This is a genomic window from Bacteroides reticulotermitis JCM 10512, assembly GCF_000517545.1.
GTDB lineage: Bacteria > Bacteroidota > Bacteroidia > Bacteroidales > Bacteroidaceae > Bacteroides > Bacteroides reticulotermitis.
This window is the reverse complement of the sequence record NZ_BAIV01000005.1, coordinates 1-115,343: the sequence shown is the minus strand read 5'-3', so window position 1 is coordinate 115,343 and position 115,343 is coordinate 1. Positions and strand designations below refer to the sequence as shown.

General features: G+C 41.5%; 78 protein-coding genes, 1 tRNA gene and 15 pseudogenes (1 of these 94 running past the window's edge). 38 read left to right on the top strand and 56 right to left on the bottom strand.

The window, feature by feature from the left end:
* Positions 1-589 carry the final stretch of a glycoside hydrolase family protein gene (locus JCM10512_RS04250; RefSeq protein WP_044160707.1) on the top strand. Its footprint begins 623 nt before the window's first position, so only the last 589 of its 1,212 coding nucleotides appear in the window; the start codon falls outside the window, past its left edge; its stop codon occupies positions 587-589.
* 195 nt (positions 590-784) lie between these two features.
* On the opposite strand, the gene JCM10512_RS04245 is transcribed toward JCM10512_RS04250, so the two are convergent.
* From JCM10512_RS04245 to JCM10512_RS22375, 6 genes and pseudogenes are all read right to left on the bottom strand, one after another.
* Positions 785-2,023, bottom strand: a complete 1,239-nt coding sequence (locus tag JCM10512_RS04245; RefSeq protein ID WP_158332181.1) for a BACON domain-containing protein — start codon at positions 2,021-2,023, stop codon at positions 785-787.
* Between the two features lie 11 nt (positions 2,024-2,034).
* Positions 2,035-3,389 (bottom strand): annotated as a pseudogene (locus JCM10512_RS21205) (SusD/RagB family nutrient-binding outer membrane lipoprotein).
* Positions 3,386-3,619, bottom strand: coding sequence for a hypothetical protein (locus JCM10512_RS21195; RefSeq protein WP_052517097.1), 234 nt, complete (start codon positions 3,617-3,619; stop codon positions 3,386-3,388). The pseudogene JCM10512_RS21205 and the gene JCM10512_RS21195 overlap by 4 nt, the downstream one beginning before the upstream one ends.
* Before the next feature lie 12 nt (positions 3,620-3,631).
* Positions 3,632-6,961: a SusC/RagA family TonB-linked outer membrane protein gene (locus JCM10512_RS04235; RefSeq protein WP_044160703.1), complete on the bottom strand. Its 3,330-nt coding sequence runs from the start codon at positions 6,959-6,961 to the stop codon at positions 3,632-3,634.
* Between the two features lie 51 nt (positions 6,962-7,012).
* Positions 7,013-8,638, bottom strand: a complete 1,626-nt coding sequence (locus JCM10512_RS04230; protein WP_052517096.1) for a calcineurin-like phosphoesterase C-terminal domain-containing protein — start codon at positions 8,636-8,638, stop codon at positions 7,013-7,015.
* Positions 8,629-8,994 carry a hypothetical protein gene (locus JCM10512_RS22375; protein ID WP_148298264.1) on the bottom strand — a complete coding sequence of 122 codons (366 nt, stop codon included), beginning with the start codon at positions 8,992-8,994 and terminating at the stop codon, positions 8,629-8,631. The genes JCM10512_RS04230 and JCM10512_RS22375 overlap by 10 nt, the downstream gene beginning before the upstream one ends.
* Positions 8,995-9,253: 259 nt before the next feature.
* On the opposite strand from JCM10512_RS22375, the gene JCM10512_RS04225 reads away from it, so the two are divergent.
* Entirely contained in the window at positions 9,254-10,438 is a 1,185-nt protein-coding gene (locus tag JCM10512_RS04225) for a uracil-xanthine permease family protein (protein WP_044160701.1), read from the top strand.
* A gap of 103 nt (positions 10,439-10,541) precedes the next feature.
* Here the strand turns inward: JCM10512_RS04225 and JCM10512_RS04220 are convergent, their stop codons facing one another.
* From JCM10512_RS04220 to JCM10512_RS04195, 6 genes are all read right to left on the bottom strand, one after another.
* On the bottom strand, positions 10,542-11,873 hold the full coding sequence (locus JCM10512_RS04220) for an NCS2 family permease (RefSeq protein WP_044160699.1): 1,332 nt from the start codon (positions 11,871-11,873) through the stop codon (positions 10,542-10,544).
* Positions 11,874-12,266: 393 nt separating this feature from the next.
* A complete protein-coding gene (locus JCM10512_RS04215) occupies positions 12,267-12,488 on the bottom strand; it encodes a DUF2795 domain-containing protein (RefSeq protein ID WP_002558131.1) in 222 nt (73 codons plus the stop codon).
* A gap of 75 nt (positions 12,489-12,563) precedes the next feature.
* Complete coding sequence (locus JCM10512_RS04210; protein ID WP_044160697.1) at positions 12,564-13,127, bottom strand: cob(I)yrinic acid a,c-diamide adenosyltransferase; 564 nt, start codon at positions 13,125-13,127, stop codon at positions 12,564-12,566.
* Positions 13,128-13,174: 47 nt separating this feature from the next.
* Positions 13,175-13,798, bottom strand: coding sequence for a hypothetical protein (locus tag JCM10512_RS04205; protein ID WP_044160695.1), 624 nt, complete (start codon positions 13,796-13,798; stop codon positions 13,175-13,177).
* Positions 13,799-13,966: 168 nt separating this feature from the next.
* Positions 13,967-14,929, bottom strand: coding sequence for a cation diffusion facilitator family transporter (locus JCM10512_RS04200; protein WP_044160693.1), 963 nt, complete (start codon positions 14,927-14,929; stop codon positions 13,967-13,969).
* Between the two features lie 165 nt (positions 14,930-15,094).
* Positions 15,095-15,607 (bottom strand): 5' nucleotidase, NT5C type, encoded by a 513-nt coding sequence (locus tag JCM10512_RS04195; protein WP_044160691.1) that lies wholly within the window; start codon positions 15,605-15,607, stop codon positions 15,095-15,097.
* 1,736 nt (positions 15,608-17,343) lie between these two features.
* Here JCM10512_RS04195 and JCM10512_RS04190 point away from each other — a divergent pair.
* From JCM10512_RS04190 to JCM10512_RS04185, 3 genes are read left to right on the top strand one after another with little or no spacing between them, the layout of a single operon-like run.
* The gene (locus JCM10512_RS04190; protein WP_044160689.1) at positions 17,344-18,483 is read left to right on the top strand and encodes a hypothetical protein; all 1,140 of its coding nucleotides are present in this window, start codon (positions 17,344-17,346) and stop codon (positions 18,481-18,483) included.
* Between the two features lie 13 nt (positions 18,484-18,496).
* Entirely contained in the window at positions 18,497-18,766 is a 270-nt protein-coding gene (locus tag JCM10512_RS22700) for a hypothetical protein (protein ID WP_052517094.1), read from the top strand.
* Complete coding sequence (locus tag JCM10512_RS04185) at positions 18,715-19,686, top strand: OmpA family protein (protein ID WP_148298263.1); 972 nt, start codon at positions 18,715-18,717, stop codon at positions 19,684-19,686. The genes JCM10512_RS22700 and JCM10512_RS04185 overlap by 52 nt, the downstream gene beginning before the upstream one ends.
* A 1,526-nt stretch (positions 19,687-21,212) precedes the next feature.
* Here the strand turns inward: JCM10512_RS04185 and JCM10512_RS04175 are convergent.
* The 15 genes and pseudogenes from JCM10512_RS04175 to JCM10512_RS04115 all read right to left on the bottom strand — a co-directional run bounded on the left by JCM10512_RS04175 (position 21,213) and on the right by JCM10512_RS04115 (position 36,595).
* Positions 21,213-22,309 (bottom strand): annotated as a pseudogene (locus JCM10512_RS04175) (OmpA family protein).
* A gap of 74 nt (positions 22,310-22,383) precedes the next feature.
* Positions 22,384-25,242 (bottom strand): hypothetical protein, encoded by a 2,859-nt coding sequence (locus JCM10512_RS04170; protein WP_044160685.1) that lies wholly within the window; start codon positions 25,240-25,242, stop codon positions 22,384-22,386.
* 503 nt (positions 25,243-25,745) lie between these two features.
* The gene (locus JCM10512_RS04165) at positions 25,746-26,684 is read right to left on the bottom strand and encodes a tyrosine-type recombinase/integrase (RefSeq protein WP_081741214.1); all 939 of its coding nucleotides are present in this window, start codon (positions 26,682-26,684) and stop codon (positions 25,746-25,748) included.
* Positions 26,685-27,464: 780 nt separating this feature from the next.
* Complete coding sequence (locus JCM10512_RS04160; RefSeq protein ID WP_148298262.1) at positions 27,465-27,806, bottom strand: hypothetical protein; 342 nt, start codon at positions 27,804-27,806, stop codon at positions 27,465-27,467.
* A gap of 38 nt (positions 27,807-27,844) precedes the next feature.
* Positions 27,845-28,201, bottom strand: a complete 357-nt coding sequence (locus tag JCM10512_RS04155; protein ID WP_148298261.1) for a hypothetical protein — start codon at positions 28,199-28,201, stop codon at positions 27,845-27,847.
* Positions 28,202-28,239: 38 nt separating this feature from the next.
* Positions 28,240-28,752 carry a hypothetical protein gene (locus JCM10512_RS04150; protein WP_044160679.1) on the bottom strand — a complete coding sequence of 171 codons (513 nt, stop codon included), beginning with the start codon at positions 28,750-28,752 and terminating at the stop codon, positions 28,240-28,242.
* A gap of 65 nt (positions 28,753-28,817) precedes the next feature.
* Positions 28,818-29,690 (bottom strand): hypothetical protein, encoded by an 873-nt coding sequence (locus JCM10512_RS04145; protein WP_148298260.1) that lies wholly within the window; start codon positions 29,688-29,690, stop codon positions 28,818-28,820.
* A gap of 44 nt (positions 29,691-29,734) precedes the next feature.
* Positions 29,735-30,709 (bottom strand): Cif family virulence factor, encoded by a 975-nt coding sequence (locus JCM10512_RS04140; RefSeq protein ID WP_244436895.1) that lies wholly within the window; start codon positions 30,707-30,709, stop codon positions 29,735-29,737.
* Positions 30,710-30,719: 10 nt separating this feature from the next.
* Positions 30,720-31,502, bottom strand: a complete 783-nt coding sequence (locus JCM10512_RS04135) for a hypothetical protein (protein WP_044160675.1) — start codon at positions 31,500-31,502, stop codon at positions 30,720-30,722.
* 3 nt (positions 31,503-31,505) lie between these two features.
* On the bottom strand, positions 31,506-31,859 hold the full coding sequence (locus JCM10512_RS21895) for a hypothetical protein (protein ID WP_081741213.1): 354 nt from the start codon (positions 31,857-31,859) through the stop codon (positions 31,506-31,508).
* 17 nt (positions 31,860-31,876) lie between these two features.
* Positions 31,877-32,446, bottom strand: a complete 570-nt coding sequence (locus tag JCM10512_RS21890) for a hypothetical protein (protein ID WP_081741212.1) — start codon at positions 32,444-32,446, stop codon at positions 31,877-31,879.
* A gap of 41 nt (positions 32,447-32,487) precedes the next feature.
* Positions 32,488-32,928, bottom strand: coding sequence for a hypothetical protein (locus tag JCM10512_RS04125; RefSeq protein WP_052517092.1), 441 nt, complete (start codon positions 32,926-32,928; stop codon positions 32,488-32,490).
* Complete coding sequence (locus JCM10512_RS21180) at positions 32,925-33,155, bottom strand: hypothetical protein (RefSeq protein ID WP_052517091.1); 231 nt, start codon at positions 33,153-33,155, stop codon at positions 32,925-32,927. Before JCM10512_RS21180 ends, JCM10512_RS04125 begins: the two co-directional genes overlap by 4 nt.
* A 22-nt stretch (positions 33,156-33,177) precedes the next feature.
* Positions 33,178-36,222 (bottom strand): tubulin-like doman-containing protein, encoded by a 3,045-nt coding sequence (locus tag JCM10512_RS04120; RefSeq protein ID WP_044160672.1) that lies wholly within the window; start codon positions 36,220-36,222, stop codon positions 33,178-33,180.
* A 13-nt stretch (positions 36,223-36,235) separates the two neighbouring features.
* Positions 36,236-36,595, bottom strand: coding sequence for a hypothetical protein (locus JCM10512_RS04115; RefSeq protein ID WP_044160670.1), 360 nt, complete (start codon positions 36,593-36,595; stop codon positions 36,236-36,238).
* Positions 36,596-36,980: 385 nt separating this feature from the next.
* On the opposite strand from JCM10512_RS04115, the gene JCM10512_RS04110 reads away from it, so the two are divergent.
* Positions 36,981-37,616, top strand: a complete 636-nt coding sequence (locus tag JCM10512_RS04110) for a response regulator transcription factor (protein ID WP_158332180.1) — start codon at positions 36,981-36,983, stop codon at positions 37,614-37,616.
* A 15-nt stretch (positions 37,617-37,631) separates the two neighbouring features.
* Here JCM10512_RS04110 and JCM10512_RS04105 read toward each other — a convergent pair whose 3' ends face one another.
* The 7 genes and pseudogenes from JCM10512_RS04105 to JCM10512_RS04075 all read right to left on the bottom strand — a co-directional run bounded on the left by JCM10512_RS04105 (position 37,632) and on the right by JCM10512_RS04075 (position 47,271).
* Positions 37,632-38,597: a sensor histidine kinase gene (locus JCM10512_RS04105; protein ID WP_044160665.1), complete on the bottom strand. Its 966-nt coding sequence runs from the start codon at positions 38,595-38,597 to the stop codon at positions 37,632-37,634.
* A 111-nt stretch (positions 38,598-38,708) separates the two neighbouring features.
* Entirely contained in the window at positions 38,709-39,662 is a 954-nt protein-coding gene (locus JCM10512_RS04100; RefSeq protein WP_148298258.1) for a hypothetical protein, read from the bottom strand.
* A gap of 264 nt (positions 39,663-39,926) precedes the next feature.
* Positions 39,927-41,027, bottom strand: a complete 1,101-nt coding sequence (locus tag JCM10512_RS04095) for an efflux RND transporter periplasmic adaptor subunit (RefSeq protein WP_044160894.1) — start codon at positions 41,025-41,027, stop codon at positions 39,927-39,929.
* A 10-nt stretch (positions 41,028-41,037) separates the two neighbouring features.
* Positions 41,038-44,132 (bottom strand): annotated as a pseudogene (locus JCM10512_RS04090) (efflux RND transporter permease subunit).
* A 57-nt stretch (positions 44,133-44,189) separates the two neighbouring features.
* Positions 44,190-45,581: a TolC family protein gene (locus JCM10512_RS04085; RefSeq protein ID WP_044160661.1), complete on the bottom strand. Its 1,392-nt coding sequence runs from the start codon at positions 45,579-45,581 to the stop codon at positions 44,190-44,192.
* A gap of 127 nt (positions 45,582-45,708) precedes the next feature.
* The gene (locus JCM10512_RS21175) at positions 45,709-46,116 is read right to left on the bottom strand and encodes an HYC_CC_PP family protein (RefSeq protein WP_148298257.1); all 408 of its coding nucleotides are present in this window, start codon (positions 46,114-46,116) and stop codon (positions 45,709-45,711) included.
* A gap of 154 nt (positions 46,117-46,270) precedes the next feature.
* A pseudogene (locus JCM10512_RS04075) lies at positions 46,271-47,271 on the bottom strand (NADH:flavin oxidoreductase/NADH oxidase).
* Positions 47,272-47,725: 454 nt separating this feature from the next.
* On the opposite strand from JCM10512_RS04075, the gene JCM10512_RS04065 reads away from it, so the two are divergent.
* Both JCM10512_RS04065 and JCM10512_RS04060 read left to right on the top strand, forming a co-directional pair.
* Positions 47,726-48,910, top strand: coding sequence for a DUF418 domain-containing protein (locus JCM10512_RS04065; protein WP_044160658.1), 1,185 nt, complete (start codon positions 47,726-47,728; stop codon positions 48,908-48,910).
* Positions 48,911-49,825: 915 nt separating this feature from the next.
* The gene (locus JCM10512_RS04060; RefSeq protein WP_052517089.1) at positions 49,826-50,794 is read left to right on the top strand and encodes a DUF6624 domain-containing protein; all 969 of its coding nucleotides are present in this window, start codon (positions 49,826-49,828) and stop codon (positions 50,792-50,794) included.
* A gap of 96 nt (positions 50,795-50,890) precedes the next feature.
* Here JCM10512_RS04060 and JCM10512_RS04055 read toward each other — a convergent pair.
* Positions 50,891-50,974, bottom strand: a tRNA-Leu gene (locus tag JCM10512_RS04055).
* Positions 50,975-51,136: 162 nt separating this feature from the next.
* Between JCM10512_RS04055 and JCM10512_RS04050 the strand changes: the two genes are divergently transcribed.
* Positions 51,137-52,219: a mannose-1-phosphate guanylyltransferase gene (locus JCM10512_RS04050; protein ID WP_044160656.1), complete on the top strand. Its 1,083-nt coding sequence runs from the start codon at positions 51,137-51,139 to the stop codon at positions 52,217-52,219.
* 80 nt (positions 52,220-52,299) lie between these two features.
* Here the strand turns inward: JCM10512_RS04050 and JCM10512_RS04045 are convergent, their stop codons facing one another.
* The 3 genes from JCM10512_RS04045 to rpsO all read right to left on the bottom strand — a co-directional run bounded on the left by JCM10512_RS04045 (position 52,300) and on the right by rpsO (position 55,022).
* Positions 52,300-53,949 carry an AMP-binding protein gene (locus JCM10512_RS04045; RefSeq protein ID WP_044160654.1) on the bottom strand — a complete coding sequence of 550 codons (1,650 nt, stop codon included), beginning with the start codon at positions 53,947-53,949 and terminating at the stop codon, positions 52,300-52,302.
* Between the two features lie 13 nt (positions 53,950-53,962).
* Positions 53,963-54,538 (bottom strand): helix-turn-helix domain-containing protein, encoded by a 576-nt coding sequence (locus JCM10512_RS04040; RefSeq protein ID WP_044160652.1) that lies wholly within the window; start codon positions 54,536-54,538, stop codon positions 53,963-53,965.
* A gap of 214 nt (positions 54,539-54,752) precedes the next feature.
* Positions 54,753-55,022 (bottom strand): 30S ribosomal protein S15, encoded by a 270-nt coding sequence (gene rpsO / locus JCM10512_RS04035; RefSeq protein ID WP_044160650.1) that lies wholly within the window; start codon positions 55,020-55,022, stop codon positions 54,753-54,755.
* 814 nt (positions 55,023-55,836) lie between these two features.
* On the opposite strand from rpsO, the pseudogene JCM10512_RS25025 reads away from it, so the two are divergent.
* Positions 55,837-59,956 (top strand): annotated as a pseudogene (locus JCM10512_RS25025) (hybrid sensor histidine kinase/response regulator transcription factor).
* 65 nt (positions 59,957-60,021) lie between these two features.
* Positions 60,022-61,815, top strand: a pseudogene (typA, locus tag JCM10512_RS04020) (translational GTPase TypA); the annotation flags it as partial.
* Positions 61,816-61,899: 84 nt separating this feature from the next.
* Here the strand turns inward: typA and JCM10512_RS04015 are convergent.
* Both JCM10512_RS04015 and JCM10512_RS04010 read right to left on the bottom strand, forming a co-directional pair.
* Positions 61,900-62,545: pseudogene (locus JCM10512_RS04015) on the bottom strand (nitroreductase family protein).
* Between the two features lie 84 nt (positions 62,546-62,629).
* Entirely contained in the window at positions 62,630-63,937 is a 1,308-nt protein-coding gene (locus tag JCM10512_RS04010; protein ID WP_044160648.1) for a MutS-related protein, read from the bottom strand.
* Here JCM10512_RS04010 and JCM10512_RS04005 point away from each other — a divergent pair.
* Genes JCM10512_RS04005 through JCM10512_RS03990 form a run of 4 tightly spaced genes read left to right on the top strand, consistent with a single transcriptional unit; the run spans position 63,936 to position 71,328 of the window.
* Positions 63,936-64,445, top strand: coding sequence for a hypothetical protein (locus JCM10512_RS04005; RefSeq protein ID WP_044160646.1), 510 nt, complete (start codon positions 63,936-63,938; stop codon positions 64,443-64,445). The two genes, JCM10512_RS04010 and JCM10512_RS04005, sit on opposite strands and share 2 nt — an antisense overlap.
* Before the next feature lie 38 nt (positions 64,446-64,483).
* Entirely contained in the window at positions 64,484-66,622 is a 2,139-nt protein-coding gene (locus JCM10512_RS04000; RefSeq protein WP_044160644.1) for a hypothetical protein, read from the top strand.
* A 13-nt stretch (positions 66,623-66,635) separates the two neighbouring features.
* A complete protein-coding gene (locus JCM10512_RS21170; protein WP_052517088.1) occupies positions 66,636-71,000 on the top strand; it encodes a DUF6443 domain-containing protein in 4,365 nt (1,454 codons plus the stop codon).
* On the top strand, positions 70,975-71,328 hold the full coding sequence (locus JCM10512_RS03990; RefSeq protein ID WP_044160642.1) for a hypothetical protein: 354 nt from the start codon (positions 70,975-70,977) through the stop codon (positions 71,326-71,328). Before JCM10512_RS21170 ends, JCM10512_RS03990 begins: the two co-directional genes overlap by 26 nt.
* A 49-nt stretch (positions 71,329-71,377) precedes the next feature.
* Here JCM10512_RS03990 and JCM10512_RS23035 read toward each other — a convergent pair whose 3' ends face one another.
* Both JCM10512_RS23035 and JCM10512_RS24790 read right to left on the bottom strand, forming a co-directional pair.
* Positions 71,378-71,593: a hypothetical protein gene (locus tag JCM10512_RS23035; RefSeq protein WP_200869090.1), complete on the bottom strand. Its 216-nt coding sequence runs from the start codon at positions 71,591-71,593 to the stop codon at positions 71,378-71,380.
* Positions 71,544-71,744 (bottom strand): helix-turn-helix domain-containing protein, encoded by a 201-nt coding sequence (locus JCM10512_RS24790; protein WP_200869089.1) that lies wholly within the window; start codon positions 71,742-71,744, stop codon positions 71,544-71,546. Before JCM10512_RS24790 ends, JCM10512_RS23035 begins: the two co-directional genes overlap by 50 nt.
* Before the next feature lie 140 nt (positions 71,745-71,884).
* Here JCM10512_RS24790 and JCM10512_RS21880 point away from each other — a divergent pair, with 140 nt between their 5' ends.
* Genes JCM10512_RS21880 through JCM10512_RS03970 form a run of 3 tightly spaced genes read left to right on the top strand, consistent with a single transcriptional unit; the run spans position 71,885 to position 73,049 of the window.
* Positions 71,885-72,139 carry a CHC2 zinc finger domain-containing protein gene (locus JCM10512_RS21880; protein WP_081741211.1) on the top strand — a complete coding sequence of 85 codons (255 nt, stop codon included), beginning with the start codon at positions 71,885-71,887 and terminating at the stop codon, positions 72,137-72,139.
* Positions 72,120-72,515 (top strand): hypothetical protein, encoded by a 396-nt coding sequence (locus tag JCM10512_RS03975; RefSeq protein WP_044160639.1) that lies wholly within the window; start codon positions 72,120-72,122, stop codon positions 72,513-72,515. The genes JCM10512_RS21880 and JCM10512_RS03975 overlap by 20 nt, the downstream gene beginning before the upstream one ends.
* A 45-nt stretch (positions 72,516-72,560) precedes the next feature.
* Positions 72,561-73,049 carry a hypothetical protein gene (locus JCM10512_RS03970; protein WP_148298256.1) on the top strand — a complete coding sequence of 163 codons (489 nt, stop codon included), beginning with the start codon at positions 72,561-72,563 and terminating at the stop codon, positions 73,047-73,049.
* A 151-nt stretch (positions 73,050-73,200) separates the two neighbouring features.
* On the opposite strand, the gene JCM10512_RS03965 is transcribed toward JCM10512_RS03970, so the two are convergent.
* Positions 73,201-73,539 (bottom strand): helix-turn-helix domain-containing protein, encoded by a 339-nt coding sequence (locus JCM10512_RS03965; protein ID WP_262482587.1) that lies wholly within the window; start codon positions 73,537-73,539, stop codon positions 73,201-73,203.
* Positions 73,540-73,752: 213 nt separating this feature from the next.
* On the opposite strand from JCM10512_RS03965, the gene JCM10512_RS22695 reads away from it, so the two are divergent.
* The 6 genes from JCM10512_RS22695 to JCM10512_RS23025 all read left to right on the top strand — a co-directional run bounded on the left by JCM10512_RS22695 (position 73,753) and on the right by JCM10512_RS23025 (position 83,259).
* The gene (locus tag JCM10512_RS22695) at positions 73,753-73,965 is read left to right on the top strand and encodes an HU family DNA-binding protein (protein ID WP_044160876.1); all 213 of its coding nucleotides are present in this window, start codon (positions 73,753-73,755) and stop codon (positions 73,963-73,965) included.
* Between the two features lie 477 nt (positions 73,966-74,442).
* The gene (locus JCM10512_RS21165; RefSeq protein ID WP_052517086.1) at positions 74,443-76,263 is read left to right on the top strand and encodes a hypothetical protein; all 1,821 of its coding nucleotides are present in this window, start codon (positions 74,443-74,445) and stop codon (positions 76,261-76,263) included.
* A 3-nt stretch (positions 76,264-76,266) separates the two neighbouring features.
* Positions 76,267-77,472, top strand: coding sequence for an RHS repeat domain-containing protein (locus JCM10512_RS21160; protein WP_052517085.1), 1,206 nt, complete (start codon positions 76,267-76,269; stop codon positions 77,470-77,472).
* 8 nt (positions 77,473-77,480) lie between these two features.
* A complete protein-coding gene (locus JCM10512_RS21155) occupies positions 77,481-82,310 on the top strand; it encodes a DUF6443 domain-containing protein (protein WP_052517084.1) in 4,830 nt (1,609 codons plus the stop codon).
* Positions 82,311-82,324: 14 nt separating this feature from the next.
* Entirely contained in the window at positions 82,325-82,921 is a 597-nt protein-coding gene (locus JCM10512_RS03940) for a hypothetical protein (RefSeq protein WP_148298255.1), read from the top strand.
* Between the two features lie 140 nt (positions 82,922-83,061).
* Positions 83,062-83,259, top strand: coding sequence for a hypothetical protein (locus JCM10512_RS23025; protein WP_044160631.1), 198 nt, complete (start codon positions 83,062-83,064; stop codon positions 83,257-83,259).
* A 38-nt stretch (positions 83,260-83,297) separates the two neighbouring features.
* Here JCM10512_RS23025 and JCM10512_RS23020 read toward each other — a convergent pair whose 3' ends face one another.
* A complete protein-coding gene (locus JCM10512_RS23020; RefSeq protein WP_206777880.1) occupies positions 83,298-83,474 on the bottom strand; it encodes a helix-turn-helix domain-containing protein in 177 nt (58 codons plus the stop codon).
* Positions 83,475-83,582: 108 nt separating this feature from the next.
* Between JCM10512_RS23020 and JCM10512_RS24785 the strand changes: the two genes are divergently transcribed.
* The 5 genes from JCM10512_RS24785 to JCM10512_RS24780 all read left to right on the top strand — a co-directional run bounded on the left by JCM10512_RS24785 (position 83,583) and on the right by JCM10512_RS24780 (position 84,942).
* Entirely contained in the window at positions 83,583-83,780 is a 198-nt protein-coding gene (locus JCM10512_RS24785) for a CHC2 zinc finger domain-containing protein (protein WP_081741210.1), read from the top strand.
* Positions 83,771-84,058 carry a hypothetical protein gene (locus tag JCM10512_RS03925; protein WP_044160627.1) on the top strand — a complete coding sequence of 96 codons (288 nt, stop codon included), beginning with the start codon at positions 83,771-83,773 and terminating at the stop codon, positions 84,056-84,058. The genes JCM10512_RS24785 and JCM10512_RS03925 overlap by 10 nt, the downstream gene beginning before the upstream one ends.
* A gap of 94 nt (positions 84,059-84,152) precedes the next feature.
* Positions 84,153-84,437, top strand: coding sequence for a helix-turn-helix domain-containing protein (locus JCM10512_RS22370; protein ID WP_148298254.1), 285 nt, complete (start codon positions 84,153-84,155; stop codon positions 84,435-84,437).
* 11 nt (positions 84,438-84,448) lie between these two features.
* Positions 84,449-84,652, top strand: coding sequence for a hypothetical protein (locus JCM10512_RS03915; RefSeq protein WP_148298253.1), 204 nt, complete (start codon positions 84,449-84,451; stop codon positions 84,650-84,652).
* A 134-nt stretch (positions 84,653-84,786) separates the two neighbouring features.
* Positions 84,787-84,942, top strand: a complete 156-nt coding sequence (locus tag JCM10512_RS24780) for an HU family DNA-binding protein (protein WP_369346458.1) — start codon at positions 84,787-84,789, stop codon at positions 84,940-84,942.
* A gap of 338 nt (positions 84,943-85,280) precedes the next feature.
* On the opposite strand, the gene JCM10512_RS03910 is transcribed toward JCM10512_RS24780, so the two are convergent.
* The 8 genes and pseudogenes from JCM10512_RS03910 to folP form a co-directional block, all read right to left on the bottom strand.
* The gene (locus JCM10512_RS03910; RefSeq protein WP_044160620.1) at positions 85,281-85,613 is read right to left on the bottom strand and encodes a hypothetical protein; all 333 of its coding nucleotides are present in this window, start codon (positions 85,611-85,613) and stop codon (positions 85,281-85,283) included.
* 36 nt (positions 85,614-85,649) lie between these two features.
* Positions 85,650-85,865, bottom strand: a complete 216-nt coding sequence (locus tag JCM10512_RS03905; RefSeq protein WP_044160619.1) for a hypothetical protein — start codon at positions 85,863-85,865, stop codon at positions 85,650-85,652.
* A gap of 1,486 nt (positions 85,866-87,351) precedes the next feature.
* Positions 87,352-89,808: an alpha-L-arabinofuranosidase family protein gene (locus tag JCM10512_RS03900; protein WP_044160618.1), complete on the bottom strand. Its 2,457-nt coding sequence runs from the start codon at positions 89,806-89,808 to the stop codon at positions 87,352-87,354.
* 115 nt (positions 89,809-89,923) lie between these two features.
* A pseudogene (locus JCM10512_RS03895) lies at positions 89,924-92,259 on the bottom strand (beta-galactosidase).
* 162 nt (positions 92,260-92,421) lie between these two features.
* On the bottom strand, positions 92,422-93,741 hold the full coding sequence (locus JCM10512_RS03890) for a TldD/PmbA family protein (protein ID WP_044160616.1): 1,320 nt from the start codon (positions 93,739-93,741) through the stop codon (positions 92,422-92,424).
* A 29-nt stretch (positions 93,742-93,770) separates the two neighbouring features.
* A pseudogene (locus JCM10512_RS03885) lies at positions 93,771-95,311 on the bottom strand (TldD/PmbA family protein).
* Positions 95,312-95,355: 44 nt separating this feature from the next.
* Positions 95,356-96,120, bottom strand: coding sequence for a diadenylate cyclase CdaA (gene cdaA, locus JCM10512_RS03880; protein WP_044160613.1), 765 nt, complete (start codon positions 96,118-96,120; stop codon positions 95,356-95,358).
* A gap of 23 nt (positions 96,121-96,143) precedes the next feature.
* The gene (gene folP / locus JCM10512_RS03875) at positions 96,144-96,992 is read right to left on the bottom strand and encodes a dihydropteroate synthase (protein ID WP_044160871.1); all 849 of its coding nucleotides are present in this window, start codon (positions 96,990-96,992) and stop codon (positions 96,144-96,146) included.
* Between the two features lie 434 nt (positions 96,993-97,426).
* On the opposite strand from folP, the gene JCM10512_RS03870 reads away from it, so the two are divergent.
* Positions 97,427-98,728 carry a UDP-N-acetylmuramoyl-tripeptide--D-alanyl-D-alanine ligase gene (locus JCM10512_RS03870; protein WP_044160611.1) on the top strand — a complete coding sequence of 434 codons (1,302 nt, stop codon included), beginning with the start codon at positions 97,427-97,429 and terminating at the stop codon, positions 98,726-98,728.
* Here the strand turns inward: JCM10512_RS03870 and JCM10512_RS03865 are convergent.
* Complete coding sequence (locus JCM10512_RS03865) at positions 98,723-99,133, bottom strand: VanZ family protein (RefSeq protein ID WP_044160609.1); 411 nt, start codon at positions 99,131-99,133, stop codon at positions 98,723-98,725. The genes JCM10512_RS03870 and JCM10512_RS03865 overlap by 6 nt on opposite strands.
* Before the next feature lie 76 nt (positions 99,134-99,209).
* Here JCM10512_RS03865 and JCM10512_RS03860 point away from each other — a divergent pair, with 76 nt between their 5' ends.
* Positions 99,210-100,121: a ComEA family DNA-binding protein gene (locus JCM10512_RS03860; RefSeq protein ID WP_044160607.1), complete on the top strand. Its 912-nt coding sequence runs from the start codon at positions 99,210-99,212 to the stop codon at positions 100,119-100,121.
* Positions 100,122-100,170: 49 nt separating this feature from the next.
* Here the strand turns inward: JCM10512_RS03860 and JCM10512_RS03855 are convergent, their stop codons facing one another.
* The 3 genes and pseudogenes from JCM10512_RS03855 to JCM10512_RS03845 all read right to left on the bottom strand — a co-directional run bounded on the left by JCM10512_RS03855 (position 100,171) and on the right by JCM10512_RS03845 (position 103,789).
* On the bottom strand, positions 100,171-100,824 hold the full coding sequence (locus tag JCM10512_RS03855) for an ABC transporter ATP-binding protein (RefSeq protein WP_044160605.1): 654 nt from the start codon (positions 100,822-100,824) through the stop codon (positions 100,171-100,173).
* 61 nt (positions 100,825-100,885) lie between these two features.
* A complete protein-coding gene (locus JCM10512_RS03850; RefSeq protein WP_044160602.1) occupies positions 100,886-101,674 on the bottom strand; it encodes a tRNA threonylcarbamoyladenosine dehydratase in 789 nt (262 codons plus the stop codon).
* Positions 101,656-103,789 (bottom strand): annotated as a pseudogene (locus JCM10512_RS03845) (cation:proton antiporter domain-containing protein). Before JCM10512_RS03845 ends, JCM10512_RS03850 begins: the two are co-directional and overlap by 19 nt.
* Before the next feature lie 201 nt (positions 103,790-103,990).
* Between JCM10512_RS03845 and JCM10512_RS03840 the strand changes: the two are divergent.
* From JCM10512_RS03840 to JCM10512_RS03810, 7 genes and pseudogenes are all read left to right on the top strand, one after another.
* Positions 103,991-104,997: pseudogene (locus tag JCM10512_RS03840) on the top strand (aspartate-semialdehyde dehydrogenase).
* A 155-nt stretch (positions 104,998-105,152) separates the two neighbouring features.
* Positions 105,153-106,411 (top strand): annotated as a pseudogene (locus JCM10512_RS03835) (lamin tail domain-containing protein).
* Between the two features lie 83 nt (positions 106,412-106,494).
* Positions 106,495-107,979: pseudogene (locus tag JCM10512_RS03830) on the top strand (sodium:solute symporter).
* Positions 107,976-110,440 (top strand): annotated as a pseudogene (locus tag JCM10512_RS03825) (DUF4922 domain-containing protein). The pseudogenes JCM10512_RS03830 and JCM10512_RS03825 overlap by 4 nt, the downstream one beginning before the upstream one ends.
* Entirely contained in the window at positions 110,437-111,780 is a 1,344-nt protein-coding gene (locus JCM10512_RS03820) for a SpoIID/LytB domain-containing protein (RefSeq protein ID WP_044160599.1), read from the top strand. Before JCM10512_RS03825 ends, JCM10512_RS03820 begins: the two are co-directional and overlap by 4 nt.
* A gap of 18 nt (positions 111,781-111,798) precedes the next feature.
* A pseudogene (locus JCM10512_RS03815) lies at positions 111,799-112,670 on the top strand (ATPase).
* A gap of 1,614 nt (positions 112,671-114,284) precedes the next feature.
* The coding region (locus tag JCM10512_RS03810) for a ligand-binding sensor domain-containing protein (protein ID WP_369346457.1) at positions 114,285-115,343 on the top strand (1,059 nt) is incomplete at its 3' end.

Below are 115,343 nucleotides of genomic sequence, written 5' to 3'. Positions count from 1 at the left end.
TATATTGAATCCTTCGCCTGAAGGTACTATTGTTAAACCAGACAATATCATCATGGTAAATCCAACAGTTGTCAACCGGCCTTCCGACAAGAAATATCTGCTCTTCTTCAAAGGAAATGTTTATGATCCAACTTGGCGGGGGGTACATGGAGTTGCTGTGTCTGATAATCCAGATGGCCCCTTTATTGTAATGGATGATTATGTATTTGAGCCTAAGGATCAAAAAGGGCAGAAGTTGAGTGCAGAAGATCCCTTTGTGTGGTATCATAGAAAAGACAAGTTATTTTATGCGATATTCAAGGATTTTACAGGATTATGTACTAGAGGACAACCTGGATTGGCGTTGATGTATTCTACTGACGGGTTTCATTGGGAACTCCCGAAAGAATCTCTGTTTATGAAAAAAGAATTTTTATTGAAGAATGGAGATCATGTAGCAGTAGATCGTTTAGAAAGACCACAATTATTTTTGGATGAGAGTGATGATCCGATTGTGCTTTATGCCGCTTGTTCAATTACCCCTCTAAATAAAAAACGGGATGGAAGTTCGTTCAATATTCAAATACCAATAAGAAAGAGTAAGCTTTAATCAAAAAAAGCAGTTCAAGCTACTAAGCTCTACTTTAAAAGTTTATACCAGATAGAGTCGATATTCCATACCGGATTTTGACAGAAGACAGAGTATCTTACAAAACGACTTCTATAAGAGAGCAAGAAGTAGCAAAGCAAAAAGAGGTGCTCCACCAACGTGGGCACCTCTCCGCTTTCCATTTCAAAATACTTTTTATTTTTCCAATACCACGATATCATCTAAGAAGATACGATTCTTCCCTGAACCGACGCTTCCCAACGCACTATCGTACACGCCACCCAGGAATACCAACTGCGTATTTGCAGTCGCTCCCTTCACCGTAATGGTACGTTCGGCCAGAGCCGGCGCCCATACATCGTAATCGGTTCCGTTCTCCATGTTACTGGAATTCGGATAATTATCAATCGTAAAGGAGACAAACTTCAGGTCTGCACCGGCATAGTTCACGGTAACTCCACCTTCTAAGGTGCCGTCGCCCAGTACACCTACATATAAGGTATTATCATCCTTAGCCCCGCCTTTTGAGATGTAAGCGGTTGCTTTAAACGATACCACAACATCCCGGCTACCCGTTATGGAAGCCAGCTTCGGAGATACAACATCACCGCCGTAGCTCGTCTTACCCAGCTTGATAAATCCGGGACGAGAATAGCACCATCCGCTCCGGCTTGTCCAGCCGTGCCCCATCTCGTCATTTGTCCATTTGGTGATTGCTGTCTCTCCGGTTGTTTCCCAATGAATGGCATTACCGTAGTTGAGCCAGCTAAAGTCTTCGTACAACAATGCGCCTGTTTGCGTAATCGTAATTTGAGCCGTTACATCGGGATGCTCAACGCCTAACAGCGTCAATACAGCCGTCCGCGTTTTTCCCAGGTTATTCTTCGAAGCGGTAAATGCCAGCGAGCTCTCGGTTATTTCACCCGGTGTGAGCCAGTCGGCACCTTCACTCAGTTCATACCGCCAGGTAATGTTTGACACCACCGGTACTTTGACCGAGCCTCCATCACGGGCCACGACCAGCCCACTCTCGGAACCTGTTATCCGGATAGCAGGTACACTGGCATCCTGTTCCACTCGGAACAATGTCGCTTGTTCTTCTCCGCCTACTACGAAGGCAAAGTTCGCCACCCGTTCATCAAATGTCATATTCTCTTTGACCGAGATTCGGATCATACCGTCCGCATCTCCCTCCATCGGAAAGATACGCACCCAGTCGGCGTCACCTTGGGCAACAATCTTCCAGGGGCGGTTGGAACGAACTATATATTTCTGCGCTTTCGTCAGATCGTAGTCAATTCCGGACTTCGATACCGACAAGGAAGTTGGGTTGCCTTCGATTGTGAAATAAGGATCTCCCCCGTTTTCTTCATCACTACAAGCAGTCCAGAGACAAGCCGCTGCAAATAGAAAAAGTATATTCTTTAGTTTCATACGTTCGTGATTCATTTACTGTTATTAATCGCTTTTAGACTCCACCACACCGGCGTCTTCATATCGTTGGCACCTCCCATACGCTCGAGTGCCGCCTCAGCATTGGCGTGATTGGTAGCCAAAGTAACCGATGAATAGCCAAAACGGGCAGGGAACTGGAAATCATTATAATCGGTTCCCGCACCGATCGTCAATTCCGGATAACCGGTGCGTCGGTATTCGTGGTAAGCTTCCATACCTACCCAGAACAATGCCAGAAACTTCTGATTGCCCAACAGCTCCTGCTTGTTGATCGCGTTTTCCCAAGAAGCCAGTTTCGAGTTGAGGAACGTAGTCATATCAGCTTCCGTAATCGTCACCGGGGTGAGGCTTAGACTTCCCAAAGCCCCCCATTTCTCTAACGATGCTTTTACCGCAGCTTCATAGTACGACTTCGCCTTGGTTTCTCCACCACTGATCAGACCTTTCAGCGCAGCCTCCGCATAGATAAACTGCACCTCGGCAAAATCCATGAAAGTAGCCGGTGCATTCGAACGGCATAACACACCGAAGTTCAGGAAGGCTGCCCCGGCATCCACCGAATTCATCTCCTCACGTGTGCAACCGCCTACAGTTCCTTTCCAAATATTGATCTTTACTTTATTAACCTCGATGGTCGCATTCGGATTTTTACGCCCGTAAATGGCAAGACGCGGGTCTTCATACACCTGCAAATTATCTTCCGTAACTACAGTCATCTTAATTAGCTGCGTCGTAAGCTTGCGCCCGCTTGTTGTGAAATTACCTTCATTCATGGCGTCGAAGTAGCTTGCATAGGGTTTGATTCCCGAGAAATTGACCACTGCATTGTCAGCATTCGAAGTAAACACGGGATAAGTAGCCGGATTCGCCAAGATCTCTGTCATCTTCTGTCCTACATTCATTTCCGACCGTCCACTCACCCTACAAAGCAAACGCAAGTATAAAGAGTTGTTGAACTTCTGCCACGCCTTCATATTCCTTTGTACATACCGTCCAACTCGGGCTTCTGGAAAACCGGAGATTCGGCATACAACTTATTGGCTGTTTCCAACTCAGCAAACATCTGCCGGTATACATCGGCCTGAGAATCGAACTTCGGTTTGGTTGTTCCTCCCGGAGTTCGTGCCTGAAAAGCCTCCGAATACGGAATGTCGCCATGCATATCGGTCAGGTTATACATATTCAGAACTTTCAGCGTCAAGGCTACTGCCTCTACCGCCTTATCATCGCGCTGCGCTGCAAGATCGTACATGTGGACGGCGTTACCGGCAAATCCCGAGTACTTATTCCACACGCTTTTCCAGTCGCCATCCGATATTTTGTAGCGATGCTCCTCACGAGTCACCCCACCCGTAAAGGCGGTAAACTGTATAAGTTCGTCATTCCAGTACCAAGTATAATTCTGCCAGTCGTCCCGCCATTATAAAGTAAAGGTTCGAACATCCCATAGGGATTGACGTCTCCCACCAACATTTTATTGGGATCGACATTCGCATCTTCCAGTCCGCCGGTGCAAGCAGTGAGTCCACTCAATAGCAACACACCTGCCAACCAATTATTTCTTATCATATTCATCGTCTGATTCTTTTAAAATGAAAGTTTTACATTCAAGCCATACGTACGTGTCATCGGATAGGCCATAGCCTCAATTCCTTTATGGATGTTGGTTCCATCGAGCATACCTGTTTCGGGATCGTATTGGGGGAAGCTGGTTATGCAGAAAAGATTAGTAGCATATACACCCACCTCAGCGCCCTGCAAGAATCCGGTGCGGGCACAAAGTTTAGCCGGCAAACGGTAATCCAGACGAACCTCTTTAAGCTTCAGGAAAGAAGTATCGAATGTATTCTCTTCCACATTGTCACGTGTCCACACATAGGCATTGTAATACGTTTGAATATTACTGGTTACAGTCGCATTCTTGCTATAAGTTACGCTTCCGTCCGAGGCTTTCACCGCATTGACTCCACCAACAACCAAACCGTCATAACGCCCCGGCAAGGAGTTCTTCAACTTACCCTGATAAGACAAACTGAAATTGGTAACTGAGTAAGCTTTCCCGCCCAGCTGACCGGTAAAAGAGGCCGCAAGAGTCAGCCCTTTGTAGGAGAAGCGTTGCGTCATTCCCCCTTTCCAATCGGGATTCACTTTCCCGATCTTACGGTCCGGACTGGTATCCAACAATGGGTAACCGGTTGCCGCATCGACGAGCTTCATGCCGGAACAGTCGATCTTATTTCCATTATCATCCAGATAGAAAGAACCTTCGGGTGCACGCTGATAGCCTTTACCGTAAATAACGTTCATCTCTTTGCCAATATACGAATATACATATACCCGGCTACCGATGGTAGTACCCATATCAGTTTGCAACGGTTCGCTCGGGTCCCATCCGTCTTGCAGGCTTACCAACTTATTCCAGTTCTTAGCCCAGTTGACATCGAACGACCATTCAAAATCGCGGGTGCGTACAGGCACGAAATGCGCCGAAACCTCAATACCTTTGTTCTGTATTTCACCTGCATTAATCTTCTTGCTAGACGCTCCTGTGATCTGGTCAATCGTTGCATTCACAATCTGATCGGTCGTTGACGATTTATACACTGCCAAGTCGAAAGAAACGCGATTATGCAAGAAGTGTCCTTCCAAGCCGGCTTCCCAGCTCTCTACATTCTCCGGCTTAATCAGGTAATTGGCTATCGAACCCGGCAATGTATAACCGCCGGAATAATCGGTATTACTATATGAGTCGTACAAAGAATAGGGAGACGTATCGTTACCTACATTTGCCCACGACAGACGCAGTTTAAGCATATCCACCCAGGAAGCACGTTCGCGAAGATTGAGAACGCGATCCAGCAATATGCTTGTGCTTACCGAAGGATAGAAATACGACCAATTACCCGAAGCCAATGTGCTCGACCAGTCGTTACGTGCGGTAACGTCGAGGAAGTAAGTATCCTGCCAGCTTGCCGAAACGAATCCGTAGAAGCTGTTGACGATCTTTTTACTCCGGTAGTTATAAGGTTTGGGAATGGAGTTAGCGGGCGAGTTGTTCACATTGTAAACGCCTTCTTCACTCAACTGTTCCAAAGTAATCCGGTTGGTGAAGTATTTGTTCTGCATATTATTTCCTCCGAATGCGGCTGTAAACCCAAGGCGATTGTCTAGCCAGGAGTTGTTGACATAGCGAAGCAAAAAGTCGGTATTGTATTCGTAGGTACGGATTGTTTGCTCCCGATACATACCTTTGGGCGAGTCGGCCACGTAGTACGGCTTGCGCTGTGTACGGAACTCATCGTTGAGATCCAAGCCGGAATGTACATCGAGCGACAACCCTTTCCACAATTGGAAAGTCAACCCCAAGGTTCCGAAAACACGGTCCTTGTCTACCGAGTTCAACTCTTCGTACAAGGTACGGTAAGGGTTGTACGAACTGGCAGAAGGAAATACTAAGCTATTGCCATTATCTCCCACCGTGTTGTTGTAGTTAGTCGCATTGAAACGCCCTTGGAAATATTCGTTCTTCCAGTCATTGATGCTGTTGGAGTTGTAACCCCATACCAAAGCATACATCGGGCTTGTCTCGTCATATCCGCTAACGGGAAGGTTATCACTTCCCTTATGGTTGTAGTTCACCTTGGCGTTCAGCTTGATGTATTTATTGATCTCTGTATTGAACGAGAGAGAGACCGATTGCCGTTGGAAACCTGTATTCGGCAGAATCCAACTGTTGCGCGAATCGGTAATAGACAGACGGGTACTGGTACCTTTTCCGTTGCTTCCATCTATTGTTACTGTATTATTAAAGGTAGTGCCGGTTTGAAACAGTCCGGTGTACCAATCGTCCTGATAAACCCAGGGAGTCTTTTCAAACGTACCTGTATCCCAGTTCTTGGAGTTATACTGATAGCGTAGTTTGCTCGCATCGAACTTCTCACCGAAAGCATAGCGGGAGATGTTACGCGATACCGCAACACCATCCGGTGCTTGTTCGCCTGTGAGTGTCCAGAAAGCGTAAGGGCTTGTTCCCATATCGGCACCCGAACCATACTCGGTTTGAAAGTCCGGAAAGTATCCGGCCCTCTCAAAAGTTACGGAGGAATTTACGGTAACCCCAATCCCCTTATCTTTACGTCCCGACTTGGTCGTAATCACAATGGCTCCGTTCGCAGCACGCGATCCATATAAAGCCGTAGCACCAGGACCTTTCAGAACCGTAACCGATTCTATATCTTCCGGATTGAGATCTCCGGCACCATTTCCGAAATCAACAGGGGCATCGCCATTGGCGTAATTACTCCCGCTACCGATAGCCGTCGTTCCCGAAGACACGGGTATGCCGTCTACAACAAACAAGGCTTCATTATTACCATAGTTCAACGACTGGTCGCCACGCAACGTTACACGCAGCGAACCGGCAGGGCCTGTACCTGCCTGATCTAAAGTCAAGCCGGCTACTTTACCGTTCATCGCGTTCAGCCAGTTGCCCGATACCGTACTTGTCAAAGCAGCGTTATCCACCTTCGTTACCGAATAGCCCAATGACTTTTGCTCCCGTGTCAACCCGAGAGCCGTCACCACCACGCCTTCCAATTCGACAGTCGATTCCTGCATGATGATCGTCAGGTTCGTACGCCCTTTCAATGGGATTTCCTGTTTGACGAAACCCACAGATTGGAAAGTCAACACGTGATTATCTCCGGTGAGATTCAGCACGAACTTTCCTTCCATGTCGGTCACTGTACCGACTTTCGTTCCTTTCAGCAATACGGTAGCACCAATCAGGGGTGTCCGTCCATCTGCTTCCAGCACCGTTCCACGCACTTCCTTTTGAACATCCGCCATCAGTGGTAATACCGAAAGCGTACATAGAAAGACTAGCAAAAATGCCTTGAAGTTTTGTTTTAGTTTCATAAGATTAAATGATTAATTATGATCATGATAGGTTGTGTTTTCTCTTCTTTCTTATTTCATCGAATAACTAAATGCCTTCGGACGAGCCATCGACTCGGTATAAACTGTTCCGAAGCGATCGGTCACCTTAATATTTAAAGTTGTGTTTGCTGCCGAAGCTGTCACCTTAAAGAGGTGGGCGGTACGGTTCGTTACAAAATCTTCGGTAGGATTCGCGTTGACGTTGAGTCGTTGAAGTTCATAAGATATAATATGTAGGGGATCTTTGTCCACAATCCGGGTAACGGGGAGTGCATTTCCCCCTTCAGTCACCTCAATCTTCCAACTCGGATCATAGCCCCAGACATTAATCAATACTTCATTCTTCGTGCTCGGTGCGGCGTAGTTGCCGGCATAGGTAGACACCTGCTCAGCATAAGTGCCTGTTGCGTTTGGTGTAAAAGCGGCATCAATGCGAATCGTATTCCGGTCGTAGGCACGGAACTGATAATTCCGGTCGAAACCAATACTTTTATAATACCACTCCGTTTGCTTACCTTGCATCTCCCAAACGCCATACCCACCGGGCGAGCCATCTTTGCATATCTGATTACCGGCATAGCCACTCTTTCCGGTCCACCACCAAGTGGCACAGATAGCTGCCGTATTATGTTCCATTACAGCTGCCGAACTCTCTACCGAAAAGTTGATATGGGTATGTCCGCTTAATATATGTACTTGCGTAAACCCATCCAGACAAGCCAGCACCTCATTACCGTTCAGCAAAGAGACACGGTCGGTTTGTACGCCTTGACTGTCTACCGTAGTAGGATTAGCATGAACGGGAATGTGTAAAGCGACCACCACAGGTTTCGTCTTATCGGTCAACGCTGCCAGGTCTTTCTTTAGCCAAGCAATCTGTTCGGCAACAACGGTCCCCGTATAGTTCCGCTCCCCCACCGTTCCCTGACCACCTCCGGTATTCAAGTACTTGATATCATCCAGCACAACGTAGTGGACATCGCCCAGATTAAATGAGTAGTAGGTCGGGCCTACCATTTTGCGGAAAGCCAACGAAGCCAGCCAGTCATTGGCAACATAGGGGTCGTTGTCGTGGTTGCCCATACAGTTGAACACCGGACACCCGATCTTCTGAATCTCTTTCATTGCTTCGGGCAAGGCATATTTCCGTTCGTACCAATACACATCCCAGCTCTGGTCACCCAGAGTCAGCCCGTAGACTTTCTTTCCCTGTACCTGATACGAAGATATTAATTGGTTCGCGTCCGCCAAAAAGCCGTTCCGAAACTGACTTATATCATCGTTCCGATCGGCAAGATGCATATCGGCCATTGCCAATAGAATATGGTCGGTATTGTCAACCCGATTCAGCGTGAAGTTCTTCTGCTCTACAACGCTCGCCACTTCCGACAAACGTTGGTAGAACTGAGGCGCATTCCCATCGGTAGCGACCTCGTAGTTCCCCGGGATAGAGATAAAGACAAATCCCGTTTCTTTGGCAGAAGGCAGATAGTAAATACCTTGTTTATCGGTCACCGTCACTTCAATGCCATCGGAAACCACCACGCCGGCTACTCCTACCCCTGCGGAAGAAACAACTCCTTTCACCGTCATCCCTTCCCGGTCAGGAAGCGTATTATTGGCCGAGACCTCAAATGTTACGGTGCCTAACGACAAAGAGCGGTCTCCCCGAACCACGCGCAAAAGATAAGTACCGTCGATACTCCCTCGGGCAGAGAGAAGGTTACTGTCTCCGCCGCTACTTTATCAACCAAAGCCGTATACACTTTGCCGGCATCTCCCTGAGCAGTCAGTTGGATTTCGTCACCTTGGGCGAACCCCTTACCGGACAAAATGATCTCTCCTCCGGTAGTAACCGCAATCCGGGACGGTATTGAAACCGCGGTTATATTTAAGGTATTTATAACTCCGTTCTTACCATCAGCATCGCTACAACCAATCATCCCCAGGCTTATTCCAATAAGGCATAAAAGGAGTAACGAGCATACAGATTTCAATCTTTGTTTCTTCATTTTTCTACTTAATTTATTTTGCAACGGCAAAAGTAGACATCGAAGAAGCGTATACCGGAAGCCGGCCTCTTTTTCACAGAATTGTAAACGGGGCGCAACCAAAGCGCAATTCAACCGTAGCAGTTACGTAATCTGTGTGAAACTTCCGTTTAACCCGAGCAAACACGCTGTTCTTTGTGAAATCAACAAGCCTTTTTTTCGATCAAGCTGGAATTATATCGAGCAAAATACTATCTTTGCGCCACATTAATCTAAGGATATGGAGACCAAAAAATTAAATGCTTTCCAACAAGGAGTTATTGGAGTACAGTTTCTTTTCGTAGCTTTCGGAGCTACTGTTATCGTTCCTCTATTAGTCGGGTTAAATCCCTCAGTTGCTTTATTTACAGCCGGTATCGGAACTTTATTGTTCCATCTGGTCACCAAAGGAAAAGTTCCTATTTATTTAGGGAGTAGTTTCGCATTCATAGCCCCGATCATCGAGTCGACCCGTTTGTACGGACTTCCGGGAACTCTCAGTGGTTTGGTTGCCGTAGCAGGTGTCTACTTCCTAATGAGTTTGCTAATCAAATGGAAAGGCTTGCGATTTATCGAGAAGTTGTTTCCTCCCATTGTGATAGGGCCTGTCATTATCCTGATCGGACTCTCCTTGGCAGGTACGGGTGTAGATATGGCTAAGAGTAACTGGATACTGGCTTTATGTTCGCTGGGTACAGCTGTTCTGGTATCGTTGATGGCACGTGGCATCTGGAAACTGATCCCCATTTTCTGCGGTATCATAGTAGGCTACCTCATTGCCTGCATTGGATTTGAAGTCAATATGCAACCGGTATGGGATGCGCCTTGGATCGGGTTACCCGAATTTACCACACCTAGCTTTTCCTGGCAAGCAATCTTATTCATGATTCCGGTAGCCATTGCCCCGGTCATTGAGCATATTGGCGACATCTATACCGTAGGCGAAGTAACCGGAAAGAATTATGTGAAAGATCCCGGACTGCACCGTACCATGTTCGGTGATGGATTGGCTTGTTTGTTCTCCGGTTTCGTAGGCGGCCCTCCGGCAACGACTTACGCGGAAGTAATCGGTGCTATCTCGCTAACCAAAATATCAGATCCCAAGATCATACGTATTGCGGCTATCTCTGCTATTATCTTTTCCGTTATCGGCAAAATCAGCGCATTGCTGCAATCGATCCCTTCTGCCGTGTTAGGCGGAATTATGCTTTTGCTATTCGGAACCATTGCCTGCGTAGGTATGCAGACGTTGATAAAATCTCAAACAAACTTGGGACAAACACGCAATATGATTATTGTTTCATTAACGCTGACTATCGGAATTGGCGGTGCAATACTGACTTTCGGTTCTTTCTCTATGAGTGGAATCGGATTGGCCGCACTGGCCGGAGTTCTACTAAACCTCTTATTACCGAAGGAAAAATAACCCGGAAGAATATGCTAACTTACACCATAATAAATAAGGCTGCTTCAATTGAGGCAGCCTTATTTATTATAGTCAATTTGATACGGCGTAAAGCCGATATTCATTAATGTCCGCCTATCACACCGGAAGCTTCAAGAACCAGTTTCAATAAGAATAATCCACTGATTACATACACAGTAACCGATACTTCTTTATGCTTACCTGAGCAAAGTTTAATAAGCATATAGCTCAACATACCGAATACAATTCCTTCGGCAATGCTATAAGTGAAAGGCATAAATACGACAGTCAAGAAAGCCGGGAGTCCATCGGTCATGTTGTTAAAGTCGATCTTGGCAACAGCCGAAATCATAAACAGTCCGACAATAATCAACGCGGGAGAAGTTGCAGCCATCGGAACCATTAGGAACAAAGGAGCAAAGAACAGAGCCAATATAAACAATAAAGCTGTGCTTACCGATGTAAGTCCCGTTCTACCACCTGACGCTACGCCGGATGCACTCTCTACATAAGAGGTAATCGTACTTGTACCCAATACCGCACCAACAGTAGTTCCTACCGCATCGGCAAACAAAGCCTTCTTCATTTGTGGGAAGTTACCATTTTCATCAGCCAATCCGGCTTTAGAAACAACACCGATCAGAGTTCCTACTGTGTCGAACAGATTAACGAACAACAGAGTGAATACAGCAATCAACATATCGAAAGAGAGCACTTGATCCCACTCGAACTTAGCAAAAATCGGAGCTATAGACGGGGGAAGACTAACCACACTCTCAGGCAAAACAACCGTGTCCCAGTCCAGGATAAATCCAAATACAGTTGACAGGATGATACCTATTAATATAGCACCATTCACATTGCGAATGTATAGCACGGCTGTTACCAACAACCCGAAAATGGCAATCCACACGCTATGTTGAGACAAATCACCAATCTGGAGTAATGTAGCTTCAGAGCCTACTACAATCCCTGCGTTCTTCAGACCGATCAGGGTGATAAACAGACCAATCCCCACCGGTATAGCGTTCTTCAGCACCAAGGGAATACTCTTCACGATCAGCTCACGCACATTGAAGAAGGTGAGCAGAATGAAGATAATCCCTTCAATGAACACTGCAGTCAACGCAAACTGCCATGAATATCCCATTGCTCCGCAGATGGTGAACGCAAAGAAAGCATTCAGTCCCATACCCGGTGCCTGGGCAATAGGAAGTTTTGCCAAGAAAGCCATCAGCAAGGTAGCAACAATCGTTGCCAATGCCGTAGCTGTAAACAGAGCCTCCTGATTCATTCCGGTGGTAGCTAAGATACTGGGATTTACAATCAGGATGTACGACATGGTCAGGAACGTGATAAGACCTGCCAAAAACTCACGACGCACCGTCGTGCGGTTGCCGGATAAATCAAAATACTTCTCGAAGAATTTAATCATAATATTTCTAATACTTTATGGTTTTCATTTTAGTGCCCAAGCGAGTAGACAGAGCATCAGTAGCTGCCAAGTGGGTAGAACACACGTGATGGGAGAAGCCCGAATGTAATCGTTTTTTTAGTTGAGTAGACTAAACGCGAAAACGACAGCTTTAGAAATGCTGTCAAATAAATCTGTATCATGTATGACTGGGCTTTATAAGTGCTTACTGAAAGGGCACAAAAATAATAAAAAATAGAATAGATTCGAGCTTTTACAGGAAAGTTTGCCGACTTTATTTTGTTTCTAATTCAGGGTTAGCGCAAAGTTCGGACGAGACGTAAAAAAACTAAAATACCCGGAACATAATATGTCCCAGGTATTTTAGTATGGTCGGTTATTCAACTAATTGAATTAATACTCTTCCTCGTTAAAAAAGAAATCTTCCTTGCTAGGATAGTCTGGCCAAATGTCTTCTATACTTTCATAGATCTCGCCTTCGTCTTCCATCTCCTGTAGATTCTCTATCACTTCAAGAGGAGCACCCGAACGCATGGCATAATCGATTAATTCGTCCTTGGTTGCCGGCCAGGGAGCATCTTCCAGTTTTGATGCTAATTCCAATGTCCAATACATAGTTCTTAAGTATTTAAAAGTGAATACTAATAATCTTGTTTTTTTAAATTTCCGCAAAAATATAACATTTTTATCTCACTTACAAGTATTATCCCAAAATATTTCATTATTTTGTTGATCAAAATTGATTTTCCGAGATAAAACGAACAAGTAATCGGACAAGCGGTTGATAAAGACCATAACTTCGGATGATACTGTACAAGTTTCAGACAAGGTCAGAATACGACGTTCGGCACGTCGGCAAATCGTACGGCACACGTGACAAACAGCTGTACCGCGACTACCTCCGGGAATAATAAACCCATGCAATTCAGGGAGCTGTTCGTCCAGTTTATCTATTTCTGCTTCAATACGTTTAACGTCGGCTTCTGTAATGACGCTTGCAGCTTTTAGTTGTGTTTTTTCTTGATCGGTGGCCAAGTGTGAACCAATAGAAAATAGTTTATGTTGAACTCCCAGAATAAAACTCCGGTCGGATTCGTCCAACAAATAAGTGTGCAACCACCCCAAGTGAGAATTCAATTCATCCACCGTACCGTAAGCCTCTAAACGAATATGCGTTTTCGGCACACGGGTACCTCCCACTAAACCTGTGGTACCTTTATCTCCGGTTTTGGTATATACAAGACTTTTTCTCATGATCGACAGTTTTTATAGTTATAAAATAAGGTAACGTACAGAACTCCTTAGAAGTTGACAATATAATGCTGTTTTATCTTTGTTTTATCAAAAAAAAGCAAACCAAGGTCGTATAGGTCGAAACTGATACCAACATGGTCATCTGCCTTCAACTGTTCCCAAAGCGTTCGCATGGCTTTGGAGTAACAAATTCCCCGAATGACACAGATGCCATCAGTAGCCAGTCGATCCACACAAAGCCGGAATACCTCTTCCACCAGTTCCGGCCGTGTTGCATCATTCAAGTACAGAAAGTCGATCGATGCATCCGCATCCAGAAATAGCTCCGAATGATCGGCGGCAAAAAGATAATTGGCAGACGGTTTAGCCCCTTGCAAATAAAGAGACGAAGCAGAAGGACATCCTACCTCAATAATTGTATCCGGCTGTATTCGGTTCACCAAACGAAACAGGAGTCGGTTCACTTTCCGTGATCCCCAATTCCATCTACGCTCCCCCGGCATCTGTTTCTGTTGCCTCTCCAACAAGCGATAGGCGTAGTAAGGCCTCTTCTCGTAAATCACATCCGTAATCAGACTGAAAGCGAAAGGAGAATGTACGCCATACCCACAACGTTTTCGGAAGCGGGAGCACCAAATGAAAGGGCGTTTAAACGAAAGCACAAGATTCATAAATAATTATTCAGGATTTATTCCGAATGCAAAGATATACCTTTTTTCCAAAAGACACAGAGTTATGATTAGTATGGGTATGACTCTACCTATTTTAGATCAATCCGCACACAAGTTTAGGCAAAAGACAAAGCAATATTTATTCATTTCTCTCCTCATCACTTTCCGTTATAGCAGACAAGCTATATTTTCTAATCCGGTAAATGCCTCCTTCCGCGATGTACAGGCCAACATCTCACAATGCGTGCAATGTTCCATGCGGCAAGGGTCCGAATGGACAGACAATTGAATCCGGTCCGAAAAGCTCTCAACCAATGTATCACGCAGTTTGTCGCAAACCTGATGACTTTCCTCCACATTATAATACCAAGGCAACGTCAAATCGCAATCGATATAAAGAAAGCTCCCATATTTAATTATTTTGGTATTATGAATGTCAATCCAATCTGGCTGCCGATGTTTATTGATGCACGCGGCCATCTCCTTCAAAGCTTCCGTGTCGGCACGGTCTAAGAGATTGGCTATGGTTTTTCGCAGGATAAGCACGCCGGTCAAGATTATAATCGACCCAAAAATCAAAGCTAACGCACTATCGATCCATCCAATACCCGTGTAATAGAGTAAAATAAGGCCGGTAACCAACCCGATCGTAGAGTATGTATCGGACTGCAAATGCTTTCCACCTGCTATTAATGCCATCGAACTGTATCTCTTTCCGATCTTGATGCTATACCATCCCATCAAATAATTGATGACCCCGGCTACAGCAACAACGATAATACCCACATCGAGCTTTTCAATAGTAGCTGGTGTAAACAACCTTCGTACTCCCTCGTATATAATCGCACATCCGGCCATCGAAATCAACAATCCCTCAATAGAGGCCGAGATCAGTTCAATCTTACCATGCCCGAAAGGGTGTTCTTTATCTCTAGGCTTGGCTGCCCAGCGTAAACTATAAAGACTGATCACACCGGCAAGAACATTCACGATACTCTCCATCGCATCAGTCAGGATTCCGACAGAGTTGGTCAAATAAAAAGCTAGAAACTTCCCTCCCAAGATCAGTACAGATAGAGTGACAATCCATCGCTGGACTCTCTGTTTCAGATAATCTTCATTTGTTTTCATCTTACGTCAGCCAATCTTTTAAGTTGAAAATAGGTTTGCAACATCGCATACACCCAATAAGTAATCTACAATCGGCAAAGGTACTTTTTTATACCTATTAATAAGGTAATAACTCTGTTAAATAATAGCGTGAAGATTGCCAGATCAATTCCGAACCGGATAAGATCAAAGGATATCCATAATGTTATCCCAATTGAACACCCGTTTGCTTTCGGGTACTTCCACGTTGATATTATGCGGTTGCGTGAAAATAATCCGCTCTCCGGAAAATAAATTCAGGTTTTTAGGATGATCGTCTATCATAATATCACCTTGTACCACATCTTTACGACCACAGAAAATCATCTGCTCCCAACTGATAAAGGAATAATGTTCATTCAACCACAGTTCTTTTTCCATCAAGCTTTGAGGAAATTCGGTTGCAGATGAAAGTATAATAACTTCATATTTACGATTCAAATAATCGAGCCCCTCCACACTCCGATCCATCAAGGGAGCGGTCCTAAAAAAAACTGACGAGTGCACATGTTTCTCGTAAAACGGAAAGGCCTCCGATTCTATAAACCCGTTAGTCTCTTCTTTCGTTCGCAGTATGCCTGTTTCTTGAGCTTCTAACTTCAGAAATTGACTATAAACATCGGCCAGTACGCCGTCCATATCTACCAATATTCTTTTCATGTCTAATTATCTGTAATGAATGAAAGGCAAAAATACCAATAATTTTACAAGAAGACAAATATAGCCCCGTATTATATAGTAGACTTCGTACAGAGTACTTATAGCAAATAATCCTCAGGAGCTATCCTTCAACTAGTCATTTTCATGCCTCTGGATAATTCTCACAGGATATTAGAGGAATCTTCCAGTTGCCGTAACGACTCTCCATTAATAAACATTTTGTTGACTTTCCCCATTTTATCTCACAACTTCACTTATCATTTATTTTTATTTGGGGTTTATATATACTCAAAAAACCACAAGACTCAAGATTGTATCCTTTTACTACCAATCCCCAGGCAGACTGCCGGGAAATAAAAACGTACAATCCTATCAAAAAGAAAGAAACCCGGACGCTTCCCCAACAATTTCACCGATTCCACACATGCCTACAAACTAAAAAATAGATAGAAACATAAACCAAAGTCATCCGACATCATTCTTAAATAAATTACAATCTACTTTTCGGATACAGATTTATCTCCCAAAATGCACATCATCACAAGCGTTTCTATTGTATAGCAAGATAGATTAAGACATATAATGCGCCACCGGAAAAGATTAAATACGTTAATAAAAGCCAAACTAACTCTATTTTTGAAAATATCTTTTAGAAATGTAAAGTCAGCCATACACCCATAAAGAGTATTATACATGCATTTTTCATATTTATTAGAACATATTTAAGTAGTTCTTGTAAAATAGTTATATCTTAACATTTAGATTTCATATTCTTTTTTTGTATATCTTTGACCCTAATAAGGAGACAGTCAAATAGATACATACGTTTTCATCGTAATATGGATAAGCAAAGTAAATACAGAAACCAAACAACTATAAATCTGATAGTTATTTTAGAAAATCGATTCGACAAAGACAATCGACGATACACATTTCAGCAACGTCCCCTACCCGCAGGCAACGCAGCAAGCGGTTTAATGATTTTTTAGCCGCACCCATCATGTAAATTGTTCAGCTAAAACAATTGGCTAGTCATTCTTTATAAAATGTAATATATCGCAATACTAAACAAGCATTTATAAACCATATAATTATTCAACAAATTGATCAACAAAATTTATGAAAAAGTTATCAAAATTCAGGTTACTAGGCTTCCTAGTCTTAGTAGCATTAGCATGTTCGTGCAGCAATGAGCTACACATGTTTTACCCGAAGGGCCGAAGGGGGATAATGGGCTTTCTGCTCATGAACTTTGGCTGCAAGAAATAGATAAAGGTACTATTGTTTGGACCGGAGGTAAAGATATCGCAGGATTCTTTTTATATCTGAAAGGACAAGACGGGCAAGATGGCCAGAATGGACAAGACGGACAGGATGGGCAAAATGGAAAGGATGGCAAGAGCGCCTACGAATTATGGATAGAAGAAGTCGCTAAAGGTATTGACAACCCGCACAGTCCGGGTACAGAATGGGATAAAAGTAAAAACAGCCAGCAGGACTTTTGGGATTATCTCACCGGTGCTGACGGAGGTGACGGTTTAAGTGCTTATGAACTTTGGAAAATTGAAGTAGACAAAGGACTGGAAGACCCACATAACCTTGGGCACAATTGGGATAAAAATAAAACGGAACTAGCCGACTTCTGGGAATATCTAAGAGGAGAAAATGGCTCTACAATTATTCTAGGAAGTCCGAATGTTATCATAGACACCTTTGGAGGTGTAGAAGGTGAGTATGTGAGCCCGCAAAACGGTAGTGTTACTTATACAGTATATGATAAAGGTGGCAATCGTGCCAAACCGGGAACGGAAGTGAAAAATATGCCGGCCACACTGAATAACCAAATCTACACAGTCGATGCCAACGGTAAGATTAAGGTTCCCAAAGAAGATTTGCCATTAGACGCAACCATCAATCAACGATTCGGTACCTGCGAAGTGAAATTCACCGGCGAATCCGAATGGTATGTATCAGCTGCCAATACACTGGTACCAAATAGAGTGCAGGTAAAGTTATATACCGTCACCTACAGAAATCCGGTTTTGGTATATCAAGGATGGATCACATTACGCGTTCAGATACAGCGTAAGACAAGCGATTCCGGTAACTGGGGATTCACTCCTAGTACTTTATATAATTATGCCGGTACATCCATAAAAACGTATCAATTGAGTGGTAAAGAAGTAGATCCGGCAATTGATATTCCGGCAAATGGTTTATCAATACAAAGCGATAACCGCAACTTTGCCGATGCAGGAGCCTCATACGACATAGGTTTCACCATGTTCAATCGTGATGCAATCGAGACAGGCGCTACCTGGAGCGGCGTTCAGGCCTATTTTGGAATAGCAGCCACCGCTTATGGCGAAACGATATATGCCGAAAGTGTTATCGATCGCTACACACCGATACAGAAGGTGCCCATGATCGCAGATGTTAAAGCTCAAAAGGTAGGAGAAAGCCTATATCGCATCTCTGCAAGATTCCAAACCGAGACCGTTAACGACGATTACCTCTATGCAGGTGGATACAACTATTCCTCTATAAACACTTTAGGGAAACCGTACTTATCCGTACAAGTGGACGGCAATGCCAAGAATACGAAGTGCATGATATTAAAGTTTATTAAAGGAAGCGGAAGCGACCAAACCACAATTACCTGCAATCCTGTAAGCATAAACGACGGAGGTTTAAGTAAAACCGATGTTGGAGGAGGCGTACCCGTTGGAAGCACCATACAATTGGAATGCGACAATCACCTATTCGCAACCAGGGGTTCGATCGGAGTACTTAATACCGATGGAGCTTCAGGCTTAGTTATTAACTTGAGTGGAGGTGGTACTATACCTGTAACCATCGTGTCGTCAATAGACTAAAGGAGGAACGATTATGAATAAGTTTAAAATAATCATATGCATTTGGAGCCTTATCGCAGGAGGAGCAATTCCTCTTATGGCTCAAGAGACAGTTACAGAAAAGAAAGCTTCAAAAGCTTGGGAATTCGGACTTGGAGGTTCAGTCTTTCAATTTAGCCGGGCTTCCTTCAGTAATTTCAATTCGGTGACCGGAAAAGGACATCAGTTCGATTTAGATCTGAATCACGTAGTTTGGGGCGGCAACGCTATATCGCCCGCGAACTTAATCCGTACTGGTATTTAGATTTACAAGGAACAGTTGGCTGTACCAAAGAAAATCTGACTACCGACAACAACCATAAATGGTACGCAATGGTCGGCCCCGGCATTCAATGGCGAATTGGCGAGTATTTTAAATCAAAATACATAGAGCCTTATTTACGTGCAGGTATCAGCTATATGTATAAGGACTTCGCGATGAACTATAACGGTTCCGTAGGTCCCGACTCCGATGAAATGAGTTGGATATTAGAGAACTTCCGCAACAAAGAAGGACGTGACCGGACTCATCTGATGCCAATTTCCGTAGGAGCAGGCCTCAACATGTGGTTGAACGATCGTTGGGGTATCGGTATGCAAGCCGATTACCTGGTAATGCCTTACAAGAATGTTGCCAACTCCATACAAGGGACCGTTCGTTTCATATACCGCTTGGGAGGGAAAACCAAAAAAACATCCTCAGCCATTCAGTATATCGACGTTGAAAAGCCTGTTGTTGTTGAGCGAATTGTCGAGAAGCCCGTTGAGAAGATCGTAGTGAAAGAGGTTACGCATGAAAGCATTATGCTAGAGCAACTGTTCACTCATATTCACTTCGAATTCAATACCGACGTTCTGACCAAAGATTCAGAGGCATATATTTCTAAAGTTATTGAAGCACTGAAGAAAGACGAATCCAAACGTTATCTCATAACCGGATTTACAGATGCCAGAGGTTCGGGCGAATACAACTTGGTTTTATCGAAGAAAAGAGCCAAAGCTGTGAAAGATATGTTTGTCGCCGAAGGATTGCCTCAAGGTATGTTTAAGATAGCAGGCGCCGGCAGCAAGACTTCTTTAGCCAAAGCTTCCACCTCGAATGTAATCAGAGATGGCGATCGCAAAGTAACCATCGAATTAATTCAGAATATGGAGTATTGGAATTACTTGCGTGACGAGAACTAATTGTCGGGTTAGTCAGTACAATGTCAGCAACGCCAATGTATGGAATGCTGACGACAACCTGAGCACCAAGCCATTAACATCTGATTGATAAGCTTTTAACAGCAAACAACCAGGCCGTTAATGCTTGATAACTTAAGTATAATAAACTGAGTAACTGGTTATATCTAACAAAAGAATCCAATAAAAAGACCTTGATGTTTTTAAAAAACATCAAGGTCTTTCAAGGAGAATATCTAAATCTTTCAGGGAAAGGAATCCATGCAAAAATCCGGTTTCTTCCGTCATTTAAGCTATACTTCCTCCTCCCCTACAAGAAAGAAAAAATATTTCATCTCTCATGGTCTCATCATTTTTCGCTTATAAATCAAATAATCAACACATTACAGAATGAGAGATGTTTTCCAAAAGGGGTATCTCTCATCATTTTCTCGCATTTTTGCCTCTTTTTTAGCCTATCTCTCATCAATTTTGAGGGATCTCTCATTCTTTTTAGCTGTATTTCGCATGAGATAAGGCTTTATTTTCCAGAAAGCTTGTGACAAGCAACAGAGCATGTGTGAGATCAGCGCGAAATCCATAGAGATGGCCTGTATTGATAGACTAATTAATCAATAAAATACATTTTTCAAACGAGTAAATAAATGCAAACAACTATCTGACTAAATCACATTTTGCCACAAACAGATGACTAACAATCCAATACAATGCGCATACTTTTCTGAGACTCCTTTGACCAATACATTATCCCGTTTTCCAAAAGGCTATATGCTTTGCTAAATTCCCTTCGGTAGATAGCAATAAACAACAGGTAAAAAGCATCTTTGCCCATTCTTTTTCCTGTTCCACATCTGTGGAACAGCTGACTCATATATTGTGAAACACGTGTCCCACATAATGTGGAACAGCCGTCGCACAATAGTGCAACAAGAAATAAAAGGGAATAAACCTGAAGAAAGACTGCTTAAATCTACTAATAGTTGCGCACGATATGGCTAAGATAAAGACTTGTTTAGTGAATTGAAAGCTCTGTTTTTTGAGAAAATAAGCAGTAGCTATCGCTCATCAGAATAAAGTGATATAGAAAAAAGAAGACGCAAAATAAGCAACTGATATACTGCAAGATATGCAAAAAAGTGACTAAGTCATAAGCGTATTGTATCTTTGTGCAAAGTGCTTATTTCAAGCCTCACTGATGAAATTAGGTCTGCAGTTTTTGGGTTTGACATTGCATCACTGCCTATAACTACACATTTGGAAATGCGAAAAAGCCTATACTTTCACAAGCACAGACTTCTTTTCTCATTGAGGGTTTTCTTATCTGCATAGAATTACACAAAAAAGAATACCTCGTTGAGGAATTGGGGAATATTCTAATTCTCAAAAAAACACTTGAGAATTAGGAGAGCATCTCTACAAAAGGGACAAGGTGCTCTCAAACATTAAATATCGAAAAGCCGGGCTTTCACAAGTGCGGGCTTCTCTTATCTTCTAAAAGGGATTTCTTTATTTCCAATTCATGTATTATGTCATTCAGCAATACAGATACTTACTCGGTTTTCCTCGGGAATGGAGTACGGTTGCACCGTATCTCCTTTAAAGTCGACAGCTATTCTGTCGGCTGCAATACCTTTGCTTTTAAAGCATCCGCCACATTCTTGGCGCGGGCGATTGACAGTTTCATGTTAATTCTGGAATTACCGGTATCTTCGTCCGCATATCCCGTCACACTCACTTTGGTAGTGGGATTCTTTACTAAGTAGTCGACCAACTCAGCAATCTTTGCCTGCTGATCATTTTGAAGATGAGCGGAGTTCAGTGCAAAGAAGATGTCGCGCTTGATTGCTTGAGGCACTGTCACTTCCTGTACCGGTTGTGGTTGTTCCACGACAGGTCTTGGTTTGGGCTGCTCAACAACGGGAGCAGGTGCGGCTTCATAATACACGGGGGCTGTCTTGGTGTAGCTTTTGCCCAGCTTAATACTCAAACCGACTAGGGCGTTAAACTGCCAGTCGCTATTATCAGCTTTCTTTGAGTTGAATTTGTCAGAAAGCATATTGGCATTGGCTTCTATATTGAAAGCCACGCGGTCGCTCAGGCGAAGATCACATCCCAGGCCAATACGTCCGGCAAGCAGATTCTTACTATCTTGCCATAGGTACTCCATCTCGTATGTTCGCGTATTCAACGCATTCGCCTCATCATTATCAAACGCATGATTCAATCCCACGCCGGCAAACAGATATCCGTTGAAGACGCGCTTCGGATTGAAGCCACAGAACAAAGCACTCAGATCTGCCATCAAATCAACATTGCCTTGTATATACTTGAATTGGTAGTTTTGTTCCGGATTTACCCATCCGCCTTTAGCTTGCCATCCACTAGCTCCCACACGTACTCCGAATGCAGGCGCAAACTTATATCCGAAATTAACCGCAGCAGCCGGTGATATCAAGTCTGTAAACTGTGCTTCACCGATGGTGTGAGCTGCACCTACTTGCGCTTGCATAAACCAGTGTGGCTTAAAGATGGTTTTACCCTCTTCTTTAATCTGCCGGTCTTGGGCAAAGATTGGCAATGCACCGATTGCTATTATTCCTATTAACAGTTTTCTCTTAATGCTCATAATAAACATGATTAATAATAATCATAAAGCGCCCCTCCTAAGAGAGGCGCCTCATGATATTTAATTTAAAAAGATTAGTTCCCTTGGGTCTTTTCAACCGGAATTGTTACATAGGCTTTAACTGTGCCCCATTTGTAGGTAACTGTTACAGGCAGTCTCAAGTTGAATGCTCCAACAGCACTACCATTATTTGTATAAGTTACAGTACCATAAGCATTGGCAGTAGGAGCAGTTGGAATATCAGCTTTTCCACCAAAGTCTATTGGAGTGTCTGTTACTTTCAGGGTAGGAGCAACATCTTTCAATTTCTGATTATTGATATTACCGCCATTCAAGTCAGTAGTAATATTTGGAATATCAATTGAGATTGCAGTTATTTCATAGAACTTAAAGTAAGTTGCATTCGTATTCACGCCAAACTCTTTCTCTCTCCAGTCATTGAACTTCAACAGATCAAGCATTTTAACAACAGAACCTCCATCAACCGCATCTTGGAACCTACCAGTACCTGCAGTTACATCGATAGGACGCATGAAGTATGCTTTAAATATACCATTAGTGATCGGTAATTCCAGTTCACAATCACCTGTTACAGCCTTGATGTTGATCCATGCGAAGAATCCACCATTAGGAATTGATGAGTGTGATGCTTTGTTCAACAAGTCTTTAGAAGCAGCAGTTTCGGCATAAGTAACTTCTCCATTAGCCGAATTAATTGTTGCAACCACATCTGCATCTGCATACAATTGAGTGCCACTACTCTTCACAGTTAATGTGTATTTCTTGCCGCTCAAGCCTTCAGCCTCTTTATTCTTGTCACCATCAAAGATATATCGGTAAGCTGTAACTCCATCTATTTTAGGTTTTCCTCCAGCAAATACATTGTCTAAGTCGACAACGAATGTACAGTTATCCGAAGACTGTGTTTGTGGAACTGCCACATTCAAGCGAATATATTCTTTGTTTGCATCCCAGTATTCTGCAATTTTGTTATCAGCCGGAATTGTTACAGCCTTAATCGCATTAACTGTAGAATTAAAGGTGATGGTAACATCTCCACGCTCCTCAGGGTCGTTAGAGGTGTAAGTAATACTAGTTGTCAGTAAGCTACTAGCTTTCTTACCAGCCAATCCCTCCTTCATATCTTCTTGACCAATAGTCCAAGTCAGTAGGTCTGTCATAGTAGGATTAGTAGGATCTGCTCCTAAAGTAACTATACCTGCCCCCTTGCCGTAGTTGCCGGCCTCAACTTCCTTTATCTTATATGCAGCATTAAACTGGTTCCTATTCATTCCAAGTTTATTGTACACCTTTACGTTCATTTGCTCAACACTCAGTTTGAATTCCTTATCGGAACATTGGTTGGTAAATACATTAAAGTCAAATACAATTGGATCAACCGAAATTTTCTCCTTTACAATTTTAACTTTAATCCAACCTGTGCTGGCAACCTTATTATCTTTGGTCATTAACTGCACGCGTACCAACGGCATACGCCCTACAGCCGCAAACGGCTCACCTGTTTCATCAAATAATTTAGGATATAATACTCCTCCTTCAATTCTCGCAAAATCATTTTGCTTGGTCTGATTATCTCCTGCAATGTAATTACACAAGTGGAATGCATAACTCAACCCTAAACTTTCCATATCCTTATCAGACAGAATCTGTTCTGATGCCGGAGCTCTTAGGGCTATCCCTGCCTCGCCGTAACAGGTAATTACTAGTGGTTTCAAGTCCAAGCCTTTGGGTGAATTGTATGCTACTTCATAATCTGGGTCTGCATCAATCGCATCTGCTGCCTTCCCAGTAGCCGTTCCATACAAATAAAATTCTTCTAGGCCCTTCTTTTGCTTATCTTTGTCACCTAATACTAGATTGGTATATTTAGTTGTATATACTCCTCTGTAGTCCTGATCCGTAATAGAATTCCCGGCTTTTGTTTTAACACGGATTTTAAATCCCGTGATTTGGTTATTCTCAATTGCCTTAATCTTTTCCACATCTGCTTTGAAATGAACAGTTAGGATTCCATCAGCAACAGAATAGTCATCAAGTACAGAAGGGGCTGCATCAGCAGCTCTGGTTATATAAGAAAAGTCCTTAGAAATAACTTCAATAGACGTAATCTGCTCTCTTGTTGCACTTGATGGGTTAAGATGATAAGTACCAGTAATAACAGGTGAAATATATGAAGACTTATCAGCTTGCTCCCAAACTTCACCTGTAAATGAAGGGACAGAACAGTCAGTTTTCAGATCCCAAGAATAATACTCAACACTCAATGCCTTCATTGAAGGAACTCCTCCTAAAATAACATCAGGTTCAAAGCTAAATCCGGTAATAGGCAACACATCACAAATCATCAGATTTGTTGCTGAGTCTGTGCCATTTGTAATAGACCAACCATATACGACTCCATCTACTTCCCCCTTTATAACTTTAACTTTAACATCTTTAGAGATCGGAATTTTAACGCCTGTAGCTTGACCGTTGTATTCGATAGTCACCCCATCTTTACCTACTGTCAAAGCAGACGGATCAAACTTCGTATCAGTGTCTTTATCCGTAAAAGTAACAGTATGACTCTGCACTCCACCCTTGCTGTCGGTTAAAGTAATGGTGGCTTTATTACCATCCTGAGTCACAGCCAGCGTGTATGTTGTATTAGTATCTGTATCGGGGATGTTGTAAGTAGTAGTAATTCCACTTTGATCTGTTACGACCAACTTCCCGTCTGCAAAAGATACTGACTTCACATAAGCCAATGCTCCAAACTTAGTGTTTAAGTCGGCTAATGTCTTTTCGACTGCATCCACACGTTCATTCAGACCATTGATGTCGTCATCATAGTCTTTACAAGATGTAAATGTACCCGTCGAAGACGCTAATAGCGCTCCAAACAGGACTGCATTTAAAAACTTTTTGTTCATAATAAAAAACGTTTAATTTATAAATTAAAAAATAAGAATATAGTCCCTCGCCGCCAATTTATAACCAAGCTTGTATACCGTAAGATTTAGATCTTTGAACAACCGTCTCTTTTCTCTCTTACAATCCAATTTTACCTTATATGAATATGGTCTCAATAGCGTACGTTTAAATTTTAAGTATAAGATTCACGATCCGTTACTTTGTAGGTAACGGAAAAGCCTTTGTCCTCGTCTGTGACAGACGAAATACATGAAAAACTAGAGTAAAAATGTGGAAAGAGTTTACCCCTGTTCTCGAAAGAAAACAGAGGGGAGGAGAGTCTTTGACATAAATTAGAGGTTAACAAAACTCTAAGACAAACAATTCACAAGTTTTAGCTGTTTTATTCTCTTTTTTGGCAGGATATTGAAAAAAAAATCAATTTTGTTTGCTTGTTTTCAGAAATATGCTCATATTTGCACCGCTATATACGCCCGTTACCTACAAAGTAACAGTCTTACGATCAGGCAGTTAAGCACAACGAATTCTTCATCACGTAATCTAAGACTTGCCTATTGGCTTCATCAATTTTCTTGTCTCTAAAAGGCTTCAGATAAGTTTCGGTCACAACTATGGAGGAATGACCCATAGCTTCGGAAATAATACCCGGATGAATTTCGCAATAATACGCCGTTGTGGCCCAAGTGTGACGTGCGGTATATGAACTCAATCGCTCCTGTACTCCTAATACTTTACCAAGCAAAGCCAGCTGATAGTTAAAACTACGCAAGGCAAGTTGATATTCCCGGTAAGCAGACTTAGCGCTTTCCACACTGCGAAGTATTGGAAATAGATAAGGAGAAGAGGCATCCCGGTTCATATAACGCTCCAATATGGCGAGTGCTTCGGCAGTCAGGGTTACCGACAACGGTCGCCCAGTCTTACGACGCCGATAGGTGAGTACATTGCCATGCAAATCATTCTTACGAAGGTATGCCAAATCGACAAAAGGCAAGCCGCGAAGCATAAACATGAGCACAAATAGTTCATGTGCACGCTTGAGTTCGTCGGAAACAACACCGGAAGATGAAGGATCGGAAAATACTTTTTGCAGATCTTCATCGATCAAAGCACGACGCCGGTCGGCTCGTGTACCGGTATAGACCGAGCGAAATAGGTGAGGCACATATGCGGCCTTTCGTCGATCAATGCCACGATTGTAGACCGCACGCATCGTACGCAAATAGGTCGACACCGTATTCCAACTACATCCGCGTGCTCGAAGACTGGTTTCAAAGCGTTTCAACCATTCAGGCGTTATTCCTTGAAAAGAGAGGCGCTTGTTTCCCTGAAATACAATAATAGCATTCAAGCTGCTGTGGTACACATGTGCAGTTCCTTGATTCCCACTCTGTTGTAGCTCATTGGCTACTTGTTTCATAAATACAATAAAATTCCCCATTAATTTAAATAATATAAAATGAAAAACATCAACTAATCCCTTCGGAATATCCGAAGTAAAAGCTATTTCTTTAATTATGTAAGATAACACATAATCAATTAGAGTTCGTAAAGTGATCTGATTGAATTGAGTAACAAAGCAGAGAAGATATTACCGGTAGATACGGTTTTAGCATTGCTAAATTTCATTAATAGATAACTCCCTCTGCAAGTTTATGGATCGCAAACAGCGATTTTCGATGGGCCGAGCATTTATTATACAAAGTCTCGACCTCGCTTCCGAGCAAAATAGCCGTCGTATACTTGCTACTAGCAAGGCTCGTCAGAACGGCCCTAGAGTCCTTGATTCATATATACTTAACTTTTCAATCTGTAGAATGACTCTCATCAGACTTTTCTTTTAAAACTCAAAAATAACAGTTTTACTTCTAACAAAAAGCTAGCAAACTTTTTATTTTCTTAAAAGAGGGAGTTAAACTCCCTCTGCAAATTCGGTCTATCCCCTCAAGCCGAAAGTAACTATTTGTAAATACCCCTTATCCATGAGATAAAGAGCATAAAACATCCCCGGAAAATATTAAAACCATCCCTAAACGAGCCTTTAACGAAGTAAAAAAACCACAAGTAATTCTACTTGCAGTTCCTTTTTACGCGCACATTCTTTTGAATAGTGCTTTCTCCGATCGCTCTCCGCTTTTATAAATTCTGAGTTAAGAAAACATCCCAGTTATCCTTAATCTCAATGAATCTATGTTTGCAAAGAACTTCAGCGTTATTTGTATTAATCAAAGATGCTATCATCGATTTCATCGGCACCACCAACATCCTCTTTCACAGCGTTGTTTACCAATAAATCCATCTCTTCCTGTGTCTTTTGAATTATTTCGACTCCTTCGGGTACCTGGCTGGAGATCATAACCACATCCTTGTTATCGCCGGTATTGGTAGACGACTTCTTCAAAGAGCGGATGGCCTTGGCTTGCGTCTTACACGAACGTGTGATTTCTCCAATCTCTTTAGCACCCATTCCGACAATTTTAGGACCCGCTTTCAAATGCTTGGCATAAGAGAAGGCATTCAAGCCCAATGAAGGTAGGGCAGTTGTAGCTAAGGTAGTCAGCAACGTTAGATTGGTACAGTCGAGTGCGATATTGGTACCGGTCAGAATGAAATCAGTGTACTGTAAGAGTGCACGTCCGGTATTGCGTGCATTGCCTCATCATCAACAATAGCATACTGATAAAGAGGTTGCCCGGCATCGTCTTTCTGCCCAGTGTCGGATTGCACCACTTTATAATAGACAATGCTGTCGTTGTACGCCTGAATACGCGTATATAGCGTATCGCAAGTCAACAAATACGTATCAAAGTCCTTATTCTCCGTTAACGCGGGCAATTCCCAAACGAAACTCTTTTTTTCTTTTTTCTCTTTCTTCTCCTTTTTTTGCGCTTGCATTCCACAAGGAAGCAGCAGCATGGCAATCATCAAGAACGATGCGATTTTCTCTAACTTTTTCATGTCGAAATAAATTTAAATGATTTTATTTATAGGATGTCTCACTCAGAAATATAAACCGTTGTTTTCAAATGCTTCTGCTCTTCTAAAGAGACAAAACCGTTTTTATCATATACCTTATTCGCAGAGGTGGGGACGAAGAGTAGTCCCAAGTAGGTACCTTTATCTACCTGCACACGAAACTTTCCGGTAGCATCTATTGCGCCGAGAAGAGTTCCCTGGGCTTTCTTTTCCATGCTTCTATCAAATGTACGGGAATGAACGCCGTAAATATCGACATCACCGGCCACCACCTTGGTATTGTCTCGCCGATCGCGCACAGTACCTTCAATAACAATAAAGTTGAACGCTTCCAGTGATTTGTTTATTCTCGAAATAAAGGTCTTGTAGACCGGGTTGGGATGCAGCCGATCCAGATTGGTATAGCAAACCAACGCTTGTTGAAACGCTTCCTCGATGGTACTCATCTTATCTGTACTCTCGGACTCTTTGAGCTGCTTGATATACTGCATATACTTAGCCGCTTTTTGATCCCACTCGGTACACTCGGTCATGTGGGTGATGTTTTCCTCCAAAGCAATTCGGGTCGTGGCCACGTCGCCATCAGTACCCAAAGAGTCTAAAGCTTGTTGATAGAATCCCTGAGCAGCAACAAACTTCCGGTCTTTCGAGGCTTGTTCGGCATTAGCATGAGCTGCATAGTGGCAGAGGTGAGTACCTTTTTAGTCTTAATAACTGTTTCGACCAACTGCAACAGCACCCGGTATTTAAACATTGTTTTGGCATTCAGTTGAGCCCCTTCGCGCAACTGCACTTCCAACGTATTTGAGAAAGAACTACGCAGGCCAAAAGTCGGTCTTTTGAACTGAGAGGTGCCAGCGGCTTCGCTATTGGTATCAAAAGTCAATTCATAAACAGTTAGGCCAGAGTTGCCACTCTCCTTGCTCACCTGTACTTCCACATAGCCAAGGGACTGAAGAGGTTTTCCGTCTTCGACGACAGTTGTTCCGTTGAACTTGATTTGCAGATCGGCTTCTTCGGATGTAAAAGAAACCTTCGCCTTGCCTTCATAGGGGTAAACGGCTTTATCGTTGCTCTCGTCTACGCAGGAAAATTTAAAGGGAATCTCGAAAGTACCCATATAGCACTTACCTGCCCGAAGAACCAACGCACTGCTTTTACTGCCCTGAGCTACGGAGACTGTTACGGTTGTTTTGCAAAACCCATCGTCCTGCTCATCTTCGTTCAGGTTGTGTGTCAGTTCATATCGGTATTCTCCATTCGGTTCGCGGCCGACCAATTCGCCCCGTTCATGTCCCATGGAATGAGTGAGGCTCAAGTCTTTGTTCGGCGAGATAATTACCACCTTTGTAGCAGTAGGTGAAATAGTTACGCCGGCTACCTCTTGGGGTTCCGAATACGTTATCAGGTTATTTTGAGCTTGTAAAAGCCCTGCTGTCAATACGAATATCAACAACATACTTCGACGCATATATATTTTCATTTTACTAGGTTTGTCCCTTCCTTTTTACAGTTCTATTTCAAAGTCACCGGCTGTAAATATATCTTCTTTGGGTAGTTCGGCATCGCTACAAAACGAGGCTGCCAGGTACGCACATGTATCTGCACATTGTTGGAGTCGCGGAAATCCCACAACAGAAACAGATAACCGTCATCACTGTAACCACTGCTATTGGAATATAGCTGATGCACTGTGACGCCATAGAATCCTTCTTTGGTAGGATGCTTCACCACTTTCACATCATCGAAACGGACATTGATGTATTTATTAGCTGCAAAGCTTGTTTTAAGGCGGCTCAAATATTCTTGTTTACCTTGCTTTTTATAGCTGACTTTGTTATATGTGATGCCGCTACCATCGGTCTTTTTCACCTTGGTAACCGTGCCCGTGATAATCAAGGCATCATCACTAAAGATGCGATCAAGAAAAGGAAGGTCTTTTTCGTTATAAGCCGTACGGAAGTGCTCCACGTAGCTCAATATTTGTTGCCGTCTTTCCACTTCCTGCACAGTCTGTCCCCGCTTCATCACATTCTGGTAGATGTTTGTTCCGATGGTCAGGTTAAAACGGGTAATGGTTCCGTTGCGATCGAAGTTGATCACGCCTTCCTGATATTCATCGTCGGCTGTTGCCGAATTATCATCGGGGCGCAACATCAAGGGTATTTGCCGAACCTGATAACCACCCGACGCATTGAGGCAAGATTGTACCACTTCGGAGTCGTCACAGTAGAAGTGTACGTTTTCCCATAGAGCGGCGAGCCCTTCGCGCGCTTGCTGAGTCATATTCAACTGAGCCGTATTCAAGCTTCGGTTTTGTTTAAACGCGGAATTTATTTCAGAAAGTAAAGCGGTCGATGTGTTTTCAATCTTGCTTTTCATTCCTCCCTCAATACCATCACGTATAACTAACTGAACCGCATCTTGTGCCAACAGAGGGAACGCGTGGAATAGGCTTAAAACTAATACGATTAAATAGATTCTTTTCATTTCCTTGATCTTATTTCAAATTAAACCAATACGCTCCACAACCACTAAAGTCCGATAGATTCACTTCCTGCTGTGTATGTAGATCGGACAAAATCCCATTCTTCACCGAAACAACGGTTCTCACGTCTCCGGCACGGGTATAAAACAACAGATGATAATCGCCTGACACTTCGTCCGACGGATAGGTTCCGTACTGAATGGCGTCTTTTGCTTTCAGATCGGCAAAAACAGCTTTCATATCGGTCATATTTTTCGCGCCCATAACCGCATTCAAGCTAGTCTCTTTGGAGTCCGCACCGATCTTCTCAATGACTGCGCTCTCGATCTTATCTTTATCTTTCTTTGAAACGGGTTTTTCTTTTTCGATCTTCATCGGTTCCGAGATATCGGACAAGGCCTGCAAATCGTTTCCTTTTTCATTATCGCTCAGGATGATTTGTCCCTCTCCTTTGATCAATACAATGTCGGACTTCTTCACATAAACGAATGCACGGACATTGGCTCCCCGTTTCATGTTCATTTTGTCGGAGCATGAGCTGATATCCTGCAACACAATCTGTTGCACCTTATCGCTATTCCGCTTGGTTTTCACCCACTCGTTGATTTCGGCCACTAATAATTCGTTAGCGGTCTTCAGGGCGTCCTCTTCGTTGGGGAGGGTGGCCTCAGCCGAAAGGTACGACTGTGACTTTTTAATTTTATTAATGTGCTTCTTAACTTCCGCAGAAGCGTCTTGTCCCCACGCCGCAGTCACGCAGATCAATGCAGTCAGAAGCAATACGGTCTTTTTCATCGACTATCTTGTTTTTTTAGTTAAATTCAATTCTTCAAAAAGAGCTTTAAGATTGTGTGTAGGTATGAATATGGTAATATCGGCCTCAACATCTCCCTTCTTTTCGCCTAACAGTGTATAAGGTATTTCGGCATTTAAAACGTGATTGTACTTGAAGTGCTCATTCACGACAAACACGCACACTTTCAACTTATCGATTCCGATGTTTTCAACCCCCACATAGATATCACATTGCTTACTCCGGTTGTATGCGATCCACTGTTTCAAAGGCAGTTTTAGTTCATCTCTCTTAAATCCGTATTGACGCACCGTCAATTTAAGTGATACATCGCAGGGAGTTGCCTCGGAAAGAAACATATTGCAAATACTTTCGGCTATATAGCGGGATCATAGGCCAACGCCGGGGTTCCCTTTTCTTCTACATAATACAGATTGTTGTTGATCGATTCCAAAAAATAATCAGTTCCTCGCTGTAAGTACAATTGAGGAGCTATTTTCTGAAGATCTCGTTTATCGACTTCAGGGCTAGCCTTACTTGCCGGAACACGAAATGCAGCAAGTTCCGTCAGGTATTCGGCTTCGAGTTCTTTCAGCTTTTTACGGGTAATGAGTTGATAAGACATCGGGCAGGAAAGCCGAATCAAGACAATCTTGCCATTAGTCAGTTCGACTGTATAGCGATTGTCTTTGGCGGACATGGCAAGTGCTGTTTGTCCGCTAACCAGTCGCAGCTTTTCCAGTCCTCCCTCTTCAATCCGCACATCATCGGCCTCCATCTTCCAATTGCGTTCTTTTTCCCCTAACACAAGCAATTGATTCAAATAATCTTCCGTAAAATGATACAGCACTTCCGCATACGGGTTTTCTTTCGAAAGCAAGGAAGCTGCTTGTCGCAGCTCCTTACTTTCAAATGTTTTATGCTGCCCATAGCTCGTTTTTGACAAGAGCAAGCAGCATAAAAGTGCTGTCCATAGTTTTAATCGCATCAAATTCCACCTAAAATTATCGATTCCACATTACCATCTGCTTTATACCATTTCCCATTTGTCAAATGTCCATCTTCAAACGTTCCGATAACTTGATCACCGGGACCAGCCGTACGTCCTTTGTCATCTCTAGTATCAATGATATGGTTGGTTTTAAACTTCAAAGTTCCCTGCACATCATGCGGCTTACCATTTTTCATTTTGCCGATCCAAACAGCATAACCCAGGTCTTTTGTGACAACGCCTCCTGTTGGAGCCGGTTTTTCTATTTCAACAGGCTGCTTTACGGGTTCTACTTCCTCAATCACCTCTTCCGGAGTTTCCTGATCAAGTGTGGTCGTATCTTCTGCCTCTGTTTCAGTATCAGTATCTACGTCAACAGAATCGACAACCACAACTTCTCCTCCATCGAATGCAGCCGGATCGTCTCCTTTTATCACGAAGAAATAGACGCTTGCGCCAACAATGGCCAAGCTAAAACGATTCCGCCAATAATCAATCCAAGGGATGACTTAACTGCTTTAACTTCTACCAGATCTCCGCCGCAATCGGGGCATACAAAGTCTTCACCGATATTGACGTCAACGATCTCTTTGGAATTTGCTTTATTACAGTTGCCGATATTCAAGCATTTACCCTTCCTTACCATAGCATTATTTTGTGCCATAATTTATCTTCTTATTTATCTATTATTTAACCAATTCAATCGCTTGTAATGCGGCATCCTTAAAGAAGAGGAACTGTTCCGTTCCCTGGTTATTGCCACATTCCGGTAAGATGACATTCTTAATGAGTCCCTGAATCTCGGTCACCAACATTTTACGCTTTTCAACATGTAGATAATCCGCTTTCAGAGCTGTTGCAAATTTCGCCTTCAAGTCCTCACCGAATTCTTCTTTGAACTTATCACAAAACGGTATGTCAATAAACTTATCGGCCATGGGCTCTAGAACCTCCAAGCCTAAAGCGTCTTCTTCGACTGTTCCGTACGCGCTCAATCCGGTACCATCTTGCTTGTCGGCATATTTGATGATTCCTAACGCATATGCTAAAATCAGATAAGGTGTATAGATCTTACGCAACTCAGAAGGTAGTATGTCGTTGGCTACGAACAAACTCGGGAAAGATTCACCTGTTCCTTCGGTGTGTAATACGGTACGATTCTGACGTGCTTCATTGGGATTGGTTACCAAATAATCATACTTTTCCTTCATGAAAGGAAGTTCCTTTAAAACGCGTATCGGGAAACAGTAGGTTATACAAGCAATGGTCATTTCATTCTTAAGAACTCCATTCATATCGACTTTTACTTGTACCCCACCGGTGACAGCATTAATCAATGCGTCTTTTAGTTTTCCGGCAAATTTCTGTATCTGTTCATTTCCCTCTGCTTTGGGCAAGTTGATCAATACGATCTTACGATCAATATTCAATCCCGGTTGGGGAATCGGATTATTCTTTATCGCACGGTTGTTCTCCGTCGGACTAAAGGTTAAGAATACACCGCTTTGCTCAATGATTTTCTTGGCAAAAGCTCTCAAGTCATCATCCGAACGATATTGCTCATTCAACTGTTCGAGAATATTGCGGTTGATTAGCTTCTCATTGTTTTCTATCAAGATCTCATCGTGAATAATAATGGATTTACGGCGTACGATGGTATCTAATAGGGTGGTTATATTATCAGTTGAGATAGCCGCATTGGCGCGAGCAAATGTTTGGTCGGAACCGATCATCTTTACAAGTTCCTGACGGAACTCATCCGAGATTGACTTCTGACGGTTCTTGTCCTTAACCACATCTTTCGTGAATTTTTGTACAGCAGAGTTATCATAAAAGCGAATAATCGTCTCCTGTAAGTTGGAAATAGCTCCCTGATCCTGACAACGGCCTCCGATTTGCTTATCGGCATCGTCCAACGCTTCGTTAATTACATTCACAAAACGTTCGATCCGTCCTCTCAATCCATTCAGCTTATTCAACAACACTCCCAACATAGAGACAGCGAAGTGTAATCCTTCTACTTCACTCTTCTTAATATACATCTGCTGCATGATTGTGGCATGCGTCTGAACTAATTTATTTTTAGAAAGAAGACCACCGATAAAACCTTTACTTGACCAATCTAACTGGCTCATCGCTTTCGCTTTTTCCAATTGTTCGATGGTCTGATTCCAACTGGAAATGTTTCCTTCACACTCTTTACGCCTCAAGTCCGTACTTTCAATAATGCGGTCTATTAGCTGGCATAAATTATACAAAGACAAATCACCCGTACACCATTTGTCGAACATATACTGTTCAATCAGCGTACAGATCTCATTGGCATGTTCTTCTTTCGCTTGTGTCTTCCCCTCAAAGAAGTTTTTAACACCCACTTTACGGAAAAACTTATCGTACCCTTCCGAGCAATACTTTTCCAGTTCGTTCAAGGGTATTTTCTGCCGACTGGCTTCTTCTGTCCACACAGGAATTACACCTCCCCAATAATCGGCGAAGCTATTCCACTTTTTTTGGTCGGATTCTAAGATCGGTTTATCTAAAGTCAAATGTTTATCCGTCAGTCTCCAACGCTCCAATTGTTCCGCTTCTTTCACAAACGAATGAAAGTCGATATTGGCAGGCGTATCCCGGAAGCCCATGTCATCATTCCAATTATTGAAACGTAGCTGCAAAAGGGCTTGTCGGCCAAAAGAGTAAGTGAAGTATTCAACTATTTCCTCTTCCGGAATGACCACTCTCTTAATACCGAATGAGCTGAAAGCCTTGGAACGAACAATATCGACTACACCTTCTTTTACTTTCTCACTATTCTCATTGCGAAAGTCTTCAATATTCTCGAGGCTATACGCACGCAAGAATTCTTCCGTTGTATCATTCTGCGTTAAGAAGATGCGATTGTACAGGAAGTCCGAAACGATAATCGGCAATTGTTTATGTGATTCAACGGTCAGCCCGTTCTCATTTTCATTGCTATAAAGGATACAACTATCTACTACCTTCTTGAGATGTTCTAAAGGAACGCGCTCGTTGATTCCCGTCACGTCGTAGGGCATATACTTTTTAGTCATCAACGCGTTGATCTCTAACAGAGCAGCATATCCGTTTGCATGATAGCGTCCCGCATCCGAAGACCCGGGAGGAGTATGTTCGGGCACCATGCAATAGAGTACGATATTAGCATCTCTGTATTCATTGCGTGTTTGAGCGATTACATCTATAATAGAACCGGAACCTGTTCCCCCGGCCAAACCGGTAAATATATGAATATTCAGACTGGTAGTACTGCTAATCGCCTTTACTTTGGTATATTGACCTTTCAGGGTATTAATATAGCTTTGCACGGAACTACCAAACAGGATTCTGCCGGCACGCCGCTTTTGAGCCGCTGCGGCATCTACACTGCCTATTGTTTTCTGCATCACTTCGGGATCACCGATAAATCCTTTCAACCCCGGAAATCCACTGGGGTTGCTAAAGACGCTATGCAAGTCTACACCTTTAATAAAAACAAATTCACTTTCGTTGAAAGAGGCGTCCTGCCCCAATACCCGAAATGTGACGTCATTAGGTTGCATCATCTCTCTGGTAGAGTCTATGTATACATAACCTACCGGTAACCCAGCCCTATCATCGGCATTATATTCCTGATACAGCCTTTTACGAAAAGCTTTAAGGATTTTACCCCCTGTCCCTCCTAATCCGACAAGGATGTGATTCTCTTTTATATCCATCGCACGTTTGTTTTTATAAATTTAATAGCCTGTTTCTTAAATAATCAGCCCTTTGCTGCTCTTTGTTCTCTTTATAATAAAGAGTGCCTCCGATAACTAGTAATGCTCCCACCATCCACAGTACACGTCGCCACATATACTTATTAATAAGTGAATAGACAGGAGAGACTATGTTGGTGAAGCCATCTTTGAATTCAGATTCATTCATGTTCTTTATATACCGCTTCAGTAAGGGATATTCATTGATAATCGTTGTTTTCACAACTTCGATTTCTTTACTGTTCAAATCGATCCCATTTTCCTCTATATTTACCGCAGCCTGTATCGCAGTTTCTACTGTACCACGTACTTCTTGGCATAACCTGCCCCACAAAACAAAAAGCTCTGGATAAATAGAATAAGACTAAGCACGCCCATACCCAAAATAAAGCCAATGTCTATATGGAGTGAACGACGTGGAAATAACAGTTTCATCACCCATATACATACGAATATGAGAACAACAGTTATTAGAAGCGCCAATAACAAAGAACTTATAATATGGGTGGCAAGAGAGAGCACGCGAACTTGTTATATTTAAATGTTTTTTCCAATATTTGATTATGTGTGCAAAGTTTGTCATACAAACCGAATTAATGCACCCCTATTTAGGGGTGTATTTTCGTTTTTTTATTTGTACTTTTGAAAATTATATAATAAATATTATTATTCATTGAGACCAAATGCATGCTTACAATACACTAACGGATAAAATAAGCTTGGCTATAATTGACGACCATGAATCAGTGCTTCAGGGAGTTGCCTCTTATTTGAGAGATAATCTAGCCAATGCGCAGACATTCTTGTTTACAGAGGGTCGAACATTCTTGCAACACGTTCGGAAGCGCCCTTATGACCTCTACATATTAGATTTAGGGTTAAAAGATATCGATGGGACAGAGCTTCTCGAACAGCTTAAAGCCATATATCCCTCCGCCAAAATCATAGTCCATACCATGCGTGAGGAGATTTGGGTGGTGAAGCGTTTGATTCAGTATGACGTAGACGGCATCGTTCTTAAAAGCTATCCGCTCGATGTGTTGAAAAAGGCTATAGAGCAGGTTATGGATGGACGCAAGTATTATTGCCAACGCCTTAAATATTTGCAGAACAGCTGTAGCTTACCGACGCATGACTCTCACTTGTTTTTTGAGAAGTTTAATGCAACGGATTTAAAAATCATACAGTTAATGGCGAAAGGAAAAACGTCGGAAGAGATCGCTCTACAACTTGGTTATAAAAAGAATACCATTATGTCTTATCGCAAAGATATTTTCCGCAAATTCGATGTAAACAGCGCAGCAGAATTAGTTTCCAAGGCTATTGCAAACGGGTTTCTGGCTATTGACGAGTGAGAATAGCAAACGGGATTATAAAGCCACTTGCAGTTTGACAACGGTGCCTTTGTTGATCTCCGACTGAATCTCTAAGGTGCCGTTGATGGCTTCGGCACGTTCTTCAATGATACGCAGCCCCAACCCCGCTTTCTGCTCGCCAACGACAAACCCCTTACCATTGTCTGCAATGTCAAGCATCAATATGCCATCGACAACCTTCAACACAATATCTACTTCTCCGGTTTCCGCATGCCTGATCGCGTTACCGATAGCTTCTTGCAGGATGCGATATACTTCTATCGAGAGTTCGGAGGGAACTGTCTCCCAATTGTAGTCTTCGGGACTAATGACAGCGGTAAAGAGGATGTTTCCTTTCAGATTTTGTTGATATACGTAGTCTTTGATTATCTCGGAAAGAGTGGCGTATTGAAAAACAGGCGGCATTAACCCGTGGGAAATGTTACGTACCTCCGTATGTAGATCCGCTACCGATTGGGCAATAGGATGAAGTTTTTCTCTTCGTTCAATCTCCATCTTCAAAACGACTAACTGATTGGATACGTTATCATGCAACTCGCGGGCGAGACGGATGCGTTCAGCTTCCAGCCCATCGAGGTAATTGCGAACTAAACATTGCTTCGTCTCATTGTAAAAAGCCTGATGCTCCAGATCTTTTTGCTTCATTCGATCCGCCATGAGCAGAGCTTCTCTACTTTTCTTCAGTTTTTTGGTCCGCTCGTAGAGGAATAAGGTTGCAAGAAGCATTGTCAAAAGAAGAAATCCGGTAATAGAAAGTATACGTCTGTACTGCGCTGCTTCAAACTCTTTGTTAAGCCTGCTTATTTCAAGCTCTTTTTCCGCCGTTTCATATTTTATATTCAATTCTTTTATCTCGTGGTATTTCTGACTGTCGCTAATTCGGCTTTCGACCTTATCTTTCAACTGGTCATACTTCAATGCTTCCTTGTAGTTACCATGTTTTTCGTAAGCTTGCGACAATCTTTTATAAATACTAAAGAGGAGTTTATCTCTTTCTCTATCTACGTTTTTACTAGTTAATTGCACTTTTTCTTCTTTTTTCAAGTCACTAATGGCCTTCTGAAGTTTCTGTTACTCGGTATCGATCGAAGCTTTGACAAGCTTGTATCTTGCAAGTGAAGACGGGTGCTCTTTATCCAAGTAAGTCTCTCCCTGCTTGAAGTGACTCATAATGGCCTTCATGTTTTCCGGTTCTATCTTTAGATAAATGTCTGCCACCATCAAATGGTTCTGGCATGCCATTCTTCGGGCTGTCAGCAGATTGGGAGCGGTCTTCTTGTGCTTTTCATAGATTTCAATTGATTTTTCCAGATAAAATAGAGCTTTCCGCATATTCTTCCGAAAAGCTTGCGGTTCTTTGTTTGCCTTTATCTGGTAGTATGATGCCACAAAGGAGTAAATATTGTCATAGTAGATTTTATACGGATCATCAAACTTAATAGCAAGCATCTCTTCGACGATCTTTGAGAGACTCCCCAGATCTTCTTTCAATAGATAGGCATTGCCAATCCGATAATACAAAAAATTCAAAAAGAACTTCTTTGTATTCGACTGTTTATAATAGGATATGGCTTTATAATAATTCTCATGCGCCTTTTTCTCTTCATCTATGCTGTAATAGTAATTTCCCGTTTGATAGTATAAGGCTCCCAGCGCATCAACATTAAACGTTTGATCTTTATATTGGGCGGCAATATCAAGATACCGTTTTGCATCGTCCATCTCTCCCATTGCACTATATTGGTTGTATATCATACAGTTGAGGGTAATAAACTTAGCTTTATCTGTCTCCTCTTTCGCATATTTCGCTATCGCCTCTTCAACCGCTATCTGTTCACGCACTGGTAAGTGAGCGATTTTTTGCGTAAACTTATACTTTTCTTCTATACTGAGATCGTTTCGGGAAATTGTATCCATGATAGCGGTATAGGATGGCTTATGCTTGTTCGCACTCTGTTGTGCTTGTATTTGCTGAGTAAATAAGAAGAGAGATAAATGAATTATAATAATAGAGACTCTTTTCATAACGTGCTTTTGTATTATATATCGCTCGATTTTGTCGCAAATGTAATCATATAATTGGATAAAATCATACGATTTTCATTCAATATGCGATACAGATTACATTTTGCAAATCAGGAGGTTCCGTGGAAGCATTGGATGGTAGCACTTGGGAATCAGGTAAAAGTCGGGATGAATTTCACCTGATTCGTAGATATGTCGTTGCATCGTTTATATTCAAAAGCGTGTTGGCTTATTCAAGGCCAACACGCTTCCAAATGATTATATCTATTTTGTAGGTATAACTATATTTTCTTTCGTTTCTTCACTCACTTTGAGCAGTATCTCATCGCCGTCGTTCAAACTGCCGAATATTTCTACGGTCATTCCCTGGGATCGACCCTTTCGGACTGATACTTTCTGCGTTTTACCTTCGACAACTTTCATAATATACACCCCCATATTGCCATCGACTAAGGCTGATTTGGGAATAAAGAATGTAGGTTCTTTAGCGCGAAGTGTGATATTGGCATCAACAATCATCCGAGGTAATAAGAGCCTGTCAGAGTTTGGTATATCGACCTCAACTCGTTCTGCTCGCAGTTTAGTATCTAAAGCGCCTGCTCTACGGGCAACAATTCCGATAAAGACTTTCTGAGGGATAGATTTGGCCGAAAACCTCACGGTATCACCCAACTGCACATAAGGAGTGTGAGCTTCGGGGATTGCCAACACAAGGCGTAGCTTTTCATCTTTTTGCAAAATCAGCAGGGGTTGTTCCGAACCTTTACCCGCAGGGCCTACATAAGTACCGATATCCGTATTACGATCGGTTATCACTCCCGAGAAGGGAGCGCGTATAATGAGGTAGTTTTCCATTGCCTTTACTTCTTGATAAAGAGCTTTCGATGCAATGTATTGCGCCTCATCGGCATCTCGCCTGGCCGTAGCCTGATCAATTGCATCCTGAGAAACCGCTCCAACGGTTTCAGCAGCTTTAATAGTTCGATCATAGGTTGCCTTTGTGGCAATGTAAACAGCTTCGTGCGCTTTCATCTTTGATAGAGCGGAAGCCAATTGTGAATGAATCTCCGGAGCTTCCAGTGTCATCAAGACTTGGCCTTGCATCACTTTAGATCCGACATCGACTTTAAGGGTCTGCACATAACTGGGGACTTTGGCGTAAATCAATACTTCCTGATCGGCTACCAATTCTCCCGGAAGCCGAACCGGTATGGCCGGATTGGATTTCTCTAACTTAGTTGTCTCAAAGCTCATCGGCATACTCATCGGCTGCGCTTGTTCTACTGCTTTCTTATCTTTTGTCGAGCAAGCTCCAATTAAAAGTATACATACTGCACTCAGCAGGATATTATATAGTTTTTTCATACGACTTGTTTTATTTATTTTCATTATCAAAATATTTACTTTCTACATCTTCCGGATCAAGTGACACGGATTCTACGGATGCTTTGTTCTGTATATACGCATAAATCAAAGGGAGTACGACCAGCACCGCGAAAGTAGAAGCGATTAAGCCTCCGATCACAGCCCGTCCCAGCGGGGATGTCTGATCGCCTCCTTCACCAAAGCCGATTGCCATAGGGAGCATACCTGCCGTCATGGCGAGACTTGTCATAATAATGGGACGTATACGCAAAGCGGCCGCCTGTTTCGCTGCACTCAGTGCATCTCCTGTCTTCTTTCGAATATCCTCCGCATTGGATATCAGCAACAAAGCGTTAGCAACAGACACTCCAATGGACATAATCAATCCCATATAAGATTGCAGGTTAAGCGTAGAGCCGGTTAGGAAAAGCATTGTCAATGCGCCTAAGATTACAGCCGGAACACTTGCCAATACGATTGCCGAGACTTTAAAGGATTGGAAGTTAGCTGCCAACATCAGGAAGATCACAACAATTGATATAAGAAGCCCTCCATTCAAACTGTCCATCGTATCATCCAGCACGGGCGACATTCCGGCAACTTCGACATTTAGCCTTTGGGGATTTCTCCCAACGACTCAATAGCTGCGTTAATATCTTTGGCAGCACGGCCCAAATCTTTTTTATGAATATTTGCAATCACCGACGTATATCCCATCGAACCTTTGTTATAGCTTTCTCCATATCCTTTGCCCGGCGTGATTGTAGCCACATCTCCCAATACGGGACGGAGAGCTCCTTTGGATACCGGAATATTAGATAAATCATCGACGCTAGACATTTCATTAACGGGTATTTGTACCTGAATATCATACGCCATATTCATCATACCGCCTATCCAGAAGTTCTTATTCGTGTAACGGGATGAAGAGGTAGAAGCAACCATCGAACGGGTAATATCCATCATATCCACTCCGAGTTGAGCGGCACGTACACGATCGACATCGATGCTCAGCGTCGGATAGTTTAAGGATTGAGGTATTTGCTGATCCCGCAAATAATCGATCTCTTTGAGCTTGGCAAGAAGTTTATTGGCATACATCTCATTACGTTTCTTCATCATGCCGGCGAAACGTACTTCTATCGGGTTATTCGTCCCCTGACTCAACACTTTCTCTGTCAAATCAATTGGTTCGAAAGATACCTGCAAATCAGGCATTTTCTCCTTCAACCGTTTCCGGATATCTTCTTTCAGTTCATCGAGGTTGAGACGATTATCATTCATAGCAACCTGAAGCGTAACTTCGTGCGGACCGGCGTTATAAAGATAGATGGGACTGACCGCAAATGTAGAAGAGTGTTGGCCAACAAAAGCCGAGGTGATCTTTATATGTTCTTTCCCGATCATCTGTTCCAACTCATCCAGCACTTGATGGGTCTTTTGTTCGGTAACATCCAACCGTGTTCCTTCGGGCGCCTTGATTCGCATTTGGAACTGACTTGAATTGACTGCGGGCAGTACATCTTTTCCGATGGTAGTAAATAATAAAACGACAACGCCGATACTCACTACGAGGTAACCGAATGTGATAATTTTCCGTTTCGGGATCAGCTTCCCGATAAAGTGGACAAACTTATCTCTATATCGATCGAAAGTATTTTCTTTATGTGCTACTTTGCCACTCGGCTCTTTGATCAACCAATTGGAAAGAACCGGTACCAATGTTTGAGAAAGCAGAAACGAGGTGATCATGGCGAAACTGATCGCCAAAGCTAAAGGTTTGAACAATGCACCGGGAATGCCCGACATGGTAAGAGCCGGAAAGAAAGCGGCTAATACACTCAACATAATGAGAAGTTTCGGAAAAGCAATCTCTTTACACGCATCCCAAATCGCAGTCGCTTTTTTCTTCCCCATCTCTAGGTGCCGGTGTATATTTTCAATAGTCACGGTACTTTCGTCGACTAATATACCTACTGCCAAAGCCAATCCCGACAGGGTCATTATATTAATGGTTTGCCCAAATAACTTAAGAAATAAAACAGACGAGATCAGTGAAATAGGGATGGTAAGAACCACAATCAGCGCCGAACGCCTATCCCGAAGGAAAAGTAAAACCATCAATCCGGTGAGTAGAGCGCCTATAATCCCTTCGGCAAGTAAACTCTTGACAGCATTGATTACATAGGTGGATTGATCAAACTCGTAAGAAATGGTCACATCATCCGGCAGATTCTTCTGAATAACCGGGATCTGAGTTTTAAGCTTCTTCACCACATCCCAGGTCGATGCTTTACCCGATTTAGCGATATTGATATAAACGGATCGTTTGCCGTTGACCAAGGCATAGCCTGTCGTGATGTCGGCGCCGTCTTTGACGCTTGCGACATCACGCAGATAGACAGTCTGAACATCTCCTTTAAAAAGAGGTATATTCTCAAAGTCCTGAATAGACTTAATCGTATTGTTGGTCGGGGTCAGATAATTAATATCGCCGATCTGAACATTACCACCCGGAGCAGTGATATTGTTTTTGGTTATCGCCTCAACGATCTGATCGGGTGACATATTATGCACACGCAGAGCTGAAGGATCGACATTGATCTCAACCGTTCGGGGGCTTCCTCCAAACGGTGGTGCACTGGTAAGGCCGGGAATAGCGATGAGAAACGGGCGGGCCGTAAAGTTCGCGATATCCTGCAATTCATTATTTGTCTTGCTCGCACTTTTGAATACAAGTTGCCCGACGGGCTGCGATGAAGCATCAAAACGAATAATGAAAGGAGCCGGTGCGCCCGGAGGCAGAAAGACTTGCGACCGATTGGACAGGGCACTAATCTCGACAATTGCCTGCCCCATATCCGTATCTTCGTAGAAAGTAACCTTCATCAAAGTAAGGCCTTGCGTATTCTTAGTCTCAATGTTCTTGATGCCATTGGTAAACAGCATCATGTTAATGTACATCTTCGTAAAGTATCCCTCCATTTGACTCGGTGTATAACCGCCGAACGAATGGGCAATATAGACAACTGGCAGATTCATTTCGGGAAGAATATCTACTCGTACATCCTGGGTGGCTTTTATTCCGAAAAACAACAGCCCCATCACCAAAACCAATACGGCTATTGGCTTGCGTAATGCAGTTCTGATTAAATTCATAGCTTATTGATCGATTTCGTGAATGAATAAATTGAGATCTCCCACAGAAGAAGCCTTTAATAACAAGGCTTGCCAAACGTTGATAACCGCGATTTCATTATCCGTCTCCGCCCGGTGAAGGCTATAGAAAGATTGGGTAAGATCCGCAATCGTGGTCAGCCCGTTCTTATAAAGGGCCAAGTGTTGTTGATAGGCTTCTGATGCGGCTTTGACTTGCAAGGGAGATTCTTTCTTATAATCCAATGCATTGAGAATTTTGCCATCGGCCATGAGAGATTGGGCTTTCAACTCATTTTCCATCAGTTTATATTCATCAAGCAAAGCGGAAGAGGTGAACCGCTGGCTTTTTATTTTCGAATGATTGCGGAAAAGGGATGTAAAATTCCAAGTCACGCCCACCCCAAGTAGGTAGTTCGTTCGATCTATTCCAACTCCATCCGCATACTTTCGAGAGAAGGCCGAGGGGTTCTGCACGTAATTATAGTCAAATCCTGAGCCTCGCCCCTGTACGACTCCAAACAAGGAGAACCGGGGCATATTCTGCGATTTCAATAGTTTGATCTGCCCATCATTCTGATCAATAACTGACTGCTTATATAATAAGGAGGGATGGGTTTGCGATCCTTCGGATGCCAACGGGAGTAGTGTCGGTGATGATTTAGCGTACAGATCATCTAATTGGAATTTAGTATAATCGACACCTAAAAGAACGGCTATCTCTTTTGAGAGTTCCAGTTCTTTATCCTGCATCTTTATCAGGGTTATCTTAGCGTTGGAGACTTCGGCCTGCGCCAAGGATGCATCTACCATAGGCTTTAGTTCGCTATTGGCAAGGCTCTGTACGGTCGATAAGAACACTTCCGCACGTTCTACATTTTTCTGCTGAACAAAGACCATCCGCTGTACAGCCAATAAATTCAGGTATGCTGAAATTGTTCGTATCTGGTGTTGAAAGACTTCTTGCTGCAAGTCGGCATGACTTTTTTCTTTCGACAAACGCGATAGGTTGATGCTGTTGCTGATTTGTCCGAAAGTGAAAAAGTCCCAATTTATGTTTGCCAGATACAGGGATCCGAAGGCGGAATTCCAGTTTTGTTCGGCCAGTGGCATGCTCGTTGATGCGACTCCAAGTCCGCCAAAACCATACATGGGTCCGTTTTGGGCATTGATCGTTCCATAGCTCTGTTGCGCTGAGAACTTTAAATCGGGTAAATAATCTCGTCTGCTTGCTTGTTCTGTGGCTTCTGATGCCTTCAGGTAATTCTTCTTAGCTTTTATGCTTTCATAATTAACTGTAGCTATACGCAAAGCATCCTGCAAACTCAATGAGGTTTGAGCCGGCATAGCTTTACATAGCAAAAGCAGCATCAGAAGAACAACTATATTTTTGTTCATATTCTGCTTTTTTATAAAATTGGATATAATGATTGGTTAGTCTTTTCGTTCAAAAGACTAATACAGAAGAAGGAATAACATCCGATAGAAAAAGGATATTATACCCTCTGATAAATGCAGACGAGATTTAAATCAGATAGGTGCAGTTAAGAATATGAATCGGATTTTGTCCTCCTATAGGCGGAGCATTTGTGACCGGATAAGTTTCTTGACTTGTAAGGCAAGTGTCAGGAAGGAAACTTCCTGATAGAAAAATATCCAAAATGACAAATTGTTGAGGTGTAATGTCAACGACATGATTGGAAGAACTGTCTTGGTCTACTTTGAGTTGTACGTATTCCGTTTTATGCTTACAACAGCTTCCATCCTTCTTACATTTCTTTTGTGCACAGGTTGAACAGTTATCACAAGTATGTTTATTTATAACCATGGATGTTTTCGTCAACCGATCCTGGCAATAGACATTGTAATTGATAAATCCAATGGACATTACCAAATAGAATACAGCGAGTATGGTTAATATAAAACTTCTCATAATTATTTGCAAAGATATGATTTGTTTACGTCTTAGCTTGACATAAGCAGCAAATTCTTTTTTAAAAGACCTTAAAATAAATGTATGCTGCACTTTTATCTGAATCCCAATTCATTGATTTCTCAAATAAAAGTGCAACAAAGGTTATAAGTTTTTAGTGTCTTCGGCTATACGGACTGGGAGCAATATCCGCAGCGTCCAGTTCTTTGGCTGCATTTATGGGGAAATACGGATCTCTCAATAATTTACGACCCAGAAATACCAGATCGCATTTCTCCGTTTCCAGTAATTCTTCCATTTGCGTGGCTTCTGTTAGAAGGCCGACTGTTCCGGTTGTCATTCCACTCTCTTGCTTGATACGTTCGGCAAATGGAACCTGGTAACCGGGTGCAACAGGAATCTTCGCATCGGGCACAAGCCCTCCTGTAGAGACATCTATCACATCCACACCTTTTTCTCTCAATAACTTGGACAGTTCTACCGACTGAGCCAGATCCCATCCTCCTTCGACCCAATCGGTTGCTGAAATGCGTACCCATAAAGACAGGTCATCGGTAATAAGAGGTAATATCTCATCAATTATATCGAAAAGAATACGGACTCTGTTTGCCAAACTTCCTCCATACGCATCGGTCCTTGTATTTGTCAATGGTGAAAAGAATTCGTGAATCAAATACCATGTGCCGCATGTATTTCTATAATCTTATAGCCCGCTTTGATGGAGCGGATTGCAGCTGCTTTAAAAGCTTTGGTAACTTCTTTTATCTCATCTGCCGACAATGCGACAGGGGGCGTGTCCGACGGGAGAAAGGGTATTGCTGACGGGGCAACTGTTTGCCATGCGTTTGCACCTTCTTTAATTTGCGCACCGCCTTTATTTGCCAGATCGCAACTGGCCTTTCGGCCTGCATGAGCAAGTTGGATACCGGGCACGGCTCCATATTTTTGAATTGCAGCCGTTATCTTCTTATATGCTTCGATATGTTCATCTTTCCAGATACCTAAATCGGCATAGCTGATTCTTCCTTCGGGAAGTACGGCTGTTGCTTCCTGAATAATTGTTCCGGCTCCACCAACCGCTCTGGTTACATAATGAACATAATGCCAGTCATTCGGAAAGCCGTCTATAGCAGAGTACTGACACATGGGAGACATTACAATCCGATTCTTAATTGTAAGCTTTCTCAGTTGTAAAGGACTAAATAATTGGGACATATATTTTAAACGTTTTGAATGTGATTTTTATTTGCTTTGTTATTTCCAATAGATTCTTGAAATAAGATTTGAGGGAGCAACGGATGCATTGCCTACTTACTATAACAAATACAAAATTAGATGGTTTAGCATTTGCGGTCTTTACTTTGCTGGAAATTGTTGTCTTAGTCCAAACAATTCGTGTCCATCAAACGAAAAAGGTAACAAAAAAAACAAACACAATCACTACCAAACACTTATCTACAAAAACACAGAAACAATACCAAACGGACAAAGCCCTGAATGGTCATATTTTATCGTTTATTGAATAGGTATTTCCCGGAAAGATGAAAAGTTTATGATAAGTTTGCACCGCAAACAAAAGACTATGTTACACATTTTAAAAACTTAAAACATGAACTCTTCTACTACGCCAATCAAAAATAATCGCATAGAAATAGCAGATGTATTACGTGGCTTTGCGGTAATGGGAATCACCCTTATTCATTTTATCGAACGGTTTAGTCTCAATAGCTTCCCTGAAGAAACCTCCAACTTCCTATTGTTTACGGATAGGATAATCTGGGACGGTGTTTTCTTCACTATTTCCGGTAAAGCGTACTGCATCTTCGCATTGCTTTTCGGATTCAGCTTTTTTATTCAAGACAACTCACAAAAAGTAAAAGGGAGTGATTTCCGTGGTCGGTTTGCCTGGCGGTTGGTATTACTCTTTTTAATAGCCTGTGTCAATTCGACTTTATTTCCCGGTGAGATATTGATACTTTATGCATTACTTGGTTACGTATTGATAGCGGTATGTCGCCTTTCTACTCGTACAGTCGCTATTATAGCGGCTATTCTTTTGCTACAACCGCTTGAATGGGGACAAATAGTCTATGCGCTCATCAATCCCGATTATGTTATGAATGCGCAACTCGATGCACCCTATTGGGAGATAGTTAATACAGTTCAGAAAGAAGGTTCTTTCCTCGAAATGTGCAAGACGGCCATATGGACGGGTAATGTTGCTAATATGGGTTGGATGATATTGCATGGAAGGGTTACTCAAACCGCAGGACTGTTTATGGTAGGTATGCTGATAGGGCGTAGCAATGCGTTTCCCTATTCAGAGAAGAATATAAAAATGTGGATTAAAACATTCATCCTAGCTGTCATAGCCTTCTTCCCGCTTTATGGTTTGGCGGCTACACTTCCCGACTTTATAACTCGAGAGGCACTACTCGCCCCTTCTGTCCTTCTATTTAAGTCACTTGCAAATATTGCATTTACAGGTATCCTGTTCGCAGGGATAATACTTGTTTATTACCTGACAAAGTTTAAAGATATCCTTCATCGATTAGCACCCTATGGACGTATGAGTTTGACAAACTACCTATCGCAGTCCTTGATCGGGGGATTCTTGTTTTATAATTGGGGACTGGGACTTTACCAGCACACCGGTATTACAGTATGTTTTCTTATCGGCATAATCGTATTCTATTTGCAATACTCTTTCTGTCGTTGGTGGCTTCGTTCACATCGCCAAGGCCCGTTGGAATGGTTATGGAAAAAGGCAACTTGGGTTAAAATCGGAAAGTAAATAGAATCAGCGCAAGATATACGGGAAAACTTAGTTATAACTCGAAAGGAGTCAATCGGTATCGAATGAAGGTTCCCCTCAACTTGTGACCTCAGGGCATCCGTTACTTACTCGCCCACAAAAGTTATTTTTGCGATATAATCTATCACCGATCAACCATAGTCAACTTATCTGAGCGATAAGAAAGAACAGAGACAAGTAAAGAAACTCTTCTTGAAAAGCTCTTTTAGGTAATACCCTTTGGGGTTTTTCATGGTAGCTCTTCCTGAAAACAAGTAGTGAATTTGGTTGTGCCACCGCAGTGTCACAGCTGTGACAACGCCTTGGCAAAGTTGTGCCATCGCAGTGGCACAGTCGTGCCAACCACTTAGAACTTTGTGACACTAAGGTACATTCGGGTGATCATGGGTAGTTACACCTTCAAGCTACTGGCACCTTTTCAAGTTACCTTGCACAAAAATTAAAAAAAGAACCTTGTTTTTATAAATTAGCTTTCATTTCTCACACAGGTTGCCTAATGGGTTGTATAGTAGTAAGTAAAGTGCTAAGATGTACTTGCGTGGGAGGGCAACAGATTTGTAAAAGCTAAAATGATGTCACAAACTCTCCGAGAAAATGAAGCCCTGTCTAATGCGAAATACAGCTTAAAATGATGAGAGATCCCTGAAAAAGCATGAGAGATACACCCAAAAAGGGGTGAAAATGCGGGAAAACAATGAGAGATACCCCTTTTCAAAAGTATCTCTCATCGTACAATCTACTGAATCATTGACCATTAAGTAAAAAGCAATGAGACCATGAGAGATAAAATATTTTTTCTTGTATGTAGGGGAGGATGAATAAAAGTAAAGGTTTTAAAATATAGAGCGAAAGATTTCGGGAATACTTAGTAAATTTGCATGCAAAATAGTATGTATGAAAAAGATATTTTCCTGTTTGTTAGGACTCTTGGTCTCTCTAGTGAGTTTCTCTCAAAATTCTCTCTTTGAAGAATTAGTGAGGAAAAGTTTACTCTATTTTGAACAACATGAACTTCAGAAGTTTGAGGAAGTATATCCTTCTTTGTACATAGCATATTTAAAAGCCAACATACCATCATATCAAGAAGCAGTCGATGCCGCAAATGATGGAAATACCGAACTTGCGATTTCTCACATAAATGAACTAGTTGATGAAGACCTCTTTATAGACGAAATAGAGAACGATGAAAACTTTACAGCTCTTCACAAAAACAAAGCGTGGAGTATCCTGCTCGAGAAGGTTCAATCTATCAAAGATAGTTACAACGAGAAAATACGTAAAGAACTAAAGGAGGTGCAAAATCGTGATCAAGGAATTAGGCTTCTTTATCTGAACACTAAGAATGATTCATTGAAGAGATCCCTGCATAGCTATATGAAAACGGTTGTTGATCAAGATTGCTCAACAAAAATAGGTTCAATTCTGGACAAATACGGATGGTTAAGTGCGGATAAAATTGGCAGTGAGGCGAATGAAACCTTATTTTTAGGTATCCAACATGTCGATAACCTTATCGTACAAGAGAAATATCTTCCTATGTTGAGGAGTGCTGTTGAGCAGGGAGATGCGGATGGATGGCATTTGGCATTTCTTACAGATAGGATACTAATGAATCAAGGCAAAAAGCAAATATACGGAACGCAGAAAATTATTTCAAGTGATCCCGAAAAGTCATATATTATTCCTTTGGAAAACCCGGATAAAGTTGATGAATTAAGAAACAGTATGGGATTACCTCCCTTGGAAGAAGAACTTAAAGAAGAAGGAATTAGCTGGAATATAGAAGAATATAAGAAAAATTCAGCTGTCATAGAAGAGATGTATAGAGAGTATCACGAAAGAACAAATAGCAAAGAGCGCTAAGAATTATCATGGAGAGAAGATAAGGGACTTTCTTCAATTTGTCTCTTGCTAAAAAGATGAAGCCCTGATCTTCTATTAAAGATCAGGCTTCTAAAGTACCCAGACCCGGGATCGAACCGGGATGGAAGTGAATCCACTGGTGTTTGAGACCAGCGCGTCTACCGATTCCGCCATCTGGGCATCATTGATTTCTCAAATGCGGTGCAAAGATATGGCTTTTTTTTTAAACCTGCAATAGCTTATCAAAAAAAAGGAGAAAAAAATCACAAAACATCCCATGAGTTCTTCCAAGTTCAGAGAATTAGCCGTACATTAGCAGAAACTTTAAAATGAATCACAATCATGACAAATAAAGATAATTATTGTGTGATTATGGGTGGCGGCATCGGAAGCCGTTTCTGGCCTTTTAGCCGCAAAACGTTACCTAAACAATTCCTCGACTTCTTCGGCACCGGGCATTCTTTACTACAGCAAACTTTTCAACGCTTCCAAAAAATAATTCCAACTGAGAATATTTTCGTTGTAACCAATGCCATGTATGCAGACCTCGTAAAAGAACAATTACCGGAACTGGATGAGAAACAAATCCTACTGGAACCGGCCAGAAGAAATACAGCTCCTTGCATTACCTGGGCCTCCTATCATATCCGTGCACTCAACCCCAATGCAAACATCGTTGTCGCTCCTTCGGATCATTTGATCTTGAAAGAAGATGAATTTCTAGCCGCAATTGAAAAAGGATTGGAGTTTGTAACTCACTCTGAGAAACTACTAACACTTGGAATTAAACCAAATCGCCCGGAAACAGGGTACGGATATATTCAGATCGATGAACCGGAAGGCGATAATTTATACAAAGTAAAAACATTCACGGAAAAACCGGAACTAGAACTAGCTAAGGTATTTGTAGAAAGCGGAGAGTTCTACTGGAATGCCGGACTTTTTATATGGAATGTGAACTCAATTATCAAAGCTACCGAAGAGTTATTACCGGAACTGACTGCCAAGTTAGCCCCCGGCAAGGATCTCTATGCTACGGATAAAGAAAAAGCATTCATCGAAGAGAACTTCCCGGCTTGTCCAAATGTATCAATCGACTTTGGAATTATGGAAAAGGCAGACAACGTATACGTAGCACTAGGAGACTTCGGATGGTCTGATCTCGGAACTTGGGGCTCCCTTTACGATCACTCGGATAAGGATGCGGAGGGTAACGTTGTGCTAACTTGCAATTCACTCATATACGACGGCAAAAACAATATTGTAGCACTTCCTAAAGGGAAGCTGGCAGTCATTGATGGGTTGGAGGGATATCTGATCGCAGAATCAAATAATGTATTGCTAATCTGCCGGAAAGATGAAGAGCATGCAATCCGTAAATATGTAAACGATGCGCAGATACAGTTAGGAGACGAGTTTATTTAAAACAATAGTCACTATATAAAAAGGACGGCGAATATTGCAACCAATATTCGCCGTCCTTTTTATATAGTGAGCATCAATCCCTAAATGATTTCAATTCCCTGCTCCTTACACAGTTGCAATCCCAGGTCTTTTAGCTTAAACTTTTGAATCTTTCCACTTCCGGTCATCGGAAATTCATTCACAAAAAACACATGCTTCGGTATTTTATAACGAGATATCTGGTTCCTGCAAAAATCCCGAACGTCCGATTCATGCAGTTCCGCTCCGTCTTGCAGGATGATAAACGCGCCAACGACTTCACCGTACTTTCTGGAGGGTACGCCAGCCACTTGCACATCTTTCACTCCTTTAAGTTTGTAGAGAAACTCTTCAATCTCGCGAGGATAGATGTTCTCCCCTCCCCGAATAATCATATCTTTAATACGCCCGGTGATACGATAGTTTCCATCGGCATCTTTAACGCCCAAGTCGCCCGAATGCAAGAAGCCGTTTTCGTCAATGACTTCAGCGGTTGCCTGATCATTCTTATAATATCCTTTCATGGTATTATAACCCCGGCTGCACATCTCTCCCTGCACACCGACCGGACATTCTTCGCCCGTTTCCGGATCGAGAACCTTTACTTCGGTAAACTCGAACTCATGTCCCACCGTATTGCAACGTACATCAAATGAATCATCAATGCGTGTTGCCGTCATACCGGGCGATGTTTCAGTCAAGCCGTATACACTGGTAACCTTCATATACATCTTCTCTTCCACCTGCTTCATTAACTCGACCGGACAAAGTGAACCGGCCATAATCCCCGTACGAAGGCAGGACATATCAAACAGATCGAACATCGGATGATGCAGTTCGGCGATAAACATGGTCGGAACTCCATAAATAGCGGTACAACGCTCTTTATGCACAGAAGCCAATACCACCAGCGGATCGAAACGCTCCACCATTACCTGCGTACACCCATGTGTAAGACAGTTCATAGTTGCCAATACGACGCCAAAACAGTGGAAAAGGGGCACACAACAGCAGAGTTTGTCATCCGCCGTAAACTTCATATGTTCCCCCGTTAGGAAACCATTATTAGCTATGTTGTGATGGGTAAGCATTACGCCTTTAGGAAAACCGGTTGTTCCGGATGTATATTGCATATTTACCACATCGTGGCAACAGACTTGACTCTTCAACTCATTCAGATGATCTTCGCCCACATTATTACCCAGCAGAAGAATTTCGGAGGTGTTGTACATGCCTCGGTGCTTCTCTTGCCCAACGTATATAACGTTCCTCATATGCGGAAAGCGTTCACTGCGCAAATGACCACGCTCGCAACTCTTCAACTCCGGTAGCATATCATTGGTCATTTGCACGAAATCGCTGTCCTTTTCGCCATTTACAATGCAAAGTGTGTGCATATCGGAATCCTGGCATAAGTATTCCAGCTCAGCTTGTTTATAATTGGTATTTACAGTGACATACACAGCTCCAATCTTGGCACAAGCATAGAGCAGCGTCAACCAATCGGGTACATTGGCTGCCCAAATCCCGACATGAGTTCCACGTTCTACACCAATAGCGATAAGGCCTTTCGCCAAATCATCGACCCGGTGATTAAACTGACTCCATGTAAAACGGAGATTCCGGTCGGAATACACGATATATTCTTTATCAGGGGTCTCTTTGGCCCAATGTTCTACCCACTGGCCCAGAGTACGATCAAATAATTGCATGGATGTAGTTATATTAAATAGGCGTATAGATTACAGCTAATATCTTGGCGGCCTGCCCTTCGTAGGCATGCACATGATGAGGTACAATCGAATCATAGTAAATACTATCGCCCTCTTCCAACAGGTAGGTGTTTTTGCCGTAACTGATTTCCATCACGCCTTCCATGACTATAATAAACTCTTCGCCTTCATGTGATGAAAGTACGAAGTCGCTATTGACTGTCGGCATAACGTCGATGATGAAAGGTTCCATGTGCCGATCCGCCTTCGATTTGGAAAGCGAGTGGTACTCCATATGCTTACGCGAGTGAATAGCGTTATTAGAGAAGCTAATCGCATCTTTGGCTTCCGTCTTACGACAGACAACCGGTCCCACCTCATCCTGGTCATCCAAAAAGGTACCTAACCGAACTCCCAATACACGCGCTATTTTAATAAGAGGTGCTAAAGAGGGAATATCTATATTATTTTCAATACGTTCAATCTGTTCGATAGCTAGTCCCGAACGCTCGGCCAACTCTTCGATGGTTATCGACTTATCTTTGCGAAGAACTTTAATCTTCTCTCCTACAATTTTACTAGCATCCATATTGATAGTCTTTTAGTTGTCAAAGGTTATGATTTATAATTAAGTAGGCGCAAAAATAACAAATTCTTCACACCAGAACAATAATAAAGAGGAAAATATACCAAACTCCCCCAAGAAGGAATATCGAGTAATCCGAAACAGCCTTAAAAACCAAAGAGCCGACCTTCTATTAAAAGAAGGCCGGCTCTTTCGAATCTTGTTAGCAACAAGCGGATTACTTACGCAATCCAAGTTCTTTGATGATCGCACGATATCTTTCGATATCTTTTGCTATCAGGTAGTCAAGTAAGCGACGACGCTTACCTACTAACATTGTCAAAGCTCTTTCAGTACTATAATCTTTTCTGTTGAGCTTCATGTGCTCAGTCAGGTGAGAAATACGGTATGAAAACAAAGCTATCTGCGCCTCAGTTGAGCCAGTATCAGTGTTAGACTTTCCGTACTTTCCGAAGATTTCTTGCTTTTTAGCTGCATCTAAATACATAATTCTTAGATTTTTTGATATATAAATTTTATTAAGCGGTTGCAAAGATAAGTATAATCTTCCATAGTGCAATGATTTAGAGTGATTTATTTTCCGGACAAAACGTATGGGACAGTTCTAGAGATTTCACTTCTCGTAGGATAGCCCATAAAAAGGCGAAGACTAAAACCAAGTAGTCGCTACTACCTAGGTTTTAGTCTTCATTCATCGCATTAAGGATAGGTCTCTTCAATATACTTCAAGGCTTCTTGTTCTATAATTACGTTTAAACTATTCAATTTTCACTCCCATGCAATACATTATATATATCTTATAAAATACCTATTAGCATCATCAAAGTCAGCTCGCTATCTGCTTTGTTTTTCAATAAGACAAAGATAAGCTCTTTCTGTTTTACAGAACATTGGCGAAATTATCTTTATTAAGCGGTTATTTAAGCAAAACACAAAAAAGTTCATTTCGTGAAAATATCATCTAACAATTCGGCAAACATGGGAGAAATAGTCAAACAGCAAAACTACTCAAGTTGACCATCAACAACCTCTAGTCGCAATATAGGCCATCAGAAAGGGGGTGTTTAATTCAAAAGGGAAAATCGAGCTACCAAATGAGAATAATTAAAATACCATCTTTTTCCTGCTAATCGGTGAAATTGCTTTACGAAATATACCGTATTTTCAGGTTGATTATACAAACAAATATGCTATATTTGTGCAGGTAGAGACAAACAAACAAATACAGAAAAGCTGGTTTACTGCGCATAAGGCGCTTCTAAGTTAGGGAAAGGCAAAACGAATCTTTATATAAATGACATATGAGACTACTAATAATCACCCTATTGCTTTGTATTTGCTCAATTGCAACACATGCGCAAAACTACTTCCGCCAATCCGGAATACAATTACTCACTCAACAAGAGGGATTAAGCAATAATACGCTGACTGAAATCCATCAAGATGAAGAAGGTTTTCTCTGGCTAGGAACAGATGTTGGCCTGAGCCGTTATGACGGTATTCGCTTCCACAACTACAACCTAATAGATCGAGAGCCTTATTCAATAGCCAGTATCGACGAAACATCCGACAGCTTATTGTGGTCGCAAATAGCCAACCGTGATGAGATTACTTGTTTCGACAAAATGAAAGGACGATACAGGACAGTCAGTTCCTCCCTTTCAAAACCAATACTAGATATAGCCACGTTACATAAACAACTGTACGCCATTACTGCGGAAGGGCTGATAAAACTAAAGTTTCAAACGGATACAGACACCGGCAATATTATTTTAGGGGCAGACGGTGCTCCCCAAATCAAAGGGAATTTCCTCAAACTATATGGTTATGAGAATAGACTATGCTTGTTAACTCAGGATAACCGGATCTTGCTATACAACCCGAGAAATAAAACAAGCGAATACCTGAGTTGTGAACAACTAGGAATAGAAAATATCCATGCGATTGACAACATACATATATATAAAGATTATCTATGGATTTGCTGTCACTGGGCAGGAGTTATATGTTACAATATAAACACGAAGACATTCCGCAAGCTAAATCTAACAGAAAAGCAAAGTGAGTTTCAGAATTCCTACATACGCGATATCCTTCAGGTTGACAATAGGTCATTCATCATGGCTACGTGGACCACGCTCTTGAAAGTAGACTTTGATAACCAAGACTACCTCCAGTCGACTTATCGGATCACCAATCTGGTAGAAAACAATCCGTATTATGTACCGATCATCCGGAACAAGCTTACTAAAATACATTTCGATAAGAAAAACTGCGTACTCTGGGCAGGTACTTTCGGAGGAGGTTTGCTTAAACTAAACCTCAAAAAAAACAGCATTCAGCGCATTCGCCTGAATAATGAGATAAAAACAATCAATGGCATCACACAGGACGCCAATGGGTATATCTGGTTGGCAACAGATCGGGATGGTATCTACAGAAGCAATGAACAGAAATTCTCTCCCGACCTGCATTTCAGCAGATGGGAACAAGGAAAACGCAATAGTTATTCTTGTATATACAAGGATAACAACGGTCATTTGTGGCTCGGTGATGAGAATGGGGAGATCTCACGAATCGATCCAACGACCCGTGAGACTGTTTATTTCCATCCTAAACCTCACGGGACAAAACAAAAAGGATGCGCTATCCTTAAGTTATTTCTCAGCTCCCGCAACAATCTGTGGATCGCGACAAAAACCGGGCTGTTAATCTATGACTTCCAGACTCAAACGTGTTTGGCAAATATGATTTACACAAACGCAACCGGTAAAATAACAGCGATATGCGAAGATGCTGATGGAACCATGTGGTTGGGAACAGAGAAAGGCTGAATTGCGCCAGACGGGAAGGTGAACATATTAAATTAACCGCAGGCTATGAAGCGAAGATCGGCATGACACCCAAAAAAGTATTGGCTCTTTATTTAAATAACTACAATCAGCTTTTTGCTTCCTATGCCAATAACCTTATGCAAATTGATGGCAAAGAAAAGAAACTTGTATCGACTTTGATCTTACAAAAAAACCTACTCAACGGACACGTGTCATGTATGATCGATGACCAAAATGGAAATACTTGGCTAGGAACCAACTCCGGCATTATCACCATAAATAATAAGAATAACCTGTCCTACACATACGCCTTCCCTGAAAGTTTCTACGATGTATGCCAACTGAACAATGGCAACCTTCTCTGGGTCAGTTCGACAGGACTGTTTTATTTCGATCCTTATGTATTAAAGAAGAATTCAAGTAATCGCCACCTATATATATCAGATATAGGTGTCAATTATCACAAAGTAAACATCGGCGATGAGCTAAATGGACAGATTATTCTGAATAAGCCATACACTTGACAGATCATCTATCACTAAATTACAAGAATAATAATTTGATTGTTTATGTCAGCGACCTGATGTATAATACTTCACCGAATCAAATCAGATATCGCTTACTGCCGAGAGACAAAGAATGGAATTTGAGTGACAATGACCAGATCAGATTGGCTAACATAGAACCTGGCGACTATGTATTGGAAATAAGCCCATTGCACCCCGTGGAAGGCAACGAGCAAATAACCCGACTAGCTATCACAGTCAATCAGCATTGGGGTACAACCGGATGGGCTATTGCCGGCTACATACTGATTGGAATTATTTTGTTCCAACTAGCACGCAATTACGCCAACCGCAAAATGCTAAAACATCAGATACGCAAAAATGAGGAAGTGCAGCTTCAAGAAAAACTAAAAGAAGAAACCGGAATAAGAAAAGAAAAAGAAGAGAGAATCCAAATACGCAATAAGATCAGAGACTCATTGGAGCACGAGCTTCGTTCTCCACTATCTCTCATTACCGCTCCCCTGAAAGATATGGTGAGTGACCCAAACTTGCCTAAAGTGTTTCTTCCTACAACTCAGATAGCTTATCAAAGCTCAATCATGCTGCAGAATATTTGCCAACAGTTGTTCGATCTTCACCAACAGGAAAATGATGATCTGAAACTGAATATAGCCTCCTATTCAGCCAGAAGCATAGCCGACGAAGTAATCCGATCTTCTTTTGAGTTACTCTGTTCGGACTCAATCAAGCTGCATTATGACAAAGACTCTGAAATAGCTCCGGAGATATGGATTGATCGACAAAAAATAGAGTTCATCCTTCGAAACATTCTGTCCAACGCCTGCCGGCACATTTCGTTCGCCGGCTCAATCTGGTTTACAATAGATACCAGCACGATTAACGGAGAGAATTACTGCTTGTTTACCATCAAGGATGACGGAACGCAAGGAATAAGAGAGACCCCGGGCAGCACACTCCTGACCACAGACCCTGAGCTATCGAATCATAAACGGCTGCATACCGAACTTGGCTTTGAGATCATGAAGCAAACAGCGTTAGCCCATCAAGGAAGCCTAACGGTCAAGCAAGAAAAAAGTACAGGTACGGAGGTTACGTTGTTTATCCCTCTCGGAAAAGAGCATTTCGAGAAACAGGAGCATGTTTCATTTATCGAACCCGAAACAATTGAGAAAGAATACCCCGCTGTTTTTTCTCCAACCAAAGCTCAAGTAGAACCGATCAGTAACGACCAGACCGATGAAACATCCGAATTGAGTCCTCGTACACCCTATAAACTTTTAATTATTGAGGATCATATTGACTGTCTACTCTATCTGCAAACAATGTTTGCTCCAACTTACACCGTCATCACAGCGGAAAATGGTGAGAAAGGGCTCAAGCTAGCACGCAAAGAGATGCCCGACCTGATCATTACGGATGTTGTTATGCCTGTTATGGATGGCTTTGAGTGCTGCCGACTTCTGAAAGAAGACGCAAAGACCTGCCACATACCAATCATCATGCTAACAGCTCTGGCAAATGACACGAATATCGTGAAAGGCTTGGAGCTCGGAGCGGATTATTATATGCTAAAGCCTTTCAATCCGGAGATATTACGCACAAAAGTGAAGCAACTAATCAAGGATATTGCATCTCTCAAACAACGATATAGCAAAATAGCACCTGCTTTGGACGGTAGTGGCGGACTGTCTGACGAAGAATCCAGAGCAGCCCTAACAGAAAACCCATTTATTGCCCGAATGCTATTACTGGTGCACGATAATCTGCAAAATCCAGATTTCAATGTTAAAAAGTTAGCAGAGATGTTGAATATGAGTCAGCCAACTCTTTATCGAAAAGTGAAGTTACTCACCAATTATACCATTATAGAACTGATCAGAGAGGTTCGATTAAAGTATGCGGCAGAGTTGCTTAGAGCCCGTAAATACAGTGTTCAAGAGGTCTCGGAGATGGTGGGATACAACGATACACCGACCTTTCGAAAGCATTTTGTTAGCTTCTACGGGACAACCCCCTCCACGTTCAATCAGAAGGAAGAGACCGAAGATAAAAAATAAACGGGGAGCGCCAAATCTTTTTTCATATAAAAATAGTACCTTTGCGACCAAATAATAGGTATTATATGCAAAACATTCGTAACATTGCAATCATAGCCCATGTTGACCATGGGAAAACGACGCTGGTTGACAAGATGCTTTTGGCGGGAAATTTATTCCGCAGTAATCAAAATAGTGGTGAATTGATTCTGGATAACAACGATTTGGAGCGCGAGCGAGGAATAACGATCCTATCCAAAAACGTTTCAATTAGCTATAAAGGTACAAAAATCAATATTATTGATACTCCGGGGCACAGCGACTTCGGTGGTGAAGTAGAACGTGTATTGAATATGGCTGATGGCTGTATTCTACTAGTCGACGCTTTTGAAGGCCCCATGCCCCAAACGCGTTTCGTATTACAAAAGGCATTGGAGATCGGCTTAAAACCCATTGTCGTTGTGAACAAAGTAGACAAACCGAACTGCCGTCCGGATGAAGTTTATGAAATGGTATTCGACCTCATGTTCAGCTTGGATGCAACAGAAGACCAGTTGGACTTTCCGGTTGTTTACGGATCGGCCAAGAATAACTGGATGAGCACTGATTGGCAAAAACCGACTGATAGCATTACTCCCCTATTGGACTGCATCATTGAAAACATACCCGCTCCCGAGCAATTGGAAGGAACTCCGCAGATGTTAATCACATCCCTGGATTATTCTTCGTATACGGGCCGTATCGCTGTAGGGCGTGTACACCGTGGCACATTGCGGGAAGGCATGAACGTTTCGTTGGTGAAACGTAATGGAAGTGCAGTAAGAGCAAAGATTAAAGAACTGCATGTATTTGAGGGACTGGGCCGTGTAAAAACAACCGCAGTTTCGTCAGGTGACATCTGTGCACTGATTGGAATCGAAGGATTTGAAATTGGTGATACCGTTTGTGACTACGAAAATCCGGAAGCTTTGCCACCAATCGCCATTGACGAACCGACAATGAGTATGTTATTCGCCATCAACGATTCACCATTCTTTGGCAAAGACGGTAAATTTGTAACCTCTCGCCATATCCACGACCGTCTGATGAAGGAGTTGGATAAAAACCTGGCACTCCGCGTTAGAAAGAGTGAGGAAGATGGCAAATGGATCGTTTCAGGACGCGGTGTACTCCACCTCTCCGTACTTATTGAAACCATGCGCCGCGAAGGATATGAGTTGCAAGTAGGTCAGCCACAAGTTATTTTCAGAGAAATAGACGGTGTAAGATGTGAACCGATTGAAGAGTTAACGGTTAACGTTCCCGAAGAGTATGCCAGCAAGATTATCGATATGGTTACCCGCCGAAAAGGTGAGATGGTCAAAATGGAGAATACAGGCGAACGGGTTAACTTGGAATTCAATATGCCTTCACGTGGTATTATTGGGTTACGTACCAATGTATTAACCGCCTCTGCCGGTGAAGCAATCATGGCTCACCGCTTCAAAGAATACCAACCTCACAAAGGAGAGATCGAACGCCGTACAAACGGTTCGATGATCGCTATGGAAGGTGGAACAGCTTTCGCTTATGCGATTGACAAATTGCAAGACCGTGGTAAATTCTTCATCTTCCCGCAAGATGATGTTTATACCGGACAGGTAGTAGGTGAACATTCACATGACAATGACTTGGTGATTAACGTTACGAAATCGAAGAAGCTGACAAATATGCGTGCTTCTGGATCGGACGATAAGACTCGCTTGATTCCACCCGTACAGTTCTCACTTGAAGAAGCGTTGGAATACATCAAAGAAGATGAATATGTGGAAGTTACTCCCAAAGCAATGCGTATGCGTAAAGTGATTCTGGACGAAACAGAACGTAAACGTTCCAATAAGACTAAGGTTATTCTACAGCATTATATAAAAAGGAGCGCCCCATTCATTATGAGGCGCTCCTTTTATATATGAGTAAATATAGGATCAATCGATATACTTCACTTTGGAAGCATCTCTCGGTTTAGCATCCGGTGTTTCGTTCGGATGGCCGAAAGCAATGCAATAGAGCAGTTGGTAACCTTCGGGAATATCCAATTTCTTCAAGTACTCAGCAGCTGCAGTTGGTATTGATGAAACGCACCGGGCCTCCCAAGCAACAAGAGCCGATTCCCATAGACCAAGCTGAAAGAATCATATTCTCTCCCATCAATCCACAATCGATCGGAGACATATCATAAGAAGTATCATTGGCGATAAAAACAACAGTCGGCGCATTACGGAACATATTCTTAAAACTTGGGCCTTTCTCAACGCCCGGGTTCTCTTTCTTGTAAACTTCGGTAATACCATCGAGGAATTCCGGATTATCAACCACGCGAACCGCCCATGATTGTTTATTCTGTCCGTTAGGAGCATTGATACCACAATCCAGAATGATCTGCATCGTATCACGGTTTACTGCCTGTGGATGATACTGGCGGATGCTTCGACGCGACTTCATCGTTTCAATTACCGCATTTTCTTTACTTTCATTGGCACTCGAGGCTTCATTTCCTTTCTGCACTTGCATGCCGCAGCTACAGAACAACAGCAGACTAACGCCTGCCAACATCAATTGGAGTCTTTTCATATTGCTTCGTTTGAGTAATGTTTCCTGCAAAACTAATGAAAAAGAGCCACCAAGGAGGTGTCTAGTTTCGAAAAAGAAGTTTTTTTATATTAAATCTTTCAGTTTAGTCTTCACCAGCCAATGCCCGACTTTCGTCTCTGAGATACCTTCAAGCAATTGATAAGAGCATATAAAGTTTTCTTGTTCAATCCTTGAATCCATATAGTAAAAGCAGCAAGTAGCATCCTTCTCGAATGTCTTTGCATATTCCAGTATATGAGTAGAGATCAAAAACGAGCAATTCCGGTACTTTTTTAGGAGGTTATTAACAGCTACCGACGACTCAAAAGCATCGTCCGCATTTGTTCCACGAAACATTTCATCAAGTATAATCAGACAACGTTTTCCGGTGGCTGCTTTTTGAAGTACTTCTTTGATCCGTAGAATCTCCGCCAAGAAATGGCTCCGCCCGTCACGCAGTGAGTCGGGAAGGTTTATGGATGTATAAATTCCATCAAAAACGGGACAGGTCATCGAGCGTGCCGGAACCGGTAATCCACAATGCGCCAACCACACAGCGAGCGTGATAGCTTTTAATGTAGTGGACTTTCCTGCCATGTTAGACCCGGTCAGGATGCAGATATTGCTGCCAGACATTTTCCAATCGTTACTCTTGGCGTCTTTTATAAACGGATGGGTGAAGTCGGATATCGAGAAGTTCATTGTTTCCACCATTTCCGGAGTACAACAAAAGTCTTTATTCTTTGCGACGCGGTGTGCCGTGTGGCATACATCTAACACATAAAGTTCCGCGAGCAGCGCTCGGATGGTTTCCAGACGAACACATCGAAATAGGTAGTCGTACTTATCCACAATATAATTAGATAGCAACTGTTTCTCATCGCTAGTCTGCAAAACGACTTCTTTCAGTTCACTGGCGTATATGGAATCGTGAATATGCTGCGCCATCTCTTGCAAAAGCAATGGCGCATTTTGGGGAGTCCCTTTTCGCAATATTTCTAATTGATGCAACAAACGGATTATTAAGTGAACGCCTCGCTTGATGATGTAGCGTTTCGGGTCCCTTCGAAAGATACGGTCGAATGTGGTAGCTAAGGAGAGCAGCCAATAGGGTCGAGAAATCTGATCCCGGTATTCTAAATAATATTCGATGAAGTCGAGTTCTTCTTCAGCCAAAGGTATCTCCGGCAGTTCCTGCCAGGCTATGGCTTCTTGCCTTTTTCGTATATCGGTTCTGTTATTCAGCGGAGAAGAAATCCACGCCTGCATCAAGCGTTTCCCTTTGGGGGTCTTCGTACCACCATACAAGGAAAAAAGTGGGTATCCATCATATTGCACTTCATCGATGCTTAAATCAGCTTTTGTCTGCTTATCAGTATCCAAGTATGTCATGATTTTGTGTATTAGATACAGCAAAAATAGTACTTTTAACAGGAAAGTAAGCAATCCTGAATATCGCCCCGATTTTTACGATCTTTACGGAGCGACAGGCCCTCAGCGAGTTCAAGATGCGACCAACAACCAATCTTTTATACACGGATTCCCACATAGTTCCATGAGGTTTCATCCTGCTACGTATCAAGATACGGAACATGATATCTACTCTTATAATTTGCCTTCTGGAAAAAGTGGTAAGTTTATATGGAAAGCTACTGGGAATAATGACAATGAATGGAAAGCATATACGATGCCCTATGAACCCATCATAGCTGCACCCGCCGGCATAACAGATGAGAATGGAGTACTCTATCGATTTGGAGAACAACAATTTGTGGATCACGATAAGAATGGGAATATAACCACATGGCACTTAACATCTATTATTTCTCAGAATAGGCAAGATGTTATACTTATAGACTATGTGCGTTGTGGGAAAATAACTAATGTAAGAGAAAATTAGTAACGATATGCGACCGTGCCTACCCTGGAAGACTTTATATGGTACCTAGGAGTGGTTCAACGGCCTATAATACAGATCCCGTAAACTGGTTCCTTGGTGAGAAATTATTAATGGGCTACTATAAGGAAAATATTGAAGGCGCTGATGGACACAAAGATATTCCTTACTCGATCCGTTCAATTCGTGTACAAAGTGGCGGAAAATTGGTATGCAGTGTTGTTTTCACTTACGATAAAACTATACTTAGTGGAGAGATCTATTTAAAAGAAATCCTTGTTAAGAATTCATTAAACCAACCTATAAGAAATATACAATTTACGATAAAGAAGAATACGAGGGGGGTGGGTTTTCTCGACAAAGTGTCATTTGTTGATAGTAAGCTAACTCCTAAGGAAGTATATACGTTTGATTATTACAATTGGCAGCATATGCCTGTGTGCGGGGATGGTTTATCATATAATTCTGACTGGTGGGGATTTTATTCATTAGTAGGCGGTTGGGCTTATTCCGGAAGATTAGATATAATTCCTCCTAATGGGGGAACGATTTCTCAAATGATAGGTAATGGAAGTAAAAATCCTCATTTTGTAAGTGCACTAACCGGTATGCTACAAAGTATAAAATATCCTACAGGTGGACAAACAAATTTCGAATATGAGAGTCATTCCTGGTATGATAGATCTAAACAAAAGCAGGTTGAATATGGTGGATTAAGAATTAAAAATATTATCAACAGTTCGCCATTAGATAAAACAAAAGTGAAGCATTATGAATATGAAACAGGATATGTTCCTTTTTATTTAGATCCTCCGGTTAACAAATGGATAGTTTCTCAAGTAGAGGTTGATTGTTATTACGCTTATGAACGTGCTGCGGTAATGCCTGCGGCAACTGATTATCTTATGCGTACTTTTCATAGTCATTTCCCTAGTCGGTATACCGATTTATCATCCAATATTGTTTGTTATAATCAAGTTACAGAATACGACAAAGATGATAAAGAAAACATTCTTGGCAAAACTGTTTATAAATACCTTCTACCTGACAGGGAAAGTTGTTCAAGGGGCTTCTATGAGGAAGTGAATGGTTACGAGAGGGAGTTTAATGGGTGGTTAGGCTTTCAGATTCGACACATAACTCCCAAAGATTTTTGGAAGAAAAATGAGCTTGGAGCTAAAATTTACTATAAAGGGGAAAAGAAGATAAAAGAGTATTTATATGAATATAAAGAATTTTACAAGGAATCTATTTATGATCTTCCTGTTTATAAATATAAAGAGTATAATATATTTGTCGATGAGCAGTCTACTGGTCTGACTAACGAGCGGAAAGAAATGCTAATGATTTTCAACTCTTTAAATGAAACTTATGCTATTAAACATCAAGAATATACAATAGGTGCGAAACGACTAGCAAAAGAGACGGAGAATACTTATTTTGATGATAAAACGATGCTTTCTATTGTGAAAGAAATGGAGTACGACCCCGTCTATTTGCTACCAGTGAAAGAGACTGTTATTAATAGTGACTTTAAAAGAATAGATACAAACTACAAATATCCGTTTTCTAGTTTGCAGGTTTATGATGAAGACGTATATGACAAAATGGTTTCAAGGAACTTTCTTACTCCGGTCATAGAGAGGCATGTTTATAAAGGGGAGGACTTTAGCAGCATAATAACGGAGTATAAAAAGTCAGGAAATGGATTTTATCCTAGTAAAGCGACTTATAGTGATTTTAATACTACCATAGTTTATCATAACTATACTTCAACGGGTAGGCCAATATATATAAGTAAAAACAACAATACTGAGAATGTAGTTTATCTTTGGTCTTATCTGCAACAATATCCGATTGCAGAAATCAAGAATGTGACTTATGATGAGTTATGCAATGCTTTGGGTGGTGAGATTTATATAAAAGAGTTAGCTAGCAAATCAGTGCCGAATACTTCTGATTACACCAATATTCGAAATATTCGAAATGTATTATCTCATGCACAAATCACAACTGCTGAATACCAACCGTTAGTGGGTGTTACTAAAACAACTGATCCGAAAGGATTAGCTGTGTATTATGACTATGATGCTTTGGGGAAATTGACGAGATCTTATATTATTCTGGATAATAAGCAGCGAACTCTAGAGCAATATGATTATCATTATATAAACCAATAAACCTCGTGAAATAATGAAACGTTATTTATTTACATTTATTATATTATTTGCTTCGACTCTTCTTGCGCATTCGCAAGAGTGGTGGGATGGAAATTATTGCAGCATTGGTTATCATTCTGTTTCATTCAATTTCCAGACAACGTTTGATGCGACCATTCGCGGGAAAAATAGCCCAAATAATGAAGTAGTCTTTACTTTCTACTTAGAAAGAGAAATGCGCATGACTTTTTCCAGCCGTAGTATATCCTACGACACATCGAAAGAGACTTATATCCAATTAGAAGGTTATTCTCGTGATTATCTTGAATATCCAGCTGATGATTACTTCGAGAAAACATTATATCCCGGGCGATATAGTCTAAGCGTAACTAAATCTGATGCGAAGAAAATGGTTGCCCTAAGCATTATTGGTAAATACAATGATCCGGCGTCCACTTTTCACGCGGGCTATTATAGAGAAGAATTCACCTATTCCAATACAAAAAACACGATAAATTACAGCGATAGTTATGGGTTGCCTAGTAGTGATGTCACATATAGTTTTACACTGCATAGTGCTTTTGATATAACCGTAAGAGCTACAAGTCCAAGTCTGAAAAATGTCAAGGCTTATTTACTTGATTCCTCTCGGAAGCTTATACTTAACACTAATGGGTCGCTTTATTATGACAATCTACCAATTGGCAGCTATTATGTGGTTGTAGAAGGTGTTGATAGAGATGGCGAGATTACAACAAATATTGAAGGACGATATCATTGTCCTGACTATTATAATGATATAGGCAGATTTAATAACTCTTTCGTGTATACTGAAAAAGAGCGGATGGATAATTACCCGGACGTTGTAGGTAATGAACTAGGGGATATTATCTATAGATTAGAATTAGCAACTCCCATGATCGTAAATGTTTCTCATGAAGGTTCTGGAGAACAACATACTGCCATTCATCTTTGGAATGTTGAGTTAAATAAAATTGCAGATAATATTGGAAATCCCTCGGATATTTCCTGCAGTAATCCCAATCAAGCATCTATGAAACTCATGTTGCAGGCTGGAGTATATTATGTTGTTTCCGAATCATTAGAAGCTTTTAATGATGATAATCTAAGGGAGATTGTCACAAACATAGAAGGAATCGCTCCAAATGAGATGCAAGGTGATAGGTCCCAAAACTATATTTATACCCGGACAATGACCAATAGTGAGGGTACTAACTTTATAGATAATATTCAATATTTTGATGGATTAGGGTATCCGAGAGAGGTGGTGCAACGAAAAGCAAGTCCTTTAGGTATAGACTTAGTTACATATCAGGAGTATGATAATTATGGACGTGAATCTAATACATGGTTGCCACGTGTCGGTACTGACGGGAGTGGAAACTTTGTTTCATTGGAAAAATTCAATAAGCTTTCCCCCGATATTTATAATGGTGATACTAAAGCTTATTCTAAACTCGTCTATGAAGAATCTCAATTGAATCGTATTATTGAACAGTATGGTGCTGGGGAGGATTGGCATATTCATGCTAAAAGTACTAAAACCGCTTGGAGGTCTAATATTTCTGGCAATGATACACTGAATTGTATTCTTTTTGAAGTCACCAATGAATATGAAAGAGACACCCTACTTGTGATAAAACGAGTTGGGAATTATGAATCAAATCAACTTCTAGTCACTCGTGTAGAAGATGAAGACGGGAACTGTATTTTTAATTTTGAGGATAAATTGGGACGGCTAGTGCTAAGTCGTCAAATGCTCGGAAGAGAATCCTTGGATACCTATTATCTTTATAATGCACGAGATCAACCTTTGGTGGTTCTTCCACCTAAGGCTGTAGCTTCAATGAAAGTCGATTCAAGAACGGAGTGGAATAGTGACGATGCCATTTTGCAGCAATATGCTTACTTGTATAAGTATGAGCCGTCCCGCAAAGCTCTTTGTTGTGCTAAAAAAATACCCGGTTGTTCTTGGATATTCTATTTGTATGATTGCAGCAGTCGACTTTTATTCACGCAGGATGGAAATATGCGTCAACGTGGCGAATGGATGTTTACGCTACCGGATGTATCAGGGCGGATATGCATGACAGGTATTTGTTATAACACATTTAATGTGTTTAGCTCTTCTATTTCGTCTAGGTATATTATTGTTCGTCCCGATGCCAATGCAGAATTTGGCTATTCTATTGCGAACGATTTCATTACACTTGAACGTCCAACCGTTTTAAATGTGAATTTCTATGACAATTACAATTTTGCTAATGTTCGGTTTTTAAATAATGCGGAATTATTGTACAACCAGGAGACTGGCTTCGATAGTCGGCATTATATCGATAATGCGGTTGGTTTACTGACTTGTAGTTTGACTGCTGCCATAGGAGAAAAAAGTGTCAATGATTATTTGGTTAATGTGATGTATTACGATTATCGAGGCAGGCTAGTTCAATCAAAGTCAACGAATCATTTAATAGGCGGTATTGAAAAAGAATACATAGCCTATGATTTTACAGGAAAACCTCTAAGACGTAAGCATGTACATGCTGTGCAAAACAAACCGTCACAAACCGAACTTTATACATATACTTACGATCACGTTGGCCGCTTGTTAACTACCACACATCAGTTGAATCAGGCTACTCCGGTTGTTTTGGTGAATAATAAGTATGATGCTATTGGACGGTTGAAATCAAATAGTTATAATGGTAACTCGAATCTGAAAACAGATTATGCTTATAATGTTCGTTCTTGGGTAAAGTCTATCACCAGCCCATTATTTTCTCAAATGTTATATTACAATGATACTCGCGCAGCAAATCCGAATAATATCTCTACTTATAACGGTGATATTTCCGGCATGGATTGGCGAGTGGTTGCAGGTGGAGACAATAAGCAACGTGGCTATAATTTCACTTACGATAACTTATCCCGATTAATGAAAGCGGATTATTTGGAGAATAATGTTGTCAGCACAAAATTTGGTACTGCTTATAACTACGATAAACATGGTAATATTGTGTCTTTATCGCGTAGTGGGAATTTAGGTACTACTACTTACGGTGTTATTGACGCTCTTACTATGTCTTATCGCGGAAATCAATTAGTTAAAGTAGAGGACTCGGCAGCTGCTCCAAGTCTTTCCATGTCTTTAGATTTTAAGGACGGTGCACATGAAGATATTGAGTACGCTTATGATGATAATGGTAACCAGATTAAAGATTTGAATAAAGGAATCACTACTATTGAATATAATTTATTAAATTTGCCAAGACGGGTAAGCTTTAGCGGGGTGAACAAGCCGGAAACTGAATATGTTTATTCTGCATCAGGTACTAAGCTATCAGTTATTCACCGTTCCTCTACAGAGAAGCGAACCGATTATGTTGGTAATATGATTTATGAGAATGGCTTTTTGAAGCGTATCTTGGTCGATGGTGGATATATTGAAAGTGGACAATACCACTTTTACCTCTGCGACCACTTGGGAAATAACCGTGTTGTGGCTAAGGCAGATGGCTCGGTTGTTCAAACGAATCACTATTATCCTTATGGAATGACATTTGCTGAGAGCACCTTTATAGATAAACAGCCTTATAAGTATAACAATAAAGAATTGGATATGGAGAATGGTCTGAATTTATATGATTATGAAGCTCGTCAGTTAGACCTAAGTGTTCCAAGCTTTACTACCATAGATCCAATGGCTGAAATGTATTATAATATAAGTCCTTATGCATATGTAGCAAACAATCCTATAAAGCACATTGATGAAGAGGGAAAATGGATTACGAATGTAATAGGTGGTCTAGTTGGTGCTGCTGTAGAGTATGGATCTCAAGTTGCTGTGAATGTCGCTAAAAATGGATTTAATTCGGATGCTTTTACTAAAAATATTGATTTTGTTGATATTGGTGTTGCCGCCGTTGAAGGGGCTATTACGAGTGGAGCTTCTGTAGCTAAGAATGTTGTTAAGAAAACAGCAGTTACAGTTGTAGCAGAGGTTGCAAAGAATACTTTTGATGTAAGCACTGATAATAATGGAAATCTTACAGGCAAAATAAACGATGCTAAAACAGTCGGAAAGAATACAGCAATAGGCTTAACAACAGATGTTATCACAGGGGGAATAGTTCCTAAAGGAAAAATTAATTCAAATGTAACAACAACATCAAACACTAAAGTCACGAATACTCTGAAAAGTGCAGGAGTAAATGGGAAGAAAGCCCATGAAACATCTAAAAAGATAGCTCCCGTTATAAATAAAACAGGAAATGCTGTTAGAAAAGAAACTAATGAGTTACCTCAAAAAATAGTATCTAGTACAACTTCCCAAGGTGTACAAACGATTGTTGATGAAAGAGAAAAGAAAAGAAATTAAGTCTATGAAAAATATATACAAATGGACACCTATTATTCTATTGTCAGGAGTTATTCTTGCTTTTGCACTTAAAAATACATACTACAATATTATTTTGAAAAAACGAGGAACTTGTGTAAAAGCAAAGGTATTTAATGTATATAGAGCAGGAAGAAAGGGAACTATGAATATTGAGTATGAATTTAAAGTTAACGATATAACTTATACTAACTCTGATATGGGTTCTGACGAAGTTGGTGATACTATATCTGTAGTATATCTTCCCAATGATCCGACAATTAATAGACCTAGTAATATTCTACATATTGATTGTAATAATCATAAATAAATTAACAGAGCCTACTTTATGGTAGGCTCTGTTAATTTATTTATGATTATTACAACGCCGCGATATTTTTAGAAAAGAAATCTTTAAACTTCTTATTGGTCAGCATTTTGTCGATTAACTTGAAGATTGTCTGCTTATCTTCATCATCAAGTTGCTGTATCATCTTCATTTGCTCGATGGTTGATTTATCCTCGATTGTTACCTCTTTGGGTATCTCACCCTCGAAATTTACCAGCTGGTCGATAGCATATGGAAAATTGCGCAATTTTGTTGATTGCTTCGATAGATAAATCCCTGTCTCCCGTCTCTACCCTCGAATAATTAGAACGGTGCATCGAGATCAGGTCAGCAACCTCCTGCTGTGTATATCCTTTCTCCTCTCTGATCTTTCTTATGTTTTTTCCTATATGTTCCATATTACGATGATTTATATATGCAAATGTATCCATAAATCACATAATTGCAATATGTGCGTATTTGATAGAATTAAAGTTGTTTTAATGATACATTTATTTTACTTTTGTGATATATCAAATAAACACAAGTCTTTTTAGATATGGATATACAGGATATCAAGCAAGATTTACGCCTTTCCCGTTTGTTGGAATCGTACGGACTGCACCCCGATAATAACAACCGTTTGTGTTGTCCCTTTCATCGCGACCGTACACCCAGTCTGCAGGTCTATCCAGAGACCGATACCTGTTACTGTTTCAGCAGCAACTGCCAGACCCACGGCAAAAGCATCGATGTGATTGACTTTATCATGTACAAGGAAAATATCAGCAAACATGAAATACAAAGGTGGTAATGATCTTGCTGCTGCTTCAGTAAATTATTTAAATTCAATGTATGGCAATGGAGGTGCAAATGTTCTTGATGCTCTTATAGGTTCAACCAATAGCTTTAATATGAAGAATCAACTTCCAACAGATAAAAATGGTTATGTAGTTGATGCGATGCAGTATGAGGAGTCTGTGTCAGGCGGAGGAGACATATATGCTGGAATCATTATGAATAATAATGTTAGTGCCTATCGCAAAGTAGAAGAAACATCCCATGAATTGTTTCATGCATATCAATATGAAAATGGACAAGGAGGAGCAGTTTCTTCTTTCAAGACAGGGGCGAAAAAAATGCCTCCGGCATGTACAACAAATATCCTCAAAGAAAGCCAAATCAAATAAATTCATTATTGAAACCGTTATATCCACTTTTAAAATAGTTGATTTATGAAAAGAATCTTTTCATTGTCATTCCTTTTTTATCAATTTGTTTGTGTTTTTTCCCAGAGTTGTATCAATAATGACTCTATTCCTATGCTGCTTGAGATAGATAAGAATTATAAGGCTCAAAAAAAGATGATGATAGCTAATAGTGAGATTTTTGACACTTTGAAGATTTCATCTAAGGTTATAGTAAACTTTGAATATCCTTTAAAAGATACTTCGTCTGTAATCGAAGTAAAATCCATAGAGATAATAGACTTGAGAATTTATAAGATCAAAAATGAAAAACATATCTTTTTTGCAACATACCCCAATAAAAAGGCTATGTATAATAATGAGTCTTTTGTGATTGAGTTAGTTAAGAGTAAGTTGCGTTATTGGTATAGATATCAGCCTTACAAGTTGATGTTAGGAAAAGAATTCTGGGGCAATAAAGTGGCTCTTGTTGCTACTTTTTATATGATTCCTTGTAAAGGCTCTATTGAGCTATAATTTGATAAAGTATGCTTAGCAAGTTTGTGTTTCGGTCTACCCGAAACTAAGTAGATAACAAATCCTGTTGGTCTTACTAATCAGCGGGATTTTTTGTTCGGATTTGGCTCAAATTGCTATATCTGATTACCAGCGTTTTAGTAGGTTAACTTTATAGTAAAGTTAACCTACTAAAACGCCATATTCTTTTGGAAGAACTCTCTGTTTTTTTATTGGTCAGCATTTTGTCAATCAGCCGGAAGATAATCTGCTTGTCCTTCTCATCCAGTTGCTGTATAAGCCTGATTTGCTCGATTGCACTTTTATCCTCGATGACCACTTCCCGTGGAGTAATCTCTTCGGGATTGATCAGTTCATCCACTGTGATATTGTACAGCCTGGCCAGCTTCTGCAGTTCCACTACCGATAGTTCCCGGAATCCGTTTTCCATTTTGTTGTAGTTTGAAGGATCACCTGCAAAAGTATGTGAGTATACATAAGCCTTCCATATAGTGATGTCCAGTAAACAAAAGAAAGATTTCCACTGCAGATTATTACATCTTTAAGTACACAAATTAATTCATAGAACTATAGTATTTCTTTCAAAGAAGTATAGTTCGATGAAAGATTGACTATAGTCTTTCTTTCGTAGGAGTATAGTCCTACGAAAGAATTCAGGCAAAGCAGCCCACTATTTTTCGAATAACTAGAAAATAAGTATAACATGAGTATATATTACGATCTTTACAACAGTGGTAATCCACTTAAGAAGGAAAAAAAACAGCCGCTTCACGCCCGCGTCATTCCCTCAGGGACTATCGACGCCAAGAAATTTATCGGACTGGTATCCAATACGAGTGATTTCGACCAAACCACCATAGAAGGATACCTACAAGACATCGCAGACAAATTACACCATTGGCTGATAAAATCCTAGATAGTAAAAAGCCGGAATAATGATTAGAACCACCCATTATCAATGAATTGCATAGACAAATGCGACTACATTACCCATGCAGATTTCATACGCGAAACAGAAATTCGCTGTAACAAAGCAATCAAACTATTGAATCGTTTCGGGCACAAGGAGCCATCCAAAGAGACAGTGGAGGAAGAACTGTTGTATAAATTCAAAATGTTTTATCCAGTTTGCAATAGGCTTCTTGTGGCTCTATGGTCTTATTATGATTGTGTTATATAACATGGTCGTATATTTTTATTTAATTAAAGGTTGGGCTATATTTGAAAATATATCCTTATAGAATATACTTTTTAGAATTTTCCATGTTTTCGTATAAGTGTTTTTTGTCTATCGCTAAATATTATTTGTAATAATGACTATTTGTTTTGTTGAATGCAGCTTTTCAAACTTAGGGTTGTTATAATTTAGTAAAAACTTTTAAGAAGACTAATTATGAAAATAAACACACACATTTTAGCTTGGATAGCAATATTTCTATTGTATCAAATCATGATAGAAAGTAGTTCTAACTCTATTTCTGCTCAAAGTTTTATTCCAAGTTCTTTTTCTAACTACTATTTTTCACCTCAAAATCTGGGCTTTTCAACCCCACAGACTGCGGAACTCATTAAGTATAATAAAGCAAGTGTTGATTATTATAATGGTCTCCTTGATTTGGAGATTCCAATCTTGGACTTCAAAAATAGCTCCTTTAGTGTTCCAATTACATTAAAATACTTATCTGATGGCTTCAAACCTGGTAGACGACCTTCTTTGATAGGTAACAACTGGGGCTTAAATGTTGGAGGCGTAATAACAAGAAATGTATTTGGTAGTCCGGATGATGTAAAAGGATATAAAGAGACAAGAACGACAGGTAAGTATTTGTTGGACGGTCTTTTAGTTGCTATTAGAAATAATACGTATAGATATTATGCTAAAACTGAGCTATATGATCTGAATATAGCAACAACGACTGCTGGCAATCCTTATGTATCTGGGGATATTGAATATGATTATGCACCAGATATTTTCAGTTTTTCATTTGGCGAACATAAAGGTTCTTTTTTTATTGGAAACAATGGGCAAGTTGTATTGTCGCTAGGTGATGGATATAAAGTAGATATCAGCGGTATGGCGATTCAGGAATACTCAACAACAGCCTCTCCTGCAAATTCTATTATTAAAATTATAACTCCTGACGGGTGCGTTTATGAATTTGGTGGAGACACATCTTATTTAGAGTATAATATTCCTAATAATCCTAGTGGGATGAAAATAAACCCTGTTCAGATAACTTCTTGGCACTTGAAGTCGGCGTATAATGCAAATACAAAAAAGACAATGTACTTTAAATATAAGAACTATGAACAGAAAAATAAATATAACTTATTCCTTTTAGATGCTTTTAACCAGTCTACAATTAGAGTGTGGCAACATCCAAATTACTCGGGAAATTATCCACCTACATCCTTTAGTAGTGATATAAGTAAAAAACAAATTTTGGTAGAAGATAAACTATTGACACCGATACTTGAAAAAATAACGATAGATAATATAGAGATTAAGTTCAATGTGGGAAAATTTCCAGTTTCATTTTGGGGAGAAGATAATGTTTCAGATTTGTTGTATCTAGAGGATATAACGTTGACATCTAGTGGCTCTTTGGTAAGAAAAAGTTCTTTTGATTATTTAAGGAATGGGAGATACTTTTTCATGAAAAGCCTAAAGATTAATAATCAGAGTGCAGCCCCTGAAGTGTATCTTTTCGATTACAACCTTAATAATACAAGACTACCCGAACCTTTGACAATAGCTACTGATCATTGGGGGTTTTGGAATGGTGGTTATGAAACGAGTGAGGAGGCTAGAACGTATCTCATTAATGTAGATAGAAGAAAAACTGTAAATATAAATACGTGCAATCTGACGATGCTGAATAAAATTACACATCCCACCAAGGGAGAGACTCTAATAATTTATGAGCATAATCGATATAATTATTGGAAAGTAAAAAGTGAGAATTCAATATTGTGGAAGACGAACTTTAGCCAAAATAGCATACCTTGCGGAGGGGTTCGAGTGAAAAGTATAACTGACTGCGACTTATTAAGTAATAAAAATATTGTTCGTACATTTAGCTATATTAGCCCTGATGAAAAAACTGGTAGCGGGATAATTGGAGTTTTGCCCAAATATATGATGCCTGTAGAAACTATAGAATACTTTAACGTTGAAGCGACGTATAAAGATAAGGTCGTTCGCGAGGTATGAACTATGAGTAGCAATACGCTAGGGCGCTTGCATAATATTTCTGAATTTCATATTGGTTATAGTGATGTCGTTGAAACTTATAGTGACAAAAGTAGAATTCTTTATCATTTCTCATCATTAATAGATATACCAGATGATGAAAATATTCATGGGAAAATAACTCAGAGTAGCTCGATCAATCGATCGTTTAATCAAGTCCAATTATTAGATAAATTTGGATTATATAATTCTAATGATTTGTCCACATATAGAGGTCGATTGATTAAAAAGACTGTCTATTCTGGCTCCCAACAGAAGTTGTCAACAGAGTCATATTTGTATAATACAAATGAGGCGAAAAATAATTATGAGATTTCGATATTATCTACTTCCATAGGGCTTTCTGCGAATCGCTTGTATACTACTCCATGCCGGCTTGTTGAAGAAAGTCTAGTAGATCAAAATCAAATAGTGGTCACAAAGAGCTATTCATATAATGGTAAAAATTTAATTGCAGAGAAGAAAACGGTGAATAGTAATTCTGATACATTACTATTATCATATTTTTATCCATTTGATAACTCTGGGATAATAGTTGGAGTCCATAATATTAGTGATTTAATAAGGCTAAATATAATAAATGAACCTGTTGTTATTGTCAAGTCTATACGAAAAAAAAACACTAAAAACATACAAGTACTGTCTGCCATTAAATATGATTATAAAAATAATAATAATCAGATATGGAAGAGAAGTTTAGCGGAATTAGAAATAAATAGTTTATTGAAATTTGATAATACTGTAATAAATAATAATTTTGAGGTAAAGGAGGAATATTTAGATTATGATGAATATGGAAATATAATTCATCTTATGAAAAATGGACTCGAAGAATATGTATTTCTCTGGTCATATAATGGTCAGTATCCTGTAGCAGAAATAAAAGGGGCTACTTATGCAGAAGTCAGTCAAGCTCTTGGGGTCACTCCGAAATCATTATCTAAAGAATTGACTCCTAAAATGGATTTAATAAATTCGTTACGTACAAAACTTCCCAAAGCGTTAATAAATACGTATACCTACAGGATATTTGTTGGTGTGGAGAGTATGATTGATCCATCGGGTAAGACTACGACATATCAATATGATTCTTCTGGTCGTCTTTGGAAAATTAAAGATCATAGGGGTCGAGATATTGAGGTTTATCAATATAATTATCTTAATAAATAAAAAGAATTATGGTAAAAATAAAGAGCCTATTTTTCTTAATGATGATTCTTCCATATTTTATTTCATTTATGTATTGTCAAAATACTCAACAAGGAATGTCTCGTGCTAAAAGGATCGATATTGTTAATGCTACATTTGTTTATAATGACATCCAGAATACCGAAAGGCTTTCCAATGACTATGTTGGAGAACCTGCAAACGAAGCGTTTTATGCATTAACATTCTTTGTGAAGTCTACTTTAAGGATAAGAGCAAATTTTATAGATGATCTTTCTTCTGTTTATATTTATGTGCTAGATGCAAAGGGTAAATGTATTTCGAAGTTTCATAAAGCTGGCTCTATATCAGTAGATTCAGGAACTTATTATGTTGTTGTTGAAGGGACTTACAAGAATGGGAATATATTAACAGAAATAGATGTTTTAGCTGATATATTGTTGCAGGAAACAATAATTGATGTAGGTTATATTAGCAATAATTTTTCCAGTTATAGCCATACGCAGGACACTAAAACAACAGGTAAAGGGTTTGTCTGGGAACCACAAACCTCCACGAATGACGTGTTTTATAAATTTACATTAAATTCTCCTATGGAGCTTGTAATGACCCATGCTGGCTCAGAACTAAGTAATACCTATCTCATTCTGATGATGTCTTCAGGGTATATAATAACTCACACCTCTGAAAATAGAGATTGGGAGGATCAAACGACTTTCGCATCTACTTTAAGGTATAATCTTAATAAAGGGACATACTATGTTGTTTCTTGTGGTAAAACAGATAATGGAAAAATTACTACAACAATAAGGCGTCCTCGAACACTTTTTGAACTGGGGAATTACAATGATAAGTTTGTCTATGAAAACACTCAAGATACTAAAAGAACCTCAAATTCATATATTCCTCCTCGTTGGATATGGGACGCTTCTCCTAATGATGTTTTTTATCGTTTCACTTTAGATGCTCCTATGGACGTTTTTGTTGAGAATCAATCTGAACTGAAGTCAACTCGAATTTTTCTCATAGAGGAGAGTCCTGAAGTTGATGTTCAACATCAGCCTATAATATTGAAAGGGGGCGAGTCACCCTATATTGGGGATGGGAGTGGAGTTTATAGCCTTCTAAAAGGTACCTATAATATCATAGTAGAGGGGCATTCGGATAGTCAAAATAATATTCATAATGGATTAATAACAACGTTTATTCGAGGTATGCCATGCGAAAGAGTTGAAAAGAATTTAGGCGATATAACTACTCCAGGTTGCACAACTGTTGGAATTGATACTAGAAGAACATCTAATGCATATGGAAACCCTTTTTGCAATGATATATATTATAAATTTGAACTAAGCAGGCAAATGGATTTCCTAGCATCTCTTGGACAAAATTCAGAACTTGATTGTGTCAATATGTATCTTTTAAATCAGTCTGAGGCTCTTATTTCTTTTTCAAATGATTCTCTGTTGCACGTTAAAGATTTGCCAAGAGGGATTTACTATTTTGTAGTGGAGGGTACAAATGGAGATGGAAATATCTCAATTGAGATGAAAATATCAGGTCTTTTTGATTTAGTTGATCCCACAAAGAATAATAGCAATAATTATGTTCTTACACGCATTTATACTGATGAAAAAGGGAAAGAATCTCGTCTAAAAATGGAATACTTTGATGGATTAGGGAGGCCTTTTCAGAGTATTCTAGTGAGAGAATCTGCGATGGGAAATGACCTTGTTAGCCATAAGGAATATGATGGCGTTTCTCGGATGTATAAAGAGTGGTTACCTTGCGTTACGACGAATTCAACGGGGTTACCTGTTCCTGTTGAGATCCTTGAAAGCTTATCACCATCTCTTTACCAAGGCGATTCGCAAGCTTATTCGGAAATAATTTATGAGGCTTCTCCTTTGAATCGTATATTGGAACAATTTGGTCCTGGAAACGCCTGGCGATCTGGTGCACACAGTGTTAAGAGTATGCATTTGACAAATATTGTAGATGTGGATACCCTCAACTGTATTTATTACACTGCGACCTATGAGAATGATACAATATTTCATCTCAATAAGGCAAAGAGCTATGATACTGGATCACTTTATGTTATTCGGGTTGAGAACGAAGATGGAGATATTTCTTTTGAGTTTAAGGATAAATTGGATCGGTTAATACTCAGCCGCCAGATGAGGTGTGATGAGGGTGGTAGTAGTAGTCATGACACTTATTACATATATGATGATTTTGGTAACCAGACGGTAGTTCTTCCCCCTGAAGCATCAGATATGCTTAAAACGGGTAGTAGTACGAACAGTTGGAAAAGTAATGCAATTATATTGCAAAAGTATGCATACTTATACAGATACGACCATCGTAATCGCTGCATAGCAAAGAAGCTCCCAGGATGTGATTGGATACTCTATGTGTATGACCACAGTGACCGACTCGTTTTTTCTCAAGATGGCAACCAACGTATAAAAAAGGAATGGTCTTTCAGTATTTCTGATGTTTTTGGTAGAGAATGTTTTACTGGAATATGTATGAATGTGATGAATGCTTTCTCTAATCATTTAGATAAGATTGTTGTAAAAGGTGAGCGATCTGCTGCGGGATCTTATAAGGGATATTCTCTTTCTGGAGTGACTTTGGTTGTCCCAACAATACTTGCTTTTAACTACTACGATGACTATCAATTTATGGATGAAAGTGGAATATTGGAGAATACTGATGCTGAAATAATGTATGAGGGAGCGTACGAAAAAGAAGGATTTGGCAAACGCTATACGGCTAGTGCTAAAGGGCTTCTGACAGGAACCCTGATCGGTCAACTTGATAACTTTGGCTTAACATCCACTTATCTTTATTCAGTGATGTATTACGATGACTGTAGTAGGCTGATACAGACAAAATCCAACAATCATTTAGGTGGTTTTGAGAAAGAATATGTTGGCTATAATTTCGTGGGGCAGCCGATTAAGAGAATGCGCACCCATTCAGTTAGTAATAATATTCATTCGGAGCTTTATACTTATACTTATGATCATGCAGGGCGGTTACTAACCACCAAACATCAATATCAAAAAAATAATGATAGTGCTCTTTCCTCTACTTTAGTTGACAATAAATACGATGAATTGGGGCGTTTAGCTATTAATCAACGTAATGGACAAGAGGAATTAGAAACGTTGTATACTTACAATGTTCGTTCATGGGTGAAAAGTTTAGATAATAGTCTATTTAAACAAACGTTGTTCTACACAGAAAAGCGCCCCAACGGGACGAACACCCCGTTTTATAATGGTAATATTTCCGGTATGGATTGGCAATCCAATGATAGAAAGCAGCGTGGCTATGACTTTGCTTACGATAATCTTTCTCGTTTGACGCAGGCCTCTTACCTGGAAGATCATGCTCGCTGCACTAAGTTTGATACCTCTTATAGTTATGATAAACATGGTAATATGTTGTCATTACGTCGCAATGGGAATAAGGGGACCTCCACCTATGGCGAAATCGATAATCTTACTTTGTTCTACTGCGGCAATCAACTACTCAAAGTGGATGATTCAGCTGCTAACCCTAGTCTCTCTATGTCAATGGATTTTAAGGATGGTGTTAATCAGGATAATGAATATAGTTATGACAAAAACGGAAATTTAACCAAAGATTTAAATAAAGGGATAAATAACATTTCATATAATTTCTTAAATTTGCCAAGACGGATAAGCTTTAGCGGGGTGAACAAGCCGGAGACTGAATATGTTTATTCCGCATCAGGTGCTAAGCTATCAGCCATTCACCGTTCCTCTACAGAGAAGCGAACCGATTATATTGGTAATATGATTTATGAGAATGGCTCTTTGAAGCGTATCTTGGTCGATGGTGGATATATTGAAAGTGGACAATACCACTTCTACCTCTGCGACCACTTGGGAAATAACCGTGTTGTGGCTAAGGCAGATGGCTCGGTTGTTCAAACGAATCACTATTATCCTTATGGAATGACATTTGCTGAGAGCACCTTTACAGATAAACAGCCTTATAAGTATAACAATAAAGAATTGGATATGGAGAATGGTCTGAATTTATATGATTATGAAGCTCGTCAGTTAGACCTAGGTGTTCCGAGGTTTACTACGATAGATCCATTGGCGGAAAAATATTATTCGATTTCACCGTATGCATATTGCGCGAATAATCCGCTGAGGTTTATGGACCCGGATGGAAGGGATGTATGGGAAATCAATCAAAATGGTGAAATTGTTAATCGTATTAAAGATAAGACTCAGGATGCTTTTTATAAAGTTGACAGTGAAGGAAAAAGGCTGGAGGGTGACGGTTCTTCAATGGTGTTTGCGTATGGAACTATCAAAAGTCAAAGAGAGGTTACTATAAACGTTGAGGATGCAAATGGCAATATAAATAAAGAAACTATAGCTATATTTGAAGTAAAAGGCGATGAGAACGCCTCTAATTTGTTTAATTTCATAATCAGTCCTGAAACAAATAATGTTGAATGGGGTCTTGTTCAAGTAGGAAGTGCAAAAGCTGGTTTAAACCTTCTTGGAACAATGCAAGAAAAAACTCATTCAGGTATGGGTTCATACGCATTAGGGTATGGATACACCATTAGAAAAAGTGATCATAATCACCCTAGTGGTTCTACAACTCCTTCTGAGTCTGATGTCAATAATGCAAAAGCCATTAGTGATATATTTCCCAAAGCGCAGTTCAATATTTTGGGGTACCCTAATCAACCGATCCCATTTAATAAAAATTCGCCATATATAAAACCGGCATATCCAGGAGCCAAACATGGAAAGAGACAGCCGGGAAAAACATGGTAAAATACAATACGCCCATGAAAAGAATTCTTTTTCCTGTCACAATATGTTTGATTTTATGTGCAAATTTACATGCACAGTATAAGTCTAAAGAGAACATACAATATATATATGAATTAAAGGTTGTTAACAAGAACTTGTTTCCAATACTAGATAGTATTATCAATACGAAATCCGAAGTGACCTATTTTAGAGATGGCCCTTTATTAACTATGTGGTTTGGCTTGGATAGTATTAAGCCTGATTTAATCATGATTTGGGCAGAAGGAAAAGAAATAATGGGAGCTAATCATGATTTGGGTTTGTTTGATTATAAAGAAAACACATTCGTTGTTAGAGGAATCTCGTTGGATACAACTGTTTTTTTAAAGACAGATTCTAAGCGTAAATTTAAATTTTCATCAAGCCCTATTAAAGTACTCAAAAACGGAACAATGGTATTTGATTTGGGTGCAGACAAAAGATATTGTACATGGACATGTCGATACCGGAATGGTAAATTCAAGCTATTATCTTTTGGTAGTTTTGATGATAAGGTAAAGCGATTTGATAATATAGAACAAGAATATCATCAAGAAGGCATACAAGATCCTATTAGATGCAATCAACCATAGTTCAACGGAGACTGGTGAATTATGTGCTGGCAAGTCCCTTGCGAAGAATGTAATAGTTCAGCATAGCCTTTGTCAGTTGGGGAAGAGTGTATTAATTTTAGAATAGCAAGTTTGTGTTCTGGTCTGACCAGAACTAACTTATGGCTAAATCCCATTGGTCTGTAATGGCTAACGGGATTTTTCTATTTTTACAATGCCGCCATATTCTTCTGGAAGAACTCCCTGAACTTTTTGTTGGTAAGCATTTTGCCAATCAGCCGGAAGACCGTCTGCTTGTCCTCCTCATCGAGCTGCTGTATAAGCCTGATCTGCTCAATGGCACCCTTTATCCTCGATGACCACCTCCCGCAGAGTCACCTCTTCGGGATTGATCAGTTCATCCACCGTTATATTGTACAGTTTGGAGAGCTTCTGCAGCTCCGCCACCGATGGCCCCTGACCCATTCTCCATTTTGTTGTAGTTGGAATATCCGATACCCAGTTCATGGACCACCTGCTTCTGGATTAACCCTTGCTGTTCCCGTAATCTTCTGATGTTCGTTGCAATATCCATATGTTTACCCATCCTTTGTTATAGCGAAAATATAGATTTTAATAGTTCGATATCGGAATTTTAAATCTATTTTTGCAGTGGAATAAATCGAATAAAATAAGCTATTATATGGATATCCCCGAAATCAAGTCCCGCTTAAGCATCGAATCCGTCCTCCGGTATTACGTTTTGCGCATGGACGGCAACTCCCGCCTCTGCTGCCCGTTCCACAGCGACCGGACTCCGAGCCTGCAGGTTTACCCGCAGACAACACCGCTTATTGCTTCTCTTCCAACTGCAAGACCCACGGACGGAGCATGGACGTGATTGACTTTATCATGCTCAAGGAAGGAATCAGCAAACACGAAGCTATCCTGAAAGCTCAGAGCCTGCTGGGAGAAGTGCCGGTGGTTCCGTCCGTCCTTGTGAGTACCCCTGTAGTTAAAGCAGAACCCATTGCAGTAGATATTGCTTTCCTAGAACGCATGTTCTCCTACTTCCATAACTGTCTGTTCAACAGCCACCCGGCACTGGACTATCTGGACAGCCGCGGATTGGATGGAAAATCCGCGGCAAGTTGCCCCCCTTCTTCCAATCGAAATTGACCCCTTATTTCCAATTCAAACTGCCCCCTAAAATCATCCGATTGATTTGTTTTATTGGCTGCTTACTTCTATCTTATCTGTTAAAAACAGAAGTATGTCTAATAAAACAATTGAAATGAGTAAGATCCGTCAAGTCTTGCGTTGTTATGCCTCCGGCTATGGTACTAAATCCTTGAGTGACATGCTTGGCTTATACCGCAACACCATCGAAAAGTATTTACATTTATATCAGAAAAGCGGTTTGAGTATGGAAGAAATCCTGCGCATGATGATTCCTGTCTGCATTCTTTTTTTCAAGAGAAAACCAAACCCAAAGAAGTTGTCAGTGCCCGTTGCAAGACCCTCCAAACCCTTCTGCCCGAATACGCCAAACGCCTGAAGAAAAAAGGCGTGAGTCGTCAGATGCTGCATGCTGAATATCTGGCGGATTATCCCGACGGGTATCGCCGTAGCCGTTTCTGTGCCTGCCTCCAAGAATATATGTCTACTTCACGTCCTGCCGCCCATTTGGAACACAAGGTAGGGGACAAGATGTTTATTGACTATGCGGGAGACAAACAAGGATCACTTGTAAAAGTATGTAAGTATACATAAGTCTTCCATATAGTGACGTCCAGTAAACAAAAGAAAGATTTCCACTGCAGATTATTACATCTTTAAGTACACAAATTAATTCATTCAGGCAAAGCAGCCCACTATTTTTTGAATAACTAGAAAATAAGTATAACATGAGTATATATTACGATCTTTACAACAGTGGTAATCCACTTAAGAGGGAAAAGAAACAGCCGCTTCCCGCCCGCGTCATTCCCTCAGGGACTATCGACGCAAGAAATTTATCGGACTGGTATCCAAAACGAGTGATTTCGGGCAAACCACCATAGAAGGATACCTACAAGCCATCGCAGACAAATTACACCATTGGCTGATAAAACCCTAGATAGTAAAAAGCCGAAACAATGACTAGAACCACCCATTATCAATGGATTATGCAGACAAAAACAACTACATTACCCATGCAGATTTCATACGCGAAACAAAAATTCGCTGTAACAAAGCAATCAAACTATTGAATCGTTTCGGGCACAAGGAGCCATCCAAAGAGACAGTGGAGGAAGAACTGTTGTATATTTAAAGAAAGCATGATGAGAAGCGTGAACCTGGTATTCCTTCCATCCCAAGATATATTGATAGAAACTATTATCCAAGATGGTTACTCATCTTAATTGCATGTAGAATAGACATTACTGCATTGCAATTCTGGTGGCATCCAACCACTATAAACCTGACCCCTTATTTTAGCGTTTATTTTTAACCACTTTCCTTCAAAATCTGTAACCTCATACATTTCCGGATTGTATTCCTCATCCACCAATACCACTTCGCTTCGTTTATTAGGTTCTTTATATAACACAAAATTCTGATCGTATGCAGCAGAGAAAATACCTAAATGACTCTCCTTATGAATCCACCCCTTAGCAATTATATCGTTGTCAAGAGCCCAATATGCTATAACATAAAACAAACTGTCGTTTTTTGCCAACAAATCAAACATTACGATGTTTTCTCTTTCAATATCATTTCTTACAGTTTATCCTTTGCGGCTATTAGCTTCATCAAAAACCCAAACTTCTCCTGCAAAATCAGAATCCAAAAACACAGTCACAAAGCTTGTATCATTACGAATAACCTTTGCACCAATATTAACATGGTCTGTATCTTTACGTAAATCATCAGCTTGTGTATTTCCGTTTTTAGCGCTACAAGAAATGAGAAATAGCAGATATATAAATAGGAATGACTTCATCTTTTTATTGTCTAATAATTGATTTCATACTAAAAGCATTTGGTACTATCCCTGTTACTCCTTGAAGGGGCACTTTTACAGTTTGTTGACGTGTAACCTTTACTGTAAAATTACTTACTCCTGACATTATCGGATTAAACGTCTCAAAATCTTGCGGAGTCAACTGTAGATACAACTCCTCCTACAAAAGCCTATTTCGACACTTCTTTGCCGTTTAATTCATTATCCGCATTAGATACCTCTCGCCAATCGCCCCTTGTTCAACTGCAGAAGTCATTGTATAGCCCGTTAAGGAGTCATATCAACCCTCTCCACTGTAGCAAACCTCGGGACAGCTAGGAGGCTGTAAGTAAGCTTGCTAGGCAAATTTAAGAAATTATATGTAATGCGGCCTACCCTCTTATTCAAATCTTTTATTTACCCCCCGTTTTGTCATACCTATAAGAGATGCCAAACTTAGTGTAACGAACATGATCTTATAAATAAGTACCTGCGTCAGACGAAAAAGATTATCGTTAGTAAAGTCATAACGACGCTACTGCCTGTCAATGGATTGCCAATCTATATCAGAAAGCCACCATAACACGGAGTATTTATGAATCACACGCAAAAGTATAAGGTTCTGCTGAGCCTCAATTCTCCGGAGTACGACTTAAGTTCCGACTCCTTTTGCAAACCGGACATATTCGTGTAGCTATTTTGCGTACCTAGTTTCATCAGCGAGGCTTTAATACGCACTTTGCACAATGATACAACACTTTCATGTCATAATCACTTTTTCGCGTATCGCTCAGTATATCAGCGTATTGCAATGCGCCTTCTTTTTTTGATCACTTTATTCTGAGGAACGATAGCTATTGCTCGCTTCCCCCAAGAACAGAGCCTTCAATTCACCAAATAAGTCTTTTCTCAACCCGTATCGTGCGCAACTATTCGTAGATTTAAGCAGTCGTTTTTCAGGTTTATTTTCTTCTATTTCCTGTTTCACATTATGTGCGACAGGTGTTCCACATTATGTGCGACGCCTGTTCCACAATATGTGAGTCAGCTGTTCCACATTATGTGGAACACGAAATGTAATGAAAAAAAATGCCTTCTACGAGTTTTTCACTACTAGCTGGCGGGAGATTTTAGCCAAGTACACAGCCTTCGGAAATCGGTATTATCTATTGAGTAGATCAGTCCGAGAAAAGAAGACGCAATATATAATACTATAATTCAGCCACTTACATCAAAAAGTGATTATGACATGAAAGTGATGTATCATTGTGCAACTCGCTTAAATTTCATATTTTACCGGTTAAATCGTTTATAGATGCAAGTTATTTCCCTCGATTTAAAGCTGATTGCAGCTAAGGAGAGTCATGGATATCCTTCTTTCAAATAGCAGAAGCGAGGCTGCCTCAACCCTAAATGAGACAGCCTCGCTTACAATATACCAATTTTCGCTTACTGTAAATAGCAGTAAGCAGCGTGATTAAGAGACTTATTTTGTTTTTATCCGAATCACTGTAAATGAATAGGCAGGCAATTCCTGTTTGAATGCCTCTCCCACTTCGATCGTATCCGTCACCGGTACAGGAGTAGATTCTGGCGTACCAGTCAATAGAGTGCGGCTAGCAGCAGTTTGTATGGAACCTATTGCCGGAAGCTGAATATCTGTATCAACACTCACCGGAAGCAGATTCACGAGTTTCACAATGAGGTCTCCGGTCTTAGTATCACGTACAATTGAAGAAGCGACACGCAACTTCACACGCTCATCCTGATTATCCAACTTGATCTGAGAAGGTATATAACGATCCCCCGCATGTTCTCCATATAGTTGCTGCACATAGTATCCGGTAGTGGGTTTTACTTCCCGGTTATTGAAGTAAATCAAATCCGGATTCCATTGGGTATGCTTTTCCTTCGCCAATAGAGGAGCATAAGACGTCATATGTACAATGTCTCCATTCCGTTCCAAAGAGGTGAGGTAGATGGCCTCTGAAAGAGCTGTTTCCAGATTAACCTTGCGTCCCGGAATGTGAGAAGCATATTCACCCAAATAGACTTTCGCTTTCTTACGGTCGTACTTATCATAAAAGTCTTGATTGTGTAGGAACCAACCGGGTGAGAGATAGTAGTGTTCGTCCACCATAGGAACGCCAAGCTTATCTGCCAGTTTCCATCCCTCCTCGTAGTCCGTTCCTTCAAAGAAAGGCCCGACTGTACCAATCACGGTTATCTCCGGGTGCTTCTCTTTAATCGCTTGGAAGATCATAGTGAATCGTTCTTCAAAAACATCCGTAATGAGATCTTCGTTACCGATTCCAATATATTTCAGGTTGAACGGTTTCGGGTGACCGGACTCCGCACGGATCTTTCCCCACTTCGTCTTTTTGGCATCACCGTTTGCCCACTCAATTAAATCCAGAATATCCTGCACATAAGCGTCCATCTCGCACATGGGAATGCCGCCCTGCTGACCACCTCTCAACTCATGTCCATTATGTCCGGAGTTCTGACAAGGCACGCCGGCAGCTAATACCGGCAGAGGTTCGGCATCTACATCTTCACAGAATTGGAAATATTCAAGATATCCCAGCCCCATGCTTTGGTGATAGCCCCAAAGGTTTCGGGCAGGTTTACGAGTTTCCAGAGGCCCGATGGTATTCTTCCAACGATAGATATTCTCCAATCCATCTCCATGAGCTACACAGCCACCCGGAAAGCGAATAAAACGCGGGTGCATATCTGCCAATGTTTGCGCCAGATCGGGTCGCAAGCCATTTATACGTCCTTTGAATGTCTGTTGAGGGAAAAGAGAAATCATATCCAGATTCAGTTCTCCCACATTTTGCATTTGAAGTTCCAGATGCGCATCGGCAGAAGTCTTTGCCGTTAAAACCGAACGATACGTTTTCCATGAACGGGACGAAACTGTTAGTGTTGTTTCTCCCTGTACTGTCCCGTCGGCGGCAACCAAACGTACCCGTACCTTTTGTGCTTTTCCATCTCGCACGCGAGCAAACAATGAGAAATCATATTTCTCACCTGCTTTCAACGCAATCCCGTCAAAGCCTGCATTGGTTAAGACTGCTCCAGGTTGATCGACTTTCAGAACAGCATAATGCGGATTATTCGGATGAATCGGAGCAACTGTATCAATCGTAAAAGCTGCATGTTCACCTTTCAAAGCCCAAGAGTGAGTACTGTTCCAGTTCTGATCTCCACCGCGGTCCGAAGGAACATACTCAAAGCCCCGGTTCTGAATCAGTTCCGCGTACAAGCCACCATCCGCGGCATAGTTAATGTCTTCAAAGAAGATTCCCATCAGCAGATCACTAATCGCCTTTGTCTGTTCAGGCTGCGCTGTAACGGTTGCTTTTACAGGCTTTAGTCCGGCAAAACGCGAACCATCGTCCAACAAACGTTCATCGTAAATCGAATTTCTATATTGTGTAGCCTCGTATGACTTGATTAGTCCGTCCACCAGACTCCATTCTACTTTGTTAACCGTTCCGGTTTGAGACTCCGAACCGATCAATGCGCCTACTCTTTCACGCTCAAAATCAGGAGTTGTGCGAGGATATGACTGTCTTCCCCAATAGAGTAGGTTTTTAGAGATAACTTGTCCGTAACCATCTTCCGCATTCAACTTCCATGTACAAAGCCACTCTCCGTTCGGTTTGAGTTTCAAACATGGATCAAGCATTTTCTTTTGTGAACCCCAGCGACCGTAATCGCAGCGCACATAGCCATGGCCTTTTCCTATTTCAAACCAACTCTTCTGATCCGCACTCCAAGCGAAACGAAGTCCACTACGCCCATCGTCCTGAACGGTAGCATAAGCAAACAGATAAACAGAATCGGGTACATTCGTCACTTCTTTCACCGAAGCAAACACTTGTTGCTGAACTGAACCAAGTAATATGCCTAAAATAATAAGCAGTTTATTCATAGTATTTTGCAATTAAACATTAAAACTCTTCGAGTTAACAATAAACAGTCAACACCCCTGATAATAAGGAGTGTTGACAAAGTTATCTATTTTTTCAAATATTTCACCAACGATCTTAATATTTAAACCCCGTTGGTTGTACATATATACGATATTCCTTAATCATGCCCGGATAGCCTTTCTCGGCACGTGGCAAATAGCGAAAGCCGGTTACGGTTTCTATCTTACTCAGGTCGATGACTACTTGATGCGGGTAAGCTACATTATCAACTGTCATCCAGAAAGTAGATTCCTGCAAGTCGAATATCTTATCAGCCGTACGGTTACCGCTCCGCGTCTCTTCGCTATCAGCATATCGAATCGTCCAATGTTCGCGAGATACAGGTTTACCGTCCGCTCCCAATACATCAAATTCGGCAATAGCAGCTATATTATCCTCAGCTTGCGGAGTAAGAGCTTCCAGACAGAAGAAACGTCCTTTAGCCGGAGTTGCGAAGCGAACCTCTTGCCAACCGTTACCCGGAGTGAATGCACCTTCGTATACCGCTTTCTCTCCGGATAGTTGTAGTTTCTCCCCTTCCTTTCGGTGCGTTTCAGGAGCTTTTTCGCGTAGAACGTCCAGAATAGGCTTTTTCAATCCTTTGATTGACGACTTCTCCGGGCCTTTCAAATCGAGAACCACAATTTCGTTCTCGCCTTCTTTCAGCCAGCATCCCGGCATGAAAAGAGTTTGTTGAGGTCCGATTTCCCAGAAACGTCCCATAGCACGTCCATTCACCCATACCATACCTTTTCCCCAGGTACTCATGTCGAGGAAAGTATCTCCCACTTTATTCAGTTTGAAAGTTGCTTTATAGTAAGCAGGCATAGACGGCAACGTCTTTTGATCACGATAGTTTTTATTCTTAGCAAATGTGTAATCTACCGGTAAATTATATACAGTCCAATTCTTTAAATCCTTGCTTTGGTTATCGGCAAGCAATTCGACCTTTTCTGTGATACCTTTGCGGTCGTGAATCGATTTATCAAAATTCACCCGGCCCATAGCTTCTACTAATATGTCCAGACGAGTACCTTTCTTCAAAGCCGGAAGAGTTGTTGTAAATTCTCCTTTGCGACGATCCAAGCGAGCCAACAGTTTACCATCGGCGTAAATCTGCGCCCAGTCGTGTACCTCAGTAATTTTCAGTACCGTACCGGCTTTCACCGCTTCCGGTAAGTTTGTACGGTATAGAATACTTCCCCAACCTTGATTGAACTGTTCCATCGGTTTGATATCCACCGTTTGTTTGGGTGCAGGCAGGTTGTCAAAAAGCGGAGCTACCTGCGTAAATTGTATTTCAGGCACTTCAATGAGGGAGAATGCGGCAGGTACTTCCGACAACGTTTCTCCTTCCGAAAGATAATTCTTTAGCAAATCACGTAGCAGGAAGTATTTATCGGTTGTCCACCCCGCTTCGCTGATCGGAGCATCATAATCATACGAACTACACATCGCAGAATAAGCGGGATTATTAGCACCTCCCCAATGTCCGAAGGTTGTTCCCCCATGAGTCATATATAAGCTAAACGAGATATTCCGGTCCATCATATCTTTAATACCCTGTACCATATCCTTAGCCGGACGCGTTTCGTGTTTCCGTCCCCAATGATCGAACCAACCACTCCAGAATTCGCTACACATCAGTGGTGCTTCCGGACGCAGTTCTTTCAGCTTTTTAAATTGCTGGTCGATATTGGCCCCCGTACCGAAATTTATAGTCCAGATCAGATCGTCAAGTGCATTGTTGGTAAAGTTGCTATTCCAGTCACATTGAAACAACGGTACATCGGTAAAGCCCGATTCGCGTACCAAATCGCGTACAGCAGATACATAAGGCTTATTCGTTCCGTAAGATCCATATTCATTTTCAACTTGAACCATGATGATGTTTCCACCTTTATTGACTTGCAACGGAGCTAGCTGCTTACCCACCTCTTTCATAAAGACACCTACGCGTTCCATGAAATAAGGGTCGAGTGTGCGCAAAGCCACATCTTTCTTCTTTAGCAACCACCACGCAGCCCGCCCATTTCCCACTCGGCACACACATACGGGCCGGGACGTACAATGACATACATTCCATTCTCTTGAGCAACCCGGCAGAAAGCTGCAATATCGTTCTGACCGGTAAAGTCAAACTTTCCTTCCTCTTGCTCGTGGATATTCCAGAATATATAAATACAAATGGTATTCATGCCCAAAGCCTTGCACATCTTGATGCGATGTTCCCAATAGGCTTGTGGAATTCGGGTATAGTGTAGCTCCGCAGCTTTTATTACAAACGGATTACCGTCCAATAAAAACGTGTTTTTACCCGCTTCAAATTTGCGGGCAGTAGTCTGTGCTTGCACACTTCCTCCCAAGAGGAGAGTAAAGAGTACGAATAAAGCAATAAATCTGTTTCTCATGGTTTATAGTCTTATTATTATATTACATAGTATACGGCAAAGATAGCCGATTCACCTATAGCTGAGTACCAATTTTCATTCAAAAAGGGCTAGATATGAAGCAAAAAAGGGGAATAGAGTGTAAATTTAACTCCATTCCCCCAACTTATTATATATAATCGATTATAAGCCGCTAAAGTCGACTCCTTCAAAAACCAGTGAAGGAATGCGCCATGAAGAGTTCAGGCGCGGGTCATTTCCCTTACCGATTAATGAGGCCCATAAAGACAACATATTACCGGTCACATTCATTTCGGTCACAGCCTGTACCAGCTTACCGTTCTCAATCAGGAATCCTTCAATCCCATAAGAGAAGTCACCGGTCGAACTGTTGCAATTACCTCCATTAAAGCCTGTCACTAAAATACCTTTGTCAACACCAGCCACTAATCCGTTCAGATCTTTATCACCCGTTTGCATAACCATTAACGAAGGCGAGCTGATAGTTGGCTCCACGCCCATCTTCTTAGCATTGTAGGTATCAATAAAGTACGTTTCCAGTACGCCGTTTTCAAGAATCGAACGACGTTTAGTCGCAACTCCTTCGTTATCGAAATAACGGGATCCCGATGATTTAAGCAGATGAGGTTCATCAACCAATGTCAGTTGCTCCGATACGATCTTCTCATTTAGCTTATTCAAAAGGAAAGAATTCTTTTGTTGCAAAGCCGAACCATATAAAGCACTGATCAACGGGCTTAATAATTGACTGGAGTTCATCGGATCCACAACCATTGTATATTTGCCCGACTGTACCTTCTTTTGCCCCAACTTGCGTAGAACACGTTCCAAGGCAGTTTGTCCGATACCTTTCTTGATCAAGTCATCGTAGAAAAGAGCAGAGTCATACCAATATGCAGACGGGCGTGCTTCTCCTTCTCCTTTAATCGCAACATCTGCCACAAGAGAGAATTGAGTGCTTTTACTTTCTCCTTCAAACCCATTACTGGTTATGCTATACGAGAAGTTTTCTCCATCGCTATAAGACGTAGAAACCGAGATGATGCGTTCATCTTTACCCAGTACTTCTTCGGCTACAGATTTGGCCAATGCCATTTTATCATCGGGACTGATAGAAGTCAGTTTAGCGTCGAACAGTTGCAAATCAGGCTGTCCTCCCTTATAATAGCGGGAAGCATCCGGCAACCCGCGTGCTTCGTCTTTAGCCAAATAGCGTGTCGACTCAATACCGTTACGAATAAAAGTCTCCAACTCTTTTCGATCCAACCGATTGGTAGAGAGACTTCCGAAACGACCGTCTACATAGAGAGAGATGCTCATTCCACCCTCTGAGGCTTGTTGGAGTTTATCAATTTTGGCATCGCGCAACTCAAACGAAGTATTCGAATTGGCATACACAACTACTTTTGCAGCCTGGCAACCATTCTTCAGCGCATAATCCATCGCTCCCTGTGCCAGTTTTTTATTACTTTCTGTTATCATAACATACTGTAGATTAAAAGATGGAAGAATTAAGAATTACCGCCGACAGTCAGTTTACTAACCAACGCTGAAGGCATACCACACGTCACCGGGCAAGATTGACCGTCCTTACCACAAGTCCAAGTACCATTGTCAATCTTATCATTATCGGCCACCATGGTGATATCCGCCAATGCTTTCGGACCGTTTCCGATGATATTGATATCTTTAACCGGCTGTGTCAGCTTACCGTCTTCAATCAGGTAGCCCGATTTTACGAAGAATGTAAAGTCACCGGCACCGATCTGTACCTGTCCGTTCGTGAAGTTATCTACATAAATACCCTGTTTTACCGTAGCGATAATATCAGCTTCCTTCATATTACCCGGCTCCATATACGTAGCGCGCATACGCGGAAGGGGTGAATTGCGGAAAGACTCCCTGCGTCCGTTACCGGTAGGAGCCACTTTATAATGCTTCGCACTGATTCGGTCGTGCATATAACTTGTGAGTACACCATTCTTAACCAGGTACGTTTTCTGTCCATCAGCTCCCTCATCGTCCATATTAATCGATCCACGATTGAACGGAATAGTACCATCGTCAATCACCGTAATATGCTCATTACAAACCTTTTTATTCAATTGATCAGAAAAGATAGACACATTCTTGCGATTGAAGTCAGCTTCAAAAGCGTGTCCGATTGCTTCGTGTAAAAGGATACCCGAACCACCGGCACCCATCACTACCGGCATCTCACCACCTTTCGGTTTGATTGCCTTGAATAGTAGAGCAGTCTTCTCTACCGCCTCATTAGCCAATACATCTACTATATCATCGGTCAAGAATTCAAATCCTTTCCGATAAGCACGTGCTGCATAGCTATTTTCGGTTTTACCGTCCTCTTCCATAATACAAACGGCTCCCAAAGTAACCATCGGGCGATAATCGTAGTACATCACTCCTTCCGAGTTACAGAAGAAGATATGCGAAGTCGCATCGCTTTGGAAGGCTTGCACTTTGCTAACCCGCTTATCCAAAGCAAAGATACGGTCATTCAGTTTTTGCAGATAAGGCATTTTATCTTTCAACCCCGTATCTTCCCAAGAGGAAGCGATGGAGTAATAATTCTTTTTCAGTTCTTTTTCCGACAAGTTAACCGGCTTATTTCCCCGATTGGAAGAAGCAATACGGGCAGCTGTACGAGCCGCTTTGAGCATTTCATCCAACGTGACATTTTCCACATAAGCATAGCCACTCTGGTCACCTGCCAATACGCGTACGCCCACTCCGAAATCGATATTGGAACGTGTGCTGTTTACTGCACCATCCATCAAGCTAATGCTATTGTTCAGGGTATGCTCAAAGAATAGATCGGCATAGTCTCCTCCCTTTTCCAATGCGGCAGTCAGCACCTTACGCAAGTCGCTTCACTCACGCCGAAATGGTTCATAGCTAAACTCACGGCAGTTTTCCGGTCTGCTTCTTTTCCTCCCAATGCTCCGGGAGCAACAAAAGCTAATGCTTGCTCTGTAGCTAATGAGCCGAACAAAGCCATTCCTCCTGCTTTTAAAAATTTCCGTCTGTCCATACTTGTATTATTCTAAATATTCTTTTCCTGTTGAAACTATATAATTAAATCACTTTCGTCAGTAAGCTTTCCAGTTCTTCTGCATTCAGGCGCAAATGAAACTGCCCGCGATAGGCCACCGAAATAGCTCCGGTTTCTTCGGATACAATAATGGCATGCGCATCTGATTCCTGGGAAATTCCCATGGCTGCCCGATGACGTAATCCTAATTCTTTGGGTATATCCAGATTATGAGAGACAGGGAGAATACATCCGGCTGCCTTGATACGTTTCTTGCTGATAATCATTGCACCATCGTGCAGAGGGCTGTTTTTAAAGAAGATATTCTCAATCAAGCGTTGATTGACAAGCGAATCAATGACTTCTCCCGTACGCACGACCTCGTCTAAAGGGATGCTATGCTCGATCACAATCAGCGCACCCACTTTCTGCTTACTCATATTCAGGCAGGCCATTACCACAGGCATAATATCATCTTGTTGCAACAGCTCCCTCTTCGCACCGGTGAAGAAGCGCAACAAAGCATTGACATGCCGATGAGAACCGAGTGTCAACAGAGATCGGCGTATCTCATCCTGAAACAATACGATCAACGCAATAACTCCTACACTCATCAAGGTGTTGAAAATAGAGCCTAACAGCCGCATCTCCAACACATGGATCACGACCAGCCAAATCAAGATAAAAACCAGAATACCGGTAAATACTTTGATCGATCCGGAGGCTTTCATCAGCTTGTAAGTGTAGTACAGCAGCAAAGCGACCAGCAGTATATCTATAAAGTCTTTTATTCCAAACTCAAAAAACACAGTTCAACTATCGGTTTAAATTATTAATTACGTTTCATCTTCTCAACGATGCGAACCGCTTCCACGGCCTCACGCACATCATGCACACGAAGTATATGGGCTCCTTTCATTAAAGCTACCGTATTGAGCACCGTTGTCCCATTCAAAGCATCCTTCGGAGTGCCACCAAGTAGTTTATATATCATCGATTTACGCGAAACGCCTACCAGCAGAGGGAGTTCAAAGATACTGAATTCTTCCAACTGATCCATCAGTTCATAATTGTGCTCCAATGTTTTGCCAAACCCGAAGCCCGGATCCAAAATTATGTCCTTAGCACCCAGATCACATAGCTGTTGCACTTTCTTGGCAAAATACATGAAAACCTCTTTGAGTATATTATCGTAGTGCGGCTCTTGCTGCATATTTTGGGGAGTCCCCTGCATGTGCATGATGATATAAGGTACCCCTAACTCGGCAATCGTTTGAAACATTCGTTCATCCATTTCACCAGCGGCAATATCGTTCACCATAGCTACTCCGTACTCCTTTACACATTGTTTGGCTACATCAGCCCGAAATGTATCCACAGAAACAATCGCATCCGGATGGTTTCGGTTGATAATTTCAAGTCCCATTCGCAAGCGGTTCATTTCCTCTTCCGCCGAGATGTGTTCGGCATTCGGACGCGACGAATAAGCACCTATATCAATGATGCTGGCCCCCTCATCTAATATCTGTTGTGCTCTTGCAGCAATATCCACCTCGGTTTGCATTCGACAGCCGGCATAAAAAGAATCGGGAGTAACGTTCAAGATACCCATCACTTGCGGCGTGGAGAGATCAAGCAAACGCCCCTTTACATTTATATATTCAGAACCTGTTGGATTCATTTTTACACATACTTCAATTAGGTTGATGCAAATGTATAGAAAAAAAGCAAGCAAGCACACTCTAAAAGATAAATTAATAATCTGCTTTTCAATAATTATTCATCAAATCACTATTCTATTGCCTACAAGACTTCCTATCAACCCTAGAACCGAGTGATTTTACTGAAACAACTGCCATAATGAATATTAACACCCGTGCTTCTACTCTGAAATAAAGCTACATATCCGTTTTCGCCACGGTAAGTATCAATGCAAGACAATTATCTTTAGGAGGGATAATAGCACGAACGAGGTCCGAATAACGACATTAATCTTAGGTTGAAAATCACCTATTTCAGCCAAGATAATATAGCCCGGATAAAAACCGCCACTTACTGAGTCAAATTGAAGAGAATGCCTTATCTTTGCTTCGTCTTTTTAAAAGCATAAGAAACATGGAAATTGCTGCTCTTTACCAGATATTTCTGGATTGCCAAACAGTGACTACCGACAGTCGGCATTGTCCTACAGGTTCACTGTTCATCGCCCTGAAAGGCGAATCATTCAATGGAAACAGGTTTGCCGCACAGGCTTTGAAAGACGGATGCAGTTATGCAGTCGTTGACGAAGCATCCTACGTAGCGGAAGGAGATCAACGATATATCCTCGTAGACGATTGCCTTCAAACCCTGCAATTGCTGGGCAACTACCACCGTCGTCAGCTGGGAACACCAATTATCGGAATTACCGGAACCAATGGCAAAACAACGACCAAAGAGTTGATATTCGCCGTGCTGTCTCGGTCGTACCGAGTACTTTGTACGCAAGGCAACCTGAACAACCACATCGGTGTACCAACCACCTTACTCCAACTAAAGCCGGAACATAATCTTGCCGTTATCGAAATGGGTGCCAATCATGTCGGAGAGATTAAAATACTTGCTGACATAGCCGAGCCAGACTACGGAATTATTACCAATGTTGGGAAAGCACATCTGGAGGGATTCGGTTCATTCGAAGGAGTAATTAAAGCCAAAGGAGAACTATACGATTTCCTCCGTGCGAAAGAAAGTTCTACCGTCTTTATTCATCACGACAACCCTTACCTGATGAAAATGGCGCATGACCTAAATTTGGTTTACTATGGCAGCGAAGACAACCTCTATGTCAATGGACGGATTACCGGCAATTCCCCTTATCTCACTTTCGAATGGAAAATAGGAGAAGAAGGAGTATACCACCAAGTGCAAACTCAGCTGATTGGTGAATATAACTTCCCGAATGCATTGGCCGCTATAGCCATCGGAAGTTTCTTCAAAGTGGAAGCATCGGAAATAACCAAAGCGCTAACGGACTATACCCCACAAAATAACCGTTCTCAATTGAAAAAGACAGAGAGCAACACCTTGATTATCGATGCCTACAACGCCAACCCAACCAGCATGATGGCAGCCTTAATAAACTTCCGGAACATGGATACCCCGCACAAAATGTTGATATTGGGAGATATGAGGGAGCTCGGGGAAGACAGTTTGACAGAGCACCGGAAAATTATAGAATATATCAATGAAGGAGGTTTTGAACAAGTCTGGTTAGTAGGCGATCAGTTCGCTGCCATAGGGCATAAGTACAGACTTTTCAAGAACGCACAGGAGCTCATCCACGAGTTACAGTCTGCTGGTAAACCGGAAGGAAAGATGATTCTAATCAAAGGATCGAACGGAATAAAGTTAAGCTCGATCGTTGACTATCTATAAAGCTTTGCCTCTGGAATCTTTCCGCTTGATAAAAGGTATTAACCCGAAATAAGCAATCAGGCTAGCCAATACTACTCCGGTGGTATTGGCTACAAAATCCATCCAATCCCCACCCCGATAAGTAGTACAGTATTCCTGCAACAATTCTACACATCCGCTAAAAAGTATCGGGCATAGACAAGCACCAATCCACGCGTGCCACATCGGAGCATGTTCTTTCCGGTGAGCCCGAATAAACTCTAACCATAACATACCAGACACCCCAAAATACATACAAAAATGTACCAGCTTATCCAAGCCAGGTATATGGTCTAATTCTGTTTGGGGCGGTTTGAAAAAAGACAAGTAAATGACAGCCAAGATAATCAGTAAGGAGATGGGATATCTCTTTATATAGTACAACATCTTCTTTTTTTGTTTAATTATAGGGCAAATATATGTATCATTTTTTAATTTTGCATGTCGATAGACCTTATTTATAATGTGGAAAGACTTTTTTTACTTTACTAAGACTCAGCGAAGAGGTATCCTCATACTGATCCTGCTGATTATAGGCGTGAATATGATACCCTTGTTGCTATTCCCTCCAACTGTCGAGCCGATCGATGAGCAAGTTCGGACACAGAGGGAACTAACGTATAACCGCTTCCTCACTTCTGTGCGCAAGACAGAGGCAAAGAACAGATATACGAAGAACTGGTACTCAAAGGCTTATTCCCCCAAAGAGATTCGGCTAACCAGCTTCGACCCCAACACAGCAGATTCCACCACTTTTAGCAACTTGGGACTTCCACCGTGGATGATCCGAAACATACTCCGCTACCGAAGTAAATCCGGTAAGTTTCGTCAGGCAGCAGATTTCGGGAAAATATATGGACTCACAGAGAAGCAATTCCAAGAGTTGCATCCGTATATTCGAATTGCGGAATCATTCAGTCGAAAAGATACGATAAACCTTCGCATGGAGGTCAAAGAAAAGTACGATAGTATCTACAAATATCCGGCAGGCACATTAGTCAATCTAAATGAGGCGGATACCACCGAACTGAAAAAGATTCCCGGCATAGGTAGTTCGATTGCCCGTATGATAGTAAATTACAGAAGAAAACTGGGAGCATTCTATTGCATTGAGCAGCTACAGGAGATTCACTTGAAAGTGGATATGCTACGCCCCTGGCTAAGTGTTGAAAGCAACTCTACGAAACGTATCAATATCAATACAGCCGGCATAGAGCAACTTATGCGACACCCCTACATCAACTTTGCACAAGCAAAAGCCATTGTGGAATACCGAAAGAAGAAAGGTAAGCTCAAGAGTTTCACCCAACTCAGTTTATACGATGAATTTAGCCCAGCCGATTTTGATAAGTTGAGTCATTACATCAGTTTCTGACTTTCGGGTTCAGCTCTACTACTAAGGCTTTCCCGAGTCTAATAGGCGCCTAGACTTTTATCACTCCATCCACAATATGGATCGTCCGGTCGGTTATTTTAGAAAGTGCTTCGTCATGCGTTACAATGACAAACGTCTGCCCCAACCTTTCGCGAAGTTCGAAGAACAACTGATGCAGTTCTTCTTTATTATGCGTATCTAAGCTACCCGATGGTTCATCCGCTAGAATCACAGCCGGATTGTTTATCAACGCACGTGCTACTGCCACCCGCTGCTTCTCTCCACCTGAGAGTTCGTTGGGTTTGTGCGAAGCCCGGTCGGTCATTCCCATAAAGTCCAGTACCTCCATAGCATGCATGCGAGCTTCTTTGGAAGGAACTCGGGCTATAAAAGCGGGAATCATCACATTCTCCAAAGCGGTGAACTCTGGCAAAAGCTGATGAAACTGAAAAACAAAGCCAATACGATGATTCCGAAAAGCTGAAAGTTCTTTTTCTTTCATTCGGCTAACCACAGTACCGTCTATCTCGACTCTACCCGCATCCGGTTCGTCCAGCGTACCCATAATCTGGAGCAGGGTTGTCTTACCTGCACCACTAGGACCTACAATGCTCACTATTTCGCCTTTATTAATTTCCAGGTCAATGCCCTTCAATACTTGCAAAGAGCCGAAGCTCTTGGTGATTCCTTCCAGTTTTATCATAATAGCCTCTTCCTAGCCCTCTTTGCTAGAGAGGAGATAAGGATACATTTATATTATAGAATTATTCTTGTTCCGAATTTAGTCCTTTTCGCTCCGTCTTCTTCTTCGGAGTCTTCGATGTCAAATTCTTAATCACATGGGCTGCCAGATAACATCCAAACACGGCCGGCATATAACTAACTGTTCCGCACGTCGATTTCTTATTACGCTCATTGTCGATCAGCAACACCGCACTCGAGTCAGCTTGTTCAGTGCTAAACACAACCGGATGCTTACGTTTCATCCCCATCTTTTGCAAGCGCTTCCGTACCGCTTTGCTCAAACCGCAATGATAAGTATCCCATAAATCGGCAAAACGAACCTGCGTGATGTCACTTTTAGCACCGGCTCCCATACTCGACACAATCTTTATCCGCCGCTTCATGGCCTCATAGATCAAATAGCACTTGGGACTGACTGTGTCAATCGCATCGACGATGAAGTCATAGTGATCGGAATCCAGCAATTGCGGGATATTTTCATCCTTCAGGTAAAGCGGAAGCACCTTGAGCTCCAGGTCGGGATTAATATCTTTATATCGTTCGGCCAACACCTCTGCTTTCGGCCTTTCCATCGTAGAATGCAAAGCGGGCAACTGCCTGTTAAGATTGGTCAGCTGCACCGTATCGGCATCTATTAGAGTCATCTTTCCTACTCCGGCACGGCAAAGCATTTCAGCGGCATACGCTCCCACTCCACCTAAGCCGACCACTAATACATGCGACTGTCCGATATGTTTTATATTTTCTTCACCCAGCAACAGTTGGGTGCGTTCTTGCCAATTTTCTTTCATTAGCTTTTCTTTAGCCATTTATTAAACCATTTACCTACTTTATCGTAATGCTGCGATTCGTTATAGCCACGAGGATCGGAAAAGGAGACGATCTCCTGCGGATCTCCAAACTGATCAGGATACAGAACCAACAGACTGTTGTTACTAAAATACCGACTGAGTTGATTCGGCAAGCGTTCAAAAGAAGTATCATAAGAGATGGAACCGCGACGTGCACTAACTACCACCAGCAAATGATCGTAATTAACCTGACCGGTGAGCATTAGTAAATCATTCCATTCCTCGAGTACGCTAAATTCAGTCAACGTTGCACTATGCTTCTTGCTGATCAGCTGTTGCAAATGTTCCAGCGTACGTCTGGTAGCAAAGAAGTGCACCCGACATCCCAAGACACCTCCCATTCGGCAAAAGTGTTGTACCCACTTTGGAAAGCCTGTTTCATACTCCGCCTTTGGAGGCACAGCTATATTGATGCGCCGAAGTGTATTGACTGGCATCAAGAACTTGGCAATCATCACTTCCCGATGTGTTCCTTTCAACAGGTTTTCGGCCAGGCTACCGAAAAAGGAGTCAACCAGATTGGCTTTACGATGCAAGCCGATCACAACATCAGTTGCTTCGTATTCCTTAACGGTATGAATTATACCGGAAGCTATGTTCAAATCGTATCGACTCACGGTGGTTACCGGAACATCGACCGCAGCAGCAATCATTGCTGCTTTTTCTAGATTTCGCTTACCCTGTTGTTCTTTCTGTTCCGAACTATTGCTATCGTTTATGACGTTCAGTGCAATCAAGGCGTTTTTATTCTTCGTATCCTTAATCAATAACGATAAGCTTATCAAATGCTCAATAGTCTCCGGGTTAGCCAATGGGATTAAAATGCGTTCCGGCATTTCCGTAGCATCTTTTTCAACAGGAGCCGCTATTTCGTTCAGCGCAAAACGTCGGGCCGAACGTTCGGTAGCGAACGAGCTGATGATACAAGTAAAGAGAATCATCACGATCGTACCATTCAGCACATCATCATTCAGCAACCGCTCACCGTTTTCCATTATGATATTGTGCCCAATCAATACAGCAGCCAAAGTAGCCGCTGCCTGCGCACTGCTCAATCCGAACATCATGCTGCGTTCATTGGGCTGCATCCGGTAGGTTTTCTGCGTAAGCCAAGCCGCCAACCATTTACTGACAACTGCCACAACAGTCATCACGATAGCTACCTTTAGGCTTCGCCACCAGCAAATAAGGCTCTGACATCGATAAGCATTCCCACCCCAATCAGGAAATAAGGATGAATAAGGCATTTCCCACAAACTCCAACCGATTCATCAAGGGCGAAACGTGCGGTATAAGCCTATTGAGTACCAGTCCGGCAAGGAAAGCTCCCAAAATCCCTTCCATCCCGACAAACTCCATCAAGCCTCCACCAAGGAAAACCATCGCCAGTACAAACACGAACTGCATCACGCTATCCTCGTATTTGCGGAAGAACCAACGTCCGATACGAGGGAAGAAGAAGATTATCAGGAAGCAGAGGAAAGCAAGCTTGAGCAATAAGAACAGCCAGAATAGCCCATCAACCGTGCCCTTGTACATGCCGCCGATAAAAGCCAGAATCATCAATGCCAAGGTTACCGCAATGACTGTTCCCCCAATCGTTATATTGACACTGCGAAGTCTCGATAGCCCGTAGCGGCTTATAATAGGATAAGAAATCAGCGTATGAGAAGCATACATACTTGCTAGCAGCACAGAAGTAGTCAAGCCGTAACCGAGTATACTCATACCACTCCAGATACCGAGCAGCATGGGTATGAGGAAAGTGAAACATCCGAAAACTATTCCTTTGGTTCGATTCTTTCGAAAGTCTTCCATATCCATTTCAAGGCCCGCAAGGAACATGATATAGTAAAGCCCCACCTTTCCAAATAATTCAAAGCTACTGTCCCGATCCAGAATATGAAAGCCATATTCTCCAATCATGACTCCTGCCAAAATCATTCCGATAATATGAGGGATGCGCAAGCGTCCCAGTATCATTGGAGCAAAGAGTATGATGATGAGCACCAGGAAAAAGACCCATGTAGGATCCGTAACCGGAAGCGTCCAAGAAAAGTCAAACAGGTTCATAAACTGTATTTTTAGGTTTTCCTTTGCAAAGAAACAAAAAAGTTAGCAGACCTCCAATACGAAGAGAAAGAGAATTAAGCTATAAATCTTCTAGCAAAAGATGCGGATTATACGCCAAATTGTTCTAATTTTGCAGCCGATTCCTTTGATTAGCAAGAAGAATCAAAGAATTTAAGTATTCACATTATAACAAAAGAAAAGATGAAAGTAGCTATTGTTGGCGTAAGCGGAGCCGTAGGACAAGAGTTCTTGCGCGTGCTTGATGAGAGAAATTTCCCGATGGATGAGTTAGTATTGTTCGGTTCTAAACGTAGCGCCGGAACAATGTATACATTCCGTGGTAAACAGATCGAGGTCAAACTCTTACAACACAACGATGACTTTAAAGGGATAGACATTGCTTTCACTTCTGCCGGCGCAGGCACCTCCAAAGAGTTTGCCGACACCATCACTAAATTCGGTGCGGTGATGATTGACAACTCAAGTGCTTTCCGTATGGATAACGACGTGCCATTGGTAGTTCCTGAAGTAAATGCAGCCGATGCATTGGAACGCCCACACGGCATCATTGCTAATCCCAACTGTACAACAATTCAGATGGTTGTTGCATTGGAAGCCATCGAAAAGCTGTCTCATATCAAAAAGGTACACGTATCTACTTACCAAGCAGCTAGCGGAGCCGGTGCTGCAGCTATGGACGAATTGTACGAACAATACCGTCAGATATTGGCTAACGAACCCGTAACGATCGAAAAGTTTGCTTATCAGCTGGCATTCAACCTAATCCCTCAAGTGGATGTATTTACTGAAAATGGATATACCAAAGAGGAGATGAAGATGTACAACGAAACACGCAAAATTATGCACTCTGACGTTAAGGTAAGCGCAACTTGCGTACGCGTTCCCGCATTACGTGCTCACTCTGAAAGTATCTGGGTAGAAACAGAGCGCCCTATTTCGGTAGAAGAGGCTCGCGAAGCTTTTGCAAACGGTGATGGTTTGATTCTCCAAGACAACCCTGCTGAGAAAGACTATCCGATGCCATTGTTCATCGCCGGTAAAGATCCGGTTTACGTTGGACGTATCCGCAAAGACTTGTCTAACGAGAACGGCTTGACTTTCTGGATTGTAAGCGATCAGATCAAAAAGGGTGCAGCTTGAATGCTGTTCAAATAGCCGAATACCTTATCAAGGTAAAAAATGCATAGGTGAAATATTCGTAAAAATAAAAATAAGTCCGGTTTCTTTATCGATTCCGGACTTTTTTATTATACATTTGCACAGACAAACTTATCTGTGCCGCAATTGCCCCTGCGTCATACACATACAAATACGGTAGCCAGATAGCAAACACACAAACCGTATGAAAAGAAGTGAAGTATCTTTTTTTCTAATTGCGTCCTTATTCATTTTCTGCGATTGTTCGCTACCAATAGATGAAGAGGATAGTTCTGAGGAAACTGACCTCACTAGCCAATTAGCCTGGTCCGGAGAGACGGATAAATTCGTAATCAACCCTAAAAAGGGCGTCCACTTGGATGACCCGCAAGCAAGTGGAGGAACTGCGTATCTCACTTTTCCCTCCACGGCCCTACTAGACACATCCTGGGAGTTCGGCGTACAGTTAAGCTTCAACCCTTCAGCTAACAATCACGCCCGGTTTTACCTCGCCTCTTCTTCAACAACACTTTCGGGTGACCTCGATGGGTATTATGTCCAAATAGGAGGAACCAAAGACAATCTTGCTCTTTATCGGCAGCAGGGAGATCGTGCTACACTCCTACTCAGCGGAAGAGAGCTGATGAAAAAGAACAATTCACCGAAGTTTTACGCAAAAGTTGAATGTGACTGCAACGGTTATTGGACATTATGGAGCCGGTTAGAATCGGAAGCGGGCTATGTCAAAGAGGGACAAGTGAAAGACTGTAAAATAGACAGTTCTATTTGTTGCGGCCTGTTTTGTGTGTATACCCAAAGCCGCAGCAACGGTTTCACATTCCACCATATTACACAAGGCACAACGTGGAGACTGTCACCGACCCGGGAGAAAACCCTGAGCCACCGACTGATCCGAATATTAGCGAACTCCCTGACGATGTCCGAGGTTTATTGCTGTTCAACGAGGTGATGTATTACCCCGAATCGTCCGGTGCCGAATATGTAGAGATATTCAACCCAACCGAGAAAGACATCATCTTACCAGCCATCTATCTTTATAAGATGTATGAAAATGGGGAGGTCTATAATACAACGGTCTTACAACCGGAAGACACGGCACGTCTCCTGAGTATTCCGTCCAAAGGTTATCTCTGCTTTACAAAATCGGTAGCTTTGATTAGTAAGAAGCATAAAGTCGCTGAAAAGAATCTGATAGAGATAGCCAAGTTCCCGTCTCTCAACAACAGCGGAGGGTATTTAGCCCTGTCGAGTAGCCAAGAGCCGGGGAAAGGACATACATTCGACACCTGTTGTTTTAGAGACGAGATGCATAGCCAGTCTGAAACTATAGGAATTTCACTTGAGAAAAAGTCACCCGAAAAAACATCGGTGATAGCCAACTGGCATTCGTCTCAAAACCCCACAGGCGGGACTCCGGGAATAATAAATTCAGGGATCAAGTGATTTTATATGATAAATTTCCTACATTTGCATGACCTATGCGTATGGATTGGTATTGAGTCGTAAACCCTATTGAAAATGCAGATATGAGCCCAGTAATCTTATCAATCACGATCATAGCTTACTTTGTAATCTTGTTTACCGTTTCGTATATAGCAGGACGGAAAGCAGATAACGAGGGCTTCTTTGTCGCAACCGCAAATCAACATGGTATATTGTTGCTTTTGCCATGATTGGTTCTTCCATTTCCGGTGTTACTTTCGTTTCCGTTCCGGGCATGGTTCAGGCGAGTGGTTTTTCTTATCTACAAATGGTATTGGGATTTATAGTCGGTCAGTTTATCATTGCTTTTCTACTCGTCCCCCTCTTCTACCGAATGAAATTAGTCTCTATCTATGAGTATCTGGAAAATCGTTTCGGTGCAATGTCTTATATAACCGGTGCCTGGTTCTTCTTCGTCTCGAAGATGTTGGGAGCAGCGGTGCGCCTTTTCCTAGTATGCTTAACACTGCAACTTCTTATATTCGAACCATTTCAACTTCCTTTCCTACTGAATGTAGCGCTTACCGTATTTATTGTTTGGCTTTATACCTTTCGGGGGGAGTTAAATCACTGATATGGACAGATAGCTTAAAAACATTCTGCCTGGTCGTGTCTGTCATACTCTGTATTTACTACATAGCGTCCAACCTGCAACTGGACTTTAAAGGCTGATAACAACCGTTTCCGAAAGTAAGTTTTCAAAGTTATTCTTCTTCGACGACATCAATGACAAGCGTTATTTCTTCAAATATTTCTTAGCTGGAGTCTTTACAGTCATAGCCATGAACGGACTCGACCAAGATATGATGCAGCGAAATCTAAGCTGCAAGAACTTCCGGGATTCGCAAAAGAATATGATTACAAGTGGAATTCTACAGTTCTTTGTGATTTTGCTATTTCTAATGCTGGGTGTTCTACTCTATACGTTTACAGCACAGCAAGGCATTATCAATCCCGACAAGAGTGATGAACTATTTCCGATGATTGCTACTGGAGGCTACTTCCCGGCGATTGTAGGTATTCTGTTTATCATCGGTTTAATATCTTCGGCATATTCTGCCGCCGGCTCGGCACTTACCGCCTTGACGACCTCCTTCACCGTGGATATTCTGAAAGCGCACAAAAAAGAAGAAGCGATCCTGAGTAAGATACGCAAACGGGTACATATCGGTATGGCGATCGTAATGGGTCTTGTCATTTTTGTCTTTAACTTAGTGAACAGCACAAGTGTGATTGACGCCATATATACACTCGCCAGTTACACATACGGCCCAATTCTCGGTTTATTTGCCTTTGGCATTTTCACGAAAAAGCAGGTTTACGACAAATATATTCCAGTGGTAGCCATCCTTTCTCCTTTGCTTTGCTATGTCTTGCAAAGAAATTCGGAGGCGTGGTTTGCCGGTTATCAAATTAGTTACGAATTATTAATACTCAACGCTTCTTTTACTTTCGCAGGGCTTTGTGTACTCATTCGAAAGGAGAAGAAGGTAGGGGTATCCGAACCTAACAAAATAAGCGAACAATGAAAACAAAAATCACCTGTTTCATTCCATTCAACGGAATAGAAGAAACGACACAAACGATTAGGGGGTTACGTTCATCGGAACTAGTAGACAAAATCTATTTATTAGTATCAGAAACTATCGATGCATGCTTGCCAGGGTGTGAATGGCTTCCCGCAAGCAACATTTGTTCCAGCCATACCATGGAGGTGATTGCCGCGCAGTCTGATGGCACGCACACACTGCTTTGCACGAAATATACAAACTTAAAGCTAGGGTTATTTGCCCTCGAGCGGATGATACAGGTTATGGATATGACGCACGCAGCATGGTATATGCCGATCACTACAAGGTGATTGATGGAGTACGACAAGCAGCTCCGACTATCGATTATCAAGCCGGTAGCTTGCGTGATGATTTTGATTTCGGTTCGTTACTATTGTTCAGGAGTAATGCTTTCAAGAAAGTAGTCAAGTCCTTCAAAGAAAAATATCAATATGCGGGACTATATGACCTAAGACTCAAACTTTCTCAAAAGGACAAGTTGATACATATCAATGAGTTCTTATATACGGAAGTAGAGAGTGACCTGCGGAAAAGCGGTGAAAAACAGTTTGACTATGTAAATCCTCGGAACCGTCAGGTACAAATAGAGATGGAGCAAGCCTGCATCAATCATCTCAAAGCGATAAACGGTTATCTGAATCCGGTTTTTCGTCCGGTTAACTTCTCGGATACATCCTTTGCAACCGAAGCTTCGGTCATCATTCCGGTGCGCAACCGCATCCATACAATTAAAGACGCTGTGCACTCAGCACTCAGCCAACAAACCGATTTTCCTTTTAATGTGATTGTCATTGATAACCATTCGACAGACGGAACATCCGAAGCATTGCGGGAACTCAGTAGCGATAGCCGACTCATCCACCTAATGCCGGAAAGAGAAGACTTGGGTATAGGTGGTTGCTGGAATTTAGGCATCCACCATGAGGCTTGTGGCAAATTCGCCATTCAGCTTGACAGCGATGATGTGTACAAAGATGAGCATAGTTTACAAATCATGGTCAATGCATTCTATGAACAGAATTGCGCAATGGTCATTGGCACTTACCGAATGACCGATTTTCAGATGAACGAAATCGCACCCGGCATTATCGACCACAAGGAATGGACTCCTGATGACGGACGAAATAACGCGTTACGCATAAACGGGCTTGGAGCTCCCCGGGCATTCTATACGCCTGTACTACGCGAGATCAATGTTCCAAATACAAGCTACGGAGAAGATTATGCACTCGGACTTCGGATTTCGCACGACTACCAAATCGGACGGGTATATGATGTTGTCTATCTCTGCCGCCGATGGGAGGGAAACTCGGATGCAGCACTGCCTATTGAAAAGATAAATCAAAATAACTTATACAAAGATCGGCTTCGCACTTGGGAATTACAGCAGCGAATTCAAGAACAGAACGCCCTGCTAAAACCGCAGAAGTCTATAGAAAAGATGCTTGACGAACAGATGCAATCCTGGCAATTAGTTCAAGAAAGCTACAAAGCATTGGCTCAATACCGGAAGCAAATGAAAGAGATTGAACTGCATGGCGAAGGGTTTTATATGCTTGTGCGGGCGTTTCCTAATCCCAAACGGATTCTTTCTGCTACAGCACAAACTGATGCTTCAGCAGTTAATGCGCGTCCATGCTTCCTCTGTGCAGGAAATCGCCCACAAGAGCAAGCGTTTATAAATTACAAGCATTATCAGATACTGGTCAACCCTTATCCTATATTTCAACGCCACTTGACAATTGCTGAGCAGAAACACACTCCGCAATCAATTGCCGGTCGTTTTGAAGATATGATCGAGTTAACTGATGCGCTAAAAGACTATTACCTCATGTATAACGGACCGGAATGTGGAGCTTCTGCACCCGACCATGCCCATTTTCAGGCAGCCGGCAAAGAAGAACGTTTCGCTGCTTCAATCTGGCTTGATTGGCAAGAAAGCGATATATATAGCAGTGGGACGCGAAAAATCAGTTATGCGAACGAGCCGGTCAGCGCTATTTACATTCAGGCCAAGACCCGAAAGAGCATGGTGCATACTTTCAAACAGATCTACGATGAGCTGGCAGCCGATTCTCAGGATAAAGAGCCCATGATAAATCTGCTTGCTTGGTACGGATTGGAAAAGCTTTCGACATCGTACTATGATTATCAGGAAGTGCTAGATGAGGTGCCTCTTCATTATAATTGTGTCATCTTCTTACGGAGCAAACACCGCCCGGCATGTTATTATACTCAGGGTGACGAACAAATACTGATCAGTCCGGCGGTTGCCGAGATGAGCGGGGTATTTCCGGTGGTTCGTGAAGAAGATCTTCTGAAGCTAACTCCCGAAAAGACGCATGAAATCTGCCGAGAAGTATCCATGCCTAAAGAACAATTAGAGGAACTAATAAACCGCATCGTAGAAGTATTATGAGAGAACCACAAATAACTGTCGGAGTCGTTTCGGGCAGAGAGGTAGTATTCTTTTTCCCCGAAACGTTCATTTCATCGGACGGAATAGAGACGACAGGTGTGCAAAAAGCTATTTATCAAAAAAAGAAAGTCTACTGGCAGGGAAAAGCGTATGAAGAATTATCTTTTTCTCCTCTAGCGGGCACTAATACCTACTTTGAATTACGAGATGTTACCATCGGTATAAACTTTCATTGGGAACGAAAAGAGAGTCAACGCTTCAAGGGGCAATTGAAACTGATTACCGAAGCGGAACAACTTACTGCTATCAATGTCATTTCTATCGAGGACTACCTGATCAGCGTAATCTCATCAGAGATGAGTGCGGCAGCTTCTCCGGAATTGTTAAAAGCCCATGCGGTTATTTCCAGAAGTTGGGCGCTCGCCAACCTTCTCTCTCCCCTCACTCAATGTGAAAAGAAAGGGAATGCTGTACCGACTGATAGCGTCGCGAACAGTCCCTCGGCTAACGAAGAAGGAGACGACACCTTCATCCGCTGGTATGATCGCGAAGCGCATCTTCATTTCGATGTTTGCGCCGACGACCACTGTCAGCGTTATCAGGGAATAACACGGGTTTCTACTTCGCGAGCTATCGAAGCAGTTTCTTCGACTCGCGGTGAAGTACTGATGTACGAAGGAACCATTTGTGACACCCGCTTCTCCAAATGCTGTGGCGGCGCTTTCGAAGAGTTCCAAAACTGTTGGGAGAATGTGAAACATCCCTACCTCACCAAGCAGCGAGACTTTCAAATAGAATCCGTATTACCTGATCTAACACAAGAGCCGGAAGCGGAGAAATGGATACGGACAAGCCCCGCTGCCTTCTGCAATACAAAAGATAAAAAGATACTGAATCAGGTACTTAATAATTACGATCAAGAGACTGTGGATTTTTATCGTTGGACGGTTTGCTACACACAACAGGAACTTGCCAAGCTAATTCATCAGCGTTCCGGAATCGACTTCGGAGAGATAATTGATCTAATTCCCATCGAAAGAGGAACCTCCGGTCGGATTATCCGACTGAAAATTGTAGGTACTCTGCGCACACTTATCCTTGGGAAAGAGTTGGAAATACGCCGTACGTTATCATCATCTCATCTTTACAGCTCAGCTTTCGTTGTAGATAAAGTAGGAGAAACTCAGATACCTACGCAATTCATTCTGACCGGAGCCGGCTGGGGGCATGGCGTCGGACTTTGTCAGATCGGAGCCGCTGTTATGGGCGAACAGGGACACAGCTACGAGCATATATTAGCCCACTATTATCCGAAAAGTATTTTAAACAAACAATATTAATACAAGCAAACGAATTTTATGATACTGATAGCAGACAGTGGTTCTACTAAAACTGACTGGTGCATTGCCCACAATGGCGAGCCAGTTAAGCAAATGCGAACAAAGGGAATCAATCCCTTCTTCCAGTCCGAGGAAGAGATTCAACAAGAATTAGCTCACTACCTTTTACCGGAACTTCCGGATGGAGAACTTAAAGCCGTCTATTTCTATGGCGCAGGATGCACGCCGGAAAAAGTACCGGTGCTCCGACGTGCCATTGCCGATAGCTCCCGGTTAATGGAAATATAAAGACGGAATCGGATATGGTAGCGGCAGCTCGTAGCTTATGTGGACACGAACCCGGTATAGCCTGTATCCTAGGTACAGGATCCAACTCTTGCTTCTACGACGGTAAGGAGATCGTAAACAACATTTCGCCTCTAGGATTTATCCTCGGTGATGAAGGCAGCGGTGCGGTTCTGGGAAAGTTACTTGTAGGTGATATACTCAAGAACCAATTCCCATCTACATTGAAAGACGCTTTCTTCGAGCAGTTTGATCTCACAGCACCCGAAATTATTGATCGGGTCTATCGGCAACCATTCCCCAATCGTTTTCTAGCAACCCTATCTCCTTTTCTGGCACAACACTTGCATGAACCCGTGGTTCGCACGCTAGTTTTTAATAGCTTCATTGCTTTCTTCCAGCGGAATGTAAAGCAGTACGACTATAAGCATTTACAAGCTCACTTCATCGGTTCGATAGCATACTATTATAAAGACGTATTGCAAGAAGCAGCGGAAGAAACCGGTGTGAAGATCGGCCAAATCATTCAAAGCCCAATGGAAGGACTGATTCGGTATCATAATCAGACTTCGTCCGACAATAATTTAGAAAGTTCAATCACGTAGGGTGTATTCAGTGAGTCCAATGATAAAGGAGTATCTGTCAAAGTCTGCGGAAACGATAAGCAGAAAGCGGCTTCATTCATAATATTTCGCTCTGTTTTCTGTCTCTCACAGAAGTTGTTTTCGTCACATGCTCTGTCATCTGTCACAACCATCTGTTGCCAATTGACTACAAATGAGTTAATCGGCAACAGATGGTTGTGGCAAATAGGTCAGAGTAATATAGCCGATCCGCGTTCCTAATTTCATCATCGGGAACTTGACAAAAGCACTTTGCACAATGAGACATCACTTGTTGTGTTCCTCGTTTTCTCGTGTATTATTCAGTATATCAGTCGTTCATTTTACGTCTTCTTTTTAGGCACTTTATTCTGATGAGCAACAGCCATTGCATGTTTCTCCGGAAAAACGACCCCCTATTTAAGGCGAAATATGCCTAAAAAGTATGAGAGATATCTCAAAATACATGAGAGATACACCCAAAAAGAAGTAAAAATGCGGGAAAATGATGAGAGATGCCTCTTTTCAAAAGTATCTCTCATAGCGCAATACGCTGATTAATTGATTATTATGCAGAAAACTATGAGAGCATGAGAGATGAAATATTTTTTCTTGTATGTAGGGGGAGTGGAAAGTTGGCTTAAACGACCGAAGAAGCCGGACTTTACATAAATTCCTTTCCAAAAAAGATCTAGACGTTTAAAATAAAGATCTAGATCGCCTCACCCAAAGACCTAGACGTTTATTTTAAACATCAGGTTCTTTTTTATCAGCTCCTTTGTTTTACAGATTCAGGTATTCAACCTATTGCAGTTAGGTTCTCAAGTATTAATAGCTTGGTTCTGAAACATTAATAGTCTATCTCTCAAGTATTAAGAACCAAGTACTTGAGTACCTTGAATCAAGTACTCAATTTACTTAAAAGCGAGCGGGCGATTCATTTGAACACCCGTGGGAATTATCTGTTTAAGTAAACAGGCTTGCATCCAAATTAACGAAAAGCCTGTGCATAGCCTCATTCTTTTACACGTACGACTTATGGCCAACCAGTTCGCTTCTTTACAGTCTGCACAGAAGGTAGAACCACCAAAGAGAAGGGATTATGAAAAACACATCATCGGCACTTAGTTGCGAAAGAACCATCCGGCTAAAAGGGAGCATTGGAATACAAAAGTGGCATTACTTACCGGCCAAAATCAAGACAGAGAAACAAAAAGGCAGAAATGCATTGGATTTTCTCCGGAATATATACAGCCCATGCATCCTAAGTAAAAAAAGCAGAGCGAGCGGCTGCATAGTTCAAAGAGAATGGCTATCAAAAAAGGAGTCTATCAACAGCCTTCGAATGCTAATGCTCAAATGTAATGGATGTAGCGTTAAAAGGGACCAATCCACCATATAAAACGAAGCGTAACGCCTCTCTAAGATGAGACATTACGCTTCGTTTATATGAATTGAAAGATCTTAAATTCGACCATAATGGGACTTTTTTCACCCTTTACAGATTTTCAGAATTGATAAGTTTGCGTTAGTTATTAAATCTAACAATATGAAAAATATACTAAGTTTCCTTTTCAATTTCCAGAGGCTCTGTCTTTTACTAATTAGTCTTTTACTTTGTACTCCACTGCGCCCGACGATGTCATCTCGAATCTAAAATTTAAGCAGCTATCTATTTTCAATAGCCTTCCTACCGATGAGGTGCAAAAAGTCTATCAAGCTAAGGATGGCTTCATGTGGTTTGCTACCAGATATGGATTTTGTCAATACGATGGCTATCGGACTACACTTTATAAATCAAACCTGTATTCACCGGATTTATTGACTAACAATAATGTGTATTGTTTAGCCGATGATAATGACTCTAATCTTTGGATAGGTACACAGGGAGGATTAAATGTATTGAATAAGAAGACAGGAGAGATACGTAAATACCTCTCTCCTACTATACCCAACAATACGGTATCTTGTTTACTGATTACTCAAAATAGTTCAGTCTGGATAGGTACAGACACCGGCCTATGTCGCTATATACCCGAACAAGATTCTTTTGTCACCTACACCATTGAAACAACGGGCGGTATCTTGGGGAGTTATGCCATTAAATCCTTATTTGAGGATACGACAGGAGACATATGGATTGGTACATGGTGCAACGGACTTTACCGATATGCTTCCGCCACTAAAACGTTTGTTGCTTATCCTCAGATTAATGAACGTAATTCAGCTCATGCAATTTATGAGGATTCTCAGAAGAATATCTGGGTAGGGAGTTGGGAGTGTGGACTTTTCTTGCTTCAAAATCCGAAGGATATGAAGCGGGTCTCTTACATTCGTTACCAGCATAAAATTGGGGATGAACACAGTTTGTCAGACAATATTATTTATGATATTGCAGAGGATTTGAATACTCATACCCTTTGGGTGGGTACCCGTACGGAATTAAGCATCATGCAACATGAGCAACCCGGACATTTTATTAATTATAAATCTCGAAAATCAGCCTACCATATTCCTTGCGATGAGATAAACTCCATCATACGAGATGACTTTGGGAATATGTGGATCGGGTCGATTGGAGGAGGAGTCTTAATGACCGACACGCATGAGTCTCCATTTATGTTGCACAAATTAAATCTGTCGGATGAAGAGATACCCAGCACTTCGGTTCGCGCG

What these genes read in the sequence shown, in the direction of transcription:
- JCM10512_RS03860 (WP_044160607.1), top strand. Translation starts at nt 99,210, where the DNA reads ATGTGGAAAGACTTTTTTTACTTTACTAAGACTCAGCGAAGAGGTATC.
- JCM10512_RS04095 (WP_044160894.1), bottom strand. Translation starts at nt 41,027, where the DNA reads ATGAAAAAACTATATAATATCCTGCTGAGTGCAGTATGTATACTTTTA.
- rpsO (WP_044160650.1), bottom strand. Translation starts at nt 55,022, where the DNA reads ATGTATTTAGATGCAGCTAAAAAGCAAGAAATCTTCGGAAAGTACGGA.
- JCM10512_RS04050 (WP_044160656.1), top strand. Translation starts at nt 51,137, where the DNA reads ATGACAAATAAAGATAATTATTGTGTGATTATGGGTGGCGGCATCGGA.
- JCM10512_RS21180 (WP_052517091.1), bottom strand. Translation starts at nt 33,155, where the DNA reads ATGGCACAAAATAATGCTATGGTAAGGAAGGGTAAATGCTTGAATATC.
- JCM10512_RS04145 (WP_148298260.1), bottom strand. Translation starts at nt 29,690, where the DNA reads ATGCGTCGAAGTATGTTGTTGATATTCGTATTGACAGCAGGGCTTTTA.
- JCM10512_RS04120 (WP_044160672.1), bottom strand. Translation starts at nt 36,222, where the DNA reads ATGGATATAAAAGAGAATCACATCCTTGTCGGATTAGGAGGGACAGGG.
- JCM10512_RS21895 (WP_081741213.1), bottom strand. Translation starts at nt 31,859, where the DNA reads ATGTTTCTTTCCGAGGCAACTCCCTGCGATGTATCACTTAAATTGACG.
- JCM10512_RS03975 (WP_044160639.1), top strand. Translation starts at nt 72,120, where the DNA reads ATGAAATACAAAGGTGGTAATGATCTTGCTGCTGCTTCAGTAAATTAT.
- JCM10512_RS23020 (WP_206777880.1), bottom strand. Translation starts at nt 83,474, where the DNA reads ATGGATATTGCAACGAACATCAGAAGATTACGGGAACAGCAAGGGTTA.
- JCM10512_RS04065 (WP_044160658.1), top strand. Translation starts at nt 47,726, where the DNA reads ATGAACTCTTCTACTACGCCAATCAAAAATAATCGCATAGAAATAGCA.
- JCM10512_RS21195 (WP_052517097.1), bottom strand. Translation starts at nt 3,619, where the DNA reads ATGAATATGATAAGAAATAATTGGTTGGCAGGTGTGTTGCTATTGAGT.
- JCM10512_RS04165 (WP_081741214.1), bottom strand. Translation starts at nt 26,684, where the DNA reads ATGGGGAATTTTATTGTATTTATGAAACAAGTAGCCAATGAGCTACAA.
- JCM10512_RS21155 (WP_052517084.1), top strand. Translation starts at nt 77,481, where the DNA reads ATGGTAAAAATAAAGAGCCTATTTTTCTTAATGATGATTCTTCCATAT.
- JCM10512_RS04170 (WP_044160685.1), bottom strand. Translation starts at nt 25,242, where the DNA reads ATGAACAAAAAGTTTTTAAATGCAGTCCTGTTTGGAGCGCTATTAGCG.
- JCM10512_RS03855 (WP_044160605.1), bottom strand. Translation starts at nt 100,824, where the DNA reads ATGATAAAACTGGAAGGAATCACCAAGAGCTTCGGCTCTTTGCAAGTA.
- JCM10512_RS04245 (WP_158332181.1), bottom strand. Translation starts at nt 2,023, where the DNA reads ATGAAACTAAAGAATATACTTTTTCTATTTGCAGCGGCTTGTCTCTGG.
- JCM10512_RS03870 (WP_044160611.1), top strand. Translation starts at nt 97,427, where the DNA reads ATGGAAATTGCTGCTCTTTACCAGATATTTCTGGATTGCCAAACAGTG.
- JCM10512_RS04045 (WP_044160654.1), bottom strand. Translation starts at nt 53,949, where the DNA reads ATGCAATTATTTGATCGTACTCTGGGCCAGTGGGTAGAACATTGGGCC.
- JCM10512_RS04000 (WP_044160644.1), top strand. Translation starts at nt 64,484, where the DNA reads ATGGTACCTAGGAGTGGTTCAACGGCCTATAATACAGATCCCGTAAAC.
- JCM10512_RS03890 (WP_044160616.1), bottom strand. Translation starts at nt 93,741, where the DNA reads ATGATAACAGAAAGTAATAAAAAACTGGCACAGGGAGCGATGGATTAT.
- JCM10512_RS24780 (WP_369346458.1), top strand. Translation starts at nt 84,787, where the DNA reads ATGAGTATATATTACGATCTTTACAACAGTGGTAATCCACTTAAGAGG.
- JCM10512_RS04085 (WP_044160661.1), bottom strand. Translation starts at nt 45,581, where the DNA reads ATGAACAAAAATATAGTTGTTCTTCTGATGCTGCTTTTGCTATGTAAA.
- JCM10512_RS24785 (WP_081741210.1), top strand. Translation starts at nt 83,583, where the DNA reads ATGGATATCCCCGAAATCAAGTCCCGCTTAAGCATCGAATCCGTCCTC.
- JCM10512_RS04060 (WP_052517089.1), top strand. Translation starts at nt 49,826, where the DNA reads ATGAAAAAGATATTTTCCTGTTTGTTAGGACTCTTGGTCTCTCTAGTG.
- JCM10512_RS04200 (WP_044160693.1), bottom strand. Translation starts at nt 14,929, where the DNA reads ATGAAAACAAATGAAGATTATCTGAAACAGAGAGTCCAGCGATGGATT.
- folP (WP_044160871.1), bottom strand. Translation starts at nt 96,992, where the DNA reads ATGAATCCAACAGGTTCTGAATATATAAATGTAAAGGGGCGTTTGCTT.
- JCM10512_RS04135 (WP_044160675.1), bottom strand. Translation starts at nt 31,502, where the DNA reads ATGAAAAAGACCGTATTGCTTCTGACTGCATTGATCTGCGTGACTGCG.
- JCM10512_RS21880 (WP_081741211.1), top strand. Translation starts at nt 71,885, where the DNA reads ATGGATATACAGGATATCAAGCAAGATTTACGCCTTTCCCGTTTGTTG.
- JCM10512_RS22375 (WP_148298264.1), bottom strand. Translation starts at nt 8,994, where the DNA reads ATGAAGAAACAAAGATTGAAATCTGTATGCTCGTTACTCCTTTTATGC.
- JCM10512_RS03820 (WP_044160599.1), top strand. Translation starts at nt 110,437, where the DNA reads ATGAGAGAACCACAAATAACTGTCGGAGTCGTTTCGGGCAGAGAGGTA.
- JCM10512_RS03990 (WP_044160642.1), top strand. Translation starts at nt 70,975, where the DNA reads ATGAAAGAGAAAAGAAAAGAAATTAAGTCTATGAAAAATATATACAAA.
- JCM10512_RS03925 (WP_044160627.1), top strand. Translation starts at nt 83,771, where the DNA reads ATGGACGTGATTGACTTTATCATGCTCAAGGAAGGAATCAGCAAACAC.
- JCM10512_RS03850 (WP_044160602.1), bottom strand. Translation starts at nt 101,674, where the DNA reads ATGGCTAAAGAAAAGCTAATGAAAGAAAATTGGCAAGAACGCACCCAA.
- JCM10512_RS04150 (WP_044160679.1), bottom strand. Translation starts at nt 28,752, where the DNA reads ATGACCGAGTGTACCGAGTGGGATCAAAAAGCGGCTAAGTATATGCAG.
- JCM10512_RS03905 (WP_044160619.1), bottom strand. Translation starts at nt 85,865, where the DNA reads ATGAAGTCATTCCTATTTATATATCTGCTATTTCTCATTTCTTGTAGC.
- JCM10512_RS04205 (WP_044160695.1), bottom strand. Translation starts at nt 13,798, where the DNA reads ATGAATCTTGTGCTTTCGTTTAAACGCCCTTTCATTTGGTGCTCCCGC.
- JCM10512_RS03970 (WP_148298256.1), top strand. Translation starts at nt 72,561, where the DNA reads ATGAAAAGAATCTTTTCATTGTCATTCCTTTTTTATCAATTTGTTTGT.
- JCM10512_RS04225 (WP_044160701.1), top strand. Translation starts at nt 9,254, where the DNA reads ATGGAGACCAAAAAATTAAATGCTTTCCAACAAGGAGTTATTGGAGTA.
- JCM10512_RS22695 (WP_044160876.1), top strand. Translation starts at nt 73,753, where the DNA reads ATGAGTATATATTACGATCTTTACAACAGTGGTAATCCACTTAAGAAG.
- JCM10512_RS04140 (WP_244436895.1), bottom strand. Translation starts at nt 30,709, where the DNA reads ATGAAAAGAATCTATTTAATCGTATTAGTTTTAAGCCTATTCCACGCG.
- JCM10512_RS04010 (WP_044160648.1), bottom strand. Translation starts at nt 63,937, where the DNA reads ATGACATACTTGGATACTGATAAGCAGACAAAAGCTGATTTAAGCATC.
- JCM10512_RS04215 (WP_002558131.1), bottom strand. Translation starts at nt 12,488, where the DNA reads ATGTATTGGACATTGGAATTAGCATCAAAACTGGAAGATGCTCCCTGG.
- JCM10512_RS22700 (WP_052517094.1), top strand. Translation starts at nt 18,497, where the DNA reads ATGAATAAGTTTAAAATAATCATATGCATTTGGAGCCTTATCGCAGGA.
- JCM10512_RS21160 (WP_052517085.1), top strand. Translation starts at nt 76,267, where the DNA reads ATGAGTAGCAATACGCTAGGGCGCTTGCATAATATTTCTGAATTTCAT.
- JCM10512_RS23025 (WP_044160631.1), top strand. Translation starts at nt 83,062, where the DNA reads ATGGCTAAATCCCATTGGTCTGTAATGGCTAACGGGATTTTTCTATTT.
- JCM10512_RS24790 (WP_200869089.1), bottom strand. Translation starts at nt 71,744, where the DNA reads ATGGAACATATAGGAAAAAACATAAGAAAGATCAGAGAGGAGAAAGGA.
- JCM10512_RS04005 (WP_044160646.1), top strand. Translation starts at nt 63,936, where the DNA reads ATGATTTTGTGTATTAGATACAGCAAAAATAGTACTTTTAACAGGAAA.
- JCM10512_RS04195 (WP_044160691.1), bottom strand. Translation starts at nt 15,607, where the DNA reads ATGAAAAGAATATTGGTAGATATGGACGGCGTACTGGCCGATGTTTAT.
- JCM10512_RS03865 (WP_044160609.1), bottom strand. Translation starts at nt 99,133, where the DNA reads ATGTTGTACTATATAAAGAGATATCCCATCTCCTTACTGATTATCTTG.
- JCM10512_RS04210 (WP_044160697.1), bottom strand. Translation starts at nt 13,127, where the DNA reads ATGAGAAAAAGTCTTGTATATACCAAAACCGGAGATAAAGGTACCACA.
- JCM10512_RS04220 (WP_044160699.1), bottom strand. Translation starts at nt 11,873, where the DNA reads ATGATTAAATTCTTCGAGAAGTATTTTGATTTATCCGGCAACCGCACG.
- JCM10512_RS03940 (WP_148298255.1), top strand. Translation starts at nt 82,325, where the DNA reads ATGAAAAGAATTCTTTTTCCTGTCACAATATGTTTGATTTTATGTGCA.
- JCM10512_RS21170 (WP_052517088.1), top strand. Translation starts at nt 66,636, where the DNA reads ATGAAACGTTATTTATTTACATTTATTATATTATTTGCTTCGACTCTT.
- JCM10512_RS04235 (WP_044160703.1), bottom strand. Translation starts at nt 6,961, where the DNA reads ATGAAACTAAAACAAAACTTCAAGGCATTTTTGCTAGTCTTTCTATGT.
- JCM10512_RS04040 (WP_044160652.1), bottom strand. Translation starts at nt 54,538, where the DNA reads ATGGATGCTAGTAAAATTGTAGGAGAGAAGATTAAAGTTCTTCGCAAA.
- JCM10512_RS22370 (WP_148298254.1), top strand. Translation starts at nt 84,153, where the DNA reads ATGTCTAATAAAACAATTGAAATGAGTAAGATCCGTCAAGTCTTGCGT.
- JCM10512_RS21165 (WP_052517086.1), top strand. Translation starts at nt 74,443, where the DNA reads ATGAAAATAAACACACACATTTTAGCTTGGATAGCAATATTTCTATTG.
- JCM10512_RS21175 (WP_148298257.1), bottom strand. Translation starts at nt 46,116, where the DNA reads ATGAGAAGTTTTATATTAACCATACTCGCTGTATTCTATTTGGTAATG.
- JCM10512_RS04100 (WP_148298258.1), bottom strand. Translation starts at nt 39,662, where the DNA reads ATGAAAAGAGTCTCTATTATTATAATTCATTTATCTCTCTTCTTATTT.
- JCM10512_RS04155 (WP_148298261.1), bottom strand. Translation starts at nt 28,201, where the DNA reads ATGAAAAAGTTAGAGAAAATCGCATCGTTCTTGATGATTGCCATGCTG.
- JCM10512_RS03900 (WP_044160618.1), bottom strand. Translation starts at nt 89,808, where the DNA reads ATGAATAAACTGCTTATTATTTTAGGCATATTACTTGGTTCAGTTCAG.
- JCM10512_RS03910 (WP_044160620.1), bottom strand. Translation starts at nt 85,613, where the DNA reads ATGTTTGATTTGTTGGCAAAAAACGACAGTTTGTTTTATGTTATAGCA.